The 113,403-nt window shown below is 63.0% G+C and carries 104 protein-coding genes (2 of these 104 cut by a window edge); 60 read left to right on the forward strand and 44 right to left on the reverse strand.

Annotation, left to right across the window (positions count from 1 at the left end; translation table 11 throughout):
* From B5526_RS27175 to B5526_RS27200, 6 genes are all read left to right on the forward strand, one after another.
* Positions 1 to 132, forward strand: partial view of an ABC transporter ATP-binding protein gene (locus B5526_RS27175; protein ID WP_079542878.1) — the final stretch only. It extends 954 nt beyond the left edge of the window; 132 of the gene's 1,086 nt are visible here — the last part of the coding sequence; the start codon falls outside the window, past its left edge; the stop codon is at positions 130 to 132.
* On the forward strand, positions 132 to 1,040 hold the full coding sequence (locus tag B5526_RS27180) for a carbohydrate ABC transporter permease (RefSeq protein WP_079542879.1): 909 nt from the start codon (positions 132 to 134) through the stop codon (positions 1,038 to 1,040). The genes B5526_RS27175 and B5526_RS27180 overlap by 1 nt, the downstream gene beginning before the upstream one ends.
* A complete protein-coding gene (locus tag B5526_RS27185) occupies positions 1,040 to 1,846 on the forward strand; it encodes a carbohydrate ABC transporter permease (RefSeq protein ID WP_079542880.1) in 807 nt (268 codons plus the stop codon). Before B5526_RS27180 ends, B5526_RS27185 begins: the two co-directional genes overlap by 1 nt.
* Before the next feature lie 11 nt (positions 1,847 to 1,857).
* On the forward strand, positions 1,858 to 2,187 hold the full coding sequence (locus B5526_RS27190; protein ID WP_079542881.1) for a DUF2160 domain-containing protein: 330 nt from the start codon (positions 1,858 to 1,860) through the stop codon (positions 2,185 to 2,187).
* Between the two features lie 76 nt (positions 2,188 to 2,263).
* Positions 2,264 to 4,060: an ABC transporter substrate-binding protein gene (locus tag B5526_RS27195; RefSeq protein WP_079542882.1), complete on the forward strand. Its 1,797-nt coding sequence runs from the start codon at positions 2,264 to 2,266 to the stop codon at positions 4,058 to 4,060.
* A gap of 245 nt (positions 4,061 to 4,305) precedes the next feature.
* On the forward strand, positions 4,306 to 5,022 hold the full coding sequence (locus B5526_RS27200) for a hypothetical protein (RefSeq protein WP_079542883.1): 717 nt from the start codon (positions 4,306 to 4,308) through the stop codon (positions 5,020 to 5,022).
* Here the strand turns inward: B5526_RS27200 and B5526_RS27205 are convergent.
* The 6 genes from B5526_RS27205 to sbmA form a co-directional block, all read right to left on the reverse strand.
* Entirely contained in the window at positions 5,008 to 5,820 is an 813-nt protein-coding gene (locus B5526_RS27205; RefSeq protein ID WP_079542884.1) for a tetratricopeptide repeat protein, read from the reverse strand. The two genes, B5526_RS27200 and B5526_RS27205, sit on opposite strands and share 15 nt — an antisense overlap.
* A 246-nt stretch (positions 5,821 to 6,066) precedes the next feature.
* A complete protein-coding gene (locus tag B5526_RS27210) occupies positions 6,067 to 7,170 on the reverse strand; it encodes an alkene reductase (RefSeq protein WP_079542885.1) in 1,104 nt (367 codons plus the stop codon).
* 101 nt (positions 7,171 to 7,271) lie between these two features.
* On the reverse strand, positions 7,272 to 7,502 hold the full coding sequence (locus B5526_RS27215) for an SDR family oxidoreductase (protein WP_283807639.1): 231 nt from the start codon (positions 7,500 to 7,502) through the stop codon (positions 7,272 to 7,274).
* A gap of 78 nt (positions 7,503 to 7,580) precedes the next feature.
* On the reverse strand, positions 7,581 to 8,084 hold the full coding sequence (locus B5526_RS27220; protein WP_079542886.1) for a DUF1993 domain-containing protein: 504 nt from the start codon (positions 8,082 to 8,084) through the stop codon (positions 7,581 to 7,583).
* Positions 8,085 to 8,186: 102 nt separating this feature from the next.
* The gene (locus tag B5526_RS27225; RefSeq protein ID WP_079542887.1) at positions 8,187 to 9,482 is read right to left on the reverse strand and encodes a lytic murein transglycosylase; all 1,296 of its coding nucleotides are present in this window, start codon (positions 9,480 to 9,482) and stop codon (positions 8,187 to 8,189) included.
* Positions 9,483 to 9,590: 108 nt separating this feature from the next.
* Positions 9,591 to 10,814 carry a peptide antibiotic transporter SbmA gene (sbmA, locus tag B5526_RS27230; RefSeq protein WP_079542888.1) on the reverse strand — a complete coding sequence of 408 codons (1,224 nt, stop codon included), beginning with the start codon at positions 10,812 to 10,814 and terminating at the stop codon, positions 9,591 to 9,593.
* Between the two features lie 646 nt (positions 10,815 to 11,460).
* On the opposite strand from sbmA, the gene B5526_RS27235 reads away from it, so the two are divergent.
* Both B5526_RS27235 and B5526_RS27240 read left to right on the forward strand, forming a co-directional pair.
* The gene (locus B5526_RS27235) at positions 11,461 to 11,643 is read left to right on the forward strand and encodes a hypothetical protein (protein ID WP_172842117.1); all 183 of its coding nucleotides are present in this window, start codon (positions 11,461 to 11,463) and stop codon (positions 11,641 to 11,643) included.
* 269 nt (positions 11,644 to 11,912) lie between these two features.
* Positions 11,913 to 12,707, forward strand: a complete 795-nt coding sequence (locus tag B5526_RS27240) for a hypothetical protein (RefSeq protein WP_154071482.1) — start codon at positions 11,913 to 11,915, stop codon at positions 12,705 to 12,707.
* Between the two features lie 15 nt (positions 12,708 to 12,722).
* Here the strand turns inward: B5526_RS27240 and B5526_RS27245 are convergent, their stop codons facing one another.
* Positions 12,723 to 13,625, reverse strand: a complete 903-nt coding sequence (locus B5526_RS27245; protein WP_433994600.1) for a LysR substrate-binding domain-containing protein — start codon at positions 13,623 to 13,625, stop codon at positions 12,723 to 12,725.
* Positions 13,626 to 13,777: 152 nt separating this feature from the next.
* Here B5526_RS27245 and B5526_RS27250 point away from each other — a divergent pair, with 152 nt between their 5' ends.
* Positions 13,778 to 14,281: a lipocalin-like domain-containing protein gene (locus tag B5526_RS27250; protein WP_079542891.1), complete on the forward strand. Its 504-nt coding sequence runs from the start codon at positions 13,778 to 13,780 to the stop codon at positions 14,279 to 14,281.
* 844 nt (positions 14,282 to 15,125) lie between these two features.
* Here the strand turns inward: B5526_RS27250 and B5526_RS27255 are convergent.
* Positions 15,126 to 16,571: a helix-turn-helix domain-containing protein gene (locus B5526_RS27255; protein WP_079542892.1), complete on the reverse strand. Its 1,446-nt coding sequence runs from the start codon at positions 16,569 to 16,571 to the stop codon at positions 15,126 to 15,128.
* Positions 16,572 to 16,750: 179 nt separating this feature from the next.
* Between B5526_RS27255 and aceA the strand changes: the two genes are divergently transcribed.
* The 3 genes from aceA (at position 16,751) to B5526_RS27270 (ending at position 19,258) form a co-directional block, all read left to right on the forward strand.
* A complete protein-coding gene (aceA, locus tag B5526_RS27260) occupies positions 16,751 to 18,058 on the forward strand; it encodes an isocitrate lyase (protein ID WP_079545466.1) in 1,308 nt (435 codons plus the stop codon).
* 12 nt (positions 18,059 to 18,070) lie between these two features.
* Positions 18,071 to 18,280 (forward strand): DUF4170 domain-containing protein, encoded by a 210-nt coding sequence (locus B5526_RS27265; RefSeq protein ID WP_079542893.1) that lies wholly within the window; start codon positions 18,071 to 18,073, stop codon positions 18,278 to 18,280.
* A gap of 417 nt (positions 18,281 to 18,697) precedes the next feature.
* On the forward strand, positions 18,698 to 19,258 hold the full coding sequence (locus B5526_RS27270) for a hypothetical protein (RefSeq protein ID WP_079542894.1): 561 nt from the start codon (positions 18,698 to 18,700) through the stop codon (positions 19,256 to 19,258).
* On the opposite strand, the gene B5526_RS27275 is transcribed toward B5526_RS27270, so the two are convergent.
* Positions 19,255 to 20,145 (reverse strand): metallophosphoesterase family protein, encoded by an 891-nt coding sequence (locus B5526_RS27275; protein WP_079545468.1) that lies wholly within the window; start codon positions 20,143 to 20,145, stop codon positions 19,255 to 19,257. The two genes, B5526_RS27270 and B5526_RS27275, sit on opposite strands and share 4 nt — an antisense overlap.
* Before the next feature lie 148 nt (positions 20,146 to 20,293).
* On the opposite strand from B5526_RS27275, the gene B5526_RS27280 reads away from it, so the two are divergent.
* From B5526_RS27280 to B5526_RS27295, 4 genes are all read left to right on the forward strand, one after another.
* Complete coding sequence (locus B5526_RS27280) at positions 20,294 to 20,779, forward strand: NUDIX domain-containing protein (protein WP_079542895.1); 486 nt, start codon at positions 20,294 to 20,296, stop codon at positions 20,777 to 20,779.
* A 96-nt stretch (positions 20,780 to 20,875) separates the two neighbouring features.
* The gene (locus B5526_RS27285; protein ID WP_079542896.1) at positions 20,876 to 22,021 is read left to right on the forward strand and encodes a hypothetical protein; all 1,146 of its coding nucleotides are present in this window, start codon (positions 20,876 to 20,878) and stop codon (positions 22,019 to 22,021) included.
* Between the two features lie 49 nt (positions 22,022 to 22,070).
* Positions 22,071 to 23,006, forward strand: a complete 936-nt coding sequence (locus B5526_RS27290) for a glycosyltransferase family 2 protein (protein ID WP_079542897.1) — start codon at positions 22,071 to 22,073, stop codon at positions 23,004 to 23,006.
* A gap of 70 nt (positions 23,007 to 23,076) precedes the next feature.
* Positions 23,077 to 23,589, forward strand: a complete 513-nt coding sequence (locus B5526_RS27295) for a GNAT family N-acetyltransferase (protein ID WP_079542898.1) — start codon at positions 23,077 to 23,079, stop codon at positions 23,587 to 23,589.
* A 67-nt stretch (positions 23,590 to 23,656) separates the two neighbouring features.
* Here the strand turns inward: B5526_RS27295 and B5526_RS27300 are convergent, their stop codons facing one another.
* Genes B5526_RS27300 through B5526_RS27315 form a run of 4 tightly spaced genes read right to left on the reverse strand, consistent with a single transcriptional unit; the run spans position 23,657 to position 30,485 of the window.
* Positions 23,657 to 25,720 carry a hypothetical protein gene (locus tag B5526_RS27300; protein ID WP_079542899.1) on the reverse strand — a complete coding sequence of 688 codons (2,064 nt, stop codon included), beginning with the start codon at positions 25,718 to 25,720 and terminating at the stop codon, positions 23,657 to 23,659.
* A gap of 9 nt (positions 25,721 to 25,729) precedes the next feature.
* Positions 25,730 to 28,537: a DUF4159 domain-containing protein gene (locus B5526_RS27305; protein ID WP_079545470.1), complete on the reverse strand. Its 2,808-nt coding sequence runs from the start codon at positions 28,535 to 28,537 to the stop codon at positions 25,730 to 25,732.
* Positions 28,537 to 29,481, reverse strand: coding sequence for a DUF58 domain-containing protein (locus tag B5526_RS27310; RefSeq protein WP_079542900.1), 945 nt, complete (start codon positions 29,479 to 29,481; stop codon positions 28,537 to 28,539). Before B5526_RS27310 ends, B5526_RS27305 begins: the two co-directional genes overlap by 1 nt.
* A complete protein-coding gene (locus B5526_RS27315) occupies positions 29,481 to 30,485 on the reverse strand; it encodes an AAA family ATPase (protein WP_079542901.1) in 1,005 nt (334 codons plus the stop codon). The genes B5526_RS27310 and B5526_RS27315 overlap by 1 nt, the downstream gene beginning before the upstream one ends.
* A 300-nt stretch (positions 30,486 to 30,785) precedes the next feature.
* Here B5526_RS27315 and B5526_RS27320 point away from each other — a divergent pair, with 300 nt between their 5' ends.
* From B5526_RS27320 to B5526_RS27340, 5 genes are read left to right on the forward strand one after another with little or no spacing between them, the layout of a single operon-like run.
* Positions 30,786 to 31,394, forward strand: a complete 609-nt coding sequence (locus B5526_RS27320) for a DUF1285 domain-containing protein (RefSeq protein ID WP_079542902.1) — start codon at positions 30,786 to 30,788, stop codon at positions 31,392 to 31,394.
* Positions 31,391 to 32,062, forward strand: coding sequence for a CoA pyrophosphatase (locus B5526_RS27325; RefSeq protein ID WP_079542903.1), 672 nt, complete (start codon positions 31,391 to 31,393; stop codon positions 32,060 to 32,062). The genes B5526_RS27320 and B5526_RS27325 overlap by 4 nt, the downstream gene beginning before the upstream one ends.
* On the forward strand, positions 32,059 to 32,322 hold the full coding sequence (locus tag B5526_RS27330) for a DUF6111 family protein (RefSeq protein ID WP_079542904.1): 264 nt from the start codon (positions 32,059 to 32,061) through the stop codon (positions 32,320 to 32,322). Before B5526_RS27325 ends, B5526_RS27330 begins: the two co-directional genes overlap by 4 nt.
* Complete coding sequence (locus tag B5526_RS27335) at positions 32,319 to 33,575, forward strand: CCA tRNA nucleotidyltransferase (RefSeq protein ID WP_079542905.1); 1,257 nt, start codon at positions 32,319 to 32,321, stop codon at positions 33,573 to 33,575. Before B5526_RS27330 ends, B5526_RS27335 begins: the two co-directional genes overlap by 4 nt.
* Entirely contained in the window at positions 33,572 to 34,339 is a 768-nt protein-coding gene (locus B5526_RS27340; RefSeq protein WP_079542906.1) for a sulfite exporter TauE/SafE family protein, read from the forward strand. The genes B5526_RS27335 and B5526_RS27340 overlap by 4 nt, the downstream gene beginning before the upstream one ends.
* Positions 34,340 to 34,353: 14 nt before the next feature.
* On the opposite strand, the gene B5526_RS27345 is transcribed toward B5526_RS27340, so the two are convergent.
* The 3 genes from B5526_RS27345 to B5526_RS27355 are packed head-to-tail and all read right to left on the reverse strand — an operon-like array spanning position 34,354 to position 36,916.
* Positions 34,354 to 35,505 (reverse strand): hypothetical protein, encoded by a 1,152-nt coding sequence (locus tag B5526_RS27345; RefSeq protein ID WP_079542907.1) that lies wholly within the window; start codon positions 35,503 to 35,505, stop codon positions 34,354 to 34,356.
* Positions 35,506 to 35,553: 48 nt separating this feature from the next.
* Entirely contained in the window at positions 35,554 to 36,441 is an 888-nt protein-coding gene (gene hemF / locus B5526_RS27350) for an oxygen-dependent coproporphyrinogen oxidase (protein WP_154071483.1), read from the reverse strand.
* A 10-nt stretch (positions 36,442 to 36,451) separates the two neighbouring features.
* Positions 36,452 to 36,916, reverse strand: coding sequence for a tRNA (cytidine(34)-2'-O)-methyltransferase (locus B5526_RS27355; protein WP_079542908.1), 465 nt, complete (start codon positions 36,914 to 36,916; stop codon positions 36,452 to 36,454).
* A gap of 311 nt (positions 36,917 to 37,227) precedes the next feature.
* Between B5526_RS27355 and petA the strand changes: the two genes are divergently transcribed.
* From petA to B5526_RS27385, 6 genes are all read left to right on the forward strand, one after another.
* Positions 37,228 to 37,758, forward strand: a complete 531-nt coding sequence (gene petA / locus B5526_RS27360; RefSeq protein WP_079542909.1) for a ubiquinol-cytochrome c reductase iron-sulfur subunit — start codon at positions 37,228 to 37,230, stop codon at positions 37,756 to 37,758.
* Positions 37,759 to 37,824: 66 nt separating this feature from the next.
* Entirely contained in the window at positions 37,825 to 39,885 is a 2,061-nt protein-coding gene (locus tag B5526_RS27365) for a cytochrome c1 (RefSeq protein WP_079542910.1), read from the forward strand.
* 278 nt (positions 39,886 to 40,163) lie between these two features.
* Positions 40,164 to 40,838: a dienelactone hydrolase family protein gene (locus B5526_RS27370; RefSeq protein ID WP_079545474.1), complete on the forward strand. Its 675-nt coding sequence runs from the start codon at positions 40,164 to 40,166 to the stop codon at positions 40,836 to 40,838.
* Positions 40,839 to 40,941: 103 nt separating this feature from the next.
* The gene (locus B5526_RS27375) at positions 40,942 to 41,532 is read left to right on the forward strand and encodes a hypothetical protein (RefSeq protein WP_244562070.1); all 591 of its coding nucleotides are present in this window, start codon (positions 40,942 to 40,944) and stop codon (positions 41,530 to 41,532) included.
* A 243-nt stretch (positions 41,533 to 41,775) separates the two neighbouring features.
* Positions 41,776 to 43,941 (forward strand): anthranilate synthase component I, encoded by a 2,166-nt coding sequence (locus B5526_RS27380; protein WP_079542911.1) that lies wholly within the window; start codon positions 41,776 to 41,778, stop codon positions 43,939 to 43,941.
* Between the two features lie 37 nt (positions 43,942 to 43,978).
* Complete coding sequence (locus tag B5526_RS27385; protein ID WP_079542912.1) at positions 43,979 to 44,518, forward strand: adenine phosphoribosyltransferase; 540 nt, start codon at positions 43,979 to 43,981, stop codon at positions 44,516 to 44,518.
* A gap of 204 nt (positions 44,519 to 44,722) precedes the next feature.
* Here the strand turns inward: B5526_RS27385 and B5526_RS27390 are convergent, their stop codons facing one another.
* The 8 genes from B5526_RS27390 to B5526_RS27425 form a co-directional block, all read right to left on the reverse strand.
* On the reverse strand, positions 44,723 to 45,391 hold the full coding sequence (locus tag B5526_RS27390) for a hypothetical protein (RefSeq protein ID WP_079542913.1): 669 nt from the start codon (positions 45,389 to 45,391) through the stop codon (positions 44,723 to 44,725).
* A gap of 72 nt (positions 45,392 to 45,463) precedes the next feature.
* Positions 45,464 to 46,219 (reverse strand): hypothetical protein, encoded by a 756-nt coding sequence (locus B5526_RS27395; RefSeq protein ID WP_079542914.1) that lies wholly within the window; start codon positions 46,217 to 46,219, stop codon positions 45,464 to 45,466.
* A 257-nt stretch (positions 46,220 to 46,476) separates the two neighbouring features.
* On the reverse strand, positions 46,477 to 47,682 hold the full coding sequence (locus tag B5526_RS27400) for a M48 family metallopeptidase (protein ID WP_079542915.1): 1,206 nt from the start codon (positions 47,680 to 47,682) through the stop codon (positions 46,477 to 46,479).
* Between the two features lie 205 nt (positions 47,683 to 47,887).
* The gene (locus B5526_RS27405) at positions 47,888 to 48,448 is read right to left on the reverse strand and encodes a LemA family protein (protein WP_079542916.1); all 561 of its coding nucleotides are present in this window, start codon (positions 48,446 to 48,448) and stop codon (positions 47,888 to 47,890) included.
* Between the two features lie 197 nt (positions 48,449 to 48,645).
* Positions 48,646 to 49,626 carry a small ribosomal subunit Rsm22 family protein gene (locus tag B5526_RS27410; RefSeq protein ID WP_079542917.1) on the reverse strand — a complete coding sequence of 327 codons (981 nt, stop codon included), beginning with the start codon at positions 49,624 to 49,626 and terminating at the stop codon, positions 48,646 to 48,648.
* 213 nt (positions 49,627 to 49,839) lie between these two features.
* On the reverse strand, positions 49,840 to 53,304 hold the full coding sequence (smc, locus tag B5526_RS27415) for a chromosome segregation protein SMC (protein ID WP_079542918.1): 3,465 nt from the start codon (positions 53,302 to 53,304) through the stop codon (positions 49,840 to 49,842).
* 212 nt (positions 53,305 to 53,516) lie between these two features.
* Complete coding sequence (locus B5526_RS27420) at positions 53,517 to 54,173, reverse strand: DsbA family protein (protein WP_079542919.1); 657 nt, start codon at positions 54,171 to 54,173, stop codon at positions 53,517 to 53,519.
* 119 nt (positions 54,174 to 54,292) lie between these two features.
* Positions 54,293 to 54,772 (reverse strand): DUF721 domain-containing protein, encoded by a 480-nt coding sequence (locus B5526_RS27425; RefSeq protein WP_079542920.1) that lies wholly within the window; start codon positions 54,770 to 54,772, stop codon positions 54,293 to 54,295.
* A 173-nt stretch (positions 54,773 to 54,945) separates the two neighbouring features.
* Between B5526_RS27425 and mutY the strand changes: the two genes are divergently transcribed.
* The gene (gene mutY / locus B5526_RS27430) at positions 54,946 to 56,049 is read left to right on the forward strand and encodes an A/G-specific adenine glycosylase (protein WP_079542921.1); all 1,104 of its coding nucleotides are present in this window, start codon (positions 54,946 to 54,948) and stop codon (positions 56,047 to 56,049) included.
* 80 nt (positions 56,050 to 56,129) lie between these two features.
* The gene (locus B5526_RS27435) at positions 56,130 to 56,549 is read left to right on the forward strand and encodes a PaaI family thioesterase (RefSeq protein ID WP_079542922.1); all 420 of its coding nucleotides are present in this window, start codon (positions 56,130 to 56,132) and stop codon (positions 56,547 to 56,549) included.
* A 165-nt stretch (positions 56,550 to 56,714) separates the two neighbouring features.
* On the opposite strand, the gene B5526_RS27440 is transcribed toward B5526_RS27435, so the two are convergent.
* Positions 56,715 to 58,004 (reverse strand): flavin-dependent oxidoreductase, encoded by a 1,290-nt coding sequence (locus B5526_RS27440; RefSeq protein ID WP_079542923.1) that lies wholly within the window; start codon positions 58,002 to 58,004, stop codon positions 56,715 to 56,717.
* 144 nt (positions 58,005 to 58,148) lie between these two features.
* Here B5526_RS27440 and B5526_RS27445 point away from each other — a divergent pair, with 144 nt between their 5' ends.
* On the forward strand, positions 58,149 to 58,769 hold the full coding sequence (locus B5526_RS27445) for a glutathione S-transferase family protein (RefSeq protein ID WP_079542924.1): 621 nt from the start codon (positions 58,149 to 58,151) through the stop codon (positions 58,767 to 58,769).
* A 20-nt stretch (positions 58,770 to 58,789) separates the two neighbouring features.
* Here the strand turns inward: B5526_RS27445 and B5526_RS27450 are convergent, their stop codons facing one another.
* Positions 58,790 to 59,713, reverse strand: coding sequence for a LysR family transcriptional regulator (locus B5526_RS27450; protein ID WP_079542925.1), 924 nt, complete (start codon positions 59,711 to 59,713; stop codon positions 58,790 to 58,792).
* Positions 59,714 to 59,805: 92 nt separating this feature from the next.
* Between B5526_RS27450 and B5526_RS27455 the strand changes: the two genes are divergently transcribed.
* Positions 59,806 to 60,231, forward strand: coding sequence for a nuclear transport factor 2 family protein (locus B5526_RS27455; protein WP_079542926.1), 426 nt, complete (start codon positions 59,806 to 59,808; stop codon positions 60,229 to 60,231).
* A gap of 15 nt (positions 60,232 to 60,246) precedes the next feature.
* On the forward strand, positions 60,247 to 60,660 hold the full coding sequence (locus B5526_RS27460; protein ID WP_079542927.1) for a RidA family protein: 414 nt from the start codon (positions 60,247 to 60,249) through the stop codon (positions 60,658 to 60,660).
* A 123-nt stretch (positions 60,661 to 60,783) separates the two neighbouring features.
* Here the strand turns inward: B5526_RS27460 and B5526_RS27465 are convergent, their stop codons facing one another.
* Complete coding sequence (locus B5526_RS27465; RefSeq protein ID WP_079542928.1) at positions 60,784 to 61,470, reverse strand: glutathione S-transferase family protein; 687 nt, start codon at positions 61,468 to 61,470, stop codon at positions 60,784 to 60,786.
* Between the two features lie 502 nt (positions 61,471 to 61,972).
* Between B5526_RS27465 and B5526_RS27470 the strand changes: the two genes are divergently transcribed.
* Positions 61,973 to 62,719: a hypothetical protein gene (locus B5526_RS27470; protein ID WP_079542929.1), complete on the forward strand. Its 747-nt coding sequence runs from the start codon at positions 61,973 to 61,975 to the stop codon at positions 62,717 to 62,719.
* Positions 62,720 to 62,930: 211 nt separating this feature from the next.
* Here the strand turns inward: B5526_RS27470 and B5526_RS27475 are convergent, their stop codons facing one another.
* The 3 genes from B5526_RS27475 to B5526_RS27485 all read right to left on the reverse strand — a co-directional run bounded on the left by B5526_RS27475 (position 62,931) and on the right by B5526_RS27485 (position 67,396).
* On the reverse strand, positions 62,931 to 64,709 hold the full coding sequence (locus tag B5526_RS27475) for an adenylate/guanylate cyclase domain-containing protein (protein WP_079542930.1): 1,779 nt from the start codon (positions 64,707 to 64,709) through the stop codon (positions 62,931 to 62,933).
* Positions 64,710 to 65,841: 1,132 nt separating this feature from the next.
* Positions 65,842 to 66,168 carry a hypothetical protein gene (locus B5526_RS27480; RefSeq protein ID WP_079542931.1) on the reverse strand — a complete coding sequence of 109 codons (327 nt, stop codon included), beginning with the start codon at positions 66,166 to 66,168 and terminating at the stop codon, positions 65,842 to 65,844.
* 94 nt (positions 66,169 to 66,262) lie between these two features.
* On the reverse strand, positions 66,263 to 67,396 hold the full coding sequence (locus B5526_RS27485) for a site-specific DNA-methyltransferase (RefSeq protein WP_079542932.1): 1,134 nt from the start codon (positions 67,394 to 67,396) through the stop codon (positions 66,263 to 66,265).
* A 353-nt stretch (positions 67,397 to 67,749) separates the two neighbouring features.
* Here B5526_RS27485 and ypfJ point away from each other — a divergent pair, with 353 nt between their 5' ends.
* Both ypfJ and moaB read left to right on the forward strand, forming a co-directional pair.
* Positions 67,750 to 68,679, forward strand: coding sequence for a KPN_02809 family neutral zinc metallopeptidase (gene ypfJ, locus B5526_RS27490; protein ID WP_079542933.1), 930 nt, complete (start codon positions 67,750 to 67,752; stop codon positions 68,677 to 68,679).
* A gap of 116 nt (positions 68,680 to 68,795) precedes the next feature.
* Complete coding sequence (gene moaB, locus B5526_RS27495; RefSeq protein ID WP_079542934.1) at positions 68,796 to 69,359, forward strand: molybdenum cofactor biosynthesis protein B; 564 nt, start codon at positions 68,796 to 68,798, stop codon at positions 69,357 to 69,359.
* Positions 69,360 to 69,472: 113 nt separating this feature from the next.
* Here moaB and B5526_RS27500 read toward each other — a convergent pair whose 3' ends face one another.
* A complete protein-coding gene (locus B5526_RS27500) occupies positions 69,473 to 70,039 on the reverse strand; it encodes a glycosyltransferase (protein WP_079542935.1) in 567 nt (188 codons plus the stop codon).
* Between the two features lie 190 nt (positions 70,040 to 70,229).
* Between B5526_RS27500 and B5526_RS27505 the strand changes: the two genes are divergently transcribed.
* The 4 genes from B5526_RS27505 (at position 70,230) to B5526_RS27520 (ending at position 74,532) form a co-directional block, all read left to right on the forward strand.
* A complete protein-coding gene (locus B5526_RS27505; protein WP_079542936.1) occupies positions 70,230 to 71,393 on the forward strand; it encodes a PA0069 family radical SAM protein in 1,164 nt (387 codons plus the stop codon).
* Between the two features lie 56 nt (positions 71,394 to 71,449).
* On the forward strand, positions 71,450 to 72,022 hold the full coding sequence (locus B5526_RS27510) for a GNAT family N-acetyltransferase (protein ID WP_079542937.1): 573 nt from the start codon (positions 71,450 to 71,452) through the stop codon (positions 72,020 to 72,022).
* A 62-nt stretch (positions 72,023 to 72,084) separates the two neighbouring features.
* On the forward strand, positions 72,085 to 72,843 hold the full coding sequence (locus B5526_RS27515; RefSeq protein WP_079542938.1) for a ribonuclease HII: 759 nt from the start codon (positions 72,085 to 72,087) through the stop codon (positions 72,841 to 72,843).
* A 180-nt stretch (positions 72,844 to 73,023) separates the two neighbouring features.
* A complete protein-coding gene (locus B5526_RS27520; RefSeq protein WP_079542939.1) occupies positions 73,024 to 74,532 on the forward strand; it encodes a glycosyltransferase family 39 protein in 1,509 nt (502 codons plus the stop codon).
* Between the two features lie 95 nt (positions 74,533 to 74,627).
* On the opposite strand, the gene B5526_RS27525 is transcribed toward B5526_RS27520, so the two are convergent.
* Positions 74,628 to 75,494, reverse strand: coding sequence for a uracil-DNA glycosylase (locus tag B5526_RS27525; RefSeq protein WP_079542940.1), 867 nt, complete (start codon positions 75,492 to 75,494; stop codon positions 74,628 to 74,630).
* Between the two features lie 254 nt (positions 75,495 to 75,748).
* Between B5526_RS27525 and B5526_RS27530 the strand changes: the two genes are divergently transcribed.
* The 3 genes from B5526_RS27530 to B5526_RS27540 all read left to right on the forward strand — a co-directional run bounded on the left by B5526_RS27530 (position 75,749) and on the right by B5526_RS27540 (position 80,465).
* On the forward strand, positions 75,749 to 77,407 hold the full coding sequence (locus B5526_RS27530) for an electron transfer flavoprotein-ubiquinone oxidoreductase (RefSeq protein WP_079542941.1): 1,659 nt from the start codon (positions 75,749 to 75,751) through the stop codon (positions 77,405 to 77,407).
* Between the two features lie 354 nt (positions 77,408 to 77,761).
* Positions 77,762 to 79,561, forward strand: coding sequence for a tetratricopeptide repeat protein (locus tag B5526_RS27535; RefSeq protein ID WP_079542942.1), 1,800 nt, complete (start codon positions 77,762 to 77,764; stop codon positions 79,559 to 79,561).
* A gap of 19 nt (positions 79,562 to 79,580) precedes the next feature.
* Complete coding sequence (locus B5526_RS27540; RefSeq protein WP_079542943.1) at positions 79,581 to 80,465, forward strand: 4-(cytidine 5'-diphospho)-2-C-methyl-D-erythritol kinase; 885 nt, start codon at positions 79,581 to 79,583, stop codon at positions 80,463 to 80,465.
* Positions 80,466 to 80,482: 17 nt separating this feature from the next.
* Here B5526_RS27540 and B5526_RS27545 read toward each other — a convergent pair whose 3' ends face one another.
* Positions 80,483 to 81,115, reverse strand: coding sequence for a LysE family translocator (locus B5526_RS27545; protein WP_079542944.1), 633 nt, complete (start codon positions 81,113 to 81,115; stop codon positions 80,483 to 80,485).
* A 2-nt stretch (positions 81,116 to 81,117) separates the two neighbouring features.
* Positions 81,118 to 82,128 carry a polyprenyl synthetase family protein gene (locus B5526_RS27550; protein WP_079545480.1) on the reverse strand — a complete coding sequence of 337 codons (1,011 nt, stop codon included), beginning with the start codon at positions 82,126 to 82,128 and terminating at the stop codon, positions 81,118 to 81,120.
* A gap of 133 nt (positions 82,129 to 82,261) precedes the next feature.
* Here B5526_RS27550 and B5526_RS27555 point away from each other — a divergent pair, with 133 nt between their 5' ends.
* The 8 genes from B5526_RS27555 to B5526_RS27590 all read left to right on the forward strand — a co-directional run bounded on the left by B5526_RS27555 (position 82,262) and on the right by B5526_RS27590 (position 89,933).
* Positions 82,262 to 82,489 (forward strand): DUF2007 domain-containing protein, encoded by a 228-nt coding sequence (locus B5526_RS27555; RefSeq protein WP_079542945.1) that lies wholly within the window; start codon positions 82,262 to 82,264, stop codon positions 82,487 to 82,489.
* A complete protein-coding gene (locus B5526_RS27560; RefSeq protein WP_079542946.1) occupies positions 82,482 to 83,258 on the forward strand; it encodes a tRNA1(Val) (adenine(37)-N6)-methyltransferase in 777 nt (258 codons plus the stop codon). Before B5526_RS27555 ends, B5526_RS27560 begins: the two co-directional genes overlap by 8 nt.
* Positions 83,259 to 83,496: 238 nt before the next feature.
* A complete protein-coding gene (locus B5526_RS27565; protein ID WP_079542947.1) occupies positions 83,497 to 84,408 on the forward strand; it encodes a S49 family peptidase in 912 nt (303 codons plus the stop codon).
* A 109-nt stretch (positions 84,409 to 84,517) separates the two neighbouring features.
* Positions 84,518 to 84,709, forward strand: a complete 192-nt coding sequence (locus B5526_RS27570) for a hypothetical protein (protein WP_079545482.1) — start codon at positions 84,518 to 84,520, stop codon at positions 84,707 to 84,709.
* A 201-nt stretch (positions 84,710 to 84,910) separates the two neighbouring features.
* Positions 84,911 to 85,861, forward strand: coding sequence for a glycine--tRNA ligase subunit alpha (locus tag B5526_RS27575; RefSeq protein ID WP_079542948.1), 951 nt, complete (start codon positions 84,911 to 84,913; stop codon positions 85,859 to 85,861).
* 95 nt (positions 85,862 to 85,956) lie between these two features.
* Positions 85,957 to 86,364, forward strand: a complete 408-nt coding sequence (locus tag B5526_RS27580; RefSeq protein WP_079545485.1) for an endonuclease domain-containing protein — start codon at positions 85,957 to 85,959, stop codon at positions 86,362 to 86,364.
* A 5-nt stretch (positions 86,365 to 86,369) separates the two neighbouring features.
* Positions 86,370 to 88,607, forward strand: a complete 2,238-nt coding sequence (gene glyS, locus B5526_RS27585; protein WP_154071486.1) for a glycine--tRNA ligase subunit beta — start codon at positions 86,370 to 86,372, stop codon at positions 88,605 to 88,607.
* Between the two features lie 252 nt (positions 88,608 to 88,859).
* Entirely contained in the window at positions 88,860 to 89,933 is a 1,074-nt protein-coding gene (locus tag B5526_RS27590; protein ID WP_079542949.1) for a hypothetical protein, read from the forward strand.
* A gap of 103 nt (positions 89,934 to 90,036) precedes the next feature.
* Here B5526_RS27590 and B5526_RS27595 read toward each other — a convergent pair whose 3' ends face one another.
* Positions 90,037 to 90,402 carry a DUF1236 domain-containing protein gene (locus B5526_RS27595; RefSeq protein ID WP_079542950.1) on the reverse strand — a complete coding sequence of 122 codons (366 nt, stop codon included), beginning with the start codon at positions 90,400 to 90,402 and terminating at the stop codon, positions 90,037 to 90,039.
* Positions 90,403 to 90,640: 238 nt separating this feature from the next.
* Here B5526_RS27595 and B5526_RS27600 point away from each other — a divergent pair, with 238 nt between their 5' ends.
* The 5 genes from B5526_RS27600 (at position 90,641) to B5526_RS27620 (ending at position 96,634) form a co-directional block, all read left to right on the forward strand.
* A complete protein-coding gene (locus tag B5526_RS27600; RefSeq protein ID WP_079545487.1) occupies positions 90,641 to 90,796 on the forward strand; it encodes a DUF3096 domain-containing protein in 156 nt (51 codons plus the stop codon).
* 101 nt (positions 90,797 to 90,897) lie between these two features.
* Positions 90,898 to 93,759: a pyruvate, phosphate dikinase gene (gene ppdK, locus B5526_RS27605; RefSeq protein ID WP_079542951.1), complete on the forward strand. Its 2,862-nt coding sequence runs from the start codon at positions 90,898 to 90,900 to the stop codon at positions 93,757 to 93,759.
* A 208-nt stretch (positions 93,760 to 93,967) separates the two neighbouring features.
* Positions 93,968 to 94,264, forward strand: a complete 297-nt coding sequence (locus B5526_RS27610) for a nucleotidyltransferase family protein (RefSeq protein ID WP_079542952.1) — start codon at positions 93,968 to 93,970, stop codon at positions 94,262 to 94,264.
* 35 nt (positions 94,265 to 94,299) lie between these two features.
* Complete coding sequence (locus B5526_RS27615; RefSeq protein WP_172842118.1) at positions 94,300 to 94,611, forward strand: HepT-like ribonuclease domain-containing protein; 312 nt, start codon at positions 94,300 to 94,302, stop codon at positions 94,609 to 94,611.
* Between the two features lie 568 nt (positions 94,612 to 95,179).
* Positions 95,180 to 96,634, forward strand: coding sequence for a cell wall hydrolase (locus B5526_RS27620; RefSeq protein WP_079542954.1), 1,455 nt, complete (start codon positions 95,180 to 95,182; stop codon positions 96,632 to 96,634).
* 729 nt (positions 96,635 to 97,363) lie between these two features.
* Here the strand turns inward: B5526_RS27620 and nadC are convergent.
* The 3 genes from nadC to nadA form a co-directional block, all read right to left on the reverse strand.
* Complete coding sequence (gene nadC / locus B5526_RS27625) at positions 97,364 to 98,242, reverse strand: carboxylating nicotinate-nucleotide diphosphorylase (protein WP_079542955.1); 879 nt, start codon at positions 98,240 to 98,242, stop codon at positions 97,364 to 97,366.
* 15 nt (positions 98,243 to 98,257) lie between these two features.
* Positions 98,258 to 99,859, reverse strand: coding sequence for an L-aspartate oxidase (locus B5526_RS27630; RefSeq protein ID WP_079542956.1), 1,602 nt, complete (start codon positions 99,857 to 99,859; stop codon positions 98,258 to 98,260).
* A gap of 140 nt (positions 99,860 to 99,999) precedes the next feature.
* Positions 100,000 to 101,106 (reverse strand): quinolinate synthase NadA, encoded by a 1,107-nt coding sequence (gene nadA / locus B5526_RS27635; RefSeq protein WP_079542957.1) that lies wholly within the window; start codon positions 101,104 to 101,106, stop codon positions 100,000 to 100,002.
* Between the two features lie 317 nt (positions 101,107 to 101,423).
* On the opposite strand from nadA, the gene B5526_RS27645 reads away from it, so the two are divergent.
* The 5 genes from B5526_RS27645 to B5526_RS27665 all read left to right on the forward strand — a co-directional run bounded on the left by B5526_RS27645 (position 101,424) and on the right by B5526_RS27665 (position 107,176).
* On the forward strand, positions 101,424 to 102,674 hold the full coding sequence (locus B5526_RS27645; protein WP_079545489.1) for an MFS transporter: 1,251 nt from the start codon (positions 101,424 to 101,426) through the stop codon (positions 102,672 to 102,674).
* A 95-nt stretch (positions 102,675 to 102,769) separates the two neighbouring features.
* Positions 102,770 to 103,756 carry an acrylyl-CoA reductase (NADPH) gene (gene acuI / locus B5526_RS27650; protein ID WP_079542959.1) on the forward strand — a complete coding sequence of 329 codons (987 nt, stop codon included), beginning with the start codon at positions 102,770 to 102,772 and terminating at the stop codon, positions 103,754 to 103,756.
* Between the two features lie 115 nt (positions 103,757 to 103,871).
* On the forward strand, positions 103,872 to 104,456 hold the full coding sequence (locus B5526_RS27655) for a hypothetical protein (RefSeq protein ID WP_079542960.1): 585 nt from the start codon (positions 103,872 to 103,874) through the stop codon (positions 104,454 to 104,456).
* 135 nt (positions 104,457 to 104,591) lie between these two features.
* Positions 104,592 to 104,825, forward strand: a complete 234-nt coding sequence (locus B5526_RS27660) for a DUF6894 family protein (RefSeq protein ID WP_079545492.1) — start codon at positions 104,592 to 104,594, stop codon at positions 104,823 to 104,825.
* Positions 104,826 to 105,172: 347 nt separating this feature from the next.
* Entirely contained in the window at positions 105,173 to 107,176 is a 2,004-nt protein-coding gene (locus tag B5526_RS27665) for a HAMP domain-containing methyl-accepting chemotaxis protein (RefSeq protein ID WP_079542961.1), read from the forward strand.
* A gap of 1 nt (position 107,177) precedes the next feature.
* Here the strand turns inward: B5526_RS27665 and B5526_RS27670 are convergent, their stop codons facing one another.
* From B5526_RS27670 to B5526_RS27695, 6 genes are all read right to left on the reverse strand, one after another.
* Positions 107,178 to 108,152, reverse strand: a complete 975-nt coding sequence (locus B5526_RS27670) for a zinc-dependent alcohol dehydrogenase family protein (protein ID WP_079542962.1) — start codon at positions 108,150 to 108,152, stop codon at positions 107,178 to 107,180.
* Positions 108,153 to 108,203: 51 nt separating this feature from the next.
* Positions 108,204 to 108,779, reverse strand: a complete 576-nt coding sequence (locus B5526_RS27675) for a TetR/AcrR family transcriptional regulator (RefSeq protein WP_079542963.1) — start codon at positions 108,777 to 108,779, stop codon at positions 108,204 to 108,206.
* A gap of 54 nt (positions 108,780 to 108,833) precedes the next feature.
* Positions 108,834 to 111,548 (reverse strand): DUF2339 domain-containing protein, encoded by a 2,715-nt coding sequence (locus B5526_RS27680; RefSeq protein ID WP_079542964.1) that lies wholly within the window; start codon positions 111,546 to 111,548, stop codon positions 108,834 to 108,836.
* A 53-nt stretch (positions 111,549 to 111,601) separates the two neighbouring features.
* Positions 111,602 to 112,570 carry an NUDIX hydrolase gene (locus B5526_RS27685; protein WP_079542965.1) on the reverse strand — a complete coding sequence of 323 codons (969 nt, stop codon included), beginning with the start codon at positions 112,568 to 112,570 and terminating at the stop codon, positions 111,602 to 111,604.
* 19 nt (positions 112,571 to 112,589) lie between these two features.
* The gene (locus B5526_RS27690) at positions 112,590 to 113,096 is read right to left on the reverse strand and encodes a tyrosine phosphatase family protein (RefSeq protein ID WP_079542966.1); all 507 of its coding nucleotides are present in this window, start codon (positions 113,094 to 113,096) and stop codon (positions 112,590 to 112,592) included.
* Between the two features lie 69 nt (positions 113,097 to 113,165).
* Positions 113,166 to 113,403: the 3' end of an HD family hydrolase gene (locus B5526_RS27695; protein ID WP_079542967.1), read on the reverse strand. 380 nt of this gene lie beyond the right edge of the window; only the last 238 of its 618 coding nucleotides appear in the window; the start codon falls outside the window, past its right edge; its stop codon occupies positions 113,166 to 113,168.

Below are 113,403 nucleotides of genomic sequence, written 5' to 3' on the forward strand. Positions count from 1 at the left end.
ATCGGCGACGCCAAATTCGCCGCGCGCGTGCCGCCGGGATTGTCGATTCCGGAAAAAACCGCCGGGCTGGTGTTCGATCCCTCGCATGTTCACGTCTATGCCGACAGCCTGTTGGTCGAGGGATCAGCGTAATGGACAAGACCATCAACCAGAAGGCCTGGTTCCTGGTGCTGCCGGTGTTTTTGGTGGTGGCGTTCTCGGCCATCCTGCCGTTGATGACGGTCGTGAACTATTCGATGCAGGACACGTTCGGGAATAACCAGTTCTTCTGGAACGGCGTCGGCTGGTTCAAGGAATTGCTCGATCCGTCGACCGATCTCGGCAGTCGATTTTTCGCCTCGCTGTGGCGCAATCTGTTCTTCTCCGCCGTGATCCTCGCCATCGAAGTCCCGCTCGGCATCGTGGTCGCGCTGTCGATGCCGCGTGACGGCTGGACCGTCGCCGCCTGCCTGGTGATCCTGGCGCTGCCGCTTTTGATTCCATGGAACGTAGTCGGCACCATCTGGCAGATCTTTGGCCGGCCCGACATCGGCCTCTTGGGTTATGTGCTCAATAGCCTCGGATTCAATTACAACTACGTCTCCAACGAGTTCGATGCCTGGGCAACCGTCATCGTGATGGATGTCTGGCACTGGACCTCGCTGGTTGCGCTATTGTGCTACGCCGGACTGAAGTCGATCCCCGACGCCTATTATCAGGCAGCCCAGATCGACGGCGCCTCGCGCTGGGCGGTGTTCACCGCGATCCAGCTTCCGAAGATGAATCGCGTGCTCTTGATCGCGGTGCTGCTGCGCTTCATGGACAGTTTTATGATTTACACCGAGCCGTTCGTGGTGACCGGCGGCGGACCGGGCAATTCGACCACGTTCATTTCCATTGAGCTGGTCAAAATCGCGCTTGGGCAATTCGATCTCGGCAAGGCGGCCGCTTTGTCGCTGGTCTACAATTTGATCATCATCATCGTGTGTTGGGTGTTCTATACCGTCATGACCAATGCCGGCACTGAACGGCGCGTCGTCGACAAGAAGGGAGCCGAGTGATGCATTCGATTCCTGGCCGCCGCCTCATCCTCTCGCTGTTCCTGATCTTCCTGCTGCTGCCGATCTACTGGCTGGTCAATATGAGTTTCAAGACCAACAATGAGATCGTCTCGACCATGACGCTGTGGCCGCATCAGCCGACCATCGCCAATTACATGCGCATCTTCACCGACGAGAGCTGGTATTCCGGCTATATCAACTCGCTGAAATATGTCATCATCAACACGGTCATCTCGATCTCGGTGGCGCTGCCGGCGGCTTACGCGTTCTCGCGCTATCGCTTCCTCGGCGACAAGCATCTGTTCTTCTGGCTGTTGTCGAACCGGATGGCGCCGGCCGCGGTCTATGCGCTGCCGTTCTTCAATCTCTATTCGGCGATCAACCTGTTCGATACGCCGTGGGCGGTGGCACTCGCGCACTGCATCTTCAACGTGCCCTTGGCGGTGTGGATCCTCGAAGGGTTCGTCTCCGGCGTGCCGCGCGAGATCGACGAAACCGCGTTCCTCGACGGCTATTCGTTTCCACGATTTTTCATCAAGATCCTGGTGCCGCTGATCGCAAGCGGCATCGGGGTGGCCGCGTTCTTCTGCTTCATGTTCTCCTGGGTCGAATTGCTGTTGGCGCGGACGCTGACGTCGGTCGACGCCAAGCCGATTTCGGCCGTGATGACCCGCACGGTTTCCGCTGCCGGCATGGACTGGGGACTTTTGGCCGCGGCCGGCGTGCTCACCATCATCCCCGGCGCGCTCGTGATCTGGTTCGTCCGCAATTACATCGCGCGCGGTTTCGCGCTCGGCAGGGTGTGAGGGCAGCACTGATGGAAAACATCGCATGGATGGCGTGGACGCTGCCGACGCTGATCTTTTTCGTGCTGCTTGCATGCACCTTGGCGGTGATGACCTGCCTTGCGGTCGCCTATCCGGAAGCCGAGCGCGTCGGCGTCCTGCGTATTCCCACCACGCGCGGCGACCGCCTGTTCGTCGCGCTGATCATGACCGCCGTGATCCATCTGGCGTGGATCGGGCTTATCGGTACCGACACGATCGCGACGCTTCCGATCGGGGAGGACGGCATTGAAGTGTCGAGCCTGTGGCTCGCCACCGTGATTTCGCTGGTTTCGGCCGTTGCGATTTTCCGCACCGTCTGAGGAAAGCGAAAAAGAGCAGATCCGGGGGTCAACCCGGGCCTGAAGTAATGTTTGTCGCTGCAACGGAGGAATTAACATGCGACACTTTGAGAGAGGAAAAGGGCCCATGATGAGGACCCGCGTTTTGATGATGACGAGCGCTGTCGCGCTGATTGCAGCCTCGGCTGCGGTCACCGCGCCGGCTTATGCGGACGAAGCCGCCGCAAAGAAATGGATCGACAGCGAATTTCAGCCTTCGACGTTGTCCAAAGAAGACCAGATGAAGGAAATGCAATGGTTCATCAAGGCCGCTGCACCCTTCAAGGGGATGGAGATCAACGCGGTCTCCGAAACGCTCACGGTGCACGAATATGAATCGAAGACGCTTGCCAAGGCGTTTGAGGAAATCACCGGCATCAAGGTCAAGCACGACATCATCCAGGAAGGTGACGTTGTCGAGAAGATCCAGACCCAGATGCAGTCCGGCAAGAACGTCTATGACGGCTGGATCAACGACTCCGACTTTATCGGAACCCACTTCCGCTACGGTCAGGCCGTCGATTTGACCGACTACATGGCCGGCGAGGGCAAGGACGTCACCGATCCCCTGCTCGACGTCAACGACTTCATCGGCAAGTCGTTCACGACCGCGCCGAACGGTCACCTCTACCAGTTGCCCGACCAGCAGTTCGCGAACCTTTACTGGTTCCGCTACGACTGGTTCTCCAATCCCGAGTACAAGACCAAGTTCAAGGCCAAGTACGGCTACGACCTCGGCGTGCCCGTGAACTGGTCGGCCTATGAAGACATCGCCGAGTTCTTCACCAACGATGTGAAGGAAATCAACGGCACAAGGGTCTATGGCCACATGGACTACGGCAAGAAGGATCCGTCACTGGGCTGGCGCTTCACCGACGCGTGGTTGTCGATGGCCGGCAACGGCGACAAGGGCCTGCCGAACGGACTTCCCGTCGATGAATGGGGCATTCGGATGGAAGGCTGCCGTCCGGTAGGCTCGTCGGTCGAGCGTGGCGGCGACGTCAACGGTCCGGCGTCGGTCTATTCGATCGTGAAGTATCTCGACTGGATGAAGAAATATGCCCCGCCGCAGGCGCAAGGCATGACCTTCTCCGAATCCGGTCCGGTACCGTCGCAAGGCAATATCGCCCAGCAGATCTTCTGGTACACCGCCTTCACCGCCGACATGGTGAAGCCCGGTCTGCCCGTCATGAATGCGGACGGTACGCCGAAATGGCGCATGGCTCCATCGCCGCACGGTTCCTACTGGAAGGACGGCATGAAGCTCGGCTACCAGGACGTCGGATCGGCGACGCTTATGAAGTCGACCCCACCGGACCGCCGCAAGGCGGCCTGGCTCTATCTGCAGTTCATCGTCTCCAAGTCGGTGTCCCTGAAGAAGAGCCATGTCGGTCTCACGTTTATTCGTGAGTCCGATATCTGGGACAAGTCGTTCACCGAGCGCGCGCCAAAACTCGGCGGGCTGATCGAGTTCTACCGCTCGCCGGCGCGCGTGCAGTGGACCCCGACCGGCAACAACGTGCCCGACTATCCGAAGCTTGCGCAATTGTGGTGGCAGAACATCGGCGATGCGTCGTCCGGTGCCAAGACGCCGCAGGCCGCGATGGACTCGCTCGCAGCCGCCCAGGATTCGGTGATGGAACGTCTGGAGAAATCCGGCGTCCAGGGCGCCTGCGGTCCGAAGCTCAACAAGAAGGAGACGGCCGAATACTGGTTCGCCAAGTCGGCCAAGGACGGCAACATCGCTCCCCAACGCAAGCTCGCCAACGAGAAGCCGAAGGGCGAAACGGTCGACTACGACACCCTGATCAAGTCGTGGCCGGCCTCGCCGCCGAAGCGCGCTTCGTTGAACTGAGCGAACGTCATCGTTATGGCCGCGCTTGACCCGGCCATGACAGAAGAAATAGAAGGCCGGGAGCGATCCCGGCCTTTTTTCTTACCTCGCCCCGCTTGCGGGGAGAGGTCGGCGCGGAGCGCCGGGTGAGGGGGACTCTCCGCGAGCTCAGCTCGTGGAGAGTCCCCCTCACCCCAACCCTCTCCCCGCAAGCGGGGCGAGGGAGCCCATCGCCTTCGCGGGCATGACGAGTGGAGAGCATCCCCATGCGCATGATCTTTCGTTGCGATCCAGCACTATCGGATCATTTGCCGCGGCCGATACCGGCGCGCAGCGCCTTGCCTGACTGGCTCCGCGCCATGCCCGCAAAGGCGCATTCGGAAATCCACGGTCGCGAAATCCGCACCGTCAAGCAATGTCCGCCCTTCATCGATGCGATGGCGTATGGGGCTTTAATCCTGCTGCCCTGCGATATCATCGTCGATCGCGGTGCGTTCTCGTGGGACTGGAATATTCCGGAGCCGTCGACGTCAGGTCATCCGCGTGCTCCCTTGAGCTTTCACGTTCCGGCTCAATTCCCCGATGCGCCGTTTGCGAAGGATGGGCAGGCGGCGATAAAATTCAACAGCTTTTGGACTGTCGAGCTCGAGCCCGGCTGGTCCTTGTTTGCCACCCACCCGGTGAATCGCGACGACCTGCCGTTCCGCCTGATCTCGGGGCTGGTCGACGCCGATCGTTTTCATGACGGCGGCATCAATTTTCCGGCGATCTGGACGGCGTCCGATTTTTCCGGCGTCTTGAAAAAGGGCACGCCAGTGGCGCAGTGTTTTGCCGTTCCGCGCGAAGCGCCGCAGCTTGTGTTCGAGAGTTTTGATGAGGCGCACAAGCAGGCCTATACGAAGACCGTCACCGAGGTGCTTGCAACGCCTGGCGTCTATCGCAAACGCTTTCGCGCGCGACGGGGTCGGCTAACCACCGAGTGAACGGCGCAGCGCGGCCTCATCCAGCCACAAGCGCCCATGCGGCGCCGAGGTCAGCGCCATCGCGATGGTGCCGAAACTTTGCGGACGCAACTTGTAGGCCTGCGCGTAGGCACCCATCGCGCCATCGAGATCGCCCATCTCCTGTAGCACGACGCCGAGATTGAGCGTGGCCTCGGCGTGATCGGACTTTAGCTCGATCGCCTTGCGGTAAGCGGTCGCCGCACCGCCATGGTCCCGCAAATCCTGGCGGGCGAGGCCGAGATCGAACCAGACCGATGCCGGCGCGGCGCCCGCCGCCGCGCGCTCGAGCAAAGTAATGGCGGTGGCGTGATCGCCATCCTCCCAGGCCAATCGCCCGAGCCGCGCTGCGGCTTCCAGATTGTCCGGAACGATTTTGTAAATTGCCCGCCACGCTTCGCGCGCTTGCGGCTTGATACCCGCCTGGTCGAGCGTCCGCGCCTTCTCGACGAACACCTCCCGCTGCGGGGCGATCGCGATCACCCGATCCAGATGCGAGAGTGCGCCGTCAAAATCCTTTTCTGCGCGGGCGATGCGGGCGGCAAGCAGATGCGCGGCGGCGTTGTCGGGCCGTTTTGAAAGGCTGGCCGCGATATGCGCGCGGGCCGGCTCGATCGCGCCTTGGGAAAACAGCACGGCGGCCAAGAGATGATGCAGCATGGGATCGCCTGGCTCGCGAGCGAGACCCTGCTCGCACAGGCTCATTGCCTCCTCAGGCTTGCCGGAGTTAAAGGCGGCAGTGGCGCGGCGGACGATGTCCTCGGCGGTGGGCTGTCTCATGCCGGGCACATTAGAACAAAGCGGCGGGCCTGCAAGGAAGGTGCCCACCTCGCCCCGCTTGCGGGGAGAGGCATAGGCCGCCTTCGGCGGTCGTCCTCAGATAAGAACGCCGAAGCGAAGCTTCGGCTACGTCGCGCAGCGATCCGGGTGAGGGGGACTCTCCGCGAGACCGAATCTGCCGAGAGGGCCCCTCACCCCAACCCTCTCCCCGCGAAGAGCGGGGAGAGGGAGCGCATCGAGCAGCCCTTACTGCGCCGCGTCGAGCGCTTCGCCCAGCACGGGATAATCCGTATAGCCCTTGGCGCCGCCGCCGTAGAATGTCGCCTTGTCGGGCGTATTGAGCGGCGCACCGAGCTTGAGGCGTTCGACCAGATCGGGGTTGGCAATGAACGGCTTTCCGAATGCGATCAGGTCGGCCTCGTTGGCCGCGAGCACCTTGCTCGCGAGCTCGAAATCATAGCCGTTGTTGGCGATATAGGCGCCCTTGAAACGCTTGCGCAAGGAGCCGTAGTCGAACGGGGCGATGTCGCGCGGCCCGCCGGTCGCGCCTTCGATGACGTGGATGTAAGTAAGCTTCTGCGCGTTGAGATGGTCGACGATATAGTCGAACAGCGGCTGCGGGTTGGAATCCGAAATATCGTTCGCCGGCGTCACCGGCGAGATGCGGATGCCGGTCCGCTCGGCCCCCGCTTCGGCAGTCACGACTTTTGCGACTTCCAGCATCAATCGCGCGCGGTTCTCGATCGAGCCGCCATAGGCATCGGTGCGCTTGTTGGCGCCGTCCTTTGCGAATTGATCCAAGAGATAGCCGTTGGCGCCATGGATCTCGACGCCGTCGAAACCGGCCGCCAGCGCATTCGCTGCGCCGCGCTTGAAACTCTCGATGATCCCGGGAATCTCTTCGAGCGTCAACGCGCGCGGCTCCGATACATCCGCAAACGTGCCGTTGACAAACGTCTTGCCCTTGGCGCGCACCGCGGAAGGCGCGACCGGCGCCTGGTTGTTCTCCTGCAGGTCGACATGGGAAATGCGCCCGACATGCCAGAGCTGGATGAAGATGCGTCCACCGCGCGCATGCACGCGGTCCGTCACCTTGCGCCAGCCCGCGACCTGTTCCTTGGAGTAGATGCCGGGGGTGTCCTGATAACCCTGACCCTGCTGCGAGACTTGGCTCGCCTCGGTGATCAAGAGACCAGCGGAGGCGCGCTGCCCGTAATATTCGACCGCCAGCGGATTGGGCACCATGCCCGCGATCGCGCGGTTGCGGGTCAACGGGGCCATCGCCAGGCGATTAGGCAGCGTGATCGGGCCAAGCTTAAAGGGCTCTAAGAGTTTGGTCAGCGTGCTCATTCTTTGCTTTTCCAGGAAATTGCGGGGAGGGAGACAGGAATACTGGACATGGGCATGGCAAAGGCCCGCGGCAATGCCGCGAGCCATTCGTGGGCTGCATTCTAGCCCCGCACGATCCCGGCCATATCACCGGCGTCGAGAAACAGCGTGTGTGCATTGACGTAGGAGGATTCTTTCGAAATCAGATACAGCGCAGCATAGGCGACCTCCCAGCCGGTGCCCTGGCGGCCGAACGGCACTGTCGGCCCCCGATCGGGGCACCTGCGGCTGGCGTCGCGGCCCATGGGGATCGGGGTATCCATAAATCCGGGCGCGATCACATTGCAGCGAATGCCTTTTTCTTCACCATGTAGTGACGCGGAGAGACAGGGCGGGCCCTCTCCCCGTCGTCGCCCGGAATGACGGGCGAACTAATTCACCCCCAAAAAATCCCGTTTGCCGATTTCGACGCCGTTGTGACGCAGGATGCCGTGGGCGATGGCGGCGTGGAAGTAGAAATTCGGAAAAGCAAAACCGGTGAGGAACTGCTGTCCCTTCAGCGTCATGGTGTTGCTCGGGCCGACCGGAAAAGTAACATCGCGCAGGTCTGCGCCCTCGAACTGCGCCGGCTTGTACGATTTGACATAGTCGATGGTTTTGGCGAGCCGCGCCTTCAGTTCATCGAAGGTTTTCTCGGTGTCGGGCGTGGTCGGTACCTCGCTGTGGGTGAGGCGCGCGCAACCCTTGGCGGCGAAATCGGACGCCAGCTGGATTTGCTTGCTGAGCGGCAGCATATCCGGATAAAGCCGCGCGCCGAGCAGAACCTCGGGCGCAATGTTTTTCGCCTTGCAGTGCGCCTCGGCCTTGGTGAGGATGCCGGTAAGGCTGCCGAGAATCTGCAGGAAGGCGGGGACGGTGACGTCGTAGAAGGACATGGGATGCTCTTTCTTGTTGCTCCCTCGCCCCGCACTTCGCGGGGAGAGGGTTGGGGTGAGGGGACTATCCGCGAAGCTGGTATCAATTGAAAGACACGTGCCCTACCGCACTGCCTGCGCCTCCGGCTGTGCAGCCTGCGCGCGCGGGCCGCCGCGCATCCGCGCCAATAACTCGGCGGTCGGCCAGGAATCCGCGGGCAAACCATATTTGATCTGCATTGCCTTCACCGCGCTGCGGCTTTGCTGGCCCATCACGCCATCGACCTTGCCGACATTGAAACCGGCGCGCACCAATAATTGCTGCAATTCGCGAAGCTCGTTGAACGGCAGTTGCGTGACCGGCGCTGCCGGCCGATGCATCGGCGCGCTGCCGGCGATCCGGGTCGCGAGATAGCCCGCGGTGGTCGAATAGATCAGCGAGTTATTCCATTCGGTATAGGCCGCAAAATTGGCATAGGCCAGAAACGCCGGTCCCATGCGGCCCATCGGCAACAGCAGCGAGGCGGGCAGCTCGTCGTTCGGCAGCGCCTTGCCGTCGGCGTAGCTGACGCCGAGCTGCGCCCATTTTGAGCGCGGCAGTTGGATCGTCAGATCAGCCTGATCCCACGGTAGGTTTGGCGGCACCCGCACTTCCTGCAGCCAGGGTTCGCCGCGCCGCCATTTCAATCCGTTGGCGATGTAGTTCGCGGTCGATCCGATCACGTCGGCGGGGCTGCGCAAGAGATCGCGGCGGCCGTCGCCGTCGTAATCCACCGCATAGGTGAAATAATGCGTCGGCAGAAATTGCGTCTGGCCGAGTTCGCCGGCCCACGAGCCGACCATCTCCTCCGGCGTGAGATCGCCGCGGTCGATGATCTTCAGCGCGGCGATGGTTTCGCCGGCAAACCGCTCGGCGCGGCGGCAATCATAGGCCAGCGACACCAGCGAGCGCAGCGTCGGCAGGTTGCCCATGTTGGCGCCAAAGTCGCTCTCCAGCCCCCAGAACGCAGCGATCACCGCCGGTGGCACGCCATATTCCTTCTCGGCGCGCGCGAACGCCGCGGCATAGGTCTTGATCCGCGCCTGGCCCTGCTGCATCCGGTAGGGTGCGGCCATCCGTCCGGCGAATTCGGTGAACACCTGCCCGAACACGCGCTGGCCGCGGTCGCGGTTGACGATGCCCTGGTCGTAGACGAGATAGGGCGCGGCTTCCGCAATCGTCCGCTGCGACACGCCGGCGGCCACAGCCTGCTGTTTCAGGTCAGTGAGGAAGCGGTCAAACGACATGCCGTTGTGGCAGGAAGCGCCGCCGCGCGGGGCGATGGGTCTAGTCGGCGGCGCGGTGAGTTGAGCGGATGCCGGCAATTGTCCGCACAGGATCGCCAATAAGGTTGCGCCAAGAAAAATTGGTGTTCGCATGCGTTACCGATTAGTTTGTAGGGCGGATTAGCGTAAGCGTAATCCGCCGTTCAGCGGGGATAAAGAGGCGGGTTACGCTGTCGCTAACCCGCCCTACGCGTTGAACCCTCACACGATCGCCTTCGGCTCCGCCCGTGTCTCGATCGAAGGCAGCGGCTCGCCGCCGATCTTGGCCTCGAAACCCCGCAAGCGCTGATAGATCGAAATCAGCTCGACGATCGTGCTCCAGGAATTGACGAGATATTGAAACGAGGTTCGCACCTGCGTGAACGCGTTGAGGATCTGGTTCATCGAACCGAGCGTGATCTTGCCGGCGACGATGGTCGGCCCGAGCAGGATGTAGGGAAAGATGACGTCGGTCTGCAGATAGACGATACGGCCGATATTGAAATACATGAAGTTCAGATAAAGCCGGAAATAGTTCCTGCGTATATTGCCGAACAACGCGCTCACCCTCGGCGGATCAGCGCGGACCGGATCGTCTTCGCCGAGCACGAGCTCCTTGCGATAGGCCGCTTCGACCCGCTGGTTGAAGAACTCGATTCCGGGCAGGCGGATGCCGATCAGCGCCAGCGCGCCGGTTCCGAAGATCGACCAGATCACCGCGGCGAATACCAGGGGATAGGGGATCGCGCCGACCAGCGGCAGTTCCGTGACGACGCCGGAGAGTTTGACGAGCACCGGCAGGAAGGCGAGCAGCGTCAGCACGGCACTGATCAGATTGACGCCGAGACCTTCCATGGTGGTCGCAAACCGCATGGTGTCTTCCTGCACCCGCTGCGAGGCGCCCTCGATGGTGCGGAGCTGCGGCCAGTGCGAGATGTAGAAGTCGTTCATCGCGGTGCGCCAGCGGAAGATGTAGTGGCTGACGAAGAACCGCGTCAGCACGCCGACCACGACCGCGATCAGCGCGATGCCGGCAAACGTCGACAACTCGCCGTAAAACTGCTCGACCGTGACCGGCTTCGATTTCGACAGCGCGGCCTGCACCAGGTCGTAGAACGGCCCGTACCAGCTGTTGATGGCGACGCTGACCTGAACCTGAAAGTAGGAGGTGAACAGGATCAGCGCGGAACCGAGAATCGACCAGAGCGCCCAGGGATGCGGCGCAAACCACATCCAGGCGCCGGCGAAGATCAGGACGGCCAGCGCAAAATAAAGGTCGAACCACAGCGAGCGCGCCGACCAGAACAGCGCCACGCCGACCGCGCCCTGCTCAGACGAGCCGAACAGGCTGCTGGCGTAGCTATACCACAACGCCATCGCCAGCGCCGTCCAGGCGATCGCCGACAGGAAGAACGGTTTTGGGCGGGGGAAGAATGAAACGAACATTTGTTGGGGTATCCACTCTCGGGGATCGAAGGATTTGCGGCTGCTTTAGGGGATACCGTGTAGTCGGCAAAGGCCGGAAACGCCATAGGGGCTGCGGTAAAACCGGCCTTTGCGGAGGCCGGATTAACGCCTTTTAATCCGGTGCCACGTCGTCCCTCCGAAGGCCGAGAGGCCTGGCTCCTCGCGTCGTCGCCCGCCACCGGGTCGGCGCAACGCGCCGCCCGATGACAGGCTCCAGCGGGCGATCCAGTAATCCGAAAAGCCAGCGATAGAACCGAGAAAGCGCGGCGTACTGGATACCCGCCTTCGCGGGTATGACGGTTCTTGCTAAAGGCCAGCGCTCGTCGAGAAGATCGGAAGACGGCAACCAAACTTGACGGCAATCAACGCGACCGTCGGGTCAACCAGCCCATAGTTACCCTCCGAGATGCGAAGATCCATCAAATCCGAAAGGGTGCGAATGTGAGCACGACGGGCCTCGAAGTTTTCGACGAGACGGTTCAATGCACACGGCCGTGGCGGGAGCGAGATTGGGTAACCACCAGGCGGAGTTTCTTTCTTCTCCCTCTCCCGCTTGCGGGGGAGGGCGGGGTGGGGGTGTCCCCGCATAACGGATGCCGGAGGTTTGGCGAACATGGATGACACGGTGCAGATCATCGCGGGCTTGCTGGTTGTTTTGTGTATCGCCGGCGTTGCATTTTATTTGTTGCAGCACAAAACGCCGCGCCTGCAGCCGGCGCCCAACACACGGCGATCGGAAATCGAGCGCGAATTTGCGCGCGTCTTCTCCATGACCAGCGCGCTCTTCGCGGGGAGAGGGTTGGGGTGAGGGGACTCTCCACAAAAATCGGACTCGCGGATAGTCCCCCTCACCCGGATCGCATCTGCGATGCGACATAGCCGAAGCTACGCTTCGGCGTTCTTCTAAAGACGGCCGCCAGAGGCGGCCTACGCCTCTCCCCGCAAGCGGGGCGAGGTTACCTCGCCATCGTCCCGATTGCGGGCGCGGTGGACTATCGGATCATCCAATCATAGACTTTGGCGATTACGGCCAAGCAGAGCAGACAGCAAAAGGCGGTTTGATGGGGGCTGACGAAGATGCCTTCTGATCCGAATGCGACGCGGGTACGAATTGCTTTCTTTTTGTTAGTCGTTATTACGGTTGCTGCTTCGGTTGGGGTAAATTCCCTGACCAAACTAGGCAAACAACAGCAGAGCATTGCCGCGCGTGAAACTCAGGAGACAGTGCAAGGCGTCAACGATCCCAACCAAATAGATGAGGCGCTCAGGCAACATCCCGCGAACAAATCGTTGCAATTGATAGCCGCGACGACCAAGGCAGCCAATGAAACCAGTGCCGCCATGGATGAGCTTACCAGTGAAATCGAGCCGCCGGCGATTTCAAAAAACATCAATCTGGGCGCGGCGAGCCGCAGTGATCTCGAGGCGCTTCGCCGCGACCTGAAAACGGCGGAGGCCAATGCGACGAGCTTCATACCGCGCTACGCCGCCCTGCTCAAAACCGAGCGCGACACTATGGAAAAATACGCCCTCTCCCTGCATCTGGATAAAGATACCATCGGCAGGTTCTCACAAAATCTCGACAAGCGGCACGCGGAGATCACGGCGTTCACCTCCAGAATGTTGCCGGCCCGTGCCGATTATTATCGCGCCTACGAAAACTATGTCGCGGTGCTGGCCGGGGAATTCGGCACCTACAGGGTGGTGAACGGCGAATTCATCTTCCCATTGCAACGCACGGTGGACCGTTACAATGTCGCGGCCAATGCCATGACCGTCGCCGCGAAGCGGATCGCGCAATTGGAGGAAGAAAGAAAAAACCTTTCGAAGGCGCAGCAGGAGCGGTGGCAGCAATTCGTCAACGGCAAGTGACGAGATGTCGGTGCCCTACGGGCTGACGCGCGGTCTCAGGCATTCCACGAGCCGCTTCGCATGAGCTGGCAACGACGCGAAATTTCGAACACAAATGGCGTGGTGCCGAAGAGCCCACTCATCGGTGAGCGGAGTGATCCGGATTGCCATCGAATGCTGGAATCTGCGAGCCGCCGTTTCCGGGAGCACCGCCAGACCGATGCCGCTCTCAACCATGCGGCAGATGGCGTCAAATCCGTTGAGGCGGATGCGCACCTTCATTCGCCGGCCGGCGCGTGCTGCATGATGGTCCAAATAGTCCTGAAGCGCGCTGCCGCTGGGAAGGCCGACGATGTCATGGTCCAGTATTTCGCGAAAGGCGGTTTTCCGTCGCCGGCCGATCGGGTGGCGACGCGGCGCCACGACGACAAGACGAATCGCTCCGATCGGAAAGGTCTCAAGCTCTTCGGCAGGATCGACCGCATCCGTTACAATACCGATGTCCGCGCGGCCCTCGGCGATCGTTCGCTTTATCTCCCGGCTCGGGCGATCCTCGAGTTCAACGTCGATATTAGGATGAGCCGACAGGAATGAGGCCAGCGCAGTCGGCAGAAATTCCGCGATCGCAACCGTATTCGAGAGCAGCCGTACGTGGCCTCGCAGGCCCTTCGCATAGTCATTCAATTCGCCACGCATTTGCTCCAGTTGTTGCGTGACGATCCGCGCGTGATGAACCAGCGCCGAGCCGACCGGAGTCAGCCGAACACCGCGTCGCTTGCGTTCCAGCAGCGGTGCGCCGAGGGCGGCCTCCATAGCGCGGATCCGCTCACTCGCCGACGCCAGAGTCATGTTCGCGCGAGTGGCGCCATGCGTGATGCTGGCGGCATCAGCGACGTGCAAAAACAATCGGAGGTCCGTCAGATCGAAGCGAATCGACATCGTTGGAAACCAGTACTTTGGAAACCACTACGTGCCTACGGCTGAACCTGAGGCAGGCTTAGCACTTTCCGCATTGTCTGTCTCTTGTCCTGCGGACAGGTTACCGCTTGTTCAGAACTCGTGTCTGGACATTGCAGAAAGCGGAGCTTGATATGAAGGAACTTCTCCTCCCTCATGTAAAGTCAGGCGTCGTCGCGTTGGCGCTCGCAGCCGGCATTGCCGTCTCCGGCACCGGACGCGCGGCCAATTCCGATGCGTTGATCGGCAACTGGAAGCTTGTTTCCTGGCAGGTGGTCGTTGGGAACGAGACACAGAATCCGTTCGGACAGTCCCCAAAGGGTTACCTGCTCTTGACGCGCGAAGGGCGTGCGATGGCGATTACCACCGCCGACAATCGCAAGGCGGGAGACGGTGTTGCCGAGCGGGCGGCGTTGCACAAGTCAATGCTTGCGTACAGTGGAAGATATCGCGTCGAAGGTGACGACTTCATCACGACGGTGGACATTTCCTGGAATGAAATCTGGAACGGCACCGAGCAGAGGCGTCACTATCGCCTTGAAGGCGATCGGCTCTTCATCGAGTCGGCGCCGGCGCCGAGCATATTATACCCCGGTAAAACTGATTTTCGCCGGATCGTGTGGGAGCGAGAGAAATAGATTAGTTACGTCGGACTGGTCCGCCTTCGCTCTTCGAGCTACGGCGGACAAGTCGGCTGATTTGCCCGACGGGCAAATCAGCAAATTTGTGTCTAGCCCCATTCGCAAAAATATTCTTCTTCAAGTCCGACGCAAATCACTTCACTAATTACGCCGTCTCGTTCCACAGAGGGGCGCTTCGCGGTCGTCACGAACGCGGGATGGGATGCGGTGGACGCAGCTAGCGCTCTTGACGAACAGCGCTAATGCGGACGGCGAAGTCGTGTGGTCCTGACACCCCGACGCTGGTGTCAAGTTCGTGGGACAACAGTTCCGCGGATGACGGTGGCAAGAAAGCCCGGTCACCGGGGAGAGCACGAAGGAAACCGTTAAAACCATTGCGTGCGGGAATGCCGGGTTGTTCCGGTGGACCTGTGGTGACTAACGCGCGTGTTTACTACACTACACGCGCGGCTGCGGGTGCATCGGCGCCCGGCATTCCCCACGCCCTCTGGGGCGGAGATTCTTGCAAGACTCGGACGCATTGCGCCGCGAGATCGCGAAGCTGTTTCCAGCCATAGACTTCATCTGTCATCACCCGCGAAAGCGGGTGATCCAGTATTCCAGAGATGGCAGCAATGGAACGGATAAGCCGCGGCGTACTGGATACCCCGCTTTCGCGGGGTATGACGACCGATGGTGAAGGAGCGAACTGTCCCCACATCGTCGTCCCTGCGAAAGCAGGGACCATAACCACAGGCTTGTGTTGTTGTGCGAAAGCCGGCGAGCAGCGTCTCTCAAAATAACCGCCGCGGCGTATGGGTCCCCGCTTTCGCGGGGACGACGAGAGATTGGAATCAGCCCCTCACAGCTCCCTTGCATTACTGAACGCAAACGACGACACGCGCCTGGTGTTCTCGTCGAGAATGAGGGTGCGCGTGATCGGCGGCTCGGCGCGCTGGCTGCAGTTTTCGCGTTCGCAAAGCCTGCAGTTGACGCCGATCGGCGTGCCCTCGGTCTTTTCCAGATCCATGCCGGTGGCGTAGACGAGGCGCGACGCATGACGGATTTCACAACCGAGCCCGATCGCAAAACGCGGCTGTGGTTGCGGGTGCGGCGAGACCTGCCGCCGCACCATCTGCGCGATCGAGAAATAGCGCGTGCCGTCGGGCAGTTCGATCACCTGCTTCAACAGCCGGTCCGGCGTGTCGAAGGTCGAGTGCACGTTCCACAGCGGACAGGTGCCGCCGAATTTCGAGAATGGAAACGTGCCGGAGGAAAATCGTTTCGACACGTTGCCGGCATTGTCGACGCGCAACAGAAAAAACGGCACGCCACGGGCGTTCGGCCGTTGCAGCGTGGTGAGACGGTGACAGACCTGCTCGAAACCGGCATTGAAACGCTGCGCCAGCACGTGGACGTCGTAGCTCAGTGCTTCGGCAGCGCCGTGAAACGCCTGATAGGGCATCATGACGGCCGCCGCGAAATAATTTGCGAGCGTGATCCGGTAGAGCCGGCGAGGGGTGTCGTCGAGCGGTCCGGCGCGCCCGATGATGGTCTCGAACGCGCCGCCGCATTCGGCGATGCCGGTCTGGAAGGCGAGCTGGAACGCGCGGCCGGGCCCGTCGATCAATTCCGAGATCAGCAATTGCCGGCGGTGACGGTCGAACCGCCGCAAGGTCTCGCGCATGACATCGACCGGCATGATGCGGGTGACGATCGAATGTTTTTCGCGCAAGCGTGTGCCGAGCGCGGCGAACAGCCCCTCGGCCGGTACGTTCAACTCGTCGCGCAAAGTTTCCGCGGCCTGTTCGAGTTCGGGGAAATAATTGCGGTTGGCCTCGATCAATTCGCGCACGCGCTCGATCGGATTGGCCTCGAAGCGCGCGCCTTCCTCGCGATCGGCGAATTGCGCCGCCGCCATGGTCTCGCCGCGGCGGGCCTCGGTATAGGCGGCGTAGAGCCGTTGCAGCGAATGCGTTACGCCGGGGCAGAGCTCGGCCAGATCGCGCAATTCCTGTTTCGGCAGGTCGATCTGCCGGAACAGCGGATCGGAAAAGATCTCATTCAGTTCGGCGAAGAAGCGATCCTCGTCGGCGGTGGCGAGATCGCGCAGATCGAGGTCATAGGTTTCCGCCAGGCGGAGCAATATTTGCGCCGTCACCGGGCGCTGGTTGCGCTCGATCAGGTTGATATAGCTCGGGGAAATCCCAAGCCCCTCGGCGATCTGGGTCTGCGACAGGCCCAATTGCTGGCGGATGCGCCGGAATCTCGGGCCGACAAACAGCTTCTTTCCAGCATCGGTCGCCATGGCAGTCCTACTGACCTAATTTGTGACAAAAATTACAAACTGACAACTATGACAAGTTCATATGTTACATGACATCATCATTAGGATGCAAGCTGTCTATACGAACTAAGAAGTTTCGCGTTTAGCTCTCGCCACGCATTTCGCAATGCACTGTCACGAATGTCGATTGGAGAATGAAGATGGCGAAGACCTTTGAACAGCTGGTTCCCGCGCCCGCAGGGCGTTTCGATGGCATCGGCCGTCCCTATAGCCCGGCTGAAGTGGAGAACCTGCGCGGCTCCGTGCCGATCGCCTACACGCTCGCCACCAAAGGCGCCAATCGGCTGTGGGAATCGCTGAAGAAGGAGCCCTACGTCAATTCGCTCGGCGCCGTCACCGGCAACCAGGCGATGCAGCAGGCGCGGGCCGGTCTGCCTGCGATCTATCTGTCGGGCTGGCAGGTTGCGGCTGACGCCAACACCGCGGGCGCGATGTACCCCGACCAGAGCCTCTATCCGGCCAATGCCGGCCCGGAGCTGTGCCGCCGCATCAACCGCACTTTCCAGCGTGCCGACCAGATCGAGCACTCCGAAGGCGGCGCCAAGATCGACTGGTTCGTGCCGATCGTGGCCGACGCGGAAGCGGGCTTCGGTGGCCCCTTGAATTCGTTCGAGATCATGAAGGCCTATATCGAGGCGGGCGCGGCCGGCGTTCACTTCGAGGACCAGCTTGCGTCTGAAAAGAAGTGCGGCCACATGGGCGGCAAGGTCTTGATCCCGACTGCGGCGCACGAGCGCAACCTGATCGCGGCGCGGCTTGCGGCCGACGTCTGCGGCACGCCGACCTTTGTGCTCGCGCGTACGGATGCGGAAAGCGCAAAACTGATCACGGCCGATGTCGATGAGCGCGATCGCGAGTTCATTACCGGCGAGCGCACGGCGGAAGGTTTTTTCCGCCTGAAGCCCGGCACGGGTCTCGCGCACTGCATCAAGCGCGGCATCGCATTTGCAAAATATGCCGATCTCTTGTGGTGGGAGACCTCGACGCCGAATCTCGAAGAGGCAAAGGAATTCGCCGAGGCCGTGCACAAGGTCTATCCGAACAAGATGCTGGCCTATAACTGTTCGCCGTCGTTCAACTGGGAAGCCAATATCGACAAGGCGACGATTGCAAAATTCCAGCGCGAGATCGGCGCGATGGGCTACAAGTTCCAGTTTGTCACGCTCGCGGGCTTCCACTCGCTCAACCACGGCATGTTCGAACTGGCGCGCGGCTACAAGGCCGAGGGCATGGCGGCCTATTCCCGCCTGCAGCAGGCCGAATTCGCTTCCGAGAAGCACGGCTATTCGGCGACGCGCCACCAGCGCGAAGTCGGCACCGGCTATTTCGATCTGGTGTCCACCACCATCACCGGCGGCACCTCGTCGACGACGGCGCTGCACGACTCGACCGAGGCCGCGCAGTTCAAGTCGCACGATTCGAAAATCAAGATTCAGGCAGCCGAATAACAGGAGGAGATCATGACAACAGGCAGCAATTTCTGGGTGATCGGCGGCGAGTTCGGTTCGATGAACTTCCACAAGCTCGTGGAAGGCTCGGCCCAGGTGCAGGGTCCGTTCAAGACCCGCAAGGAGGCCGAGGACGCCTGGCGCGTGGTCTCCGAAGAGAACCGCCACAAGGCCGGCGTGCGCTTTTCGATCGTCGAAGAGCCCTCGCGCGTTCCGGCCTGATCGGCCTGTCGGTTAGAAGACGTCCAAGGACGAAGCGGTCCCATCCGGTTTTCCGGCTGGGGCCGCTTTTGTCTGAGGCCTCTTGCTTGCGGCACTTTCTTCCCCCTCGCCCCGCCCTTGCGGGGAGAGGCGTAGGCGGCCTACGGCCGCCGTCCTTTTATGGAAGAACGCCGATGCGAAGCATCGGCTATGGTGAGGGGCTGTCACCCCGTCGGGACTTCGAGTTGTGGTCCGCGCCGTGCCTTGCCCCACACCCGAAATTCGCTATCGCGAATTTCGACCTCTCCCCGCAAAAGAGCGGGGCGAGGTAAGAAACCAAAGGCGTAAGCTATTGGGAACAAACAGCCTTTGCGCTCGGCACGGTTACTGATAGGTTAAGGCGGTCAAAAACCCCTCGAGGACAAAGGCCGCTTTGGGATGTCAGACGCGCAAAACACCGGGAGCAATGCCGTCAGCGCTAGCCGCCCCATCCGCCTGCGCGACGCGCTGCGGCAGGCGCGGATCGAGGCTGCCGACCGCACCGGCGTCGTCGTCGATCTGCGCGATGCCGAGGTGGCGCGGCTCGAAATTCTCAACGAGGCGCTGGATCCGCTGTTCGCGCAAGTCCCCGAGCAGGTCGACCTGTTCGATCGCGGCATCAGCCAGGGCGATACGCCGCGGCTTTGGATCGACGTGGTTGCCCACATCCTGATGGGGCGCGACAAGCGCATCTACCGCTTCGTGCAGGATACCCGTTTTGGCCGCATCGTGATCGCCGAGTCGCATGACGTCGCCCCGATGGTCGATGCCGTCACCGATTATGTCGCCCGCCGCATGATCGAGCGTGAGCATGCGCTGGTCGCTACGCCTGCGCCGGCGCCGGTCGTGATCGAAAAGCCGCGCCGCCGTGGCAGGTTCTGGATGTTCGCGCTCGGCTTTATCTTCGGCGCGCTGGCGCTGTTCGGCTTCGCGCTGTTTGCGACCTTGCGCAACCTCTAGATCAGCCGCGTCTGCTGCAGTTGCTGAACCTGCAGATCATCGCCCATGCCGCGGACGATCTGCTCGCACCGCCACGCCTCGCCGTCGCGCTCGATCGAAAACAGATTATAGGCGGCGGCCGGATAGCGCCCATGCGCCAACGCCGACGCCGAAGGCACGCCAATCGCAGGTATTGTGCCGTTCGGCCCCTCGATCCAAATCGTTGAATGAACGTGATCATGGCCGTGCAGGATCAATTCCACGCCGTGCTGCTTCAGAAGGGCCCGCAGTTGCGACGAATCGGTCAGCCGCTTGGCGCGCGCATTCGAGCGCAGCGGGTGATGGATCAGGAGCACGCGAAATGCCTGCTCCTCCGACAGCTGCGCCAGGATGCGTCCGAGCGCGTCCATTTGCCCGCGGCCGAGCCGTCCCGTCGCCATCAAAGGCGGCGTCGGCACCGCGGAGGAGACGCTGATCAGCGCCAGCGGACCGCGCCGCCGCAGATACGGAAATGCGGCGCCGGCACGGGTCGCATCGTCGCCATCGAGATAATGTCGCAAAACTTCGCCAAAGCGATGCGCCGTCACGCGCACGTAAGCATCGTGATTGCCCGGGATCACGGTGACGCGATCCGGCGCGCCGACGCTTTCGAGCCAGGCCCGCGCCGGCGCGAATTCCGCCTCCAGCGCGAGATTGACGAGATCGCCGGTCACGGCGATGTGGTCCGGGTCTTGCGCCTGCATGTCCGACACCAGGGCGTCGAGCACCTCGCGCCGATGGTACTTGTGGCGATTGCGCGTCCAGTTGAGATAGCCGAGCGCACGTTTGCCCGCGAGATCGCGAAGTTTTGGCCTCGGCAGCGGCGGAAGATGCGGATCGGACAAATGCGCCAGCGTGAATTTCGCCATCACATGCATCCGCTAACGTTGCCCGTGGGGGTGAGGCGCTGCACGATCATCTCGTGATACCCTGTGAATGCTTCGCATGTAATGGCAAGCTCGCCGCCGCGAGGCAAGGATCAATCGGCATGGACGCGGTTTCGAGATTGTGGCGGCGATGAACCTGCAAGGCTTTCGAAAGAGGTTTGAGCCGCAGTTGCGGCGGGTCTTCCATCTCTACTGGCGCTTTGCCCGCGGCATGACGCTCGGGGTCCGCGCCGTGGTATTGGACGGCGACAACCGGGTGTTTCTGGTCAAGCACAGCTATGTTTCCGGCTGGTACTTGCCGGGCGGCGGCGTTGAGGTCGGCGAAAGTCTCCGCGACGCCCTGCAACGCGAGTTGGTCGAGGAGGGACGTATCGAACTTTCGGGCGAGCCGGTGCTGCATGGCCTGTTCTTCAACAATCACGTGTCGCCCAGGGACCACGTCGCGGTCTACCTGGTACGGGAGTTTCGCCAGGATCGGCTGCCCGAGCCGAACCGCGAGATCATCGCCTGCGGCTTCTTCGACCCGAAGGCGCTGCCGGCAGAGACGACCACGGGTACGCGGTTGCGGATATCGGAAGTGCTTGAGGGCAAGCCGCCGATCGCGACGTGGCGTTAGGAAGACCTGGCGCTAGGAAGACCTGGCGCTAGGCCCTTGCGGGCCTCGCCGGATTTCGCGACAAGCCTGTAAGCGCCCCCGCGCCCGGACAACGCGATGCATTATTTGAAAGCTGCCTGCGGCTTCCTGTGTTTTCTGATCCTCGCCAGCAATGTCTGGTCGATGTCGCGCTGGAACGAAGCCCGCGGCGTTTATGACGACGTCTGCTATCTGCGGCAGGCGCATCTATTCAAGAGATTCGGGCTTTCCGGCCTGGACACGAACGCCGCCCGGGATGACGATCACTATCTATCCGCAAAACTGAAGGAGATCGGCTTCCCGGGCTGGGGCGACCCGACGAAAGCGCCCTGTCACACCCCGATGCCGGCGGCGAACAAGATGGTGCTGCAATATCCGCCCGGCACGGGCTTTGTGCTGGCGCTGTTTCCGGAAGGCTTTCAGGTGATCCCGCTCTATGTTCTGGCGACGGTCATCGTCTTCGGCTTTGCCTTGCTCGGAATTTTCTACGCGCGCTCCAAGGCTTCCATTTTATCGGCCGCTGCCTTCGGGTGTCTCGCGATCTATCTGATGATCAACCCGGCCAAGGCGAGTTATTCGGTGGCGCCGACCATGGTGGTGTGCGCGCTGGCGGGTTTCCTCACCGCAAAATTGTTCCTGAGCGAGCACCAGCGGCAGCGCTTGGTGCTGGCCGGCATCGTCGGCCTCCTGATTGGCCTTTCCGTCAATTTCCGATTGCCTAACCTGTTTCTCGCGTCCGGATATTTTGTGTTCTTCTTTGTATCATTCGTGATGTCCCGGAAATTCGAGACCGTTCTCCAGGGAGTATTGTTCGGCGCGGCATTCCTGGCGGGGATGGTGCCGACGCTGGTTGCGAACGCGATCAATGCCGGCAACCCTTTCGCCACCACTTACGGGGGCGTCGACGTGACGCCGCCCGAGTTCAGCCTCGGCGTCATCTGGAGCTATGTCGCGGACATGCAATTCGTGCTGCTCGTGCTCGCCGGGGTGTGGACCGCGTGGATGTTGCGAATGCGTCGCGGCAGCGGCACCGGGCAAATAGCCCTGGTTACCGCCGCAAATCTGCTGGTTAATCTGGCCTTCTTCCTGAGCCATCCCCTCTTCACGCCATATTATACGATTCCGATCGGCATGCTTTCGCTGTGGAGTCTGCTGTTTGGCTCGCTGCTGCAGCCGGCGGAAGCAGTGGACGAGGGGCTTGTTGGGCAGGCGGCAAAAGCTTGATCATGTTATGGGAGGGTGAACAGGGCATGGTCGGGCGAACAACTCAGCAATGACGTCATCATCGATGCGGATCGCCGTTCTGGTGCCGTGCTTCAACGAGGAAGCCGCGGTCGCAACCGTGGTGGCCGGCTTCCGCAAGGCGCTGCCGTCAGCCGAAATCTTCGTCTACGACAACAATTCCTCCGATCGCACCATCGCGGCGGCGCGCGAGGCGGGCGCCGAGGTGCGCAGCGAGCGCCGCCAGGGCAAGGGCCACGTGGTCCGGCGGATGTTTGCCGATATCGACGCCGACATCTATGTGCTGGTCGATGGCGATGCGACCTATGATGCCGCCAGCGCGCCGCGCATGATCGAGGCGCTGTTGTCGGATCATCTCGACATGGTGGTCGGCTTTCGCGTCGATCAGGCCGCGGCCGCCTATCGGCCCGGTCACCGCACCGGCAACCTGATGCTGACCAGCTTTCTCGCCTCGGTGTTCGGCCGGGAGTTCAAGGATATGCTGTCCGGCTATCGCGTGTTCTCGCGGCGTTTTGTAAAATCCTTTCCGGTATTGTCGGACGGCTTCGAGATCGAAACCGAGCTGAGCGTCCACGCACTCGAACTGGCGTTGCCGGTCGCCGAGATCGAGACGCCGTATTACGCGCGGCCGGAAGGATCCTTCAGCAAGCTGAATACGTGGAGCGACGGTTTTCGCATTCTCGGCACGATCTTGAGACTTTACCGGTCGGAACGGCCGTTGCGATTTTTCACGGCGATTGGGATTTCGCTGATACTGCTGTCGATCGGCCTCGCCATCCCCATCGTTATCACCTATCTCGAGGAAGGAATCGTTCCTCGTCTGCCGACCGCGGTGCTGTCGATGGGCCTGATGATTCTGGCTGTCCTGTCGGTGTCATCCGGGCTGGTGCTCGACACGGTGACGCGCGGGCGCCGCGAGATGAAGCTGTTGGCCTATTTGTCGCAAGCCCCCGTCGGCAAGACCTGATGAGGCCCAAAATCCAGCTCAACGCGGACGATGGACCGCGCCTCCGCCAGATGCTATCCCGCGCCTGACCATGAGCGATCTCTCTCTCACCATCTTGCCCGAAACCGTCGGCGACGCGCAGCCGATCGAACGGCTGCACGAACGTACCTTCGGTCCCGGCCGCTTTGTGCTGAGCGCCTACCGGCTCCGCGAGCATGTCGATCATGTGCTCGAGCTGTCGTTCACCGCCCGGATCGGCACGCTGCTGGTGGGCTCGGTGCGCCAATTGCCGGTTTGCATCGGCGACACCAAGGCGTTGCTGCTGGGCCCGCTGACGGTCGAGCCGCCGTTCCGCGGCCGCGGCGTCGGCCGGGCGCTATTGGATCGCGCGCTGGGGGATGCGAAGGCAAAAGGCCATCGCCTCGTGCTGCTGGTCGGCGACGAGGCCTATTACAGCCGGGTCGGCTTCAAGGCCGTGCCAAAGGGACGGGCGACCATGCCGGGGCCGGTCGACTATGGCCGTCTGCTGGTGGCCGAACTCGCCGATGGCGCGTTCACGGATGTCTCCGGCGCGATCCGGCCGGACTGGAGCATGGCGCGATAAAGCGTTTTCGAGCGAAGTGGCTTTCGGTTCGCGTGAAGAAAACGCGTCAAAACAAGGAAGCCAAAATTCAGCGCCCTTCGCGCAACCAGGTAGCCGCAAACCCGCCGAGCAGCAGCAACAGCCCGATCAGGCCGGCGAACAGCGGCAGCACGCCGACGCCTTTGACGACGCTGGCATCGCGCATCTTCACGCCCATCCAGCCGTCGCCGCGGAACACGCTGGAGGCGCGCACCGGCACGATGCGCGGCAGCTCAAAGCTCGATCCCTCGACGAGGCGCCTTGCATCGCCGCCGGTCGCTTGCGCCAGCGGCTTAAGCAGGTCGGTCGTGGAGGTGACTTCCGAAAACTCCTTCGGATTGGTCGGGCCGACATTGATCAGGGCTTTCAACGTGCCGTCGGTCGCCTGCCACAGGCCGAGTTCGTTGGCGGGGATTGTCGACGTCCACGTCCCCGGCTCGCTGGCACTCAATGTCAGCTCGCGCGTCGCACCTGACGGCGAAGTCACCGTCACCGGCGCGACGCTGTCAGCCATGGTCTGCCGCTGGACCACGAGATCATGGCCGTGAACCTGCAGCCGCAGCGCCTCTTCGTCGAGATCCGGCTGCTTCATCAACCAATGCGACATCCGCCGCAGCAGGTCGAGATGCGGCCCGCCGCCCTCATAGCCGCGCGCCCACAGCCAGATATGGTCGGACAACAGCAGCGCGACGCGGCCCTCGCCAAATCGCGACAACAGCAATAGCGGCTTGCCGTCGGCGCCGGTCATGACAGGAGGCGTCGTTGCATTGCGTGTCTCGACGGTGCGGAAGAACCGGCTCCAATGCGGCGGCTCGGTGGTGGAGCCATCGAGCCCGCGCGTCACCGGATGGCGTTTGCCGGCATCGCTCAGATGCGCGTAATAAGGCTTCTCGGTCACGCCCACGGGTTCTGCCGGCAGTACCGAATCGAGCGGCGTGCGCCAGATGCTCGTGGTCGACGCGTAGTCGGGACCCGCCGAGACCAGCACCGCGCCGCCGGAGCGCACATAGCGCGCGATGTTGTCGAAATAGGCGATCGGCAGCACGCCCTGGCGGGCGTAGCGGTCGAAGATGATCAACTGGAATTCGTTGATCTTCTGCTGAAACAATTCACGCGTCGGAAACGCGATCAGCGACAATTCGTTGATCGGGGTGCCATCCTGCTTTTCCGGCGGGCGCAAAATCGTGAAATGCACGAGATCGACGCTGGCGTCCGACTTGAGCAGGTTGCGCCAGGTGCGTTCTCCCGAATGCGGCTCGCCGGAGACCAAGAGCACCCGCAATTTGTCGCGCACGCCGTCGATCGCGACCACCGCGCGGTTATTGACCGGCGTCAGTTCATTCTCCAGCGGCGAGGCCTCGATCTCGACGATGTTCGGCCCGGCGTGCTTGATATCGATGTCTACGTTGACGGTCTGGCCGCTTTGCAAGGTGCGTTCGCTGATGACTTCGCCGTCGCGGCGCACCACGACCCTGGCGCGCTCGCCGCTGACGCCCTGATCGTCCAACCGGTAGGTGATGGTCTGGGTCTGTCCGACGATGCCGAACCGGGGGGCGGCGGAAATCGCGATGCGCCGGTCGCGCTCGTCCTTGCGCCCGGTGATCAGGGCGTGCACCGGGGCCTGGAACCCGAGCGCCGTGGCGTTGGCCGGGATATCATGCACCCGCCCGTCGGTGATCAGGAAGGCGCCGGCGACGCGATCGACCGGAACGTCTGACACCGCCGACGCCAGCGCGCCGAACAGTTTGGTGCCATCGGTTTCGCCGTCGGCCTGGCCGGCTTCGACCACCCGCACCTCGAGCCCCGGGATCTTCTTGAGGCTGTCGACCAGCGCCTGCCTGGCCTTCTCGGTTTCGGCGGCGCGCGTGCCGAAATTCTGGCTGGGGCTCTTGTCGATCACGACCGCTGCGACCGATGACAGCGGCTCGCGGTCCTCGCGGGTAAAGGACGGATTGGCCAGCGCCAGCACGATCAGCGCCAATGCCGTCACCCGCACCGCGGCCCCGCGGGCGCGACTGAGCAACAGCAATCCCGCGATCACGATGATGGCGGTGATCGCGATCCAAAGCACGATCGAGGGGACCAGCGGGGTGAACGCGATGCCGTACTGCATATCGCGCTCCTATTGTCCCAGCCGCTCGATGAGCGCCGGCGCGTGCACCTGATCGGCTTTGTAGTTGCCGGTCAGCGTATACATCACGATGTTGACGCCGGAGCGGAACGCGAATTCGCGCTGCCGCGGCTCGCCCGGCGTCAGCGGCAGCATCGGCTGGCCGTCCGGGCGTATCGCCCATGCGCCGGCAAGGTCGTTGGAAGTGATGATGATGGGCGAGACGCCGTCGCCGCCCTTGGCCGGCCGCGACGCATCCTCGTCATCCTCGCCGCGCGGCAACGCCTCGACCCAGGTCTGGCCGGTGTTGAATCGTCCGGGAAAATCGCGCAGCAGATAGAACGTCTTGGTCAGCACGTGTTCGCGCGGCACCGGCTCGAGCTCGGGAACGTCGAGCGAGGAAAGAATGTCGCGCAAGGCCTGCATTCCCGGCGTCTGCGATGCGCCGCCTTCTCCCGGCGGGGCCTCGATGGCGTCGCGGGTATCGAACAATACGGTGCCGCCCTGTTTCATGTAGGCGTCGATGCGGTTGATGGCGTCTTGCGGCGGCTTCGGCGCGCCCGGCACCACCGGCCAGTAGATCAGCGGGAAGAAAGCCAGTTCGTCATGCGCGGGATCGACGCCGACGGGATCGCCGGCCTCCAGCGCCGTGCGCTGCGCGAGAAACAAGGTCAGTCCGGACAGGCCGGCCTTGACGATGGAATCGATGTCGGCATTGCCGGTGACGACATAAGCCAGCCTGGTTTGCGAGACGGCCTTCATGGCGAAATCGTCGTCGCTGTCGGCGCGCGTCGGCGACGGTACGGCCAGGATCGCAGACATCGCAAGCGCGAGCGCTAATGCGGCCGATACCGTCCGCCGCCGCAACAGCCCGGCGATCCCGGCGCCCAGCATCGCCACGACGATGGCGTCGAGCAGGAACAAAGCGAGCGCGCCCGACAGCAGGATGCCGCGCAGGTCGCGCGGTTCCGCGTTGGTGTAGGTCGCATGCCGCGCCCGCAGACTCAAAGTGTCGAGCGGCGCGATGCGATCGGCGGCGGCCAGCGCGTTGACCGCGAGCGGACCGTCGGCGGGGCCGTAGAATCCGGGCGGGTGGTCCGGTGTCGCCCGATCGCGGAAGTCCGCCGACATCGGCTTTGCGGTCGAGGGCGGCGGTCCGAACGCGCCGAAACCGTCAAGCGTGCGCAGCGGCGCCACCGTCTCAGAGCCGGTTTCTCCGGCAACGCCCGCGCCCGGATTGGATGTGTAGCCGGACAGGTCGACGATCCGCCGCAACATCTCGACGAAGGTGCCGGACATCGGCAAATCAGACCAGCGCATATCGGCTGAGACATGGAACAGGCTCACCATGCCCTTGCCGCGGCGTTCGCCGGTCACCAATGGCGTTCCGTCCTCCAGCGAGGCCCAGCTCTTGGTCGCGAGCACCGCGTCCGGTTCGGCGAGCACCTGCCGGCTGACGGTGATGTCCTTTGGCACCGCCAGACCTGCGAACGGTCCGTCGGCGGCGAACGAGGCCATGTGCTGCGGCTTTTCCCAGGTGAGGCTGCCGCCGAGGGTGCGGCCGCCGCGACGCAGTTTTACCGGCACCAGATCGTCATCGGCTTGCGCCAATCGCGGACCGGCAAAACGCACCAGCACGCCGCCTTGCTCGATCCATGCGTTAAGACGTTCGCGGATTTCGGGCGACAGCGTGCCGACATCGGCAAGCACCAGCATCGGCAGCTTCTGGTCGAGAAACTGCGTGATCGCCTGTTGCGGCGCGCCGCGATCACCCAGCCGCACATCGGCGAAGGGCGCGAGCGCGCGGGTTAGATAGAACGCCGGCGCCAGCAGCGGCTGCGCGGTGTCGCTGGTCGATCCGCTTACGATGCCGATGGCGCGGCGCCGCCATCGCTTGTCGAGCAATTGTACCGCGCCCGCCGATCGCTCGCCGGCGATCTCAAGGCGGGCGATGTCGTTGCGCAACTCGACCGGTAGATCGAACGCGGCTTCGGTCTCGCGATCGTTCGGGGCGAAATTGTAACGGGCTTCGCCGATCGGCGAGCCCTTCTGGTCGATCGCGCGCACGATTCCGGAGGCGATACCGCCATCTGCGCGCAGCACCTTCACCGTCATCTTCGCCGCGGCGTTTTCGGCCGCCGCCAGCGCCAGCGGCGCGGGCGTCCCGCCGTCGAACACCGTCAAGGTGCGATCGCCGATGGTTTTGCTCAAGCCTTCGAGGAACTCGGGTCCGCGTCCGGTATCGACGCCGTCCGACAGCCAGGCGATCTCGCAATCGCCGGTCGCCTTCAGGAAACGCTCGATCGCGGGCAGGGTTTCGACCCGTTCGATCGAATAGGGTTTTGGCGAAAGCTGGCGCAACGCCACCCGCGCGGTGCCGCCGGGCATCAGCGTAATGTCACGCGAAGGCTCCGACAGCGGAACCAGCGCAACGCCGCGGCGGTCGCTGTCGGCATTGGCGATCAACTCGTCGGCGGCCTTGATCCTGGCGTCCCAGCTCGAGGCCGCGCTCCAGCCGTCGTCGAGCAGGATCACGAGCGGCGCGCGCGAGCCGGCAAGTCCGGTTTGCGGATTCCAGATCGGTCCCGCGGCCGCGAGGATGACGAGGGCGGCTGCCATCAGGCGGAGCGCGGTCAGCCACCATGGCGTGCGCGAGGGGGTCTCTTCCTTCGGCGCGATGTCGAACAACAGCCGCGTCGGCGGGAATTCGATGCGCCGCGGCCGCGGCGGCATTACCCGCAACACCCACCACAGCACCGGCAGGCTCAACAGACCCAGCAGCAGGAATGGTTCGGCAAACGAGAGCGGCAGGCCTGCGATCATGCGCTTCGTCCCACTTTGACGGTCGAGCCGCGGGCGCTGCCCTTGGCGACCATCATGCCCGAGTGCAGGAACAGCAACAGTTCAGCGGCCGAGCGGCTGGTGGTGTGGCTCGAGAACAGCCAGTCGAGCTTGTTGGTCTCGCCGCGGATCTGGTCGCGGTGCAACGCAACGCGTGCGACGTAGTCGTCGACCCATTTTTCCGCGCGGCCCGCGGTGATGACCTCGCCGCCTTCCGGTTCGACGAACTCGACACGGCCGGAATAAGGGAAGGTCTCTTCGGCGGGATCGACGATCTGGACCAGCGTGCCGTGCGCGCCGGAAGCCGACAATCCCGCGAGCATGGTTCTGATCTCTGATATCGGCGACCAGAAATCCGACAACACCACGATTTCGGCGAGCGCCGAGGGCACAAACGACGGCGGCAGGCTCAAGCGGGCGGCATCATCGTGCAGCATCGCCTGCGCCATCTTGTCGATCACACTGCGGCTTGCGGTCGGCATCATCAGCCCCGGTATGCCGACGCGCTCGCCGCCGGCGACCAGAAGTTCGGCCAGCGCAAAGGTCACGATAAGCCCGCGTTCGAGCTTGCTGTCGCGCGATTGTTTCGATGCAAACGCCATCGACGGTGAACGGTCCGGCCACAGCCATACGGTGTGCGCGGCCTCCCATTCCTGCTCGCGGACATAGAGATGATCGTCGCGCGCCGAGCGCCGCCAGTCGACGTTTTGCGATGGTTCGCCGGAAACGAAACGGCGGTATTGCCAGAAACTTTCGCCGGCGCCGGCACGGCGCCGTCCATGCAGGCCGTGGATGACGTTGGCGGCGATACGGCGGGCTTCGAGCACGAGACGCGGCAGGGTCGCGGCGAGCGTTCGGCTTTCGCCATCGGCACGTCGGATTGCTATGATCTCCTTGCTGAAGTCCTTATTCTCTGCGGCCATTAACCGATCCGCGCCTTCAATTGCCTGATCACGTCGGGAATGGTGCGGCCTTCGGCGCGCGCGGAGAACGTCAGCGCCATGCGATGCTTGAGCACGGGTTCGGCAAGGTCGAGCACGTCGTCGATCGAGGGTGCCAGACGGCCGTCGAGCAAGGCGCGGGCACGAACCGCGAGCATCAGCGATTGGCTGGCGCGGGGACCCGGTCCCCAGGCGATCAGCTTGCCGGCTTCGCCGCCTTCAGGGCCCGGGCGCGCCGAGCGCACCAGCGAGAGGATCGCTTCGACGACGCTGTCGCCGACCGGCAGCCGCCGCACCAGCCGTTGCGCCGTGATAAGAATGTCCGCGTTCATCGCGGCCTTGGCCAGCGTCTCTTCGGCGCCGGTGGTCTCAAACAGGATACGCCGCTCGGCGTCGCGATCGGGATAATCGACGTCGATCTCCATCAGGAAACGATCGAGCTGGGCTTCCGGCAGCGGATAGGTGCCTTCCTGCTCCAGCGGATTCTGCGTCGCCAGCACGTGAAACGGTTTTGGCAAATCATGGCGCGCGCCCGCAACCGTGATGTGCTGTTCCTGCATCGCCTGCAGCAAAGCCGATTGGGTACGGGGGCTGGCGCGGTTGATCTCGTCGGCCATCAGCAGCTGCGCGAAAACCGGACCGGAGATGAAGCGGAACGACCGCTTTCCGGTATTGCTCTCGTCCAGCACCTCGGCGCCGAGAATATCCGACGGCATCAGGTCCGGCGTGAACTGGATGCGCTTGGCATCGAGCCCGAGCGTGATGCCCAAGGTTTCGACCAGCTTCGTCTTCGCAAGGCCAGGCACGCCGATCAGAAGCGCGTGTCCGCCCGAGAGGATTGTCACCAGGGTATTTTCAACCACCCGGTCCTGGCCGAAGATGACGGTCGAGATCGCATCCTTTGCCGCGCGGATTTGACCGGCGACCTGTTCAGCGGAGCGGACGATCACGTCCTCGAGTTTTTCGACACTATCTGCGCCTGCCATTTCTTCTCCTTAGCCCCGGTTAGCCTTAAGATCTTGCTGCCCAGTTCTTGCAGCTAAAGTCCTCGTCCGAAACGCCGCCGATTGCGTCGTCATCCGTCAATCCCCATGCTAAACTTATGCGAACGCGATGTATTCGTTGAATTAAACTATCCCCACAATATCGGTATTTCGGGGTATTAACGGCATCACGATGTGGCGACTTGGTCCGTGATTCTACGGGTGGAACTCGTCAGGGACACACATCGGAAAAATGCCTGCACCAATCGTGCCAAATCGAGGCGGTCAGACTCAGGTCAAACCATGGCGAAGCAAGGGCAGACCACGAATCAGGGGCTCGACGGGCTGACGGTTGCTGCCAGGGATGCGAGCGCCAGCGGCGCCGGAAAAGGCCTGCCCCCCGTGCATTTGTGGAATCCGCCATTCTGCGGCGATCTCGACATGCGGATCGCAAGCGACGGAACGTGGTTCTACATGGGAACGCCGATCGGGCGTCCCGCTTTGGTGCGGCTGTTTTCGACGATCCTCAAACGCGAGGACGGCAAGCACTTTCTTGTGACACCGGTGGAGAAGGTCGGTATCCGCGTCGACGATGCGCCGTTTCTCGCGGTCGAGATGCTAAGGGAAAGCGACAATCGTGGGCGACTGTTGCGCTTCCGGACCAATGTCGATGACTGGGTCGATTGCGATTCTTCGCATCGGCTCCGCTTCAAGGCCGCCGCCGGCGGCGGGTTGACCCCCTATCTTCATGTCCGCGCTGATCTGTGGGCCAAGGTCACCCGCGCACTCTATTACGATCTGGTTGACATGGGCGAGGAGCGGGTGGTCGATGGTCGGCCTATGTTCGGGATCGCATCGGGTGGCGAATTTTTCGCGATGGCGGATGCGGATCAAATGAGGGCCGGGCTTTGAACGAGCCGATGCTGAGGAAGGATCCCGCTGCGATCAGCTCGGCGGATTTTTTCGATCGGGCCCGCGCACGGCTGCGTTTCGACGTACCGCCGGGCCTCAACGATCCCACGATCATTCCGAAGAGTGGCGATCAGGGCACCGACCGCATGCTGGAGATCGTCGCGCGCGAACAGCCGGTTCGCCCGGCGGCGGTCTTGATCCCGGTGGTGGAGCATCCGGAGCCGACCGTGCTGTTGACGCAGCGCTCGGCGCATCTCAACGATCACGCCGGGCAGATTTCCTTTCCCGGCGGCAAGATCGATGCGACCGATGCGTCCCCGCTCGACGCGGCGCTGCGCGAGGCCGACGAGGAGATCGGGCTGCAGCGTCAATTCATCGATCCGATCGGCTATCTCGATCTCTACGCGACCGGTTTCGGGTTTCGCATCCTGCCGACGGTGGCGCGGGTCAAGCCGGGCTTCAGGCTCCGCATCAATCAGGCCGAAGTCGACGACGCGTTCGAGGTGCCGCTGGCGTTTTTGATGAATCCTGCCAACCATCAAATCCACAGCAAGGAATTCCGCGGCATCGAGCGCTTCTACTACGCGATGCCGTTCGCGGAACGCTATATCTGGGGCGCCACCGCCGGGATTTTGCGGGTGCTGTACGAGCGGATCGTTCTGCCATGATCCGTCCCGCTTTCACGGAGATCGGAATTTTCCTGATCCCGTTCGCGGTCTATGCCCTGTTTCTGTTCGCGACGCGCTCCGGGCTTTTGCTGCAGACGTCATGGCCGCTTCATATCGTCGCCCGGCTGGCGCTCGGTTCGCTGTTGCTGGTGGTCATCAGCTTCATCCTGCTCGCGCGTTTTTCCGGCGGGGCGCCGAATTCGACCTATGTCCCGGCGCATCTCGATAACGGCAAGTTCGTTCCCGGAGTTGAAAAATGAGCAAGCAGCGCGTGCTCGGCGACGCGCCCTGGCTCAAATCCGGCCCAGCCGCCCGCGTGCTCGGACTCCTGAACCGCGATGGCGAGGAAGCGCGCGTGGTGGGCGGCGCGGTCCGCAATGCGCTGCTGAAAATTCCGCTCGGCGATATCGATATCGCAACCACGGCGCTGCCCGATGAAGTGGTTCGCCGCGCCAAGGCGGCCGGCATCAAGAGCGTGCCGACCGGCATCGACCACGGCACCGTGACGCTGGTGGTCGACGCGCACCCCTTCGAGGTCACGACCTTGCGCGAGGACACCGAAACCTTCGGCCGCAAGGCCAAGGTCGCGTTCGGCCGCGACTGGGCGACCGATGCCAAGCGGCGCGACTTCACCATCAACGGCCTGTCGGTCGACGCCGATGGCGTGGTGCACGATCACGTCGGCGGCCTGGAGGATATTGCGGCACGGCGGGTGCGCTTCATCGGCGATCCAAATCAACGGATCGTGGAAGACTATCTGCGCATCCTCAGGTTCTTCCGCATTCACGCCGCCTATGGCGCGGGCGAGCCCGATCGTGCCGGATATCTCGCCTGCATCGCCGCGCGCGCGGGCCTTGCGACGCTGTCCGCCGAACGCGTGCGCATGGAAATGCTCAAGCTGATGGTCGCCGAAGGCGCCGCGGGCGCAGTTCTGGCGATGGCCGATGGCGGATTGCTGCTGCCGATTTTAGGCGGCGTCGCCTATACCGGGCCGTTTGCGGCGATGATTGCGGCCGAGCGCGAGCTCAACCTGAAGCCGGACGCGGTGCGCCGGCTCGGCGCGCTCGCGGTTGCCGTCACCGAGGACGCAAGGCGGGTGGCGATGCGGCTGCGGCTTTCCAATGCCGAGACCAAGGCGCTCGATTCCATGGGCCATCGCTGGTGGCGGCTTGCCGGCATGGACGAGGCTCGCTCGCGGCGGCTGATCTATCGGCTCGGCGCGGAGCGCTACCGCGACCGGCTGCTTTTGGCCTGGGCGCGGGCGGGCGGCAACACCGATCCCGCGCACTGGCGCGAGCTTGCCACGCTGCCGGAGCGCTGGAGCGCGCCGAAGTTTCCGCTGAAGGCGGCCGATTTCATCGCGCGCGGAATTGCCGAGGGACCCGCGCTCGGGCATGTGCTGACGCTCGCCGAGGACGCCTGGCTTGCGGCGGATTTCCCGCTGGATGAAACAGCGCTGAAAACCGTCGCCGATGAGACCGTCACCCGTTTCAGGCGCGACCACCGGCTGTGAGTATCCTTTCCGGCTTTGCCGACATTTCGCTCGCCCAACTCCTGCTGGTTGCCGGCGTCGCGCTGTTTGCCGCCGTGATCGGCGGCCTCGCCGGTTACGGCACCGGCGCGCTGATGCCATTGGTGCTGGTGCCCATGGTCGGCGCCGAGCCGGTGGTGCCGATCATCGCCATCTCCGCCATCTTCACCAATCTCAGCCGCACCGCCGCCTATCTGCGCTATGCCGACCGCCGCCGCGCGCTGATCGTGATACTGGCCGCGGCGCTCACGACCGCGCTCGGCGCCTACGGCTATACGCGGCTGACCAATGCCGGCGCGGCGCTCGTGATTGGCGCCATGCTGATATCGAGCGTGCCGCTGCGCCGGCTGGCCAGGCGTCACGACGTCAAGATCGGCGACACTGGATTGGCCGCTGGCGCCATCGGCTACGGCGTCGTGGTCGGCGGCACCTCGGGCTCGGGCGTCATCCTGTTGTCGCTGTTGATGGCGGCGGGTCTCGAAGGCGCGGCCGTGATCGCGACCGACGCGGTGATCTCGGTCGTCACCTCCGTGATCAAAATCTCGGTGTTTGGCCTCGCCGGCGTCGTCACCGCGCAGGTGCTCGCCTTTGCGCTCCTGATCGGCGCGGTCGCGCTGCCCGGAACCTTTTTCGCCAAAGCCTTCGTCGAGCGCATGCCGGTGCATATCCACACCGCGATCCTCGATATCGCTGTGATCGCGGGCGGGGTGGTGATGATTTCAGCCGCGCTGCGGCAGTTGCTCTGACGGCACTGACGCGATCAGCCGGAACGGATCGGCGCTGTTCTGATCGGCGTGCAGTATCTAGAGAACAGGCCGACGATCGGGGTGACGAAGGGGATATGACAGGCGAAGCCGAGCGGGCGATATTTGACCCGGATATTCTCCATCTGAAACATTGCCAGACTCATGAACGCATTGAGCCGGATTACCTGATTGCCGAGCTCGCTCCTGGTCTGCGCCCGCTCGGCGAGGAATTTTGCTCTTAATGGCGCGCTGAGATCGCTTTGCGAGGCCCAGTCCCGTGCCGCCAGAAGCCGCGCATGCAAGGCCTGGAAACAATAGTGCATGGTCAGCACCTGGTGTTTGGTGCTGAACCAGTGGAGCGTGATGGCGGGCTTGTCCGGGACGATCTTGCCGTTCTCCCTGGCGCAAAGGTTGACATAGGATTTGTCCGGATCGCGATTGGCTTGATCCTCGACGCGGCACGGGTCCTGTTTTGCGCTGGCGGCAGCGGCTTTTGCATTCGCGCCGCTGCCGGTGTCGAATTGCGGAAAGTTGGCGGCATCGTCGCAATCGAAATTATAGAGGCCGAGCAGTGATTGCGTCAGCGGGTCATTGCTCGGGGCGTGCGCTTCCGCCGGGTCGCGACCGAAATCGCTGGCCCAATCGATATAGATTTCCGCCTTGCGCGCGAGCAGGTCGCTGTTTTGCCGCAAGCTGTTGCGCGCCTTTTCATAGTTCGGGAAAATCAGGCGGGCGTCCTTGGTGGTCAGGGCAGAATCGTTGCTGTCGGCATTTTCATCGAGCGCCGCCGAATAATCGAAAAAAAGAATTTGCTGCAGCGTTTGCGCCTGCGAGAACGCATCGGCGATTTCGGTGAAGGTGCTGGTTGCCGCGGTCATATCGTCCTTGGCCTGGGCGCTGACCTTGTCCTGGTAGGCGTTGAGATATTGAAAATAGCCGACCAGCAGGCTGCCCACGAGCGTGATGACCGGCAGTCCCTTGGCATAGGACAATACGCTGTTGGTGGCGCGGAAAAATCTACCGACCCCGGCCCACCAACCCTTAGGTTCGGAAGGCTTGGTTTCCGAAGGCTTCGCTTCCGAAGCATCGGCTTCCGAAGCGCCGTTGCGGTTCTCCGAAGCGCCGTTGCGGTTCGGTGGCGGCTCTTGCGCGCCATCCTCGGCCATGGACGAGCCCCCGATTTTCGGATCGGCAACGATACCACAGATAGCAGTCTACGGCCACTTCACTTCCGGTGGCATTGACGACAGTATTGAATCAACATTGCCGCCGGTTTTCAGCCCGAAGATGGTGCCGCGGTCGTAGAGCAGGTTGAATTCGACATAGCGTCCGCGCCGGATCAGTTGCTCCTCGCGATCTGCAGCGTTCCACGGGGTGGCAAAATTGCGCCGGACCAGCTCGGGATAGATTTTCAGGAAGGCGCGGCCGACTTCCTGGGTGAAGGCAAGGTCGGCGTCCCAGTCGCCTGAATCGTGCCAATCGTAGAAAATGCCGCCGACGCCGCGTGCTTCCTTCCGGTGCGGCAAATAAAAATATTCGTCGCACCACTTCTTGTATTTGTCATAGTCGGCAACGCCATTGTGCCCGCCGCAGGCCGCCTTCATCGCGGCATGAAACGCAACCGTGTCGGGGTCTTGCTGGGTCCGCCGCCGGTCCAAGACCGGCGTCAGATCGGCGCCGCCGCCGAACCAGGCCTTGGTGGTGACGACGAAGCGGGTGTTCATATGCACCGCCGGCACGTTCGGATTGCGCAGATGCGCGATCAGCGAAATGCCCGAGGCCCAGAAGGCCGGATCCTCGGCGGCGCCCGGTATCTGGGCGCGGAATTCGGGCGCGAATTCGCCGTGCACGGTCGAACAATGCACGCCGACCTTCTCAAACAGCCGTCCGCGCATCACACTCATCACGCCGCCGCCGCCGGGCTGGCCGGTATGGTCGGTGCGATTCCAGGGCGTGCGCACGAAGCGCGCGGTTTCGCCCGGATAAAGCGATGCCGGCGCGTCATCTTCGAGCTTCTCGAAGGCTGCGCAAACCTCGTCGCGCAAGCGCTCGAACCAGGTCCGGGCCCGCGTTTTGCGATCTTCGATCACGGACATGTCCATCGCTTTGTGCCTAACCTTGCGAGCCTGTTGACCCGGTTTGCCGCAGCGCTTCACCTAACGCCATGGCCGCCGCCATCGCAACATTGAGCGAGCGCAGACCTGGCTTGATCGGAATCACCAGCCGCGCGTCGGCCTTGGCCACCACCTCGTCGGGGACGCCAGCGGATTCGCGCCCGAACAGCAGGATGTCGGCCGCGCTATAGCGGTAATCAAGATAGGAGCTGACACCCTTGGTCGTGAACAGGATCAGCCGGTAACCACCGATGTTCCGCCATTGCTCGAATTTTGACCAGGAGTCGTGACGCATGATGGTCACCTGGTCGAGATAATCCATGCCGGCGCGGCGGAAATGCCGGTCGGATACCGGAAAGCCCGCGGGCTCGATGATATGGGCCGCGACGCCGAGGCAGGCGCAGAGACGAAGGATGGTCCCGGTGTTCTGGGGAATGTCGGGCTGGAAAAGCGCAATCTGCATACCGTGATCGCCCCTGATTCCCCCTGTGATTGAACCTGTGAGTATCCTGCGGGGTGTTCATGAAATATCTGAATAATTCATCGCTCGCGGCGGAATGAGTGCATTGCACGCTAGGCAGCCGATAGCGGGCTTGCGCTCGTCCGGCAAGGGTGCCAATAGAACGATTCTGGACTGCTGTTCCGCCGGATTGGGGAAGGAAAAGCGGTCTTTCTGCCGCCGCGGGGGTCGCGGGCGCCGGCAGCCTCCCTTGCTTCGTTTGTGCGTTGCCTGGGGCGGTTCCACCGGCTGCAGCTTGGAAAGGGTTTGGAATCGTGACGATAGCGTCTTCGGCGGATCATCCGACACGCCGTGATTTCCTCTTTGTTGCAACGGGATGCGCCGCCGCGGTCGGCGGGGTGGTCTCGCTCTGGCCGTTCGTTTCCCAAATGAATCCGGACGCATCGACGATTGCGGCCGGCGCGCCGATCGAAGTCGATCTGACGCCGATCGCCTCAGGCCAGGACATCAAGGTGTTCTGGCGGGGAAAACCGATCTACATCATGAACCGCACCAAGAAGCAGATCGACGAGGCCCGCAGCGTGCCGGTCGCGAGCCTGCCCGATCCGCAGGCCGATCAGGCCCGGGTCAAAGAGGGCCATGACCAGTGGCTGGTCGTGATCGGCATCTGCACCCATCTCGGCTGCATCCCGATTGCGCACGAGGGCAATTACGACGGCTTCTTCTGCCCCTGCCACGGCTCGCAATACGACTCCTCCGGTCGCATTCGCCAGGGACCCGCGCCGGCCAATCTGGCCGTGCCGCCCTATCAATTCGTTTCCGATAGCAAAATCCAGATTGGCTAAGACTTCGGATCTGGCATCCGAGGCCTTGAGCCCGTCGCGTCGTCTTACTTCCCTAGGGATCGCATCATGAGCGGACCATCCGAATACCAGCCGACCAATCCCGCCTTGCAGTGGATTGAACGCCGCCTCCCTCTGATAGGATTGATGCATTCCTCGTTCGTGGCCTATCCGACGCCGCGCAACCTGAACTACTGGTGGACCTTCGGCGCCATTCTTTCCTTGATGCTGGGCTTGCAGATCCTCACCGGCGTGATCCTGGCGATGCACTACACGCCGGAGGCCACTATGGCCTTCCACTCGGTCGAAAGCATCGTGCGCGACGTGAATTACGGCTGGCTGTTGCGCAACATGCACGCCAGTGGCGCCTCGATGTTCTTCTTCGCCGTCTACGTCCACATGCTGCGCGGCCTCTATTACGGCTCCTACAAGGAGCCGCGCGAAATCCTTTGGATCCTCGGCGTCATCATTTACCTGTTGATGATGGCGACCGGCTTCATGGGCTATGTGCTGCCGTGGGGCCAGATGAGTTTTTGGGGCGCCACCGTCATCACCAATCTGTTCTCCGCCTTTCCCTATGTCGGCGACAGCATCGTGACCCTGCTGTGGGGCGGCTATTCGGTCGGCAATCCGACCTTGAACCGCTTCTTCTCGCTGCACTATCTGTTGCCGTTCGTGATCGCCGGCGTCGTGGTGCTGCACATCTGGGCGCTGCATGTCGCGGGCCAGAACAATCCGGCCGGCGTCGAGCCGAAGACCGAAAAGGACACCGTGGCGTTCACGCCCTACGCCACCATCAAGGATCTGTTCGGCACAAGCTGCTTCCTGATCTTCTTCGCCTGGTTCATCTTCTACATGCCGAACTACCTCGGCGACGCCGACAATTACATTCCCGCCAATCCCGGCGTGACGCCCGCCCATATCGTGCCGGAGTGGTACTATTTGCCGTTCTACGCGATGCTTCGCTCGATTCCGAACAAGCTCGCCGGCGTGATCGTGATGTTCTCCTCGATCCTGATCCTGGCGTTCCTGCCCTGGCTCGACACCGCGAAAACCAGATCGTCCAAGTACCGTCCATTGGCAAAACAGTTCTTCTGGATGTTCGTCATCGTCGCGGTGCTGCTCGGCTATCTCGGCGCGCAGCCGCCGGAAGGCATTTACGTGATCGCAGGCCGCGTCCTGACCTTCTGCTACTTCGCCTATTTCCTGGTCGTGTTGCCGCTGTTGAGCCGGGTTGAAAAGCCGCGGCCGGCGCCGAATTCGATCGCCGAAGACGTGCTGGCGAAAAGCGGCAAGGCAATGGTGTCGACCGTGATCGCGCTCGTCGTTGCCGGCGCGCTGTTTGCCGGTAGCGTGCAGAACGCCCGCGCCGAGGAGGAGGCCGTGCCGCCCTCGCAGAAATGGTCGTTTGCAGGCCCCTTCGGTAAGTATGATCGCGGGGCGCTGCAGCGGGGCCTGAAGGTCTACAAGGAAGTCTGTTCCGCCTGTCACTCGCTGAACTATATCGCGTTCCGCAATATCGCCGATCCCGGTGGCCCCGGCTTTTCGGTAGCCCAAGCCGCGGCGCTGGCCGCCGAATACAAGATCAAGGACGGCCCGAATGATCAGGGCGAAATGTTCGAGCGACCCGGCCGGCCCGCCGACTACTTCCCCGCGCCGTTCCCCAACGACCAGGCGGCGCGCGCGGCCAATGGCGGCGGCTTGCCGCCCGACCTGTCGCTGATCACCAAGGCGCGCTCCTACGAGCGCGGCTTCCCGAAATTCATCTTCGACTTCTTCACCCAGTTCCAGGAACAGGGCCCGAACTACGTCAGCGCGCTACTGCAGGGCTTTGAGACGAACCCGCCGGCCGGCGTCACGCTGCCGGACGGCTCCTACTACAACAAATATTTCCCCGGCCACGCCATCAAGATGCCGCCGCCCTTGAGCGACGGCCAGGTGACGTTCGACGACGGCTCGCCCGCCACCGTTGCGCAATACGCGCAAGACGTGACCACGTTCCTGATGTGGGCCGCCGAGCCGCACATGGAGGACCGCAAGCGGCTTGGCCTGCAGGTGTTCGTGTTCCTGATCATTTTCGCGGGGTTGATGTATTTCACCAAGAAAAAGGTCTGGGCCGACGCGCACTGAGCCTTTCTTCTCCCTCGCCCCGCTCTTCGCGGGGAGAGGGTTGGGGTGAGGGGCCGTCTCCGCTAGCGATCATGAAAATTTGAAGAAGCCCCTCGGGGGGCTTTTTTGTTGGTTAGAATGCCGTCATTGCGAGCGAAGCGAAGCAATCCAAACGCCGCAAGCTGGATTGCTTCGTCGCTTCGCTCCTCGCAATGACGGGCAGGGGCGATTGCATCCGGACCGCACAGCAGCCAAAATGGCCGCCAATCGGCCCCCAGAAAAAATCACCGGAGGACCCCATGGGTACCAGCATTTCTTACAAGCGCCCGGATGGCAAGGACGCTAGCGGCTATCTCGTCAACGCCGAGAGCGGCCATGCGCCCGGCGTGGTCGTGATCCAGGAATGGTGGGGGCTTTCGGAGCAGATCAAGGGACTATGCGACCGCTTCGCGCTGGCCGGCTTCGATGCGCTGGCACCCGACCTCTACAAGGGCAAGGTGGTGCCGTATCACGACACCGACGCCGCCACCAAAGAGATGAACTCGCTGGATTTCATCGACGCCACCACCCAGACCGTGCGCGGCGCCGCGCAGTATCTCAGCCGGAACGGCGCCAAGGTCGGCCTGACCGGTTTCTGCCTCGGCGGCGCGGTGACCATCATCGGCGCCGCCAAGATTCCGGAGCTGAGCGCGGGCGTGGTGTTTTATGGCATCCCGCCGGAGCAGGCGGCAAAGCCCGCGGACATCCGGATTCCGCTGCAGGCTCATTTCGCCAACAAGGACGATTGGTGCACGCCGGAACTGGTTGATAAGTTCGAGAAGGCCATGAAGGCCGCCGGCAAGTCGCTCGAACTCTATCGCTATGACGCCGAGCACGCCTTCGTCAACGAACAGCGGCAATCGGTGCACGATCGCCACGCCGCCGAACTCGCATGGGAACGCGCCACGCAGTATTTCCGGAAGCATTTGGGGTGAACGCCCCGGCGCACTCATGCGACACAAGCACAAGCCGCCCTGGATCGGTCGGCTTGCAGAAATCTGCTGTGTGCGGTCCCACAGATAAGTGTGAGTATTCCGTATGAAAGCCTTCCCGATTGCAACGTTGATCGTCACCGTCCTCTTTGCGACGCCGTCTCTGGCGAAGCCGTCGGCACAACAATCATTTGTGACGATTGAGGGTGATCTGAAGAAAGCCGCTTGGTGGGTGCTTGCCGATTTCCATCCGTTTACGACGGAGGTTCGCGGCATTCCCGCCAATCAGATCCGGCAGAATTGGTGCAAGGCGACGGAATTCCGCAAAGACCTCATTCCAAGGGAGCTACTTTTCGAAGGCAATGTCGATGCGAAGGCGGTAAGTGGGCTGTCCTTCGCGGTGGAAGGTCATTTCGACGGCTCGGCCACCAACCAGGTCGCACTGGTTGGTGTCTATCAGGAATGCTCTGGTCAAAAAGGTAGGTTCATCTTGGTTCTTGACCAGCTGGCTGGGGGAAAGGCCAAAATCCGGTTCGTCAGTGCCGTGCAGACAGATCGTCAGTTCGGTGCGCTGAACAAGGGGGAGGACAACACCATCGTCACCTGGAGTTGCATGGAGTGTGATGGCTTCTCAGTCCTGAAATGGGACCGGAAGAAGCGCAAATTTGACTGGCTGCCCGAACCGCACGAGCCATAGTCAGTCATCAGTTGGACATCGCGCCGGCCACGCCATGGCGGTCCCTTGACATCGGTGGTGCCGGGTGGTGTTTAGGAGCCATGAGCACCGCCGTCCGCCTAGCCCAACTCTGGTGGCGCACCTCCTAAGAGGTGGCCGGTGCGATTTCATTTTAACCAATCGTTCGAGGCCGTCATCGCAGTGCGACGGCCGTTTCGTTTGTCCTGTGTGGCGTTCCCTCGGCAAGTTTCGTAAGAGGATCACATGAACAGGACGGTTTTTTCACTCCCCGCCCGCAGCGAATATCGTACCCATGGCGGGCTCGCGGTCACGCGGTCGGTGGAGCAATTCTCCGGTGGCGCCAGCCGGCTCGACGATTTGATCGAGCTGCTCGACCGCCGCCGCGGCGTGGTGCTGTCGTCGGGCACCACGGTGCCGGGACGCTACGAGAGTTTTGACCTCGGCTTTTCCGATCCGCCGCTGCAGCTGCAAACCACAGGTGTCGACTTTTCGCTTGCCGCGCTGAACACGCGCGGAGAAGTGCTGATCGCATTCCTCGGCGAGGTCTTGCGCGAGCCCTGTGTCGTCGTCACGGAGAAGACTGCGTCCAGGCTGAGCGGCCATATCGTTCGTGGCCCGGCGCCGGTCGACGAGGATCAGCGCACCCGCCGCACCAGCGTGATGTCGCTGGTGCGCGAGCTGGTGGCGGCGTTCGGCGCCCATGACGATCCGTTGCTCGGCCTGTTCGGCGCCTTCGCCTATGATCTGGTGTTCCAGATCGAAGATCTCGTGCAGAAGCGCGCGCGCGAAAAGGATCAGCGCGACATCGTGCTCTACGTGCCGGACCGCCTCTTGGCATACGACCGCGCCACGGGCCGCGGCGTGGTTTTGAGCTACGATTTTGCCTGGAAGGGCCAGTCGACCGAAGGTTTTCCGCGCGACACCCCGGAAAGCGTCTACGCAAAAGCGCCGCGGCAGGGATTTTCCGATCACGCGCCCGGCGAATATCAGGCAACCGTCGAGACCGCGCGTGCGGCATTCGCGCGCGGCGACCTGTTCGAGGCGGTGCCGGGGCAATTATTCGCCGAACCCTGCGAGCGCTCGCCCGCCGAAGTGTTCCAGCGGCTGTGCCGGATCAATCCCTCGCCCTATGGCGCGCTGATGAACCTCGGCGATGGCGAGTTTCTGGTGTCGGCTTCGCCGGAGATGTTCGTCCGCTCCGACGGAAGGCGGGTCGAGACTTGTCCGATCTCGGGCACGATCGCCCGCGGCGTCGATGCGATCGGCGACGCCGAGCAGATCCGGCAATTGTTGAATTCGCAAAAAGACGAATTCGAACTCAACATGTGCACCGACGTCGACCGCAACGACAAGGCGCGGGTCTGCGTGCCCGGAACGATTAAAGTTCTGGCGCGGCGGCAGATCGAGACTTATTCAAAACTGTTCCACACCGTCGATCACGTCGAAGGCATGCTGCGGCCGGGGTTCGATTCGCTCGACGCGTTCCTCACCCACGCCTGGGCGGTGACGGTGACCGGTGCGCCGAAATTATGGGCGATGCAGTTCGTCGAGGACCATGAGCGTTCGCCGCGGCGCTGGTATGCCGGCGCGATCGGCGCCGTCAATTTCGACGGCAGCATCAATACCGGGCTGACCATCCGCACTATCCGGATGAAGGACGGCCTCGCCGAGGTGCGGGTCGGCGCCACCTGCCTCTTTGACTCGGACCCCGCCGCCGAGGACAGGGAATGCCAGGTCAAGGCGGCGGCGCTGTTTCAGGCGCTGCGCGGCGATCCGCCAAAGCCGCTGTCGGCGTTCGCACCGGATGCCACAGGCTCCGGCAAGCAGGTGCTGCTGATCGACCATGACGACAGCTTTGTCCATATGCTGGCGGATTATTTCCGGCAGGTCGGCGCCAACGTCACGGTGGTCAGGCACGTTCACGCGCTTGAAATGCTCAAACAGAAGCGCTGGGACCTGCTGGTGCTGTCGCCGGGCCCCGGCCGGCCGGAGGATTTTGGGATTTCAAAAACCATCAGGGCTGCGCTGGAGCAAAAGCTGCCGATCTTCGGCGTCTGCCTCGGGGTGCAGGCGATCGGGGAATATTTCGGCGGCCAGTTGGGCCAGTTGGGCCAGCCGGCGCATGGCCGGCCCTCGCCGGTCGAGGTGCGGGGCGGGCGGCTGATGCAGAACCTGCCCGATGAAATCGTGATCGGCCGCTATCACTCGCTTTTTGTCGAGCGCGACAGCATGCCGGACGTGCTATCGGTAACGGCCAGTACCGAGGACGGCGTCGCCATGGCGATCGAACACAAGACCTTGCCGGTCGGCGGCGTGCAGTTTCACCCGGAATCGCTGATGTCGCTCGGCGGCGAGGTGGGCCTGCGCATCGTGGAAAACGCGTTCCGGCTTGGCCTGCCGCTCAATTGAGCTGGCGCGCGCGCCGGATTGACGATACGAGGATGAAATGACGTTTGACAACGACCTGAAGGCCGCCGTCCGCACCATTCCGGATTATCCGAAGCCGGGAATCCTGTTTCGTGACATCACCACGCTGCTCGGCGATGCGCGCGCCTTCCGCCGCGCGGTCGATGAATTGGTACAGCCATGGGCGGGCAACAAGATCGACAAGGTTGCCGGCATCGAGGCGCGCGGCTTCATTATCGGCGGCGCGGTGGCCCATCAGGTCTCCGCCGGCTTCGTGCCGATCCGGAAAAGGGGCAAGCTGCCGCATACCACGGTCCGCATCGCCTACTCGCTGGAATACGGCATCGATGAAATGGAGATGCACGCCGACGCCATTCATCCCGGCGAGCGCGTGATCCTGGTCGACGATCTGATCGCTACCGGCGGCACCGCCGAGGGCGCCGTCAAACTGATGCGCCAGATCGGCGCCAATGTGGTCGCGGCCTGTTTTATCATCGACCTGCCGGACCTCGGCGGTGCCGCAAAATTGCGGGCGATGGACGTGCCGGTACGCACGCTGATGTCCTTCGAGGGGCATTGATCTTCTTCAACCTCGCCCCGCTTGCGGGGAGAGCATAGGCCGCCTTCGGCGGCCGTTCTCAGAAAAGAACGCCGAAGCGAAGCTTCGGCTATCGCGAAGCGCCGGGTGAGGGGGACTCACCGCGCACTCTTTATCTTCCGAATTTGCGGATGCAGCCCCTCACCCCAACCCTCTCCCCGCGAAGAGCGGGGCGAGGGAGAAGAGCTACGACCGCTGCAAAATCAGACTCAGCTCCAGCTCGCGGAGGCTAAAATAATTCTTGCGGATCCATTGATGCAGCTCGGTCGATGAATCCTTCTCCTTGCGCAAATATGTGGTGAACGAAAACGTCAGCCGGTCGATATAGGTCTTCAGGAACACCGGCAGCGCGGGGATGCGGATGATCCGGCCATGGGACATGGCAGGGGGCAGTTCGCCGCGCACCACAAATTCATTGTCGATGGTGACGAGCGCGGTTGCGGGGATCTGCTGCGCCAGCATGGCATAGCCGCGCGCCGAGGCGCGGTCGGTATCGGCGACGAACAGGATCACCGGGGAGACGCCGCGCCGCTCTGCCTCCTTCATGAAGCCGATTTCCTCCGACATCGTGAAGAACTCGTCGAAGGCGTGAAACCCGAGATCGATCACCTTGGCGACCGCGTCATTGACGATCAGGCGGTCCATCAACTGCATCTTGCCGAAGGTGTTGTCGACCTCGGCGGTCTCGGTGACGGCAGGCAGATATTCGAGCAGCGAGGGCTCTTTCAGGTTGATGTCGAAGGCGTTGACCGTGCCGTTCTTCAACAGCAGGAACTCGCAGAGCAGCCGCGCGGTCAGCGTCTTGCCGACCAGCGGGCGGGGCGAGCAGATGATGTAGACGGGTGTGGCGGGCATCACGCGCTATATCAGGGCAATTCGGCGCCTAATCCAGCCAATTCATATTCGCCAGGGCAATTTATTTTTCAATTATTTTTCGCCGCCGCGCCCGCCCGGTTTGCCGGAGCCGACCAGGTCGGTCAGCTTGATGCGGTCGAATTCGCTCCAGACATTGGCCAGCCAGTGGCGGACATAGCCGCGCAGCACGAACGAATAATTCGCGGCCTCGTCATGGGTGCCCTTGTTGGCGACGAATTTCAGGAACGGCACCGAGGCGACCTCGACCTGCTCGTAGGCCATTTCGTTGAGCTTTGGGATAGTCAGCTCGGTGGCGTCCTTGATGCGGTGGAAATAGGAATTATAGGTCGCCTGGTCCCATTCGAAGAAGCTGGTGTTGTTGATAAAATTCTTCACCAGGAAATATTTCGCGCCCACCATGAAATTCGCGGTCTCGGCGATTTCGTCGAGGGAAGCGATCGACGGGCCCAGGATGTGGAACACGGCAAAGGTGATCTGCCCGGATTTGGCGGCGTCGAGAAAGCCGATGTCGCGCAACGAAGCCAGCGATGGCGACAGCAGTCCGGCGCGGACGTCGATCACGGTGACGGAAGGGGTTCCCGAATTCAGCGTATCGAAGATTTTCATCTGGTCCGAAGTCGTCGTCATATCGACGATCTCGGTCAGATCGGGATGAAAGCGCTTTAGCGTGCCGCGCGGGGATTCCGTATCGAACGCCCGGGTGGGCACGTTATTGGCGCTGAAATAATCAAGCAAAGTGCGCGAGACCGTGGTCTTGCCGACCCCGCCCTTATCAGCGCCTACCACAATCACTACTGGCTTCGCCATGAACTTCCCTTACGCAGCCTTTGTTCGATGGAAACACGATCCTAGAACAAACGAAGCCGTTTGTTTTGCCGAAAAACCGCCTCCGGCCCCCGGATCATGCCCCTCGAATCCCCCGCCGCTTGAGCCCACCTTACGCGATCGGGGCGTCCCCATCCCTGCTTTGGGCGCGAACATGGCAGAAACAAGGGGGAATTCAATTCATTAGACAACCGTTCGCGTCAATCCTGCCGGTGTTGTTAACAGGCCGTAGGCGACGGCTAGCTCGATTTCCCCCACGGACCGGCGGGATTGCCCCAGGGGCCGTTCCGCGAGGCCTCGGCCGGCTCCTTGGCGTCGCCCCATGGACCATGGGGCAGGGGCGGCGGGGTTTTGTCGTCTGTGGGCTGCTGTTCCTGATCCTCTGACGGCAGCGCCAGCGGTCCCGGATCGTGTCCGCCGGCGAATGTCACCAGCGCCTGGACCCGGGAATCCACCGACGGGTGGGTCGCAAACAGGTCGGCAAACCCCTCGCGCGGGTTGTCGACGCATAATTCCATCACCGCCGAGGTGGCGCCGGGAAGCTCGCCACGGCCCTCGATCTTGCGCAGCGCCGAGATCATGGCGTCCGGGTTCTTTGTCAATTCGACCGATCCGGCGTCGGCCAAAAGCTCGCGCGAGCGCGACAGCGCCAGCCGCACCAGTTGTGACAACAGCCAGGCCAGCGCGATCAGCGCCACCGCCAGGATGATGACGAGGACCGCGGCGCCGCCGCCGGAGCTCTTGCGGTCGCTGCTGGAAGAAGAAGATGAGGACGATTCAGATGAAGACGACGACCAGGACGAGCCGCCACCGGAACCCCAGCCGCGACGCGACCTCCAGCCAAAATTGGTAAAACTGCGAAAGAACAGCTCGGCGAAGAAGCCGACCACGCCGGCGATGATCACCGCGATCACCATCATCTGCACGTCGCCGTTGCGGATGTGGGTGAGCTCATGGCCGAGCACCGCCTCGATCTCCTGGTCGTTGAGCGCGTTCAACAGGCCGGTCGTGACGGTGACGGCATATTGCCGCTGGTTGAGCCCGGTCGCGAACGCGTTGAGCGCGTCGCTTTGCATCACCTTCAGTTTCGGCATCGGGATGCCGCGGGAGATGCAGAGATTTTCGAGGAGATTATAGAGCCGGGGCTGCTGCTGCCGCGTCACATCCTCGCCGCCGGTCACGGCATCGACGATCGATTGATGGAAAAAATAAGCGATCACGATCCACAGCAGCGCTGTCCCGGTCGAATAGGGCAGCGACCAGATCAGGTCGCGCAGCGCCGCCGCCATATAATAGTCGACGCTCGCGCCACCGTTGCCGAGGACTTCGATGATCAGCGCGCCGGCATAGACGACGACATAGACCAGGGCGAACAGCCCGGCGAGCAGCACCATCGAACGAAATTTGTTCGATGCGATGTGCGTGTAAAGACCGTAGGCGGCCATGATGCGCTTCCGTTAAGCCCCGTCATTCCGGGGCGCGCCATCCAAGTCGGCTGTTGCCGACTTGGACATTGATATTGCCGAACTCGGGTAAACCCGAGTTCGGGTGGCGCGAACCCGGAATCTCGAGATTCTCCGATGTGCAATTGCACATCGTAGTTCGATGCTTCGCATCGCCCCGGAATGACGGGAGTGGATAATCATCACCTCAGAACTTCACCTGCGGCGCCGCCTCGACTTCGGTCCTGGAGGCGCCGAGATCGAAAAAGTCCTTGTGGGTGAAGCCGAACATGCCGGCGAACAACGCGGCGGGCATCTGCTGGATGCCGGTGTTGTATTCCTGGACCGCGTTGTTGAAGAAGCGGCGGCTGGCGGCGATCTTGTTTTCGAGATCGGACAATTCGCTCGCCAGTTGCTGGAAGTTGGCGTTGGCCTTGAGATCCGGATAGGCTTCCGACAGCGCGATCAGCCTGCCGAGTGCGCCGCTCAACTGGTTCTCGGCGGCCGCGACCTGTCCCGGGCCCTGCGCCGACATCGCTGAGTTGCGCGCCTTGATCACGTCGTCCAGCGTGCCGCGCTCATGCGCGGCGTAGCCCTTCACGGTCTCGACCAGATTGGGGATCAGATCGTGGCGCTGCTTGAGCTGAACGTCGATGTCGGCAAAGGCCTGGCCGACGCGCTGGCTGAGCGCGACCAGGCGGTTATAGGCAGCGAATGCGAAGAGAACGAGAACAACGATGACGCCGATAACGATCCAGCCGGTCGACATGACGAACAACTCCTGATGGGAAGACGATTAAGGGCAGGAAGAACAAGAACAGGGTAGCGCGTGTTCCGCAAAAGTGGATACCGGTTTTGCGACGAGAACTCGCGCAAAGCAAAAACCTCGAAAAAAGACCTCGCAGGGCAGGCCGCCACGAGGTGGTTATCCCCTTGGTCTGGCGCAAGGTGAAATAAGTTCAAGGGTTAACGGGTTGATTCCTCTACCGCATCGCCCCATCGCCAGCGCCGGGCGCGGGCGTAGTCCGCTTTGTTGCGGCGCGGCACTTTTGCGATGGCGAGGCCTGTGGGCGTGCAGAGTTTTGCAACCACTTCGACCTTGTTGACATCCGGCTGCGCCAGCACGCGGGCGTGAGGTGAACTGATCGGCGCGCGTGTCAGCGCGACATAGCTGAACTTCTCGTCCTCGAACGGCAGTTCGGCTCCCTTGACCTGCTTGTGCGCCCGCGACCGCGGCAGGCGTTGGATGAAATGACACCAGTCAGGCGGGCGAAGCGGACACTTGTCATTATGCGGGCAGGGCGCTGCGACATGCGCGCCTGAAGCGATCAGTTGCTCGCGCAGCGCGATGATCCGCGAGTAACCGGCCGGCGTGCCGGGCTCGACGACCAAGAGCGTGTCGCGGGTTTTTGCCCACATCGCGTCTGTAAGCGCCTCGCGTTCTGTCTCATTCAGCTCGCCGATCACATAGCTCGCCATCACCAGATCGGCCGCCTGCCGATCTGCGAGCGCGACGCGGGCTTCGCCGCGTTGGTACTGGCAATCGCGCAGGCGCGCGCTGCCTGTGAGGAGATCGAGCGCCAGCGCGCGCAACGCGCTGTTGGCATCGACCAGCGTAAAGCCCGTCAACGAGGAAAACGCTTCGCCCGCGGCCCATGTCGCCGTCCCCGGCCCGGCGCCGACATCGAGCAGGCTTTGTGGCGCGAAGTCGGGCGCGATCTCGGTTAGCGCGTTCAGGCTCGCCGTCACCGCGGCATAGGTCGCGGGCATCCGCGCCAGCGCGTAGGCGAGCGCATCGGTTTCGGTAGCGATCGCGCCGGAGTTCCCTCCGTCACGGTAGGTCTTTGAGATCACCGCGGCGCGGGTCGCGGCCTCAGCGCGCGACAAGCCTTGCAGCTTCGCGTCGAGCGCGGCTTTCAATTCAGCGGGAAGGTCGGGAGTGATCATCTATCAATTGTCATGCCCCGCCACCGGGTCTCGCCTTCGGCGAGCCCGATGACAGGCTCCACCGGGGCATCCAGTAGTCCGAGACGGCTGTGAGGTACGTCAACGGCGCGGCGTACTGGATCATCCGCTGGAGCCTGTCATCGGGCGGCGCCCCTGCGCCGACCCGGTGGCGGATGATGACGTCAATAGATGAGGCGAGAGGGACGCAAGCGCTCACGCCACGTTTTGGTCGAGGATCTTCACCGCGTCTTCGAGGTCGACCGAGACCAGTTGCGACACGCCGCGTTCGGCCATGGTGACGCCGAACAGCCGGTTCATCCGCGCCATCGTGATCGGATTATGCGTGATGATGATGAAGCGCGTCTCGGTCGAAGCCGTCATCTCGTGCAACAGGGTGCAGAACCGCTCCACGTTATGGTCGTCGAGCGGCGCGTCGACTTCGTCCAACACGCAGATCGGCGACGGGTTGGTGAGGAACACCGCAAAAATCAGCGCCAGCGCGGTCAGCGCCTGCTCGCCGCCGGACAATAGCGACAGCGTCTGCGGCTTCTTGCCGGGTGGCTTTGCAATGATCTCAAGGCCCGCCTCGAGCGGATCGTCGCTTTCGATCAGATGCAATGCCGCCTCGCCGCCGCCGAATAGTTCGACGAACAGCCGCTTGAAATGCTCATTGACGGTCTCAAACGAGGTCAATAGCCGCTCGCGCGCCTCGCGGTTGAGGCTCTGGATACCCTGGCGCAACCGCTTGATCGCCTCCACCAGGTCGTCGCGTTCGGTGGTGAGTGAAGTGTGCTGGGCCTCGACCTCGCGCAGTTCTTCCTCGGCGCGCAAATTGACCGCGCCCAGCCGCTCGCGGTCGCGGCGCAGCTTTTCGAGGTTTTCCTCGATCTCGTTAAGCGGCGGCAGTTCCGCGCCCGGCTCGATTTCGGCGAGACCCGCGACCGCCTGCGGCTCGATTTCCAGCATGTCGTGGATTTCGCGCTCGACGTCGGCGAGGCGGCGTTTTGAGCCGTCCATCCGCTCTTCGGCGCGGGCGCAAGCCTCGCGCGCGCTTCCGAGCGCCTCGAGCGAAATCTTCGCGGCGCGGTCGGTCTCCGCCATCACGTTTTCGGCTGCGGCAAGCGCGTCCGCGGCAATCTGGCGGGCGCTTTCGGCGGCCTCGATCTCGCTGATCAAAGCGCGGCGCTTTTCCGCGAAAATCGCCGGCGCGTTCTCGAGTTCGGCGCGCTCGGCTTTGACCTCGGTGACGCGGGCTTCGATAGTGGCGATCTGCGAGGCCGCGCTTTGCCTGCGGTTTTGCCATTCGTTGCGCTCGGCGGTGATCGCCTGCACGCGGCGATCCGCGAGTTCTGCTTCGCGCGCCAGCGCCTGCGCTTCGGCGCGCACTTGGGCTGCGAGACGGCGATGGCCCTCGATATCGCTGCGCACCGCGGCGAGTTTCGTCTCGGTCTCGAGGCTCGGCGGCAATTCGGCCAGCGCCGCCACCGCGCTTTCATGCGCGGCCTCGGCTTCGCTGCGGTCGGCGTTGAGGCGGCTGTGGGCTTCGGTCAGCGCCGATTTGCGCGCGGCGTGGCGGTTGATCTCGCGTTCGGTCGCGGCGTGACGCTCGCGCGCCGCATCGGCCTCGCGCTGGGCGGTGCGCCACGCGTCGCGCGCGGCGGCCTCGGCACCAGAAGCGGCCTTCAGCTCGGCCTCGGCGGTTTCCAGCGCCTGCCGCTTGGCGCTCGCATCAAGGCGGGCCTGTTCGAGCTCGTTTTCGATATCGACCAGCCGCGCGCGTTCGGCGAGACGCCGCGCCGCGCCGGTCGGGGCATGGGCGGCGGCGACAAAGCCGTCCCAGCGCCAGACGTCGCCTTCGCGCGATACCAGCCGCTGGCCGGTCTTTAACTGCGACACCAGCTCCGCGCCGCGCTCTTTGGCGACGACGCCGATCTGGGCGAGGCGGCGCTTAAGCTCGGACGGCGCCTGCACATGCGCGGCGAGCGCTTCGACGCCCTCCGGCAGCGCCGGATCGCCCTCGATCACCCCGGCATTAGTCCAGCGCATCGGCGCCGACGGGTCGACCGGCGCATCGAGATCGTCGCCAAGTGCTGCGCCGAGCGCCTTCTCATATCCCTTGGCCACGGTGACGCCGTCGATGATCGGCGGCCACAGATTCTTGGTCTCGCCATTGACGAGTTTTGAAATGGTGCGCGCTTCGGTTTCGAGCCGTTGTACGCGCTTGTCGGCCTCGTTGAGCGGGCTGCGGGCGGCTTCGAGCCTTTGCCGCGCGGCGGCATGGCTGGCTTCCGACTCTTGCGCGGCGGCCTCGGACTGCGCGAGACCGTGCTGCGCGGTCTCCATCGCCTGAGCCAGCGCCGCAAGGTCGCCGAGACCGCTGGTCTCCTGCGCGAGCTTCTGCTCGTCGCTTGCGACATTGGCGATTTCCTGATCGAGCCGCGCCAGCCGGTCGCGATGGCTCCGCACGCTTCCTTCGAGCTGGTTGCGCTTGGCGCTGAGGTCGGCGAGCGCGGTGGTGAGTTCAGCGAACAGGCGTTCGGCGGCAGCCAGCGTCGCCTCGGCTTCCGACACGCGTTCGTCGACGCCGCTGCGCTTTTCGACGCGCGACTTGATCTCGTCTTTCAATTCGGTGTCTTCGGCATCGAGCCGCGCCAGCGCCACCTCGGCATCTGACGTCTGCTGCTGCTCGCGCGCGATGTCAGCGGAAAATTGCGTCAGGCGGCGGTCGAGCTCGGCGACGCGCTCCTGGGCACGCTGTTCCTCGCGGTCGAGCGTCTCACGCGCATTGGTCAGCCGCTGCAGCCCGGCCGCGGCGCGGGCCTCGGCCTCGCGCAGCGCCGGCAGCTCGGAAGCGCGCACCGCCTGGATGCGGGCGGCTTCGGCCTGTTCACGGGTGCGTTCCGCCATCTCGCGGACGCTGAGGTCGTGGGTTTGGGTTGCTTCCGCGACGCCGGCATGGGCCTCCAGCCAGCGCAGATGGAACAGCATGGCCTCGGCCTTGCGCACTTTGGCCGCGACCTCGCGGTAGCGGATCGCCTGCCGCGCCTGCTTCTTCAACCCGTCGATCTGTCCGGCCAGCTGCCCGATCACGTCCTCGACGCGGGTGAGGTTGGTCTCGGCCGCCTTCAGCCGCAATTCGGCCTCGTGGCGGCGAGCGTGGAGCCCGGCGACGCCGGCGGCGTCTTCCAGCACGCGGCGGCGCTGCTCGGGTTTTGCCTGGATGATCTCGCCGATCTTGCCCTGGTGCACCAAAGCCGGCGAACGCGCGCCGGTGGCGGCATCCGCGAACAGGATCTGCACGTCGCGCGCGCGCACGTCGCGGCCATTGATCCGATAGACTGAACCGGCATCACGCTCGATCCGTCGGGAAATTTCGAGGATCTCCCGATCATTCACGGCGGCCGGCGCGGAGCGGTCGGAATTGTCGATCGTCATCACCACTTCGGCGTGGTTGCGCGACGGACGATTGCCGGAACCGGCGAAGATCACCGCGTCCATGTCGGCGGCGCGCAGCGATTTGTGCGAGGTCTCGCCCATCGCCCAGCGCAACGCCTCGACCAGGTTGGATTTGCCGCAGCCGTTCGGTCCGACCACCCCGGTCAGGCCGGGTTCGATCACGAAGTCAGTGGGTTCGACGAACGACTTGAAACCATGGAGGCGAAGGCGTGTGAGTTTCATGGGCACGATGCTCTGTTGGCAGGGCGCGAATCTCCCTGCCGGGACAATACCATAGAAGGCAATGTCGGTGTGTGGGCGAGTCGCTCCCTGCGGCTCATGGCGGCGACAATGGCGAGGCTGGGGCCGGAGAGCAACCTCTGGCCTTGGCTTTTCCAGAGGCTTTTGCCTGGTCATCGGCCCCGTATGAATCCCGGGGCGCCGGGACGCCGCCCTCAGCTCTTTTGCAGCGATTTGATCTTCTTGTCGAATTCCTCAAACGAGGTCTCGCCCTTGATCTTCTCGCCGTTGACGAAAAACGTTGGCGTCGAATCGACCTTCAACACCTCGCTGGCGTATTTCTGGTCGGCGGCGATCTTGTCGAGCAGCGCCTGGTCCTTCAGGCAATCCTCGACCGCCTGCTGGCTGAGGCCGGCCTGCTTGCCGATGCGGGTCAGCGTCTCGGTGGTGTTCTTCATCACCCACTCGTCCTGCTGCTTGAACAAGAGGTCGACGACGGTGAAATATTTGCTCGCATCGTCCTTGGCGATGCAGCGCGCCAGCATCGAGCCGGCCGCCGCCTTGATGTCGAGCGGGAATTCGCGGAACACGTAACGTATCTTGCCGGTGTCGATATATTCCGACTTGATCTTCGGGAATACGGCCTTGTCGAAGGCCGCGCAATGCGGGCAGGTCATCGACGCGTATTCGGTGATCGTCACCGGGGCATTGGCGGGACCGAGCGCCATGTCCGGCAGCGATACCGGTTTGGCGACATCGGAGGCGCTTTGCGCCATCGCCTCTGCGATCAGCGATAGCGGCGAAAAGCCGGCGAGGGCGGCAAGCCCGGTCAGCGACAGGGCGGCGGTGAAGGCGCGGCGCGTGATGATCAACGGTGTACTCCCGGATTGGCGCGTTCACGCCCAAAGGACCCAAAGAAGAGGTGTGTTCGCTAGCTTGAAACCGCAATTGTGGCAATGGCACGCCGCGATTGCCGCGAGCCAAGGCAGCCTCAATTTCGCTTGATCAAGGCCCCCAACCGCGCCAGCGCCGTCCGCAATTCCTCGTCTTCGACCGAGGACAGGGTTTCGGCGACTTTGGCGACCGAGGCCGCATCCGGCGCGCGGGAAGCCACCTTGCGCTCCCGTCGCGAGAGCGGCGCCTGCCGCAGCGCCAGCCGGCCCACCGCGCTCCAGCCGAAGAAGCGGTTGACCCGTTCCAGGATGACATCGGAGGAATGCTGGATCTCCAGGGCCATCGGGCCCTCGACCCGCAACACCAGGGTCGCCGGCTCCTGCGGCTGCCCCTCCACCGGCCGCGGCCACTGGATTTTCAACGGCTCGGAATGGGCCGCCACCTCGGGGCCGGCGATATCAGACCAGCGCGTCACCAGTTCCCGCGCCGCAAATCCCTGTTTGGCGTAGGCGTCGGAAAACACGTCGCTGAGCAGGACGGAAAGCGGTTTTGCCGAGATCGGGCCGGGTTTTGCCATGGATCATTATATCACCTCGCGGCGTACGGACGGAACCTACTCTGCCGTCATGGCCGGGTTTGTCCCGGCCATCCACGCCTTAGGCCGCCGCGAAGAGAAGAAAGACGTGGATGCCCGCGACAAGCGCGGGCATGACGTTGGAGAGATCGGCGCGCGGGCATTACAGTGGCGTCATGAATTCTCCGGCAATTGCCAAAACAAAGCGTCGCGGTGTCGCTATCGATGCGGCAGCCGCTCGCCCCGCGTTGCTGCTCGCCTGGTACGACCGGCATCGCCGGCGGCTGCCGTGGCGGCCGCCGCCGGGCGAAGCCGCCGATCCCTATCGGGTATGGCTGTCGGAAATCATGCTGCAACAGACCGGGGTCAAGACCGTCGGGCCCTATTTCGAAAAATTCGTCGCGCGCTGGCCCGATGTCGAGGCGATGGCGCGCGCCTCGCTCGACGATGTGCTACGGATGTGGGCCGGGCTCGGCTATTATTCGCGCGCGCGCAATCTTCATGCCTGCGCGGTGGCGGTGCGGCGCGATCATCGTGGGGTGTTTCCGGATAGCGAGGAAGGCTTGCGGGCGTTGCCGGGAATCGGGCCGTACACCGCGGCCGCGATCGCCGCGATCGCGTTCGGCCGCCGCACCATGCCGGTCGACGGCAATATCGAGCGCGTGGTGTCGCGGCTGTTCGCCGTCGAAGAGCCGCTGCCGCAGGCGAAACCGCTGATTCAGCAATTGGCGACTACACTGCTGGGTGCGTCTCGCGCCGGTGACAGCGCACAGGCGCTGATGGATCTCGGCTCCTCGATCTGCACGCCTAAAAAACCTGCCTGCGCGCTCTGCCCGCTGAACGACGAGTGTGCGGCACGCGGGCGCGGCGATCAGGAGATTTTTCCGCGCAAGGCGCCGAAGAAGACCGGGACGCTGCGGCGCGGGGCGGCGTTCGTCGTCACGCGCGGTAATGAGCTGTTGGTGCGGACCCGCCCCGAAAAAGGCCTGCTCGGCGGCATGACCGAGGTGCCGACCTCCGACTGGATCGCCGCGCAGGACGATAAGGCGGCGCTGCAACAGGCGCCTACAGTGAAAGGTATCGCGCGCTGGCATCGCAAGGCAGGTGTCGTCACCCACGTGTTCACGCATTTTCCGCTGGAGCTGGTTGTCTGCACGGCAAACGTACCCGCACGGACGCGGGCCCCAGAGGGGATGCGCTGGGTGCCGATTGCGACGCTCGCCGGCGAGGCATTCCCGAATCTCATGCGCAAGGTCATTGCGCACGGGCTCCGCGTTTAAACTCCGATTGCCAAGCGCATCCTCCTGACACCACGCTGGCAGCAGCGAGGCGCTAAGGCAATCGCGAAACGGAGGCCTCCATGATCAGCACCGCCCTCGACCATCTTGCCGCCCCGCCATCTTCGAAATTGCTCGGCTGGCATCTGCTCGACGCACGGCCCAAGGAGGGTTGGGTCCGGATCGGCTTCGACGGCAAGGCGGAGTTTTCGAACCCTGCCGGCTTCGTCCAGGGCGGCATGCTGTCCGCCATGCTCGATGACACCATGGGCCCGGCCGTGTTCGTGATGACCGAGGGGCGGCTCTACACGGCGACCATTACGATGACGACCAACTTCCTAGCGCCGGCGAAGCCGGGACCGATCGTCGGCGAGGCGAAGGTCACGCAACTCGGCAAGACCATCGCTTTCGTCGAGGGAAGGCTGATGAGCGAAGACGGCACCGTGCTCGCGACGGCGACAACGAGCGCGCGACTGGTCGAGACCGCGAAGGCGATACGATAGTCAGGCGAGCCCTCTTCTCCCTCTCCCCGTTCTTCACGGGGAGAGGGTGGGGTGAGGGGCTGCGTCCGCGGACACCGAAGTCGAGTTGAGCAGCGTGCCTCGCCCCTCACCCGAAATTCGCTAGCGCGAATTTCGACCTCTCCCCGCAAAAGCGCGGGGAGAGGTTCACCGCGCGCTGGCTTGCGCTGCCTTTGCCGGCATCGTCACGATCGGCGGTCTGGCGTTGAGGGCTTCGACCTGGAAGCCGGCGACGCGCTTGTAGTTGGCGGCGATGTCTTCGAGTTCCCTGAGCGACAGCACGTCGGTGACGGCGTTGTATCCGTCCGGCGCGCGTTCCTCGACCAGCTGCATCACCTGCTCGGGCCCGTTGCGGCGGTTGAGCATGACAAGGTCTGACGTGGCTGGCCGGCGCTCCACCTCGAAGGCTGCGAGCGCCGCATGGGTCGGCCCATGCGCCAAAATCTCGCGGGTAATGACGCGGGCGTCGAGGATCGCCTGGGAGGCGCCGTTAGAGCCAACCGGATACATCGGATGCGCGGCGTCGCCCATCAGGGTGACGCGGTCAAAAGTCCATTGCGGAACGGGATCGCGATCGACCAGCGGATATTCGTAGGCGTTCGGGCAGTTGCGAATCAGGCCGGGCACGTCGAGCCAGTCGAACTTCCAGTCCTTAAACCACGGCAGGAATTCTTCGAGTTTTGCGGTGCGGTTGTAATCCTCGCGGCGCCATTGATAGGTCGGCGGCATGTGCCGCTCGGCGACCCAGTTGATCTGATGCTTGCCGTCGGCATCCGGCTCCTTCGAAATCGGATAGCAGACGAATTTCAGCATTTCGTGGCCGGCCATGATCATGGTACGGTCGGAGAGAAACGCGTCGGATGTGGTAATGCCGCGCCAGAGGATGCGCCCGTTCCAGATCGGCGGGCCTTCCTTTGGATAAAGTTTTTCGCGGATCGCGGAATGGATGCCGTCGGCCGCGATCAAGAGCGCGCCGTCATGGTGGCCGGCGGACTTTCCGGTCGCCTTGTCGATGAATTCGGCGCGGACGCCGTGCGGCGTTTCGGCCCAGCCACTGAGATGGTGGCTGGTCAAAATATTCTCCGCGCCCAATCGTTCGGTCGCGGCATCCAGCAGGATCTGCTGCAGTGTACCGCGATGGATCGAGAATTGCGGCCATTTGTAGCCTGCCTCGATGCCGCGCGGTTCGCTCCAGATCGGCTTGCCGTGCTTGGAGAAATACGCGAGCTCTTTTGTGCGTACGCCGGACGCGTCGAGTTTGTCGAGCAGGCCGAGTTCGATCAATTCGCGCACCGCGTGCGGCAACACATTGATGCCGACGCCGAGCGGCTTCAGCGCCGCGACGCTCTCGAACACTTTGGCGGGAACGCCGATCTGATGCAGGCTGAGCGCCAGCGTCAACCCGCCGATGCCGCCGCCGGCGATGAGTACGGTCATGGTACGCCCTCAGGTAACCGGCATGGTGATGGCACGGGAGCGACGTCGTGGGCAACCGCGAAACCGGGCCGTTCAAGGGCACACCAGGGATGGACGGCGAAACGGTACCCCGTTAACCTCCGGCATCCCCCGTGAGGATCCTCCATGTTCAAGCTCTATTACGCCCCCGGTACCTGCGCGCTCGCTTCGCATATTGCGCTTGCGGAGGCCGGCGCGCCCTATACGACCGAGAAGGTCGATTTCAAAACCAACCAGCAGAACAGCCCGGAATATCTTGGGATCAACCCGAAGGGGCGCGTCCCGTCGCTGGTGACCGATCGCGGTATCCTGACCGAGACGCCGGCGATGCTTGCCTTCATCGCGCAGAGCTTTCCGCAGGCCAAACTGGCACCGCTGGACGACGCTTTCGCCTTCGCCCAAGCGCAGGCCTTCAACAGCTATCTGTGCTCCACCGTGCATGTCGCGCATGCGCATAAGGGGCGCGGCTATCGCTGGGCGACCGATGAGGCTTCGTTCGCCGACATGAAACGGATGGTGCCGAAAAGCGTCGGCGCCAGTTTTGCGTTGATCGAACGCAAGATGCTCAGGGGCCCGTGGGTGATGGGCGAGACCTACACCATCTGCGACCCCTATCTGTTCACGATCGCGCAGTGGCTCGAGGGCGACAGCGTCGATCTGGCAGCGCTGCCGAAGGTGGCCGATCATCGCAAGCGCATGTCCGAGCGGCCGGCCGTCCGCAAGGCCCTTGCCGAACAGCAGGTTTGAGCGGGCAGCATTGGCAGGCGTCAGGCGGCCCGCCGCTTGTCGCGCTCGAGCTCCCGCCCGGTCTCCAGCATCAGCTTGCGCAGCCAGATCGAACCGGGGTCCATCTGGGCGCGGGTCGGATAGAACATGAATTGCTCGTCGATGCCGGGATCGAGCGGCGGCGTGACGGTCATCAGCGACAATTGCTTCGAGAGCGCGCCGATCAGGCGGCGCGGTACGAAGGCGACGAGATCGGTGCGCGCGGCGACGTGCAGTGCCTCGATATAGCCCGGCACCACCAGCGCGATCCGCCGCTCTATGCCCTTGCCGCGAAGCCAGCCGTCGATCAGGTCCTCGTTCTGGCCGCGGATGATGATTGCGACATGCCGCGCTTCGAGGAATGCCGCGCGCCGGCCAAGCTTTGCCCCGATCGGGTGACCGTGCCGCACCGCGAGTGCGTCGCGGTCGGTGTAGAGCAGCTGGCGATGGAATCCCTTGAACGCATTGCCGATCGAGATCACCATGTCGATGGTGCGCGCGAACTCGGCAGTGAAGATCGCCGGTCCGCGCCACGGCACGACATCGATCCGCGCGTTCGGCGCGACTTGGGTGATCTTTTCCATCAGCGGCGGCATCAGGAGCTCGACCGCGAGATCCGGCATCATCAGGCGAAACTGCCGCTCGCTCCGTGCGGCGTCGAAATCGTCGGGAACGAACAGCCCGCGCACCTGCTCGAGCGCATGCGCCAACGGCCCGCGCAGCGCTTGCGCCCGCGGCGTCAGTTCCATCCGCGCGCCGACGCGCACCAGGAGAGGATCGCCGATGAGATCGCGCAGCCGCTGCAGCGCATGGCTCGTCGCCGGCTGCGACAAGTGGATCCGCATCGCGGCGCGGCTGACATTGGCTTCGAGCAGCAGCGCGTCCAGCGCCACCAGCAGGTTCAGATCGAGCGCGGCTAAATTCATGGACTGAATATATATCATATCGACTATCGATTGGAAGAATATCGTCTGCGCGGCGATGATGCGGCCGGATCGATCGATGGAGAATTCGGACCATGAGCGCCGCTGAGAACAAAAAGATCGTCGAGCACATCTTCAACGAATTGGGCAATGGCAACTCGGCTCCATTGCTCGCAAGCCTTGCCGACGACTTCCGTTTCGTCGTCACCGGGACCAGCAAATGGGCGCGGAGCTATGACGGCAAGGCGGCCGTGCTCGCCGAACTGTTCGCACCCCTGCGGGCGAAGATCGAGGGGCCGATCAGGAGCGTTCCCGTCCGCTTTATCGCCGAGGGCGACCTTGTCGTGGTCGAAGCCTGCGGCCGCAACACGACCAAGGAAGGCAACGCGTATAACAACGTCTATTGCAATGTGTTAAAGCTCGAGGCCGGACGGCTGAAGGAGTGGACGGAATATGCCGATTCCGCGCTGGTCAATGCGGTATTAGGCGATCCGGCGGAAGCGATTTCGGCCGTGCCCTGACAGGGAGATCGGTATATGAGCAAAGCATCGAAGGAATTCTTCAGCCCGGCGTCGCTGCCGCCGCCGCGCGGCTATTCGCATATTGCGAAGGTCCAGGGAGGTACCACCGTCTATCTGGCTGGCCAGGTATCGAGCGATGCGTCAGGCAAGCTCGTCGGCGAGGGTGATTTCGAAGCGCAGGTCGAACAGGTGTTCCGCAATCTCAAGATCGCGGTCGAAGCGGCCGGCGGCACCATGGCGGATATCGTCAAGCTGAACATCTATCTCGTCGCCGAGGTGGATCAGGCCAGCGTGCCGAAGCTGCGCGCGATCCGCGATCGCTACGTCAATGCCGAGAAACCGCCGGCCAGCACGCTCGTGGTCGTCACGCGGCTGGCTCAGCCGGGCTGGTTGGTCGAGATCGAAGCTATCGCGGCGTTAGAGGGTTGAGGTTGTTTTAGACGTCATTCCGGGGCGCGCGTGAGCGCGAACCCGGAATCTCGAGATTCCCCGATGCGCAATTGCGCATCTGCGGTCTGGTGCTTACGCACCATCCCGGAATGACGCGGTAAGTTAGGCCGCCTTGGTCTTGAGATGGCGGAACATGAAGCCGCGGGCCTCGTCGTCCATCTCGGCCTTGAAGGTGAACTTGTCCTTCAGCGCGACCGCCCGCGCCGCAGCGGGCCTCGCCGAAATCTCATCGACCAGGCGCTTCACGTTGGGATATTTGGCGTAGACCTCTTCGCCGAGCACGAAGGGCGCCAGCCGCGCCCAGCCCCAGAACGCCATATCGACGATGGTATAGGTGTCACCGACCATGTAGCGGTGGCCTGCGAGATGGTCGTTGAGGATGGTGTAATGACGCTCCGCTTCGAACTGGTAGCGGGTCCGCGCATATTCCAGCTCCTTCGGTGCGACGGTCTTGAAATGCACCGCCTGGCCCGAATAGGGACCGACGCCGGTCGCGACGAACATCAGCCACGACAGCAATTGCGCGCGGGTCTTCGGCGTATTGGGCGGCAGGAATTTTCCGGTCTTCTCGCCGAGGTACAAGAGGATCGCGTTGCTATCGAACACGAACACGCCGTCATCGTCGATCGCCGGCACCTTGCCGTTCGGATTCACTTTCAGGAATTCCGGCTTGAACTGATCGCCCTTGCGGGTGTCGACCGGCACCAGCTCGTAAGGCAGGCCGGATTCTTCCAGAAACAGCGCGACCTTGGTGGGATTGGGCGCACCGTTGAAATAGAATTTGAGCATCAAGATTCTCCCTTTTCGTTGTTGCCGAGAAGACCGCCGAACGCAGCGATAATGCCGCAGACGGCATGTGAATGCTCAAAATTCGCAAGATGCGCAACCGACGAGTTCGTGAGGAACGTCATTCCGGGGCGACGCGAAGCGGCGAGCCCGGAATCCACACTCCCGATTGTCATTATCGATTCCAGTCATCAGCGAGGTCCGCTTTACCCCCAAGAACCGACATCGTCAGCCCGCCCAGTCAGGTCCGAAAGGTGCCAAAAGGCGACATGCTTGAAGGCACGGACGCAACGGCAGCGCGGAGCCTGTCCTCCGGCTTGCCGAAGGCAAGGCCCGGGGGCTCCATCCGGGCTACGCATGGAAAGCACAATGTTCGTTCGCTTGTGCCCGCGCAAACGGGCCGTCGGCAGTGAACCCTTGCGGCGCGGCCCGCGACAAACAACCGCGATCGTCGCGAACGGCGGCGCGTGCCGCGCCGATCGCGCGACGCCGATTGAGGTTGCCCATGCCGATCGTCAGAATCCTCCTGGTCCTTCTCGCGCTCGCTTCGCCGGCGCTCGCGCAGGACGGCGCGCGCGATGCGGCCGCCGCGCGCGAGGCCGCGCAGGCCTTCCGGGTCTACGTCGAAGGGGTGACGAAAACGGGCGGGCGGCCTGACCTGACCCGGCCGGAGGTCGCCGCGCTGCTCGGCCGCGTCTTCGATCTTGACGCCTTGAACGCGCTGCCGCCCGCGCAGGCGAGCGATATTGCCTGGCTGCTCGACTGGATGGAGGCCGCAAACGCGACCAACAAATTGTTCACCCGCTACGGCTCGAAGCCGGGGCCGCAGCCCGATTTGGCGGCGATCCAGCGCAACATGACCGAGTACGAGGACCAGTACGCGGCGGCGATGAACTTCCTGATCCGCGGCCAGGCGCGCGAGGCGGTTTCGAGCAAACTGTTCATGGCGGGCCTCGCGCCGGAGCAGCGCACGCGCGTGCGCGAGGAGGGGCTCGCGGGCGCCCGCAGGTCCACCGCCGAGTTCATCCTGGCCGCCATCTGCTCGGTGATCGAGAGCGGCGGCAAGCCCGCCAACGCCCGCTTGGTGGCGGCCGCCATCCGCGACACGCGCGAGGTCTGGGCGAGCTATTTCCTGCCGCAGGATCGGGCCCGTGTGATCGAACTGCTCGCCGACCTTCCCAAGCGGGTGCCGGATGAGGGGGCGCGAATCGATCTCGCCGCCTTCACGGCCGCGCTTCAAGCGGTGAATTGATCTGACGTCTTGCAGCCTACACCAGCAACGGCGTCGGATTGTCCGCCGGCGGCGCTCGGTGACCGCTTTGGGTCAAAAGCGCCGTTTTGACCGCCGGTCGGTCACTTCCGGTCTGCCCCGATCAACGGACATTCGCAAGGTGCGCCGGCATGTCTCAAACGTGCCAGAAGCGGTCATTCCGGTTATCCCGTCTTCGGTAGCGTACCCGGGTTCATTCGGGCAATCCCGCTTTACGCAGACCCTCAATCAGCAGCTTCGAGTTTGATTGCCCGCCCCGAGCGGTCCACTCGGAAATTGTGAACGCGCGATCGACCTCAAGCAGACGCGCCGCCGCCTCACGGGCCTCAGCATCACGTCCGAGATGGGCGAAGGCGGACGCGAGACAGCGGTAAGCTGCCGAAAAAGAGGGGTTCTGACGCAGGGCTTTCTTCCCTGCGACGATGGCCTCATTAAAGCGACGAAGCTCAATAAAGGCCGTGCCCATCCCAGCAAACGTCAGGTGTAGCCGCGGGTCTACCGGGCTCATGCGAATGGCGTGTTCAAAACTCCTGACCGCTTCCTCTGGCAGCCCCGCAATTCGATAGACCTGGCCTCTGCAGCCCCATGCCAGAAATGAATTTGGGTTGAGCGCGACCGCCCGGTCAGCCCATTCGATCTCACTCTCGCAATCGCCGACCATGAAGGACGAGATTACGGCCGCCAATGCTAAGATGTCTGGATCATTGTCGTCGAGGCTCAATGCCAAGCGAAGAAGCCGAACTGCTTCGTTGCGTTCGAATTTGGGATCGATGGCGTAGCCCCAAAGGACGCTTTGCATGTGACAGACACCTGCCAAAGCCGCGACCAAGCCGAACCGAGGGTCCAGCTCCAAAGCGCGATGAGCCAGTTTGATCGCCTCAGCCAAACCTTCGCGAGTCGCTAGGTAAAACTGCGGCATTGCTCGAAGATACAAATCATAGGCGGTGAGGTTCTCCGGTCGCCGCCGCGCCGCCAGTGCAATTTCTGTTTGAAGCAACTTTGGCTGAATGGCCGAGACGACGGCGACCGTGACTTCGTCCTGAAGCGCGAAAATGTCTGTTAGGTCACGCTCGAACCTATCCGCCCATATGTGCGTGCCCGTCACCGCATCAATCAATTGCCCGCTAATGCGAACCTTCCCCGAAGCCTTGCGCACAGACCCCTCAAGGACATAGCGCACGCCAAGCCTGCGTCCGACCTCCTTCACATCGACGGCTTGGCCTTTGAACGTAAAGCTCGAATTGCGAGCGATCACGAACAACCATTTGAAACGCGACAGCGCGGTAATAATCTCCTCAACCATCCCATCTGCAAAATACTCCTGCTCGGGATCGCCGGACATGTTCTGGAACGGAAGCACGGCGATAGACGGCTTGTCGGGGAGTGCCAGAGCTTGCGTGCTCTCGACAGGCGGCTCTATCGGCGCTGCCGCAGAACCGCTCGCATTCATCCTCAACCGCCACGCTCGCATCGGTTCAACAATATTCTTCAGGTTCTGCGGACCCATATCCTCAAAGGCGAAATCGACCTTCCCGCGGACCTGACGTTGTGCGTCGTCAGAGATGCAAACGCCACCCGGCTCCGCAATCCCTTCAAGGCGAGCGGCGATGTTGACGCCGTCGCCAAAGATATCGTTGTCATCGACGATGATGTCACCGACGTGGATGCCGATGCGAAATTCGATCCGCTTGACCTGCGGCATCGTAGCATTTTGCTCAGCCATACCGCGCTGGACCTCAATGGCGCAGCGCACCGCATCTACGACACTGCCGAACTCAGCGAGCACGCCATCGCCCGTGTGCTTGACGACCTTGCCACGATGTTCGCTGATCTTGGGATCAGCGAGCCCACGCAAACGCTCCCTCAGCCGGACGTGTGTCCCTTCCTCGTCCAAGCCGGTCAGGCGACTATATCCAGCCACATCAGCCGCAAGGATAGCTGCAAGCCGCCGCTCAACGCGATTGTCGGTCAAAACGGCCTCCCGAGATCGGTAGATCCGTCGGACATATCAAAGCATATGGCGTTGCCCTTGGGCTAGGGCCAATGTCCGAGTTGGGTCATTTTCGGAAATAGGTTCCGGCGGTTGCAGAGTCCGCTTTTCCTCCATGAACGGACTTCATTGGTAGCGACGTGTTCGCCGAAGCTCGCAGGGCGACTGCGTCCGCCGAAGCTCGCAGAGCGAAGGAGGAAGGCGGAAGCGATACCCATCGTGTTCTAGACGACCGCGACGGGTTTCGCGAAGCTCAACCCAGCCTGCGATCTGTTGCCTGACGGGCTGTCTAATTTGCCTGACGGGCAAATCAGTTAGCTTGGCTGGTGACAGGCCTGTCCAGCCCCCTTTGCAAAAATGTTTCTGTTTTTCCGAAATGCAAATCAGGCTATATGATTTGCCGTCCCGTCCCACTGAGGGGCGGTTCGCGATCGTCACGGACGCGGGGCGGGATGCGGTGGACGCGGATGCGCCGATAACGAACGGCGCTGAGGCGGACGGCGAAGTCGTGTGGTCCTGACGCCCCGACGCTGGCGTCAAGTTCTTGAGAAGCAAGCTTCTCAGGGGCGACGGTGGCAAGAAAGCCCGGTCGCCGGGGAGAGCGCGAAGTAAGCCGTAAACCATTGCGCGGGGAGTGCTGGGTGATTCCGGTGTGACCTGACTAACGCGTGTGCGCTCTCACACTATCATTGCACACGCGGCTATCGGGCGCATCGGGCGCCCGGCATTCCCTGCGCCCTCTGACTGGAGAGGGCGGGAAGTTGATGGCAAACCTCGAGCAAAACGCGCTGCGAGATCGCGAAGTTATGTCTGCTGTTTGAAAATTGAATCCCATCTGTCATCGCCCGGCATAGCCGTCCGAAGGACGGCGTCGCTTCCGCTCGCCTATGACCGGGCGACCCAGTATTCCAGAGGCAGCTGCGATTAAGCCGAGGGGCCGCGGCGTACTGGATCCCCCGGTCAAGCCGGGGGACGACGACTTCTTATGAAGCAGGCACTGTGCGCCACTCGCGCGACCCGTTAGCGATGCCCTGGAACGACGAAGGCAAGATGCGTGGTTTGAAGATTCAGCCCGCCGCCATCTCGGAACGGATTTCGGCGCGCAACTCGTCGATCATTTGACGTAGAAAACGCCGAATAATCCCGCGACGATCAATCCAGCGCCGATCACGTCAATGATGGCCGCGAAACGAACTGCCGAATGCAAATTCGAAGCTTGAACGCCGCGTTCCGATCGGCTCGCATAACCGTGGACGATGACCTGTTGATTGTAATCGCGATTGGCGTCCAACCCGTCGGCCAAGCCGGCGCAAATCAGGAGAATGCCGAGAAGGATGAGACCGGCAAAGCCGAGGAACGCCAAAAGCAGCATCGGAAATATGCCGACAAAAAAGATCGGCAATAGCGCTAGCAGGAGCGGTGTCTCGGCTTGTCTTCGCATCGGACGACCAATCAAGATAGCAAGTGATGCTCGTCGATTGTAGTCCCTGTCCTCGCGCCGAAGCAAGATGCAAGGGCTGCATGGCCGATAGGCGTCAGCCCGCCGCCATCTCGGAGCGGATTTCGGCGCGCAGCTCGTCGATCAGCTTGAGGCCCTTGTTGGTCTCGATGTGCCAGAAGGTCCAGCCGTTGCAGGCTTCGGCGCCCTGCGCCACCGCGCCGATGCGGTGGATCGAGCCGACCTTGTCGCCAAGCATGATGGCGCCGTCGGCGCGGACCAGCGCGCCGTGGCGCTTCTTGGAATCGACGAGTTTAGTGCCGGGCGGAATCATGCCGCGCTCGATCAATTCGGAGAACGCGACACGGGGCGCGTCGCGCGCGGTCATGAAGGGCGCTAGCGTTGCTTCCGGCAGCGGTGCGACCGCGGCGATGCGGTCAACGGCAGCCGCCGCATAGGCCTTGTCGCGCTCGAAGCCGATATAGCGGCGGCCGAGACGCTTTGCCACCGCGCCCGTGGTGCCGGTGCCGTTGAACGGATCGATCACGAGATCGCCGGGCTTTGATGACGACAGCAGCACCCGCGCCAGCAGGCCTTCGGGTTTTTGGGTCGGATGGACCTTCTTGCCGTCGGTGCCCTTGAGGCGCTCCTCGCCGGTGCAGAGCGGGATCAGCCAGTCGGAACGCGCCTGCACGTCCTCGTTGGCGGCCTTCAGGGCTTCGTAGTTGAACGTATAGCCCTTGGCGTTTTCGTCGCGCGCGGCCCAGATCATGGTTTCGTGGGCATTGGTAAAACGGCGGCCGCGGAAATTCGGCATCGGATTGGTCTTGCGCCAGACGATGTCGTTGAGCACCCAGAATCCCAGATCCTGCATGATGGCGCCGACGCGGAAAATATTGTGATACGAGCCGATCACCCACAAGGTCGCCGACGGCTTCATGACGCGGCGGCAGGCGAGCAGCCAGGCGCGGGTGAAATCGTCATAGGCGGCAAAGGATGAAAACTTGTCCCAGTCATTGTTGACGGCGTCGACATGGGATTCGTCGGGACGCTTGAGGTCGCCCTTGAGCTGCAGATTATAGGGCGGATCGGCGAATACCAGGTCGACGGAGGCGGCCGGCAATTTCGACATCTCGGCGACGCAATCGCCTACGACGATACGGGTACTCGAGGCGGACTCAAATTTAGTGCGGGGCGCCCTTGCAGACGCCCCGCGACGCGACACAACCATGACTCAAATACTCTGACTCAGGCGACGCTGTCGGCGACGCGGGACCAAACAACCGACTGGCGATACATTGACCGGCCAAAGTAAAAATCGACTTAATCGAAAATATTATCGAACGAAATTGCGATGGTTCTTCGGTTCGCTGCGACGGAGAGCTTCGCACCGCCATGCAGCATCGCGCCCGGCGAACTTCGATTCGAAACGACACTGGAAATCGATGTTTCCGGTGTGTTTTGCGCGGAAGTTCTCTGCGCCGCCGCACTAGGCAATTTTTGCCGGGCGGGTTATTGATTAACGGAATGGAAATTTTACGTGACTGTCGCGTTGGTAGCAGCCGGGATTAAGGAAACACCGCCATGCGTTACGATGACTTCCGCCGCAGCGACGACATCGAAGACCGTCGCGGCGATGATGGTGGCGGGGGCGGTGGCGGCCTCGGCCTGCCGATGGGCGGCGGCGGGCTCGGCATCGGCACCATCATCGTGCTTGGCCTGGTCGGTTACGCCTTCGGCATCGACCCGCGGATCCTGATCGGCGGCGCGCAAATTCTCACCGGCGGCGGCCAGGCGCCGACCTACCAGACCGATCGCAGGTCCGGCACGGTCAAGACCGGCGCGCCGACCGACGAGATGGGCAGCATGATCGCCGGCATACTGGGTGAGATCGACGATCGCTGGAGCGAGATTTTCCAGGCCTCGGGGCAATCCTATACCGGTCCGAAAATCGTGCTGTTTCGCAACGCCACCAATGGCGGGCGCTGCGGCATGGCGCAGTCGGCGATGGGACCGTTTTATTGTCCGCCGGACAAGACGATTTTCCTCGATACTGGCTTCTTCCGCGAGGTCGAGACGCGGTTTCGCGGCTGCTCCGGCAATGCCTGCAAGTTCACCGCGGCCTATATCATCGCCCATGAGGCCGGCCATCACGTGCAAAACCTGCTCGGCATCCTGCCGCGGGTGACGCGGCTGCAGCAGCAGGCCGGCAGCAAGGCCGAATCCAACGCGCTGCAGGTCAGGGTCGAGCTGCAGGCGGATTGCCTGTCGGGCGTCTGGGTCAACCGCGAGGAGAAAAAGCGGCCGGGCTTCCTCGAAGCCGGCGACATCGATGCGGCGCTGACCACGGCGTCCGCGATCGGCGACGATACGCTGCAGCGGCAGGCGACCGGGCGGGTGGTGCCTGACTCCTTCACCCACGGCTCCGCCGCGCAGCGCAAGCAATGGTTCATGACCGGCTATCAGCAGGGCACCGTGCAGGCCTGCAACACGTTTGGCGGGGGCAGTCCATAACGACATTAATCGTCATGGTCGGGCTCGTCCCGGCCATCCACGTCTTTGCCAGCCGCGAGAAAGTGAAGACGTGGATGCCCGGCACAAGGCCGGGCATGACGAGAGGGAGGCAGTCTATGTCCTCGATCGACGAGACCAAACAATTCATTCCGCTCAATATCGCGGTGCTGACGATTTCCGATACGCGCTCGCTTGCGGATGACAAATCCGGAACCACTCTGGCGGAGCGGCTCATCGCGGCCGGCCATCATCTCGCGGCGCGCGAGATCATCGTCGACGACGTCGAGGCGATCCGCATCATCATCAAGCGATGGATTGCCGATCCCGGTGTCGACGTCGTCATCACCACCGGCGGCACCGGTTTTACCGGCCGCGATGTGACGCCGGAGGCGGTCGAGCCCCTGTTCGAAAAGCGGATGGACGGCTTTTCCATCGCGTTTCATATGCTGAGCTACGCCAAGATCGGCACCTCGACCGTCCAAAGCCGCGCCACCGCAGGCGTTGCCGGCGCCACCTTCATCTTCTGCCTGCCGGGATCGCCCGGCGCCTGCCGCGATGCCTGGGACGGAATCCTGTTGGCCCAGCTCGATTACCGGACACGGCCCTGCAATTTCGTCGAGATCATGCCGCGGCTCGACGAACATCTGCGCCGCCCGAAAGCGCAGGGGGCGTCGGCTTAACCTTGTCATTCCGGGGCGCGCGATAGCGCGAACCCGGAATCTCGAGATTCCCCGATGTGCAATTGCACATCTGAGGTTCGCCGCTTCGCGTCGCCCCGGAATGACGGGGACTGTCACGCAACCATGATCCGGCTGCGCAATACGGTGCGCGCGCGGCCGAGCTGCCGGAGCAGCCTTTTCTCGGAGCGGCGGGCGTCGGGCGCGTAGCCGCCGAGCCGGTCGTAATGCTCGCGTGCGATCAACAGTCCCTGATCCGCCGACGGCCCGCTGATCATCCTTGCCACGAATTTGAAACCATCCCACAGCCCTGGCTCGGCATAGGGCGAGCGGGCATAACGGAAGATGGCGGCGCGCGGCCGGTCGCTTAAGGAGACGCGCTGGATGAATTGCGTGGTTTCATCGATCCAGCCCGTATCCAGCACCGCACCCGCATGCAGGAACATCAGCCACGGCGAGCGGGCCTGGCGCGCGCCGGCTGCCAGCGCCGCGGCATGCGATCCCTCGAAGCGCAGGAAACGACAGCCCGCGACATCGGCGACCCGCTCAATCACGCCGGTGTCCGAACGGTCGACCAACAGCACCTCCCGTATCACGCCGGCGGCGGCGCCGGGCACCAGAGCTGCGAGGGTAGCTACCGCAGGCTGCTCGACGCCTTCGGTGGGAATAATGACGCTCAGCATTGATAAGTTCTTCGATCCCCTCAAGCGGCTTTAAAAAAACGTCGCACAATTATCATCTTGTCACATTCAAGACAGCATGCCGGCTGCAGCTTTTTACGGCAATGCGGCCGCCGCTTGCCCAGCCCCAGCTTGGCAGCAAAAGATAATCTGATGTTCTTGATTTGTTCTCAGGGCGTGCTATCTAGAGCCCATGAGTCGAGCATCCTCTCATGCCCTCAAGCACCCGCCGGTCACGGCGCCCTCCGAACCGGCGGGTGCGACTTCGCCTTTTCCCGAGCTGGCGGTCGCCATCGAACGCGAGCGGCGGCGTGGCCGCGGCGCGCAATCCAACGACAGCGGCCGTTTCGAGGCCGAAGCCCGCGTAGCCTTCGACGACGGCTGGCAGAGCCTAGATGAGTTGCCGCCGTTCAAGACCAGCGTCGCGCTCGATACGGCGCGAAAGGTCATCACCCGCAACGATTCCCCCGATATCGGCTTCGACCGTTCGATCAATCCTTACCGGGGTTGCGAGCATGGCTGCGTCTATTGCTTCGCGCGGCCGACCCACGCTTTTCTCGGCCTGTCGCCGGGGCTCGACTTCGAAACCAAACTCTTTGCAAAACCCGATGCGCCGCAGCTTCTGGAAAAGGAACTGGCGGCGCAGGATTACGAACCACGCATGATCGCGATCGGTACCAACACCGATCCGTATCAGCCGATCGACCGCGAGCGCAAGATCATGCGCGGCATTCTGGAGGTGCTGGATCGGGCCTCGCATCCGGTCGGCATCGTGACCAAATCGGCGCTGGTGACCCGCGACATCGATATTCTGTCACGGATGGCGAAGCGCAATCTGGCAAAAGTGGCGATCTCGGTGACGACGCTCGACGCCAAACTGGCGCGCACCATGGAGCCGCGGGCCTCGACGCCGCCGAAGCGGCTAGAGGCGCTGCGGCAACTCTCGGAAGCCGGAATTCCGACCACGGTGATGGTGGCGCCGGTGATCCCCGCGCTCAACGATGCCGAGATCGAGCGCATTCTCGACGCCGCCGCGCATGCCGGCGTCAAGGAAGCGAGCTATGTGCTGCTGCGGCTGCCGCTGGAAGTGCGCGACCTCTTCCGCGAATGGCTGATGGCCAATTATCCCGACCGCTATCGCCACGTCTTCACCCTGATCCGAGACATGCGCGGCGGGCGCGATTACGACTCGCAATGGGGAACGCGGATGAAGGGCACCGGACCGATGGCCTGGATGATCGGACGCCGCTTCGAAATCGCCTGCGAAAAATTAGGGCTCAACAAGCGGCGTTCGAAACTGACCACCGAACATTTCGCGCGGCCGAAACGCAGCGGACAGCAGTTGAGTCTTTTTTAGTGGTTGGCGCGTGACCCTACCTTCTGAAACTCCGCGGATGGCGCTACGATGGGCGGATGAACCCCGACTCGCAGCCATCATCCGCAGTCAGTGACGGCGTTGTGCTCACAACTCCGCGCATGGTGCTGCGCGCAGTTGGCGAGGCCGACATTCCTTGGCTGCATCAGAAAATCTTCAGCGTTCCGGAAGTAATGAACTGGGTGTTCGCGGGCACGGCGTTATCGCGATCAGAATCGGACAGTTTCATTCGCGAAAACTTCAATTTCAAAGCCGCGCCGACCGGCCTGTGCGCGCTGGTCGACAAGGCAAGCGGCGAGCTGATCGGGTTTGCAGGGCTAAGCCCGTGTCAGGCTTTGGCGGATGATGATCTGGAATTCGGGTTCGTATTGGCGCGCGAAGCCTGGGGGAAGGGTCTTGCGACCGAAATCGGGCAGGCACAACTCGCTCTTGGATTCGAGCAACTTGGGCGGCCACGGCTGCTTGCGCTGGCCTCTGCACAGAACGCGGCCTCGATCGGTACGCTGCAAAAGCTTGGAATGCATTACCATTCGGATGAGACCCCGGTCGGCCGCAGCCTACGCCGGGTTTATTGCATTGGTGCCGACGAATGGCGTCAACGTCACCACTGAATAGCGGGAATTGCGCCGGGTTCCCGGTTGCGCGCCGGCCGCCGCTTGCGCACGATCCCGGCATGATTCGGGAAAAATCCGCCAAAGACCCCGCAAAGCCGACAAAAGGCGTGATCGCGGTCGCGCCGCCGAGCTTTCGCCGCGAGCGCGCGCTGATCAAGCGCGGGGTCTGGCCGGTGGCCGGCTGCGATGAGGCCGGGCGCGGGCCGCTGGCGGGCCCGGTGGTGGCCGCAGCCGTGGTGCTCGATCCCAAACGGATCCCCAAAGGCATCGACGATTCGAAGCGGCTGACACCGGAGCGCCGCGAGGAACTGTTCGAGGAAATCTGCAAGACCGCATCCTTCGCGGTCGCCTTCGCCTCGCCGGCGCGGATCGACCGCGACAATATCCTGCGCGCCTCGCTATGGGCGCTTGCGCGCGCGGTCGGTGCGCTGCCGGAAATGCCCAAACATGTCTTCGTCGATGGCCGCGACAAGCTCGATACCGCGTGCGACTGCGACGCGGTGATCGGCGGCGACGGAATTGTGGTCTCGATCGCGGCGGCCTCGATCATCGCCAAGGTGACGCGCGACCGCCTGATGCGCGCCCTGGCGCAGGATTGCCCGGGGTATGGCTTCGAATCCCACAAGGGTTACAGCGTGCCGGAGCATCTCGAGGCGCTGGACCGGCTGGGCCCGTCGGTGCATCACAGAAGCTTCTTCGCACCCGTTGTGGCGGCGCGGGAAAAACATCAGCCATGGACGGTCAAACGCGAACCCGACCTGTTTGCGGAAACGCTGACGGGTGCCGAGGCAAGCGCGGAGATTTCCGCCGGCCTTTGATGCCGGTTGCCTCGGTCGGCGGCGGGCTTTAATACCCTCTCATTGACCAGCTCGAAGCGTTAGGCCTCAATCGTGAGGCGCGCACTCCAAGGCGGCACATTTGCGCTGTCCGGTGCGCGTCTTCGGCCCTGAGGGACATTCCTGCCGGTCAGCTCGTTTCGAAAGCGATCCAGCCGTTTCATGCGTTTCACCTCCCTGATCGTCGAACTGATCCGCGCCCGGCCGCGGCTGGTGGTGTGGCTCGTGGTGCTGTTTCAGGCCGCGCTGTGGCTGATCATCCCGCTAATGCTCTATCGCAGCCCTCCCGGCGACTTGGCGACCGTGCTCGCTTACGGCCGGGAATACCAGGTCGGCACCGACCTCGGCCCGCCGCTGGCGTTCTGGCTTGCCGATATCGCGTTTCGTCTCGCCGGCAATCACGTGTTCGGCGTCTATCTGTTGGCGCAGCTTTGCGGGGTCGCGATGTTCTGGACGCTGTATCAGCTGGCGCGCGCCATCGTCGGCGGCCAGCAGGCGGTGCTCGCGGTGCTCCTGACCATGACGGTCGCAGCCTTCAGCTGGCCCAGCCTCGAGTTCGGTCCCGCGGTGCTGGCGCGTCCGCTGTGGGCGCTGTTGCTGCTGCACTCCTGGCAATTGATCGGCCAGAACCGGCGCAACGCCTGGTTCGCGTGGTCGATCGACGCCGGGCTTCTGCTTTTGACGATTTCTGCCGCACCCGTTCTGTTGCTGCTGGTCGCAGGCTTTGCGGTCACGACCGCGCGCGGGCGGCGCACGCTGCAGTCGTTCGATCCGCTGTTCGCGCTTTTGGTGGTCGCCGTGCTGGCGCTGCCCTATCTGATCTGGGTGATCCGCGCCGACGCGCTCGCGTTGCCGCCATGGCCGGCGCTTTCGGATTTGAGCGGCAGGGCGTTGCACTGGGGAATTTTGCTCGGCGGCCTCGTGCTCGCAATTTCCGGCATCGTGCTGCTGATGCTGCTCAACTCCGGCTGGTTCGCGCGCAATCCGGAAGAGGCGCCGATCATCTATCGGCCGCCGGTCGATCCGCTGGCGCGCGAATTCGTGTATTTCTTCGCAATCGCGCCGGCGCTGGCCGGAAGCCTGATCGCGGGTGTTTTCAATTTCGACGGTGTCGCCGGCGGGGCCGGGGTCGCGCTGTTGATGTCGGGGCTCGCCGCGATCGTCGCGACCGGCGATCTCGTTCAGCTGCGGCGTCAGCGCCTGCTGCGCTCGGTCTGGGCGGCCGCCATTCTCGCGCCCGCGCTCGCAGCGCTTGCGGCGACGGTCTTTTTGCCCTGGACCGGCAATGGCGAGGTGGCGACGTCGCTGCCGGCGAAAGCGATTGCCAATTTCTTCGGCGACAGTTTTGAGCGGCGCACTAATCGCCCGCTCAAAGCCGTGACCGGCGATGCCCAGCTTGCGGCCCTGATTTCGCTGGACACCGCCCGTCCGCATCTGCTTTTCGCCACCGCGCCGGAGCGGACGCCATGGCTTGACTTCGCAAAATTCAACGAAACCGGCGGCATCGTGGTGTGGCGCGCATCGGATACGGTCGGCACGCCGCCGCCCGAAATCGCACAGCGATTTCCGGGCCTCGTGCCCGAAGTGCCGCGCGCGTTCGAGCAGCTCGTGACGGGACGGCAGCCGCTATTGCGGATCGGCTGGGCCATCGTGCGGCCGAAGGTGCCGTAGCTTGCCCCTCATGGTGAGGAGCGCGTCTTCGCGCGTCTCGAACCATGAAGGCCCCGATGCGGCCATCCTTCGAGACGCCCGCAAGAGCGGGCTCCTCAGGATGAGGGCATTTGCTCGGCGCTCAGGGATGAGGGCGAAGCTCCCTGTGCGAGCGCTTTCGCGATGGCGCGCAAATCCTGCCACGCCATCCGCTTGTAGGACGGCGAGCGCAACAGATAGGCCGGATGGAAAGTGGCAATCGCCCGGATCACCCGTGTGCCGGTGTCGTAGTCGAACCATTTGCCGCGGGTCTTCATGATGCCCTCGCGTGTCGACAATAGCGTTTGCGTCGAAGGATTGCCGAGCGTGACCAGCACATCCGGGTTCACCAGTTCGATCTGGCGCTGGATGAACGGCAGGCAAACTTGCGTTTCCTGCGGCGTCGGCGTGCGGTTGCCGGGCGGCCGCCAAGGAATGACGTTGGCGATATAGGCGCTGGTGCGGTCGAGCCCGATCGCTGCGATCATCCGGTCGAGCAATTTGCCGGAGCGGCCGACAAACGGCAGGCCCTCGATGTCTTCCTCGCGCCCGGGCGCCTCGCCGACGAACATGACCCGCGCCAGCGGGTTGCCGTCGGCGAACACCAGGCGGGTGGCGGTATGTTTGAGCGCGCAGCCATCGAATTGTTCCAACAGCGACCGCAACGCTTGAAGCGTCGGCGCGGTCCGCGCCGCCTCGCGCGCGGAGGTGATCGCCGCTTCCGGCGCGACCGCCGCCTCGCCGCGGGCAGGCGCGATCGCAGCAGGGGCTGCGGGGATGATTGTCCTGACCGGGCCGGGCGGCGGCGCTTCCCCTGGGCTGGAGACGATGATGTCTGGATCGGCGAGGCGATTGACCGGCGTTTCCGTGAGCGCGCAGTCGACCCCGGCCTCCAGATAAAAGGCCAGCAATTGCTGGACGGTAGGGGCAGGATCAGGGGTCATGGCATGGCGTCGAACGGCATCCTCCCTATCTAGAGCATGATCCGGAAAAGTGGAAACCGGTTTTCCGAAAAGATCATGCTCCGGCAAAAGGATAGCGCGAGAGCCTGATTCAACTCAGTTGAATCAGGCTCTCGCCGGATCGCGCCGCAACGAAACGCCTCAAGCGGCATTTCCATGTTGTTCTGGAGCGAAAAATCGGAAACAAAGCCCAGAGAACACAAAGCCGTTTTTGACCGGGCGGAGACCAGATCATCATGAGTGCCGAAGAATTGCCGCCGCGCGAATCCATGGAATTCGACGTCGTGATCGTCGGCGCCGGGCCGTCGGGCCTGGCGGCTGCGATCCGGCTGAAGGAGCTCAATCCCGATCTTGGCATCGTCGTGGTGGAGAAGGGATCCGAGGTCGGCGCGCACATCCTGTCGGGTGCGGTGATCGATCCGGTGGCGCTCGACAAGCTCATCCCGGACTGGCGCGAGGACGCCGACTGCCCGCTGAAGACCCAAGTCAGGGATGACCGGTTCTACTGGATGACCGAAGGCACCGCGATCCGGCTGCCGAACATCATGATGCCGCCGCTGATGAGCAATCATCACTGCTATATCGGCTCGCTCGGCAATGTCTGCCGTTGGCTGGCGCGCAAGGCCGAGGCGGTCGGGGTCGAGATTTACCCGGGTTTTGCCGCGACCGAAGTGCTCTGCGATGAAAAGGGCGCGGTGCGCGGCATCGCCACCGGCGATATGGGCATCGCCAAGGATGGCTCGCACAAATCCTCGTTCACCCGCGGCATGGAACTCGTCGGCAAATATACGCTGTTCGCCGAAGGCGCCCGCGGCAGCCTGACCAAACAGCTGATCGCGAAATATTCGCTCGACGCCAACTCGGAGCCGCCGAAATTCGGCATCGGGCTGAAGGAAGTCTGGCAGATCGACGCTTCGAAACACCAGAAGGGCCTGATCCAGCATTCGTTCGGCTGGCCGCTCAACAATTCGACCGGCGGCGGCTCGTTCCTCTATCATTACGACGATAATCTGGTGGCGATAGGCTTCGTCGTTCATCTCAATTACGACGATCCTTACCTGTCGCCGTTCGATGAGTTCCAGCGCTTCAAGACCCATCCAGCGATCCGCACCTTGTTCGAAGGCGGCAAGCGTCTCGCCTATGGCGCGCGCGCCATCACCGAGGGCGGCTATCAATCCGTGCCGCGGCTGTCGTTCGCCGGCGGCGCGCTGATCGGCTGCGCGGCGGGCTTTGTCAACGTTCCGCGCATCAAGGGCGTGCATAATGCGCTCGGCAGCGGCATGCTGGCGGCCGAGCATGTCAACGCCGCGCTCGGCGCCGGCCGCGCCAATGATGAACTCGTCGAATATGAAAAGGCGTGGCGGGATTCGGCGGTCGGCAAAGACCTGTACCCGGTCCGCAACGTCAAGCCGCTATGGTCGAAATTCGGCACCATCATCGGCGTCGCGCTCGGCGGCATCGACATGTGGTGCAACACGCTCGGCTTCTCGCTGTTCGGAACCCAGTCGCATGCCAAGCCCGACCGCAAGACGCTCGATCCGGCGAAGGCGCATGCCCCGATCGCGCCGCCGAAGCCGGACGGCAAGCTCACCTTCGACCGGCTGTCGTCGGTGTTCCTCTCCAACACCAATCACGAGGAGGACCAGCCGGTACATCTGAAGGTCACTGATATGAACCTTCAGAAGACCTCCGAGCATGATGTCTATGCGGGGCCGTCGAATCGCTATTGCCCGGCCGGCGTCTATGAGTGGGTCGAGGAGGCGTCGGGGCCGCGCTTCGTCATCAACGCCCAGAACTGCGTCCACTGCAAAACCTGCGACGTCAAGGATCCGAACGGTAATATCACCTGGGTTCCACCGGAGGGCGGTGGCGGACCCAATTACGAGGCGATGTGACCACGATTGCGTGAGCCATCGCGCGAAGGGGTACCAGTTCGCGACAGGAATACGCCTCAGAATACGTACTGAAAACGCGTCAGCATAAGTGACGGAACCTCCGTTCCGATCATGGAAAGGTGGCTCTGAGCAGGACGCCCGGTCACGATACCGCCACACTGCAAGGGTTTTCAGGGCGGGCTGGCGAAACCGGGGCCAAAGGCGACGCCTTCTGCCAATCGAATAGGCTTCTCGTATTCTTGCCGTATCCTTGCGGTTGAACGCCAAACGCGGCATTGTCGTGGGTCTTGATGCCGCCGGTTTGGTTCGCATTCGAGATTGATCCGTAAAATCCTGGAGCTAGGGCGAACCGTGATGTTTTCCATTCGTTTCAATCGCTGGACGATTGCCGCATTCGCCTTCACCGCATTCGGCTTTGCGGCGCTCGCCATGCCGGGCTCGGTTTCGGCGCAAACGCCCGATCATCCCACCGACAATTCTGCGCAATTTCCGACCAGCCATGATCTGAGATCGCTGACGATGTCGGGCAGCTATCTGGCCGCCCGTCATGCAAGCGTCGAGCGGGATTCCAATTCGGCGGCGACCTTCTATCGCTCGGCGCTTCGCACCGATCCCAAGAACAACGAACTCCTGGACCGCGCCTTCATCTCATCGCTCGCCGACGGCGACATCGACGAGGCCGTCAAGCTCGCCGAGCGAATCCTGACGGTGGACAAGTCCAATCGCGTCGCCCGTCTCGTGCTCGGCGTGCGCGATCTGAAGGCGAAGAAATATGCCGCCGCGCAGCTCAACATCAATCAGTCGATCCGCGGGCCGATCACCGATCTGGTGGCAACGCTGTTGTCGGGCTGGGCCAGTTACGGCGCCGGCGACACCAAGGCGGCGGTCGCCGGTATCGACAAGCTGACCGGGCCGGAATGGTACCCGATCTTCAAGGACCTGCATGCCGGCCTGATCCTCGAGCTTGCCGGCAAGGAAAAGGACGCCGGCGCGCGGTTCGAGCGCGCCTACAAGCTCGACGATTCCATGCTGCGGGTCGCGGATGCCTATGCGCGCTGGCTGTCGCGCTACAAGGATGACCCAACGGCTACCGGCATCTACGAGGCATTCGACAAGAAGCTGCCGCGGCATCCGCTGGTGCTGGAAGGCCTGCGCGAAACCAAGGCCGGCAAGAAGCTGCCGCCTTTGGTCGACTCGGCCCAGGCCGGCGCCGCCGAAGCGCTGTACGGCATCGGGGCGATGCTGACGCGGAAGGGCGGCGAGGACCTCGCGCTGGTCTATCTGCAGCTCTCGCTTTATCTCGCGCCCAATCATCCGCTGGCGCTGCTGTCGCTCGCCGATCTCTATGAGTCGGTGAAGAAGCCTCAGATGGCGATCAAGGTCTATGAGCGGATGCCGGCGAGTTCGCCGCTCAAGCGCAATGCGGAAATTCAGCTCGCGACCAATCTCGACGCCGCCGACCGCAGCGACGACGCGATCAAGATCCTGAAAGGCGTCACTACAGCAGATTCCAAGGATATCGAAGCCATCATGGCGCTCGGCAATATCGAGCGCGGCCGCAAGAAGTTCGCCGACTGCGTCGATACCTATTCAAAGGGCATCGACGCGCTGCCGGATGCCAACGATAAGACCAACTGGGTCTATTACTATTACCGCGGCATCTGCGAGGAGCGCTCCAAGCAGTGGAGCAAGGCGGAAGCCGATATGCGCAAGGCGCTCGATCTGCAGCCCGAGCAGCCCCATGTGCTGAACTATCTCGGTTATTCATGGGTCGATCAGGGCATCAACCTCGACGAAGGCATGAAGATGATCAAGCGCGCCGTCGATCAGCGCCCGGACGACGGCTACATCGTCGACTCGCTCGGCTGGGCCTATTTCCGCATCGGCAATTACGAGGACGCGGTGAAGAATCTCGAGCGGGCGATCGATCTCAAGCCGGAAGACCCGACCATCAACGACCATCTCGGCGACGCCTATTGGCGCGTCGGCCGGACGCTGGAAGCGAAATTCCAGTGGGCGCACGCCCGCGACCTGAAGCCCGAGCCGGAAGACCTGCCCAAGATCGAAGCCAAGATCGAAAACGGGCTGCCCGACGAGACTCCCTCGTCGGCCGCCTCCGCGGACAAGAAGAAAGAAGACGGCAAGGGCGGTTGATCGAAGGGTTGGTTCGCCGATGATGGCGCTAATTGACGACGCGCGTGCCAAGGTCAACCTGACCCTGCGGGTGGTTGGACGGCGGGTCGACGGCTATCACGATCTCGAAAGCGTGGTTGCGTTCGCCGATTGCGCCGACCGCCTGAGCCTGACGCCGGCACCTCGGCTCCATCTCACGACCACCGGGCCCTTAGCGCAGGCCTGCGGCGAGGCCGCCGACAATCTGGTGTTCAAGGCCGCCCAATTGCTCGGTGAGCACGTTGGCAATCTCAAGCTCGGCGATTTCACCCTCGAGAAGATACTGCCGGTGGCCTCCGGCATCGGCGGTGGTTCGGCCGATGCTGCCGCGGCGCTGCGGCTGTTGGCGCAGCTCAACGGCCTTGCCATCGACGATGCACGGTTAATCGAGGTCGCGCGCTCGACTGGCGCCGACGTACCGGTATGCCTTGGCTCGCGCGGCTGCGTGATGACCGGCATCGGCGAAACGCTGCTGCCGCTGAATTTGCCGAAAATGCCCTGCGTGATGGTCAATCCGCGCGTTCCCGTCGCGACCAAAGACGTGTTCAACGCGCTCGGTTTGCGCAATGGCGAGCTTCTGGTAGGCGCCGCCGACGTGATGGACGCGCCAGGCTGGCCGGACGACGGTGCCTCGCTGGAAGACTGGGTCGAAGCGCTCAGCGCCGGCAGCAACGACCTCGAAGCGCCGGCAATGCGCATTCAGCCCATGATCGGCGAGGTGCTCGCGGCGCTCAGCGCCACCGATGGCGCCTGGCTGGCGCGGATGTCAGGATCGGGCGCGACCTGTTTTGCGCTCTATGAAAACACCGCCGAGGCGCAGCGCGCGTCGCAGAAGATCCAGCAGGCCCACCCGCAATGGTGGGTGCATGCGGGGGTGTTGAGCTAGGTCAGCCCATCCAGCGCTTAGGCCGTGGCCGGCCGCCGCGCCAGCGCCAGCGATATTCCAAGCCCAGCGATAAAAAGCCCGGAGCCTTGTCGCAAACGCTGAACCAGCCGGGGCCGGCGAACGAGGTTTGCGCGGGCCGTAGACGCCATGGCGACCACGATGACGTCGGCGAAGGTGTTGAGCGCCACCGAGATCAGGCCGAGCGCCATGAACTGCAGCGCCGCATGGCCGGCCGCCGGTTCGATAAATTGCGGAATGAATGCGAGAAAGAACGCCGCGGTCTTGGGATTGAGCGCCTCGACCAGAACACCTTCCCGAAACGCCCGCTTTGCTCCGGTCGGCGCACTTTGGTCATGGGGCGTCCGGCCTCCTTCGCGAAAAGTCTTGATGCCGAGCCAGACCAGATAGAGCGCGCCTGCGAATTTGAGCGCGGTAAACAGCTGCGCGCTGGCGAGAATGATGGCCGAGACGCCAAGCGCGCCGGCGATGACATGGACAAGCCCGCCCAACGCCGTTCCAAAGGTGGATGCGATCCCGGCCTTTCTGCCCCCCGACAGCGTCCTCGCGGCCACGTAGAAAATGCCGGGACCGGGAATTGCGGCGATGACGAGTGCGGCCAGCAGGAACAGCGAAAAATTGGTGCCGCCCATACCTAATGCGACCGCGCCAGGCAGAACGCCACCACCTGCTCGAGCGCGGTTTTCATAGGCGAGGCCGGAAACAGCGCCAGCGCGTCGACCGCCATGGCGCCGTAATGCTGGGCGCGGTTGAGGGTGTCTTCCAGCGCGCGATGTTTTGTCATGAGCCCGATGGCATGGTCGAGATCGCCGTCGCGGATCTCGCCGCGCTCCAGCGCCTTGACCCAGAACGCGCGTTCGGAATCGTTGCCGCGGCGGAATGCCAGCACCACCGGCAGCGTGATCTTGCCCTCGCGGAAATCGTCGCCGATGTTCTTGCCGAGTTTTGCGGCCTTGCCGCCGTAGTCCAGCACGTCGTCGACGAGCTGGAACGCGATGCCGAGATTCATGCCGACCGAGCGGCACGCGGTCTGCTCGGCTTTCGGACGGTTGGCGATCACCGGGCCGACCTCGCAGGCGGCTGCGAACAATTCGGCGGTCTTGCCGCGGATCACGGCGAGATATTCGTCTTCGGTGGTGGCGGTGTTCTTCGCCGCCGCCAGTTGCATCACTTCGCCTTCGGCAATGGTCGCCGCGGCCGACGACAAAATGTCGAGCGCGCGCAGCGAGCCGACCTCGACCATCATGCGAAAGGCCTGGCCAAGCAGGAAGTCGCCGACCAGGACGCTCGCCTCATTGCCCCACAGCATCCGCGCCGACAGCTTGCCGCGTCTGAGCTCGCTTTCGTCGACCACGTCGTCGTGCAAAAGCGTCGCGGTATGCATGAACTCGACGGAGGCCGCGAGTTTGATGTGGCCGTCGCCGGAATAACCGGCGAGGCCGGCCATGGCGAGCGTCAGCATCGGGCGCAGCCGTTTTCCCCCCGAGGAGATCAGGTGGTTGGCGACCTCGGGGATCATGGTGACTTCCGAGCCGGTCCGCGACAATATGGTAGCGTTGACACGCGCCATATCGGCGGCGACAAGGCCGACCAGCTGATCTATCGAAGCGCCCGAGGGGCTCTCGAAGGGTACAATAACCGCCACGCTGGTCTCCACATTTGTCGGATTCGCACTATCCTTGACGGTATAACAATAGAAAGCGCAGGGGAACGCGGCAAGGGCATGAAGCGATTTGACGCGGGCTTGCGCTGGGCGTCGACCGACAAAGGAGCCAAAATTGCGGGAATTGGTTCGGACCAACGATATCGTGCTGGTTTCGGCGATCGGCGCGCTGCTGGATGGCGCCAACATCCATCATCTGGTGCTCGATCAGAATATGAGCATCATCGAGGGATCGCTCGGCGTCTTGCCGCGCCGTATTTTGGTCCACGAGGACGACAACCGTCAGGCGCGCCAGCTTCTGGCCGATGCCGGTCTTGGCCACGAATTGCGGGCCGATGACTGATCCCGCGGCCGACGCGCGCGCATTCACCGAGGATGCATTTCTCGGCGGGCAATTGCGGCTGCGGCAACCGAAATCGGGTCACCGCGCCGGCCACGATGCCGTGCTGCTGGCCGCCGCCACGCCGGCGCGTTCCGGCGATCGTGTGGTGGAATTCGGCGCCGGCGTCGGCGCCGCCGGCCTTGCGGTCGCCAGACGGGTTGGGGGAATCAAGCTCGTGATGGTCGAGATCGACGAGGCGCTTGCGGCGCTCGCGCGCGGCAATGCGGCTTCGAATGCGATTCCCGCTGATGTCGTCGTGCTCGACGTTACCTCTGCCGCCGACGCGTTTGCCGCGGCCGGCCTATCCCCTGACAGTTGTGACGTCGTGTTGATGAATCCACCGTTCAACGATCCCGCGCGGCACCGCGCCTCGCCCGACAAGGGCCGCGAGATCGCCCATGTGGCGACGTCAGTGACACTCGAGAGCTGGATACACGCGAGCCGGCGGATTCTGAAATCCGGTGGCGTCCTCACGCTGATCTGGCGCGCCGACGGCCTGGCCGAAGTTCTGGCGGCGCTCGATCGCGGCTTTGGCAGTCTTGCGATCCTGCCGGTTCATGCCGACGCCAAGAAGCCTGCGCTTCGCGTGCTGATTCGCGCCGTCAAGGGCGGCAAGGCACCCACGCAAATCTACGCAGGGCTGCTGCTCAATGATGAGTCAGCGCTGCCTAATAAGGAGGTGCAGGACGTTCTGGCGGGGAAGCGAGTATTGCCGCTGGCGCTCGCCTGAAGAGTGGTTCGCGGCGGCCAAAGGCGATTACTGCGGAAGCGTCTTCGACGGCTGTTCTGGCGCTGAAGTGAAGTAGGTCGCGGCCAAAAGTGTACCGATCAGCGCCAGCAGCAGGTAGATTTTCATGTCATCCTCCGGCGCGCGATTGCAGCCTGACAACGGCCCCAAAAGCAAAACACGTTCCGGTTCGATTGAATGACAGTCACGTGATAAAAAATAGTTAATTAGAGGTAATGAGATGACGGAACAGACGATCGACCGCAGCGGATGGCCGGGCCTGCTCGACAGGCTGATGGAATATCTCCCGGCCCGCCTGCGGCGTGGCATGGCCGTGGTTCCGGTGGTCCGGCTGTCGGGCTTGATCGGTCAGGTGACGCCGTTGCGGCCGGGCATGTCGCTTGCCGGCGTCGCCCGGACGCTGGAGCGTGCGTTTGCGACCAAGAATGCCAGGGCGGTGGCGCTGGTAATCAATTCGCCCGGCGGCTCGCCGGTGCAGTCGCGCCAGATCTATCTTCGCATTCGCCAGCTCGCCGCGGAGAAGAAACTGCCGGTATTGGTGTTCGTCGAGGACGTCGCGGCATCCGGCGGCTACATGCTGGCGTGCGCGGGCGATGAGATTTTCTGCGATCCATCCTCGATCCTGGGCTCGATCGGCGTGGTCGGCGGCTCCTTCGGATTTCAGGAGTTGATCAAGAAAATCGGCGTCGAGCGCAGGCTCTATACGGCCGGCGAACGCAAGGCGATGCTCGATCCGTTCCAGCCCGAAAACCCCGACGACGTCGCGCGCGTCAAAGCGCTTCAGCGCGAGATCCACGCGATCTTCATTGCGCTGGTCAAGCAAAGCCGGGGCGCGCGGCTCAAAGGCGCCGACGACGTGCTGTTCACCGGCGAATATTGGGCGGGCGAAACCTCGATCTCGCTGGGCCTTGCGGATGCGATCGGCGATCTGCGCTCGACCTTGCGCGCGCGCTATGGCGAGAAGGTGCTGACGCCGGTGATCGCGCCGGCGACCGGGTTGCTGTCGGGCCTGTTCGGCCGCAAATCGGCGGGCGCGGGGAGCCTCACGGCGCTGGAGGGCATCGGCGGGCTGCCGGATGAGTTGATTTCGGCGCTGGAGAGCCGGGCAATTTGGGCCAAATTCGGGTTCTAAACGCGAATTTACCCGCGCCATTTGGTCCCGGACAAGGCGATTGCGGCCAGGACCGGCTTGGGCGACAATATGGTGAGGGGGCGTGACGATGAACGACAAGGATCGACCGATGCCGCCGCTGATCGCATTCGCGGGCGTCCTGGGTGGGATGGCCGTGGTCCGCTGGGCCTACCGGACAGCCCTCCGGGTCAACAGGGAATTGGAAGAAGCCCGCCTCGCACGCCTCGCCGAGGCTGCCAGGTCGAGCGAAATTCCGACCTTGCGGCGGGATCCCACCACCGGCGCTTATCGCCCGGGCTGATTCTCCTCATCCTGAGGAGCAGGCGCAAGCCTGCGTCTCGAAGGATGGCCACAGGCACCGTCCGGGCCTCATGGTTCGAGACGCGCAAGATGCGCTCCTCACCATGAGGAACACCCCCTCAGGTTCCCGCATCGCCTTGATTCCACGGCGCACCGCCGATACGGTCCCGCGCGCGCGTACCCCCTTAAACCTGATCTGACGATGGACACCCTGCCTGCCCATATGCGCCCGGAACGCTCGTTCCAGGGTTTTATTCTGACCCTGCAACGGTTCTGGGCCGATCAAGGCTGCGTGATCCTGCAGCCTTACGATATGGAAATGGGCGCGGGCACTTTTCACCCGGCAACCACGCTGCGCGCGCTCGGCCCGAAGCGCTGGAACGCGGCCTATGTGCAGCCCTCGCGCCGTCCCAAGGATGGCCGCTACGGCGAAAATCCAAACCGCATGCAGCATTATTATCAGTTCCAGGTGATCCTGAAACCGTCGCCGCCGAACATCCAGGAGCTTTATCTGAAATCGCTGGAAGCGATCGGCATCGATCCGCATCTGCACGATATTCGGTTCGTCGAGGACGACTGGGAAAGCCCGACGCTCGGCGCCTGGGGCTTGGGGTGGGAATGCTGGTGTGACGGCATGGAAGTCTCGCAGTTCACATACTTTCAGCAGGTCGCAGGCGTCGAATGCGCGCCGGTTTCGGGCGAGCTCACCTACGGGCTCGAGCGGCTCGCGATGTATGTGCAGGGCGTCGACCGCGTCTACGATCTCAATTTCAACGGCCGCGAGGGCGCCGACAAGGTGACCTATGGCGACGTGTTCCTGCAGGCCGAGCAGGAATATTCGCGGCACAATTTCGAATACGCCGACACCGGCATGCTGTTCGAGCAGTTCAAGATGGCCGAAGAAGCCTGCAAGAAATATCTCGAGGCGGGATGGGTGGGCGGCCACAATCAGAGGCGGCATTTGATGGCGCTGCCGGCCTACGACCAGTGCATCAAGGCGAGCCACGTCTTCAACCTGCTCGACGCCCGCGGCGTGATCTCGGTGACCGAACGTCAGAGCTACATCATGCGCGTGCGTGAACTGGCAAAGGCCTGCGGCGAAGCCTGGGTGCATACCGAGGCGGGCGGGGCGGCCGCGGACGGCCCCCGGTGACTGCAGTTTTAAGTTGGAATATGGCGAGCGCGTACCTGCTCCCCTCCCGCCGCGCGCGAGGCGTGTGGCGGGGAGGGGTCGGGGGTGGGGGGTGGATGCCACAGAAACCACTGCGTCCCGTTGACCAGCGCGTTCCCCGCGCTCGCGCATTACGTCGTGACGCGACCGAAGCCGAAAAGAAACTCTGGCAACATTTGCGGCAGCCTCCGTTCAAGGACCACCACTTTCGGCGACAGGCAACGATCGGTCCTTACTTCGCCGACTTCGCCAGCCATCGCTCCAAAATTATCCTTGAGGTCGACGGCGGCCAGCATTCCCTTAGTGCCTCCGACGAGACACGTACCCGATATCTCGAGGCGAACGGCTATCGTGTTTTGAGATTCTGGAATAACGAGGTCCTTGAAAACATATCTGGCGTTCTCGTGACGATTGATACGGCGATCAACGCGGATGGACCCCCCACCCCCGACCCCTCCCCGCCGCAGGCGGGGGGAGGGGAGTAGGACCGATGCCTGACCTTCTGTTTGAGCTTTTCTCCGAAGAAATCCCCGCGCGCATGCAGGCGAAGGCGGCCGACGATCTGCGCCGCATGGTCACCGACAGACTGGTCGCCGAAGGCCTCGTCTATGAAGGCGCCAAAGCGTTCGCGACACCGCGGCGGCTGACGCTGACGGTGCACGGCATTCCGGCGCGGCAATCCGATTTGAAGGAAGAGCGCCGCGGCCCGCGCGTCGGCGGGCCGGAAACCGCGATCCAGGGATTTCTGAAAGCCACCGGCCTTGCCTCGATCGACGAGGCAAAAATCCAGCGCGATCCGAAGAAAGGCGATTTTTATGTCGCGCTGATCGAGAAGCCCGGCCGCGCGACGCTGGACGTGCTCGCCGACATGCTGCCGGTCATCATCAGGACCTTTCCATGGCCGAAGTCGATGCGCTGGGGCGAGCGCTCGGCCAGGCCAAGCTCGCTGCAATGGGTGCGGCCGCTGCATTCGATCGTCGCGACCTTCGGCATGGAGACTGAAGAACCCGATGTCGTGAATTTTTCGGTCGACGGCATCACAGCCGGCCAGACCACCTTTGGCCACCGCTTCATGGCGCCGGCGGCGATTTCCGTGCGCCGCTTCGAGGATTACGAGACGAAATTGCAGGCCGCAAAAGTCGTGCTCGATCCGCAGGCGCGCAAGGACATCATTTTGGCCGAAGCAAAGACCCTGGCGCAGGCGCAGAATCTTGAACTGGTCGAGGATCAGGCGCTGCTCGATGAAGTCGCCGGCCTGGTCGAATGGCCCGTGGTGCTGATGGGTTCGTTCGACAAGGAGTTTCTGTCTATCCCCGGCGAGGTGATCCGCGCCACGATCCGCAACAACCAAAAATGCTTTGTCGTCAGCGATCCCAAGACGGGTAAGTTGACCAACAAGTTCATCCTCACCGCCAACATCGAGGCGAGTGACGGCGGCAAGACCATCATCGGCGGCAACGAGCGCGTGATCCGCGCGCGACTCTCCGATGCGAAGTTTTTCTATGAGACGGATTTGAAGATCAGGCTCGAAGACCGGCTGCCGAAGTTCGACGGGATCGTGTTTCACGAGAAGCTGGGGACTCAGGGCGAGCGCATCAAGCGGATCGAGCGGCTGGCGGCCGAGATCGCGCCGCTGGTCGGCGCTGATGTCGAAAGGACAAAACGCGCGGCGCATCTGGCGAAGGCTGATTTGCTGACCGAAGTAGTCGGCGAATTCCCGGAGCTGCAGGGCTTGATGGGGAAGTATTACGCGCTGGCGCAGGGCGAGGATGCATCCGTCGCCGCCGCGAGCGAGGAGCATTACAAGCCGCAGGGACCCGCGGATCGCGTGCCGACCGACCCGGTGAGCATTGCGGTGGCGCTGGCGGACAAGATCGATACACTGGCCGGTTTTTGGGCGATCGATGAGAAGCCGACCGGGAGCAAGGACCCGTATGCGTTGCGGCGTGCGGCACTTGGCGTGATTCGGACCGTGTTGGACAATAATCTAAGAATGAAACTGTCGAGTGTTTTGGTCAGTCCTGTCATGCGGGTGCTCGACAAACATGTGCTCCTCACAAATGCTGAGCACCACTCGACAATGCGCTCTCAGCTTTGGAACGCACCGGCGTCTCATGAAGCTGCACTGGCGATTCTCTCGAAGCTGTTAGATTATGGGGTGAACCCCAAATGGCTTGTTGAAGAAAAGCTGGCCAAGCCCATCTTAGAGCTTCTCGCCTTCTTCGCAGACCGCCTAAAAGTCCAGCTGCGCGAACAGGGCGCGCGGCATGATCTCGTCGATGCCGTATTTGCGCTCGAAGGCCAAGACGACCTTCTGATGGTGGTCCGCCGCGTCGAAGCGCTAGGAAAATTCCTCGATACCGACGACGGCAAGAACCTGCTTGCGGGTACCAAGCGCGCGAGCAACATCCTCGCAATCGAGGAGAAGAAGGATAAGCGCAGCTATGATGGCGCGCCCGATCCCGCTCTCTATTCTCTCCCAGAAGAAAAGGCACTCGCAAAAGCGATCGAGCAGGTGAAGGTGGAAGCCGGCGCCGCCATCGCCAACGAAGATTTCGCCGGCGCGATGGGCGTATTGGCAAAATTGCGGCCGGCGGTGGATGCGTTCTTCGACAAGGTCAAGGTCAATGACGACGATCCAAAAGTGCGCGAAAATCGCCTGAAGCTGCTCAATGAAATCCGCGCGGCGACGCGCGCGGTTGCGGATTTTTCGAAGATACAGGACTAGCCTCGTGCCCCGGATACTGCGCAGCGCGCCGCTCTTGCGGCGTGGTGCGCTGCTGATCCGGGGCCCGCGCGCCGACAGATCACGGCTCTCGGGCGCATAGCCAAGCGGCGCCGCGCCGCGTCCGGGACACGAGCCTCCCCGGAAATATCCAGACATATCCGGAAATATTTACGACTCCTTAACCATATTTTGAAATGGTCCGCTGCGGTAACGGTTCCTTAACCGTCGCATAAAACGCGGGCAGGGTCGCAAATGACCTCGGTAAACACCGGTCTCAATCCCTACGCCCAAATGGGCTCCGCCTATGCCCGCGCACAGGCGACGCAGCCAACGCTGGCCAGCGTCCTGGCAGCCGCCGATTCCGGCAATCAGCCCGACAGCAGTGCGGCAACCAATCTGACGCTGTCGGACGCCGCCCGCGCCCAGCTCGCCAGCGCTTCCACGTCGAAGAATTTCACCACCGTAACCGCCGACGCGCGCAGCGCGCTCGACGGGCTCTACGCCGCCGCCAAGGTCAAGGGGCCGGTCGGGGACGACGGCAAGACGACGATCGATCTTTCCTCATTCGATCGCCGCTCGCTGTTTGCGATCGCGACCAATAATGGCGGCAAGTTCACCCCCGACGAACAGAAAGTCGCCAGCACCGAGCTTGCCAATCGCTTCAATGATGCGTTGGCCCCGGCCGCCGCGACCTCGAAACTGACGGGCGACTTCAGTTCGCTCTACAAGGCGGCACTCGATTATCTCGATAGCGCCAGCAGCGAGGAGAAGGCGACCGCCACGTGGTCGGCGCAGCGTGCCGCAGTGCTGAAGGGGGTTCAGGCCACCCAGCAGAACCCCACCACTGCGCCGACCGGCATAGCGAACGATCCGGTCGCCGCCTACCTCGCGCAGAATGCCAATGGTGGCACTACGGCCACCGAGGATATTTCGACCGTCGCCAAGAATGTTCGCGCCACGCTCGACGCGCAGGCCAAAGCTGCCACCGCCGCGGGCAAGTCCAGCCAACAAGCCGACCTTAGCTCGATCGACAATCGATCGCTGGCAGCGATCACGCTCAATCAGGATAGCTTGTTTTCGACGCGTGAGAGCTATGCCGCCAAGCAGGCCCTGGAAGCGCGCAACCGCGCCAGCATCCTTGCCGCGCTGAAGCAGAGCCAGACCAGCGGAGATCCGACCCAGCTCAGTCTCGGCATTCTCAACACCTATTCGTCGATGAGCGCCGAAGAGCGCCAGGCGGTCAACTGGACGCCGGCCTTTCGCGACAATGCGGTGGCGAACTATCAGTCCGCCAGCCGCATCATGTCGATGCTGAAGGGCGCGTAGCACAGAAAACCAGAAGCCCCGCCCGGCGGGGGGACCGGGCGGGGCCTGGATGTCCGGTGGCCGCTGCGGCATCCGGACAATTCGTCCAGATGGGAACGTACCCTTACTCGACCACCTGAACGATGCGGCGGGTGCGCGGTTCGACCAATATGGTGCGGCCGTTCACCACGGTGTAGCGATAGGGCGTCACGCCAAAGCTCTGCGGCACGTCGTAGTAGGTAACGCCGGTCTCCGGCAGCACGCCGCCCACGATCACGCGATCCGGGATGGTGTAATTCGGCACGCGCTCGCGAATGATGTATTCATGGAACGCAGGCCGCTGATCGACGGCGATGCCATCGACGTCTTCGTTGATGATCACGGGGCTGCCGCCGCGCATGCCCGTCGTCATCTCGCTCTGCGCCTGCGCTGCGATCGGTGCACCGAGTGCGCCCGCGATCGCCGCAACGGCAAGTATTCTGTTCCGCATGCTAAAACTCCTTCGCGATGATGCACGCCGGGTTTTTGGCCAGCACGCAACCGAGCCAATTCATCGCGCGCGGCATTGTTCCGGGAACAAGGCCGCGTCATCGCTGCAATTTTCGGCATCTCTCATATGCACGGAACCGATCGCGGCGAATTGCGTCTCCTATCGTGGAACCGCGCATCAGGATAAAATCCGAGCCTCGATTCGATTTCCCCTTAAGCTTCAATCCGGAGATATTTCAATGGTCATCACGACGGCCCACATTTCACCAATCATGTCGCTCATTGCAGGCGTTCTGATCTTGATCATGCCAAGGCTGTTGAATCTGATCGTCGCGATCTTTCTCATTCTCAATGGATTGATTGGTCTCGGGGTGCTCAGATGGTTTCATATGTAGCGTCATATCCTGCGTAATTGACCCGCTCGCACCTTGCGCCGAACCGCCCAAAATGGTGTAAGGCGGCAAGTCCCTCCTCCTGTCGCGGATGATCTGCAGTCATGGCCAAAGCCGTCTCGAAGCTTAAGAAAACCGCAGCGAAATCAAAGCCATCCGCGCCCGCCCGGGCCAAGGCCGCGCCGCCGGCGACCGCCCGCAAGGCGCTGAAGAAGAGCCCGGCCAAGCCGGCGCCGAAGCCGGCGGCCAAAGTTGCCGTAGCCAAGCCCGCCGCAGACGTCGCAAAAGCCGGCAAATGGGTGTTCACCTTCGGTGACGGCAAAGCCGAGGGCAAAGCGCAGATGCGCGATTTGCTCGGCGGCAAGGGCGCGAATTTGGCCGAGATGGCCAATCTGGGGTTGCCGGTGCCTCCCGGCTTCACCATTCCGACATCGGTCTGCACTTATTTTTACGCGCACGACAAATCCTATCCGTCAGAATTGAAGGCGCAGGTCGAAAAGGCGCTGGATCATGTCGGCAAATTGACCGGCAAGGCGTTTGGCGACTCCAGGAATCCGTTGCTGGTTTCGGTGCGCTCCGGCGGCCGCGCCTCGATGCCGGGCATGATGGATACCGTGCTCAATCTCGGTCTCAACGACACCACCGTGGAAGCGCTGGCTGAAATGTCCGGCGATCGCCGTTTCGCCTATGACAGCTACCGCCGCTTCATCACGATGTATTCGGACGTCGTGCTCGGCTTCGAGCATCATCATTTCGAGGACATCCTCGATACTTTCAAGGACGGCCAGGGCTACACGCTCGACACTGATTTGACCGGCGACGACTGGGTCGACGTGGTCGGCCGCTACAAGGATGCGGTGGCGCGCGAAACCGGCAAGGATTTTCCGCAGGATCCGCACGACCAATTGTGGGGCGCGATCGGGGCTGTGTTCTCATCCTGGATGAATGCGCGCGCGGTGACCTACCGCAAGCTGCACGATATTCCGGAGTCGTGGGGCACCGCGGTCAATGTGCAGGCGATGGTGTTCGGCAATATGGGCGAGACCTCGGCGACCGGTGTTGCGTTCACGCGCAATCCCTCGACCGGCGAGAGCAAGCTGTACGGCGAATTCCTGATCAACGCGCAGGGCGAGGACGTGGTGGCGGGCATCCGCACGCCGCAGGACATCACCGAAGACGCGCGCAACGAATCCGGCTCGGACAAAGCGTCGATGGAAACCGCGATGCCCGAGGCGTTCAAGGAATTGACGCGGATTTATACGCTGCTCGAAAAGCATTACCGCGATATGCAGGACATGGAGTTCACGGTCGAGCAGGGCAAATTGTGGATGCTGCAGACCCGCGGCGGCAAGCGCACCGCCAAGGCGGCGCTGCGCATCGCGGTCGAGCTCGCCAATGAAGGCCTGATCTCCAAGAAAGACGCGGTCTCGCGGATCGATCCGGCCTCGCTCGATCAGTTGCTGCATCCGACCATCGATCCGGCCGCCAAGCGCGACGTCATCGCCACCGGCCTGCCGGCCTCGCCGGGCGCGGCCGCCGGCGAAATCGTGTTCTCGTCAGACGAGGCTGCAAAGCTGCAGGCCGACGGCCGCAACGTCATTCTGGTGCGGATCGAGACCAGCCCGGAAGACATTCACGGCATGCATGCGGCCGAAGGTATCTTGACCACCCGCGGCGGCATGACCTCGCACGCCGCGGTGGTCGCGCGCGGCATGGGCAAGCCCTGCGTTTCCGGCTGCGGCTCGATCCGCGTCGATTACGGCCGCGGCACCATGAGCATCGGATCGCGCACCTTCAAGGCCGGCGACGTCATCACCATCGACGGTTCGCTGGGCCAGGTGCTCGCCGGGCGGATGCCGATGATCGAGCCGGAGCTATCGGGTGAATTCGGCACGCTGATGGGCTGGGCGGATTCGGTCCGCAAGCTCGGCGTCCGCGTCAATGGCGACACGCCGGATGACGCGCGGACCGCGATCAAATTCGGCGCCGAGGGCATCGGGCTCTGCCGCACCGAGCACATGTTCTTCGAGGAGACCCGCATCCGCACCGTGCGCGAGATGATTTTGGCCGAGGACGAGCAGACCCGCCGCGCCGCGCTTTCAAAATTGTTGCCGATGCAGCGCGCCGATTTCGTCGAGCTGTTTGAAATCATGAAGGGGCTTCCTGTCACGGTTCGGCTGCTCGATCCGCCGCTGCATGAATTCCTGCCGCATACGCAAGCCGAGATCGAGGAAGTCGCGCGCGCGATGAACACCGATCCGCGCCGGCTCGCCGATCGCGCCCGCGATCTCGCCGAGTTCAACCCGATGCTCGGCTTCCGCGGCTGCCGTCTCGCCGTTGCCTATCCGGAAATCGCCGAGATGCAGGCGCGCGCCATCTTCGAGGCCGCGGTCGAAGCCGGAAAACGCACCGGCAAGGCAGTTGGGCTGGAGGTGATGGTGCCGCTGATCGCGACGAGGGCCGAGTTCGATCTGGTCAAGGCGCGGATCGACGCCACCGCGCAGGCGGTGATGCGCGAGACCGGAACCAAGCTCGCCTATCAGGTCGGCACCATGATCGAGTTGCCGCGCGCGTGCCTGATGGCCGGCGATATCGCGAAAACCGCGGAATTCTTCTCGTTCGGCACCAACGACCTGACCCAGACCACTTACGGCATCAGCCGTGACGACGCCGCCGGATTCCTCGGCACTTACATTGCCAAGGGAATCTTGGAGATCGATCCCTTCATCTCGGTCGATCGCGACGGCGTCGGCGAGCTCGTGAAGATCGGTGTCGCGCGTGGGCGAAAAACCCGCCCCAACATCAAGGTCGGCATTTGCGGCGAGCACGGCGGCGATCCCGCTTCCGTCGCATTCTGCCACGAGATCGGCCTCGACTACGTCTCCTGCTCACCCTACCGCGTTCCGATCGCGCGCCTGGCCGCAGCGCAGGCGGCGCTTGGCAAGGCGGTTGCCAGCCAGGCGTGAGTTCTACTCGCACTGACCATTGATAGAAGACAGCGTCATGCCCGGGCTTGTCCCGGGCATCCACGTCTTACGGTGTGCGTGGAGAGAAGACGTGGATGGCCGGACAAGCCCGGCCATGACGACGGAGTTGCCGTCTTTGCGAGCGAAGCAACGGCGGCGTTAGGATTGGCTTTTGCGGCTTCCTATATCATTGTGATAGGAGAAGCCCATGAACCGAGCAGAAGCCCTGAAAAAGCTGCGTACCTTCGCTGGTGCCCTCAGGGCGCGGGGCGCGACATCGCTTTATCTGTTTGGATCCACAGCCAAGGACAAGGCTGGCGCCAATAGCGATCTGGACCTGTTCATCGACTATGACCCCCGCGGCAAGTTTAACGCGTTCGATCTGGTGGCCAGCAAGCGTTTGCTGGAGGAAGGTTTGGGCGTAGGCGTGGACCTGACCACGCGCAAGGGGCTGCACCCCCTTATTCGCAAGCGAGTTGAGGCCGAGGCTAAGCGGGTTTTTTGATGCCGACCCGATCTCCTCTGCTCCGCGTCCACGACATGCTTGAAAGCATCCGGGGAATCGAAAAAGCCATCGCCGGCAAGACCTTCCGCGACTACGAGCGCTCCTGGGTCTTGCGTTCAGCGCTGGAGCGAGGTGTCGAGGTGATTTCCGAGGCCAGCCGTCACCTCGGCCGTGAACTCAAGTCGCAGCACAAGGATGTCCGCTGTAAGGACATCGCAGGCATCGGCAACATCCTGCGCCACGAGTACCAGCGGGTTGACAGCCAGATCATTTGGAATGCCGTGAAAGACGATCTGCCGGTACTCAAGAAAGCGTTGCTGGCCATCAAGGCTTCGCTGAAAGAATAGGGCGGTTGGCTACGGCGCAGGCCGCCCTGGGCAAGGCGGTTGCCAGCCAGGCGTGAGTTCTACTCGCACTGACTATTGATAGAAGACAGCGTCATGCCCGGGCTCGTCCCGGGCATCCACGTCTTACGGTGTACGCAGAAGCGAAGACGTGGATGGCCGGGACAGGCCCGGCCATGACGACGGAGTTGCCGTCTTTGCGAGCGAAGCGAAGCAATCCAGCTTCCCGCTTGCGGCGCTATGGATTGCTTCGCTCCGCTCGCAATGACTGGGAGGGGGCGCGCGCTCGTCCTCACGCTGGGCAACTGCGGGAACCCGTTACGATGCGGGGCTGAACTCCGGGCAAAATTTCTTCATCATTTTCGTTGACGCGATATTTACCACTTTATTCGAGCCGCTGTTTACCAACGTTTTCGATGTGATCGCACAAACCTGAGCGTTTGCTTGCCTGTATCACAAGGGCAACGCCGATTAACTCCCTCGCAACCTAAATTAGATACCACCAAAAAAGATCGAATTGCACGGATGTACTGCGCTCGATCCCGTAAATGTTGCGTTGCGTGAGTTTGCGATGTCAGTCATGCGTAACCAGCCGAGGGGCGCACGGTTTGCGTCCTTCGGAATTGGTCTCTGCGTCTTCGCATTGATGCCGACAGAGATCGGATATCAGGATATTTCCTCCCTGCTGGCCCGGCAGCCTGGCGTCGCCGAGCGCTGGCAAAAACGCGTGTTCTCCGCTGTCTCCACCATCCAGGTCGCGACCTATAGCTTCGGCCGTCCAATCGGAACTTCGCTGCCGCCCACCGCGACCTTTGTTCTTGCAAGTCTCGACAACCAGGGCATCGACATCACCGGGTCGGTGACTCGTAATCCGATTGCCCAGGTGCCGCCGCGCTATCAGCCGTCCGATTTCCCCAAGGTTGATCGCACGCTGAAGGGCGATCGCCTCGTCATTGTGTTGCCCGAAGCGCCCGCGCCTGACAATGCCGCGCCTGCGCTCGAAAATCCATCGACAAACAATGCGTCGGTCGCGGGCGCAAAGACCGCCGCCGCGCCGCCTCCGGAACCCGCGCTGCTCGATCCGGAACTTCAGGCTGCGCTGAGCGCGCCGCCGCTTCCGCAATACGATGTCTCGTTGTCGCTCGAAGCCCAGCCGCTCGACGACCTGAAGAATGCGCCGGATGCGTCGCCGATTCCGCTCGAAGGCGCGCCGTCGCATGACGGCTTCTCCGTCAAAACCGCGAGCCTGTTTTTTGGCAGCGCCTCGCTCGGCGGATCGGTGGAGAGCATCGAACGCTGGCAGCCCGGCGAAGAGCCTTTGATCGTGATGCCCGAGGTGCTGCCCGATCCCGACATGAAGGTGACGGCCTCGCTGCCATCAGCCGGCGACGAGCCGTCCAAGGCCACCGAGAGCGGCGAGAGCATCGCCGCCAAGGGCGAAGTCAATTCCGACAATCAGCATGCCAAGACGCCAGCCGAGCGGCTCGGCCTGTTCGACGAGAAGTCGCGCGCCAAATCGGAAAAATGCCTCGCCGAAGCGGTCTATTTCGAAGCCCGCGGCGAGGCCGTGCGCGGCCAGATCGCGGTCGCCCAGGTGGTGATGAACCGCACCTTCTCCGGCCGCTATCCGAACACGGTGTGCGGTGTGGTCTACCAGAACAAGCATCGCCATTATGCCTGCCAGTTCACCTTCGCCTGCGACAACAATCCCGACGTCATCCGCGAGCCCGATATGTGGGAGCGCGCCAGGAAGATTGCCAAGGCGATGCTCGACGGCCAGATATGGTTGCCGGAAGTCGCCAAGTCGACGCACTACCATGCCTATTATGTGCGCCCATCCTGGGTCAGCGAAATGACGAAGATGTACCGGTTCGGCGTGCACACCTTCTACCGGCCGAAAGCCTGGGGCGACGGCAGCGAGGCGCCGAGCTGGGGAACGCCTGCGCAAACCGCCGCACTTTCGGCGGAGCTTGCCGAAGAGGCGAAGAGCGAAGCGGAATTGAATCCGAATTCCGTGCGGCGATAGAACGCTCCCTCATCACCCGGCCAATCTGGCCGATTTCTGAATATCCGAAATATCGCTTGCAGCCCGACCCAAATCAGTTGTATATGCCTGTCGTCCCGCCACCTCTCGAGGGGCGTTTCGCGATCGTCACGAACGTGGGCGGCGGGATGCGGTGGACGCGAGCGGCGCTTTTGACGAACAGCGCTTAAGCGGACGGCGAAGTCGTGTGGTCCTGACACCCCGACGCTGGTGTCAAGTTGGCGGGAGCCATTCCGCCGATGACGGTGGCAAAAGAGCCCGGTCACCGGGGAGAGCACGAAGCAAACCGTTAAAACCATTGCGCGGGGAATGCTGGGTTGTTCCGGTGTGACCGTGGTGACTAACGCGCGTGTTTACTACACTACACGCGCGGTTGCGGGCGCATCGAGCGCCCGGCATTCCCTGCGCCCTCTCATCTCCGAGGGCGGGAACTTCAGGCAAACCTCGCGCAAAACACGCGGCGAAATCGCGAAGCTGTGTCGCAACACGGCAGGCTGTTTGAAACGTGAGGGTGGTAACCCGCTTGTCGTCCCTGCGAAAGCAGGGACCCATAACCACCGACTATTGTTGTTACAAAGTCGTCTACCCACAGCGCTAAATCGCGAGGCCGCGGCGTATGGGTCCCTGCTTTCGCAGGGACGACACTTGAAAATGTGGCGGTCGCATACGCGGGGTATGACGACGGTTATGGAGGGGCGCTAGGAATTCCGTTCACGCGTCGATGTCCAGCGCCACATCAAAATTTGGCGCCGAATGCGTGAGCGCCCCCGCCGAAACATAATCAACACCGGTCGCGGCGATCTTTGCAATTGAATCCCGGGTGACGCCACCGGAGGCCTCCAACACGACGCGGCCGTTTGCGAGTTTTACCGCTTCGGTCAGCGTCGCGATGTCCATATTGTCCAACAGCACCACGTCGGCCAAACCAATATCAAGCACTTCGCGCAACTGCGCCAGCGTGTCGACCTCGATCTCGATCCTGACGAGATGCCCGGCATGCGCGCGGGCGCGCCGCAGCACCGCGGTGATCCCGCCCGCGACGGCGATGTGGTTATCCTTGATCAGGATCGCGTCATCGAGCCCGAAGCGGTGATTAAAACCGCCGCCGCAGCGCACCGCGTATTTTTCCAATGCGCGCAGCCCAGGCGTGGTCTTGCGGGTGCAGCAGATCCGCATTTTGGTGCCGGCGGTGTGGCGGACATAATCTGATGTCAGCGTTGCGATGCCGGATAGCCGGCCGACAAAATTCAGCGCCGTGCGCTCGCCGGCCAGCACCACACGCGCCGGGCCTGATATCGTCAGCAGATGCGCGCCTTTCTCGACCGCCGCGCCATCGCGAACATTGGCCTGTATCTTGATGTCCGCCGACAGTTTTTGGAACGTCGCGACGGCCAGCGGCAGGCCTGCGATCACGCCCGCCTGCCGCGCCACCATGATGGCATGCGCCGGCGTCGTCTCCGGAATGGTCGCAATCGAGGTGATGTCGCCGGCGCGGCCGAGATCTTCATCGAGTGCGCGCTGCACGGCCTCGCCGATCGTGGGCGGCGACAGGAAGGCTTCGGCGTTCAGCAGCGAGGCAGGTGTTGTCATGATGCGTGTCTCCGTTCAGGCGATCATCGGTTGCGCGATCCGGGCGGGCGCGCGTGATAGTGACGCGGCAATCTCTCGCGCCGCGACGAGCGTCGTCATGGTGCGATGCGCCAGCGCAGGATTCTCCGCCGGAAAATCGATCCGGAAATGCGCGCCGCGGCTTTCGCGCCGTGCCCAGGCCGAAGCTGCGACCAACAGCGCGGTGGTCGCCATGTTACGCAGCGCGATATTGCTAGCCTCCCGCTCGATCGCCGCGAACGATCGCACGGCTTCCTCAAGCCCCTCGCCATCGCGGATCACGCCGACATGCGAGGCCATCATCGCCCGCAGTTTTTTTTCGGCCGACGCGGGCATCGCGGCATTTCGCGGGTCTACCGATATCGTCAGCAAGCCCGCAGGCGGCGCGATGGTGTGGCCCTCGATGTCTTCCGCGATGCGCGCTGCATAGACAACGGCCTCGAGCAGTGAGTTCGACGCCAGCCTGTTGGCGCCGTGCGCGCCGGTCGACGACACTTCGCCGCCCGCCCACAATCCCCGCAGCGATGCGCGGCCACGCTCATCGACGGCGATGCCGCCCATGTGATAATGCGCGGCCGGCGCCACCGGGATCGGCTGCTTTGCCGGATCGATACCGGCTTCCATGCAGCTTGCATAAACGGTCGGGAATTTTTCGGCGAAGTGCGCGCCGAGTGCCTTTGTCGCGTCCAGGAACGCGCCACGGCCTGCGGCGATTTCCGAAAACACTCCCCGCGCGACGATGTCGCGCGGCGCGAGTTCAGCCAGCTCATGCCGCGCGGGCATGAAACGTTCGCCCTTGTCGCTGATCAGGGTCGCCCCTTCGCCGCGCAGCGCTTCAGTCGCAAGCGGCGCAGGATCGCGGCCAACCATGATCGCGGTCGGGTGAAACTGCACGAATTCCGGATCGGCGATGATGGCGCCGGCGCGCGCGGCGATCGCAAGCCCGAGCCCGCTCGCCTCCGGCGGATTTGTGGTAACGGCATAGAGATGCCCGATGCCGCCGGTCGCCAGCACTACCGCGCGCGCGGCGATGGTCACGGGTTTTGCGGTGGCGTCGGCGACTTTGCGCACCTGAAGTCCCGAAACCGCGCCATCTTCGGTCAGAAGTGCCTCAGCGGCAAAACCTTCGATCAGGCGGATCGAGGGCGTTTTGCGAACCGCCTCGATCAGCGCCGATATGATCGCTTTGCCCGCCATGTCGCCCCGAACATGCACGATGCGCCGTGCGGAATGCGCCGCTTCCCGCCCGACCGCGAGCCTGCCCTCGAGGTCGCGATCGAAGGGAACGCCGTAACCCAGGAGGTCGTGGATGCGCGAAGGCGCTTCGCGCGCGAGGCCAAGCGCGATTCCGGCGTCGACCAGGCCCGCGCCGGCGGCGATCGTGTCGGCGGCATGCGCTTCCGCGCTGTCGCCTTCGGCGACGGCGGCTGCGATGCCGCCTTGCGCCCACGCCGTCGAGGCGCCCTGGCCGAGCGGTGCGGCGGAAATCACGGTGACTGGGCGCGGCGCCAGTTTCAATGCGCAGAAAAGTCCGGCAAGGCCGCCGCCGACGATGACGACGTCGTCGGTGCCGCGGGTGAGGTCGTTGTAATTTGGCATGGCTTCTTTCCTCTCTCGTCGTCCCTGCGAAAGCAGGGACCCATACGCCGCGGCTCATCGATCGGGCGATGGGGTAGTTGCCTTTTGCAACAATTGGCGCTGGTGGTTATGGGTCCCTTGCTTTCGCAGGGACGACGGGGTTAGTTCCTCAGATTGATCATCCGCTCGACGGAACGCCGCGCTTTCTCGGCGATGGCGGGATCGATGGTGACTTCCTCGCGCAGGGTGACAAGACTGTCCAAAATCTTGGGCAGCGTGATCCGCTTCATGTGCGGGCACAGATTGCACGGCCGCACGATCTCGACGTCGGGCAGTTCGGCCATGACGTTGTCGGCCATCGAGCATTCGGTGATCATCACCACGCGCTTGGGATGCTTGTTGCGCACCCAGTTGATCATGTGGGCGGTCGAGCCGGTGAAATCGGCTTCCGCGAGCACGTCGGGCGGGCATTCCGGATGGGCGATGATCTGCACCGAGGGATCGGCCTCGCGAAAACTTCGCAGTTCCTCGCCGGTAAAACGCTCGTGCACCTCGCAGGCGCCTTTCCAGGCGATGATTTTCACGTCGGTCTGCGACGCTACGTATTTCGCCAAATATTGATCGGGCAGAAAAATCACCGTCGGCGCGTGGAGGCTCTCGACCACCTGCACTGCATTGGAAGACGTGCAGCAGATGTCGACTTCCGCCTTCACGTCGGCCGACGTGTTGACATAGGCGACGACGGGCACGCCGGGAAAGCGCTCGCGCAACAGCCGCACATCGGCTCCGGTGATGCTCGAGGCCAGCGAGCAGCCGGCGCGCGAATCCGGGATCAGCACCGTCTTCTGCGGATTGAGGATTTTCGAGGTCTCCGCCATGAAGTGCACGCCGCACTGCACGATGATGTCGGACTTCACTTTTGTCGCTTCGATCGCGAGCTGCAGGGAGTCGCCGCCGATATCGGCGACGCAGTGGAAAATCTCCGGCGTCTGATAATTATGCGCCAGGATCACCGCATTGCGGGTCTGCTTCAGTTCATTGATCGCCTTGATATACGGCGCCATCAACGGCCACTCGACCGGCGGGATCACACTTTTGACCCGCTCATAAAGATGGGCGGTTGCGCGTTCGACCTCGGGCGTCCATTCCAGCGGCGGCATCGGCAGCGCTTGCGCGCGACCGCCTGGGCCAACCCGGGTGGGGGCGGCGGGACGCCCGTGCGCGGAGTTTCCAAAATCGTCGGGGCCGTAGATTCCAGCAATCGGCATGGTGGTCTCCCTGAGTCATATATGCTCAATTTGAGCATATCAAAGCGTTGAGAAATCCGGCCTCGACGGGCCGGCGTTTCTTCACGAGGAAGTTACTTATCCTCATTTCGAGCAAATCGGATATAGCATGCCGCCAAGGGCGCCGCCAGATGCCGGAATGGTCAAATCCTCAGGGCTGCCCGCTCCGATTTGCATCGCTGCATTGCAGGAGCACTTTTTGTGAAGGCGACGGTTGGGGTTTTCATGCAAATGCATTAACTCCCCGTAATGAAGCCGGCCGGCCTTTTCCAATCCGGCCAAGCATGGGGGAAAATTATATGAGCGCAACCGCAGCAGACGTTCGTCCGGCCTCCGGCATTGGCGGTTGGCGGACGCCGCTGGTGATCATCGTGTGCGGCAGCCTGATCGGCATGCTGACGTTCGGGCCGCGTTCGGCCTTCGGGTTCTTCATGCAGCCGATGAGCCATGAGTTCGGCTGGGGCCGCGACGTGTTCGCGCTCGCGCTCGCGGTGCAGAATCTGTTGTGGGGGATCGGCCAGCCATTTGCCGGTGCGATCGCCGACCGCTTCGGCACCGTGCGCGTGATCTCGGTCGGTGCGCTGATGTATGTCCTGGGGCTGCTCGCGATGCGATACGGCTCGACGCCGGCCTCGGTCGAACTCGGCGCCGGCGTTCTGATCGGCTTCGGCCTCTCCGGATGTTCGTTCAACCTGGTGCTGTCGGCGTTCGGCAAATTGCTGCCGGTGGAATGGCGCGGCATCGCGCTCGGGGCGGGCACCGCGGCCGGATCGTTCGGCCAATTCCTGTTCGCGCCGATTGGTGTTGCGCTGATCGACAGTTTCGGCTGGCAGCCGGCCTTGACGGTGTTTGCGGCCCTGATGCTACTGGTGGTCCCGCTGTCGCTGGCGATGGCGACGCCGAGCGTGGCCCCAGGCGACGTGCCCGCCTCGGAACAGCAGTCGTTCAAGCAGGCCTTGGCGGAAGCTTTTGGCCATCGCTCCTATGTGCTGCTGGTGCTCGGCTTTTTCACCTGTGGCTTTCAGCTCGCTTTCATCACTGTGCATCTTCCGGCCTATCTGGTCGATCGCGGCGCGTCGGTCCAGACCGGCGGCTGGGTGATTGCCACGATCGGCCTGTTCAACATCGTCGGCTCGCTCAGCGTCGGCTGGCTGCAGGGCAGGTTGCCGAAGCGCTACATCCTGTCGGTGATTTATTTCACCCGGGCGATGGCGACGGTAGTCTTCATCTCGTTTCCGATCACGACCTTCTCGGCGATCGCATTCGGCGTCGTAAGCGGGCTTACCTGGCTGTCGACGGTGCCGCCGACATCGAGCCTAGTCGCGCTGATGTTTGGGACGCGGTGGCTCGCGACGCTTTATGGATTTGCGTTCTTCAGCCATCAGGTCGGTGGCTTCCTTGGCGTCTTGCTCGGCGGCATCGTGTTCGAGAAATTCGGCTCCTACACGCCGATCTGGTGGCTTTCGGTGCTGTTCGGCGTGCTGTCGGCGCTGATCAACCTGCCGATCGTCGAAGCACCGGTGGCGCGCCCGGTTGCGCAAGCTGCCTGATCCTCTTCATTTGAGCATGATCTTTTCGGAAAACCGGTTTCCACTTTTCCGGATCATGCTCTAAACATCCCGGCAGAAGACGACGGGAGGCACCATTGGGAACGTTCAAGGCGATCAGGATCGACAAGGCGGACAAGGGAACTACCGCAGCTCTCACCCAGTTCGACGAAGCCGAATTGATGGAGGGCGATGTCACCGTGCGGGTCGAATGGTCGACGCTGAACTACAAGGATGGCCTTGCCGTCACCGGCAAGGCGCCGGTGGTGCGGCGCTTTCCGATGATCGCGGGCGTCGATTTCGCCGGCACCGTGGAACAATCCTCGCATCCGCAGTGGAAACCGGGCGACAAGGTTATTTGCAATGGCTGGGGCCTGGGCGAGACCCACCTTGGCGCGTATGCCGAGAAGGCTCGCGTCAAGGGCGATTGGCTGGTGCGGCTGCCGGAGGGGATGTCGACCCGCGATGCGATGGCGATCGGCACCGCCGGCTACACCGCGATGCTCGCGGTGCTGGCGCTGGAAAAGCATGGCGTGATGCCGAATAACGGTCCGGTCGTCGTCACGGGCGCCGCAGGCGGGGTTGGCTCGGTTGCTTTGGCGGTGCTCTCAAAACTCGGCTACCACGCGATCGCTTCGACCGGCCGGATGTCCGAGACGCCCTATCTCAAGGGTCTCGGCGCGACTGAAGTGATCGACCGCAACGAGCTGTCGGGGCCCGCCAAGCCGCTCGCCAGGGAACGCTGGGCCGGCGGCATCGACAGCGTCGGATCGACCACGCTGGCCAATGTCCTCTCGATGACGAAATACGCCGGCGCGGTCGCCGCCTGCGGGCTTGCCGCCGGTATGGACCTGCCTTCCTCGGTGGCGCCGTTTATTTTACGGGGAGTGTGTCTCCTCGGCATCGATTCCGTGATGTGTCCGATCGAACTCCGAAAAACCGCCTGGCAGCGCCTCGTCAGCGACCTGGACCGGACAAAACTTGCTGAAATCACTCATGAAATCGGCCTAGACCAAGTCATCGATGCCGGTGCCAAAATCCTCGCCGGACAGGTCCGCGGCCGGATCGTGGTAAAAATTCTCTAATCTTGTTCAGACTTTACCAACCAAGCTGCTCCAATGTTGCCATGGTTGGTATGGTAAGCAGCGGGTAAAGACATCCAGGCGTTGCCCGCGCTCTAGTAAAAGTCGGAGTTTCAGCATGCTTGCGCGTTTCGTGTTGGGGGCCGTTGCGGCCGGGGCTGTTGTTGTACCCGCGCTAGCCGGACAGATGAATGCCGATGAAGCGCGCAAGTTTGTAGCCGGCAAGGTGTTCGCGTTTACCTGTTTCGATGGCACCCGCGGCGCAGGCCGGGTGCTCGATGACATGGGCGCCGCGGGCGCGGTGCAATTCTCCGGCTCCGGTCCCATTCGTCATGTCCGGTTGCCCGGTAATACGCTGCAGATCCGCGGCCAGGCGATCTGCGCCTCGCTCAGGGGAATGCCGTTCGAGCCGTGCTTCAACCTCGACAAAAAAGACGAGCACTCATTCCGCGGATCGGTCTCGGGCATGGGCTTTGCGTATTGCGACTTCCACCACCAGGGCGCCGCCCAGATGTTGATGGCGCGCGCGGTGGCGCATCCGCGTTCGCTGCACCCGCCGGAGCACACCGGCTCGGTGGAAGCCTCGGCGCGCGTCGAGACCCCGCGGGTCGAGGCCGCGCGAATCGAGCCGGTCAAATCCGAAACCCGGCCGGGGCCCGCAAAGTCCGAAGCCGCGCCGGAGCTGCGCCGCTCGACCGATTGATCGCCCCGCTACGGCCGCGCATGCGCGTCGCAGGGCCGACGCCGTAGTCTTACGGGTCGATAGTTTCATGTCTTGGTAGCGACTTCCGTTCAGGTTGCTCGAGGATCGGGGGCGACCGGACACATGGGTTCAACGATGTCGTTGTATTTTTTCCGGATTAGCAGTGGTCGCTATTCCGGCGCTTCCGAACAAGGCGCTGAATACGAAAGCCGCGAAGCCGCCTGGGCCGAGATGACCAAGGTCTGCGGCAACCTGCTCGGCGGAATTTCGCGCAGCCTCAAGCAAAACGCCGAATGGCATATGGAAATGCTGGACGAGGCCAAAAAGCCGGTATTCAGGGTTCGTCTCGTTGCGGAGACGTTGGGCTAGCCAAATCCACCGCGCCCGCAAACGCGTTGCGGCACGGTTGCCAATCATCATTTCAATCATAGCCGCCCCAGCATCGCGATTTTCCGATCGCGATGAGTAGCGATCCACGCGGTGGGCACTACCGGACCCGGTATTAACCCACCGCCGAGTGTATTTTACCGGCAGGCGACAAGCCACGGCCGGTGATTGTCGATCGGCTCTCCGTATTCCTACGAAGCAAAAATTAACGCGACTATGATTCGATTCACCATACCAAGAAGCACTCGTCGTATTTCTCGTGCGCAGTTCTATCGACAGCGGCGTTTTCACCTGCGGTTAGACCCGCTGCATTCGCAAGGACCGATCAGATGTCGTTTCTCAATCTCCGAATTCGTGGCCGGCTCTATGGCGGTTTTGGCGCGCTCATCCTGTTCGGGGCGGCACTTGCGGGTTTCGCGGTGTGGCAATTGGGAGAGATTCGTACCCAAGTGAGCTCGCTGACGGTGCAGTCAGCCAACGCGATCCGCGCCGGTGAGATCGCAACCGAGCTTCAGGCCATCCGCCGCGCCATCCTTCGCTACGCGTTCGACCACGACGAGGCGTCGTTCGCGGAGGCCGAGAAGCGGCTGGCAAAGGCCAACGACCTTCTTGAAACCGTCGGCAAGACGACGAGGTCCGAAGAGCGGCGTGCCGCCTATATCGAAATCGCAAAAGACGTCGAAGCGTTGAAGGCCAAGCGCATTGCGCTTGGCGATGCCGTCAAGCAGATGGTCGCGGGCCGCGACCTGTTGTTCACCGAAGGCGACAAGATGGCGGCCGATGTCCAGAAATTCGTCGAAGCTTCAGAAAAGAGCGACTTCGCGCAAGAAGCCGGCCCGCTTGAGAGCAAGGTCCTTTTGCTCAGAGTAGCTAACTGGCGGATGTTGGCGACCCGCGATCCCAAGGGTATCGCGACTTTCAAGACCAATCTCGGAAAGACCCTCGAACATATAGAAGCGCTCGAGAGTGCCGGCCTGCCGACGCAGCTCGCGGCCTTGCTGAAGGATATCAAGACGGGCGTCACCAAGTATGCCGACGCATTCGAGAAAACGGGTCCCAACCTCCTGCTCGGAGATGAGCTCTACTACAAGGCCGTAACTCCGCTGACCGTCAGCGCGATCGGAAAAGTCGATGCCGTGAAGGATTCGATCGCAAAGGCGTTCGAGCACACCAAAGCCGAGACCGAGGACCGCATCAGCAGCACCGTCACCATGCAGGAAGTCGTGGCCGCCGCGGCGGGCTTGCTCGGCCTGTTGATCGCCTCCTTGATCGCTCGCGGGATCATCGGCCCGCTGTCGGGTCTGACCTCCGGCATGAAGGAACTCGCCGGCGGCAATTTCGGCGTGGTTCTTCCCGGGCTCGAGCGCAAGGACGAAGTCGGCGACATGGCGCAGGCGGTCGAGACCTTCAAGGTCAAGGCCGAAGAGAAGGCCCGCACCGAGGCGGAAGCCAAGGCCGAGCAGGATCAGATTGCCGCCAAGCAGCGCCGGGCGGAAATGATCAAACTCGCCGATACTTTCGAGGCAGCCGTCGGCGAGATCGTCGAAACCGTGTCCTCGGCCTCGACCGAACTGGAAGCCTCCGCGACCACGCTCACCTCGACCGCGGAGCGTGCTCAGGAACTCACCACCATGGTCGCGGCGGCTTCCGAAGAAGCCTCCACCAATGTGCAGTCGGTCGCTTTCGCGACGGAGGAAATGGCCTCTTCCGTCAACGAGATCAGCCGCCAGGTGCAGGAATCGGCGCGAATGGCCAACGAGGCGGTCGATCAGGCGCGCAAGACCAACGACCGCGTCAGCGAATTGTCGAAAGCGGCCGCCCGCATCGGCGACGTTGTCGAACTGATCAATACCATCGCCGAGCAGACCAACCTGCTGGCGCTGAACGCGACCATCGAGGCGGCCCGTGCCGGCGAAGCCGGCCGCGGTTTTGCGGTTGTCGCCTCCGAAGTCAAGGCGCTGGCGGAGCAGACCGCGAAGGCGACCGGCGAGATTGGTCAGCAGATCACCGGCATTCAGTCCGCGACGCAGGAATCAGTGGGGGCGATCGAGGAGATCAGCGGCACCATCGAAAAATTGTCAGAGATCTCCTCGACCATCGCCGCCGCGGTGGAAGAGCAGGGGGCTGCGACGCAGGAGATTTCCCGCAACGTGCAGCAGGCGGCCCAGGGCACCCAGCGGGTATCTTCCAACATCACCGATGTGCAGCGCGGCGCCAGCGAGACCGGGACCGCCTCGTCGCAGGTTCTCTCCGCGGCGCAGCTACTGTCCGGCGACAGCAACCGCCTCAAGCTTGAAGTCGACAAATTCCTCGACTCGGTACGCGCCGCCTGATCTAGCCAACGGTAAACAGCGCCTTGCCGCGGTTTTTCGATGCCACGGCGACCGCCTCGGCGAGGTCAGCGAAACGGTAGGTGCCTGCAACCGGGGCGTGGATCGCACCCGAGGCGACCAGCGGCGTAAGACGATCGTACATCTCGGTGATCTGATCGGCCTTTGCGATGTTGAACCAGTTGGCCAGCCAGAATCCGCGCATACTAATGTCGCGGAAAATAAAGTGCGTCGCCGGAACGACCGATGGCTTGCCGCTGATTGTGCTGTAGAACACGTGGACACCCTTCTCGGTGAGGCAGCCCAGCAGATTTGACGTTGACGTATCACCCACTCCGTCCACGGCGAGCGCAATCGGCGCCTTGCCGGTCTCGGCCGCAACCCGTTTTGCGAGGTCCGGTCCGTCGACCAGCACGACATCGCCGCCGATCGCCTTGAGCTCGGCGACGACGTCGTCGCGCCGCACGACATTGACGGTCTTCAGCCCGAGCGATTTCGCGATCGGAATAAGCGCCCGCCCGACGCCGGAATTGGCGCTGTTCTGGATCACCCAGGATCCCGACGGCAGCGTGACAAAATCGGTCAGCATCAGGTACGCGGTCGGCGGATTGATGCCCAGCATAGCAAGCTGATGGACGTCGCCATTCGGCAGCGGCCGAAGCCTGTTTGCATCCGTTTTGATGCGTTCGGCCCAGGCGGGCACCGGGTAGGGCACCAGCGTGCGGTCGCCCTGCTTTAAGTGCTTGACGCCGGCCCCGACCGCGATGACGCGGCCGACGCCTTCGGTTCCCATCACGCTCGGCAGTTTTGGGCGATAGCCATAGCGGCCTGAGATCATCAGGAGATCGCTCATATTGATCGGCGAGGCTTCGAGCGCGATGACGACCTCGCCCTCGGCCGGCGCGCCGACGTCGGGGATCTCGACCACCTTCAGGACCTCGGCTGGATTGCCGAACGCTTCAATCTGGATCGCTTGCATGATTGCTTGCTCCCGGTTATGTACTATAAAGTACATAATTAGGATCGCGCGTCAAGCAAGCAATTTCATCGCCTGATTGAGCGTAGCGCGGGCCCGGGCTGCGTCCGGCGCATGCTTCGCCAGCACCATCAGCCCCAGATAGATCGCCATGATCGCGCGGGCGGCATCGTCAGGCTCAAAACTGTCGGAAAATTGCGCGCGGTCGGCGCGAAGCCGGCTGTTCAGCAATTGCTCCAGTTTGCGGTTGAAGCGTTCGACCCGCTTGCGGACCTCTTTCTGATCGGAGGCGCCGTCGGCCGCGGTATTGACCGAAAGGCAACCGCGGCTTCCTTTGATGCCGGAACAGAACGGGACAAAACCCTTGAGCCAGCGCTCGATCGCGTCACGCGCCGACGGTCCTTCGTTGAGGATGCGCTCGGCGTTGGCGACAATGCGGGCGTGATAGCGGTCCAGCACTTTCAGGAACAGCGCATTCTTGTCGCCGAACGCCGCATAGAGGCTCGGCTTGTTGAGGCCGGTGGCGGCGGTGACGTCGTCGAGCGATGTGTTCTGGAATCCTTTTTGCCAGAACACATCGCGCGCGAGGTCCAGTGCCTCGTCGGGATCAAAATTGCGCGGTCTCGCCATCAGACCTATCTACGCGTTGGTAGCGAAATCGCAAAGCGCGGTTTCGGGCGTCCCTCAAGCTGCGTCAGGGCTGGCCCGAACCGTCGTGGCATCCGACGGCGGCGTCGGCTGCCTGCGGAACAGGATCCGCTGGTAGAGCCAGCCTATCGCCACCAGCACCAGGCCCAGGCACATGAACGACAGCGCGCGGTAGACGCCGGTCAGCGTCGACATGTCGATCAGGAACGCTTTGAGGATGGTCAGCGCGATCACGGCGGCCGAGGCAAGCCGGGCGCGCTGCGAATTGACGACGATGCCGATGCCGAGCAGCGCCACGCCGAACAAGAGCCACGCGATCGAATAGGTGTATTGCTCGGCGCCGCTGGTGGCGCCGCCGGTCAGGACCGGGCCGTGATAGAGCCTGCGGATTTCAAACGTCACGTAGGTGAGCGCGAGAATCAGCGCGCCGGCCGCGATGGTGTTGCCGTAGCTGGGTGGACGCCGGCCTGCCACCGCATAGGACAACAGCAACGCCAGCACTGCGGGCACGGCGTAAGCGAGCAGCAGAAGGTTGATGAAGACGCCGCCGACATTGGTCGGCCAGAAAATCGGCGTCTCCAGCAACATCAGCCCGAACACCGTGACCAGTCCGGCATATAGCGTGAGCAGCACCGCGCCGACATTGTGGATGATGCTGCCGGTGCGCATACGCAGCCGCTCCAGGCCGATCGCCATGGCGAGCGCGACGCACACCTGCAGCGCGAACTCCGTGAGCGACGTATTGACCCGGTACACATCGCCGCCGTTCACGGCATGGCGAATTTCCATGAATGCCAGCAGCACCGTGAACAGGATCGCCGCCGATTCCACCGTGCGCAGCGGCGCATCGTCGCCGCGCCGGCGCAGGAAATAGCTTGCGGTCCAGAACGATGCGGCCGGAATGCCATAGCCCCATAATAGCCAGTTGAAAATCGGCGTGGTGCCGACGGCGTCGCCGGCGATGCGCGGCTCGTAGCCGATGCGCGCGACCACAAGGCCTGCGAGAATGGCGGCGAGCGAGCGCAGGAACGGGATCGGCCGCTGCATCGAAATCCACGCCGTGCCCATCGACATCAGCGCCAGCGCGATCGTGAGCCAGCCTTTCTCCAGTGCAAAGGTCAGCGCCAGCGCCAGCGCGCCGAGCGTGCCGGTCGCGAACAGCGCGATTGAAATCGGCAGGCCCGCTCGATTTTCGCGCCTGGAAAGACTTTCGGTCACAGCGCCATAGGCCGCCGCGAGCACGACCGCCAGGATCGCAAACGGGATCGAGCGATCGAGATGGGCGATGCGGGCATAGAGCGCGATCAACAGCGAGAGCGGCGTGAATACGCCTGCGGCCGACCATACCACGGGAATAATGGCGCTGACCGAGCGGCCCTGCGCCAAAAATCCGGCAATGCCAAACCCTGCCGCGAAGATCGCGGCCGTGGTCAGATGTAGCGACACCGAGCCATCGGTGGCGGCAGGGCCGATGCCGGGTAGCGGCCCGCCTGGCAGCACCAGCATGTCCGGATTGGCGCGCACCGCCCATTCGGCAAACACCACGAAGACGAAAGCGGCCGCGGCGGCGATCGCGCCGGTGGCGGCCGGCGCGCGCCACGCCACGATCAATGTTGCGGCGACCAGCGCTGCGAAGCCGACGATCGCGGTATCGGCATGCGAACTCGCAAGCACGATCATGGTCGCGCCCAACAGATAGGCCGCGAGCGAACCGGATGAGATCGGCTCGATCTCGCCTTCCTCCGCCGGCGGGCCGAACATCAGTCCGCACACCACCAGCAAGCTTGCGAGGGCGAACCCTGTGATCACGTGGAAGGCGTGCGGTGCGACCATCGAGGGGCCGCATTGCAGGCAAGGGAGGGTCCACAGCAACGCCAACGCGACGGTGGTGACCGCAAGCCAGGGCCACAGCCTGATCCGCGCCAGCCCAAAGGCCGCCGCAGTGACGATGGCGAGATAAACATAGAGCGCCCAGAAGTCGGGTCTTTCCGACGAAACCAGAATGGGCGTCGCGAAGGCGGCGGCGATGCCGAGCCCGGCCAGTGCCGGCCCATGCAACAGCGCCGCGGCAAGCGTGCCGAGTGCCACCATGCCTAACAGAATGAACGCCGTCGCGGGTGCGAGAAAATCGTACAGCGCATACGCCGCATAGACGGTAGCGAAAGCGACCGCGGTGCCCGCGGCGGTGAGGATCGCAGGAATGTTGGCGATCGGCAGCGCTTCGATTTCGGAGATGCTTTCCTTGCGGCGGGTCCATTCGCCGGCGGCAAGCAGCGCCAGCGCGAACGCGCCGCCGAGTAACGTACGCACGCCGGGCCCGAGCAGGCCGGCATCGATGGAGTAACGCACCATGAAGAAGCCGCCCAGCGCCAGCGTCAATCCGCCGACCCAGACCACCCAGCGGGTGCCGATGCGCTCCTCGAAACCGGGGCCGGTCTCGGATGCGGCCGCTGGCATTTGCGGTATCGGAGGCGGCGGTGCCGGTTGAACCCGCGATGCGATTGGCTCGGTTGTTTCGATAGCGGCTTCGGGCGCCGCTGACGGCGCGATCGGCGCTTGCTGCACAGGGAGCGGCGGCGGCGCGGGCCTTGTAGCGGCCGCCGACGACGCCAAAGCCTCGATCTGATCGAGCCGCGCCCGCAGCGCGCTCGCCTGGTTGAGCGCCTTGCGCGCGAACAAGAATGCGACAACGGCAATCGCGAACGAGAAGAAGTCCATGACCGAATAGAAGTCAGCCGGCGAATCGAACATCAAGCTTCCCCCCGGCGGTCGGCCCCGGCGTCGGGGCTTGCCGCGTTAATCTTTCATCGCCGCCCGCGGACGCGCAGGCCCGGCGCCGGCCGCTCCTGCAGCACCTCGCGGCGGAAGCGAAACAGCGCGGCGGGCCGTCCACCGGTCTGTGTCGACATCACGCCGATTGGTTCGACCAGCGCGCCGGCTTCGACCAGCCGGCGGAAATTCTGCTTGTGCAGATGCCGTCCCGAGATCGCCTCGACCGTCCGTTGCAGTTCAGTAAGTGTGAACTCGCCGGGCAAAAGTTCAAATACCACCGGGCGGTATTTCAGTTTGGCGCGCAACCGCCCCATCGCGGTGGCAAGAATCCGGCGGTGGTCGAACCGCATCGACACGCCGAGCGCAGGCAGCGCCTTGCGCGCCAATGCCGCCGGGCGTCCGTCGCGGCGCGCCTCCTCGACCAATCCTGCTTCATAGAGCAGTTCGTAACGGTCGAGCACGCGCTCCTCGTCCCAGTGCGCGCCTTCGGTGCCGAAATAGAGCCGGACGCGATCGTTGCGGCCGAGTGCGCGGGTCTCCGGTTGTTCGCTCTCGCCGGCCCAGCGCGTGAGTTCGGGCAGGATGTCGCGCGCGATGATGGCGGGTCGTTGCTCCCGCCAGTCTTCCCACGGGAAGAAGCGATACCAGGGCTCAAAGGTCGCGCCGGGCGCGGGCGCGGCGTTGTCGGCGGCACGCGTCAACGCGAGATAGCCGATCGAAGCCACATGGGTGTCGCCGGCCTCGGTGTGCCGGCCGCGGTCGCCGAAGGTATAGAGCTGCTCGACATAGCCGAGCCGCAAGCCTGCCTGTTCTTCCACCCAGGCGCGCAGGCCGATCTCGAAGGTGCGGTGCGAAACCGCATCGAACGGGCCGAACGGTAGCCCGGCGAGCTTGTCGCCGGCGCCGGGAGACGCGGTGAGGATCAGCGGCTCGTTGCCCTCGATCGCGACGATGGCGGCGGTCAGGCCGATCTCGATCGGGGTCAGGAGCGTCTCGCTCATCTGGGATGGGTTGCCCGCATCAGTCGAGATCGATGCGGAACGGCCGGCCTTCCACCAGCATGCTGCCCGGGCCCATTTCGTCGAGCGCGCGCAGCATGCGGCCCTCGCGCCCCAGCGCTCTGTCGGCCAGGCTGACGATCAGCCGGTTCGGCTGTGCGATCGGGGAGGCGGCACGAATTTGCCGCGCGATCGACATCTCGTCGCGATGCGGATTGAGTGCGCAGACCGCGGCAAAGGCGCTCGCGGTCGATCGGCTGATGCCGGCATAGCAATGCACGACCAGCGGCGCGCTGCGGTCCCAGCCGCGCACGAAGTTCAACACCTGCTCGATATGGGAATCTGAAGGCGCGACGAAGCCGTCGATCTCCTCGGTGATGTCGTCCATCTGAACCTTCAGATGGTTTTCCGGGAGTACCGATTGCGGCCGCCGCACCTGATCGACATTGGCCATCACGGTAAGCACGTGGCTGGCGCCGGTCACCTTGACAGTGTCGGGAAGTGCGGCAAGCGAACAAACGTGAATCATGGCGTTCCTTTTTTCGCGCCGATTATAGGCCTGCGCGCGGGGTGGTGAAAGCAGGTTCAGCCATGGCGTTCAAGCGTAGAGCGCGTTGAACCGTGCCAAAAACCGCTTCTCGGCCTTGGCCGCGGTCCAGGGCGTCAAATAATCCTGCCGGGTCGCCGCGGGCAGGCCGGGATCACGGCCGAACAGTCGTTTTGCCTCCGCTTCGGCGAAGCCGGCAAGCTCGGTCGCTTCCAGATAGGCGGCGCCTTTGTCGGCTTCCTTGATCTGCCGCTCTACCTCCGGCACAAGCACCGCTGGCAGTCCGAAG

Source organism: Bradyrhizobium lablabi (genome assembly GCF_900141755.1).
Classification (GTDB): domain Bacteria; phylum Pseudomonadota; class Alphaproteobacteria; order Rhizobiales; family Xanthobacteraceae; genus Bradyrhizobium; species Bradyrhizobium lablabi_A.

Bases quoted from the DNA above. Each gene is read 5' to 3' on its own strand.
- B5526_RS27180 (WP_079542879.1), top strand. From the start codon at position 132: ATGGACAAGACCATCAACCAGAAGGCCTGGTTCCTGGTGCTGCCGGTG.
- B5526_RS27185 (WP_079542880.1), top strand. From the start codon at position 1,040: ATGCATTCGATTCCTGGCCGCCGCCTCATCCTCTCGCTGTTCCTGATC.
- B5526_RS27190 (WP_079542881.1), top strand. From the start codon at position 1,858: ATGGAAAACATCGCATGGATGGCGTGGACGCTGCCGACGCTGATCTTT.
- B5526_RS27195 (WP_079542882.1), top strand. From the start codon at position 2,264: ATGCGACACTTTGAGAGAGGAAAAGGGCCCATGATGAGGACCCGCGTT.
- B5526_RS27200 (WP_079542883.1), top strand. From the start codon at position 4,306: ATGCGCATGATCTTTCGTTGCGATCCAGCACTATCGGATCATTTGCCG.
- B5526_RS27205 (WP_079542884.1), bottom strand. From the start codon at position 5,820: ATGAGACAGCCCACCGCCGAGGACATCGTCCGCCGCGCCACTGCCGCC.
- B5526_RS27210 (WP_079542885.1), bottom strand. From the start codon at position 7,170: ATGAGCACGCTGACCAAACTCTTAGAGCCCTTTAAGCTTGGCCCGATC.
- B5526_RS27220 (WP_079542886.1), bottom strand. From the start codon at position 8,084: ATGTCCTTCTACGACGTCACCGTCCCCGCCTTCCTGCAGATTCTCGGC.
- B5526_RS27225 (WP_079542887.1), bottom strand. From the start codon at position 9,482: ATGCGAACACCAATTTTTCTTGGCGCAACCTTATTGGCGATCCTGTGC.
- sbmA (WP_079542888.1), bottom strand. From the start codon at position 10,814: ATGTTCGTTTCATTCTTCCCCCGCCCAAAACCGTTCTTCCTGTCGGCG.
- B5526_RS27240 (WP_154071482.1), top strand. From the start codon at position 11,913: ATGCCTTCTGATCCGAATGCGACGCGGGTACGAATTGCTTTCTTTTTG.
- B5526_RS27245 (WP_433994600.1), bottom strand. From the start codon at position 13,625: ATGTCGATTCGCTTCGATCTGACGGACCTCCGATTGTTTTTGCACGTC.
- B5526_RS27250 (WP_079542891.1), top strand. From the start codon at position 13,778: ATGAAGGAACTTCTCCTCCCTCATGTAAAGTCAGGCGTCGTCGCGTTG.
- B5526_RS27255 (WP_079542892.1), bottom strand. From the start codon at position 16,571: ATGGCGACCGATGCTGGAAAGAAGCTGTTTGTCGGCCCGAGATTCCGG.
- aceA (WP_079545466.1), top strand. From the start codon at position 16,751: ATGGCGAAGACCTTTGAACAGCTGGTTCCCGCGCCCGCAGGGCGTTTC.
- B5526_RS27265 (WP_079542893.1), top strand. From the start codon at position 18,071: ATGACAACAGGCAGCAATTTCTGGGTGATCGGCGGCGAGTTCGGTTCG.
- B5526_RS27270 (WP_079542894.1), top strand. From the start codon at position 18,698: ATGTCAGACGCGCAAAACACCGGGAGCAATGCCGTCAGCGCTAGCCGC.
- B5526_RS27275 (WP_079545468.1), bottom strand. From the start codon at position 20,145: ATGGCGAAATTCACGCTGGCGCATTTGTCCGATCCGCATCTTCCGCCG.
- B5526_RS27280 (WP_079542895.1), top strand. From the start codon at position 20,294: ATGAACCTGCAAGGCTTTCGAAAGAGGTTTGAGCCGCAGTTGCGGCGG.
- B5526_RS27285 (WP_079542896.1), top strand. From the start codon at position 20,876: ATGCATTATTTGAAAGCTGCCTGCGGCTTCCTGTGTTTTCTGATCCTC.
- B5526_RS27290 (WP_079542897.1), top strand. From the start codon at position 22,071: ATGACGTCATCATCGATGCGGATCGCCGTTCTGGTGCCGTGCTTCAAC.
- B5526_RS27295 (WP_079542898.1), top strand. From the start codon at position 23,077: ATGAGCGATCTCTCTCTCACCATCTTGCCCGAAACCGTCGGCGACGCG.
- B5526_RS27300 (WP_079542899.1), bottom strand. From the start codon at position 25,720: ATGCAGTACGGCATCGCGTTCACCCCGCTGGTCCCCTCGATCGTGCTT.
- B5526_RS27310 (WP_079542900.1), bottom strand. From the start codon at position 29,481: ATGGCCGCAGAGAATAAGGACTTCAGCAAGGAGATCATAGCAATCCGA.
- B5526_RS27315 (WP_079542901.1), bottom strand. From the start codon at position 30,485: ATGGCAGGCGCAGATAGTGTCGAAAAACTCGAGGACGTGATCGTCCGC.
- B5526_RS27320 (WP_079542902.1), top strand. From the start codon at position 30,786: ATGGCGAAGCAAGGGCAGACCACGAATCAGGGGCTCGACGGGCTGACG.
- B5526_RS27330 (WP_079542904.1), top strand. From the start codon at position 32,059: ATGATCCGTCCCGCTTTCACGGAGATCGGAATTTTCCTGATCCCGTTC.
- B5526_RS27335 (WP_079542905.1), top strand. From the start codon at position 32,319: ATGAGCAAGCAGCGCGTGCTCGGCGACGCGCCCTGGCTCAAATCCGGC.
- B5526_RS27345 (WP_079542907.1), bottom strand. From the start codon at position 35,505: ATGGCCGAGGATGGCGCGCAAGAGCCGCCACCGAACCGCAACGGCGCT.
- hemF (WP_154071483.1), bottom strand. From the start codon at position 36,441: ATGGACATGTCCGTGATCGAAGATCGCAAAACGCGGGCCCGGACCTGG.
- B5526_RS27355 (WP_079542908.1), bottom strand. From the start codon at position 36,916: ATGCAGATTGCGCTTTTCCAGCCCGACATTCCCCAGAACACCGGGACC.
- B5526_RS27365 (WP_079542910.1), top strand. From the start codon at position 37,825: ATGAGCGGACCATCCGAATACCAGCCGACCAATCCCGCCTTGCAGTGG.
- B5526_RS27370 (WP_079545474.1), top strand. From the start codon at position 40,164: ATGGGTACCAGCATTTCTTACAAGCGCCCGGATGGCAAGGACGCTAGC.
- B5526_RS27375 (WP_244562070.1), top strand. From the start codon at position 40,942: ATGAAAGCCTTCCCGATTGCAACGTTGATCGTCACCGTCCTCTTTGCG.
- B5526_RS27380 (WP_079542911.1), top strand. From the start codon at position 41,776: ATGAACAGGACGGTTTTTTCACTCCCCGCCCGCAGCGAATATCGTACC.
- B5526_RS27385 (WP_079542912.1), top strand. From the start codon at position 43,979: ATGACGTTTGACAACGACCTGAAGGCCGCCGTCCGCACCATTCCGGAT.
- B5526_RS27390 (WP_079542913.1), bottom strand. From the start codon at position 45,391: ATGCCCGCCACACCCGTCTACATCATCTGCTCGCCCCGCCCGCTGGTC.
- B5526_RS27395 (WP_079542914.1), bottom strand. From the start codon at position 46,219: ATGGCGAAGCCAGTAGTGATTGTGGTAGGCGCTGATAAGGGCGGGGTC.
- B5526_RS27400 (WP_079542915.1), bottom strand. From the start codon at position 47,682: ATGGCCGCCTACGGTCTTTACACGCACATCGCATCGAACAAATTTCGT.
- B5526_RS27405 (WP_079542916.1), bottom strand. From the start codon at position 48,448: ATGTCGACCGGCTGGATCGTTATCGGCGTCATCGTTGTTCTCGTTCTC.
- B5526_RS27410 (WP_079542917.1), bottom strand. From the start codon at position 49,626: ATGATCACTCCCGACCTTCCCGCTGAATTGAAAGCCGCGCTCGACGCG.
- smc (WP_079542918.1), bottom strand. From the start codon at position 53,304: ATGAAACTCACACGCCTTCGCCTCCATGGTTTCAAGTCGTTCGTCGAA.
- B5526_RS27425 (WP_079542920.1), bottom strand. From the start codon at position 54,772: ATGGCAAAACCCGGCCCGATCTCGGCAAAACCGCTTTCCGTCCTGCTC.
- mutY (WP_079542921.1), top strand. From the start codon at position 54,946: ATGAATTCTCCGGCAATTGCCAAAACAAAGCGTCGCGGTGTCGCTATC.
- B5526_RS27435 (WP_079542922.1), top strand. From the start codon at position 56,130: ATGATCAGCACCGCCCTCGACCATCTTGCCGCCCCGCCATCTTCGAAA.
- B5526_RS27440 (WP_079542923.1), bottom strand. From the start codon at position 58,004: ATGACCGTACTCATCGCCGGCGGCGGCATCGGCGGGTTGACGCTGGCG.
- B5526_RS27445 (WP_079542924.1), top strand. From the start codon at position 58,149: ATGTTCAAGCTCTATTACGCCCCCGGTACCTGCGCGCTCGCTTCGCAT.
- B5526_RS27450 (WP_079542925.1), bottom strand. From the start codon at position 59,713: ATGAATTTAGCCGCGCTCGATCTGAACCTGCTGGTGGCGCTGGACGCG.
- B5526_RS27455 (WP_079542926.1), top strand. From the start codon at position 59,806: ATGAGCGCCGCTGAGAACAAAAAGATCGTCGAGCACATCTTCAACGAA.
- B5526_RS27460 (WP_079542927.1), top strand. From the start codon at position 60,247: ATGAGCAAAGCATCGAAGGAATTCTTCAGCCCGGCGTCGCTGCCGCCG.
- B5526_RS27465 (WP_079542928.1), bottom strand. From the start codon at position 61,470: ATGCTCAAATTCTATTTCAACGGTGCGCCCAATCCCACCAAGGTCGCG.
- B5526_RS27470 (WP_079542929.1), top strand. From the start codon at position 61,973: ATGCCGATCGTCAGAATCCTCCTGGTCCTTCTCGCGCTCGCTTCGCCG.
- B5526_RS27480 (WP_079542931.1), bottom strand. From the start codon at position 66,168: ATGCGAAGACAAGCCGAGACACCGCTCCTGCTAGCGCTATTGCCGATC.
- B5526_RS27485 (WP_079542932.1), bottom strand. From the start codon at position 67,396: ATGGTTGTGTCGCGTCGCGGGGCGTCTGCAAGGGCGCCCCGCACTAAA.
- ypfJ (WP_079542933.1), top strand. From the start codon at position 67,750: ATGCGTTACGATGACTTCCGCCGCAGCGACGACATCGAAGACCGTCGC.
- moaB (WP_079542934.1), top strand. From the start codon at position 68,796: ATGTCCTCGATCGACGAGACCAAACAATTCATTCCGCTCAATATCGCG.
- B5526_RS27500 (WP_079542935.1), bottom strand. From the start codon at position 70,039: ATGCTGAGCGTCATTATTCCCACCGAAGGCGTCGAGCAGCCTGCGGTA.
- B5526_RS27505 (WP_079542936.1), top strand. From the start codon at position 70,230: ATGAGTCGAGCATCCTCTCATGCCCTCAAGCACCCGCCGGTCACGGCG.
- B5526_RS27510 (WP_079542937.1), top strand. From the start codon at position 71,450: ATGAACCCCGACTCGCAGCCATCATCCGCAGTCAGTGACGGCGTTGTG.
- B5526_RS27515 (WP_079542938.1), top strand. From the start codon at position 72,085: ATGATTCGGGAAAAATCCGCCAAAGACCCCGCAAAGCCGACAAAAGGC.
- B5526_RS27520 (WP_079542939.1), top strand. From the start codon at position 73,024: ATGCGTTTCACCTCCCTGATCGTCGAACTGATCCGCGCCCGGCCGCGG.
- B5526_RS27525 (WP_079542940.1), bottom strand. From the start codon at position 75,494: ATGACCCCTGATCCTGCCCCTACCGTCCAGCAATTGCTGGCCTTTTAT.
- B5526_RS27530 (WP_079542941.1), top strand. From the start codon at position 75,749: ATGAGTGCCGAAGAATTGCCGCCGCGCGAATCCATGGAATTCGACGTC.
- B5526_RS27535 (WP_079542942.1), top strand. From the start codon at position 77,762: ATGTTTTCCATTCGTTTCAATCGCTGGACGATTGCCGCATTCGCCTTC.
- B5526_RS27540 (WP_079542943.1), top strand. From the start codon at position 79,581: ATGATGGCGCTAATTGACGACGCGCGTGCCAAGGTCAACCTGACCCTG.
- B5526_RS27545 (WP_079542944.1), bottom strand. From the start codon at position 81,115: ATGGGCGGCACCAATTTTTCGCTGTTCCTGCTGGCCGCACTCGTCATC.
- B5526_RS27560 (WP_079542946.1), top strand. From the start codon at position 82,482: ATGACTGATCCCGCGGCCGACGCGCGCGCATTCACCGAGGATGCATTT.
- B5526_RS27565 (WP_079542947.1), top strand. From the start codon at position 83,497: ATGACGGAACAGACGATCGACCGCAGCGGATGGCCGGGCCTGCTCGAC.
- B5526_RS27570 (WP_079545482.1), top strand. From the start codon at position 84,518: ATGCCGCCGCTGATCGCATTCGCGGGCGTCCTGGGTGGGATGGCCGTG.
- B5526_RS27575 (WP_079542948.1), top strand. From the start codon at position 84,911: ATGGACACCCTGCCTGCCCATATGCGCCCGGAACGCTCGTTCCAGGGT.
- B5526_RS27580 (WP_079545485.1), top strand. From the start codon at position 85,957: ATGCCACAGAAACCACTGCGTCCCGTTGACCAGCGCGTTCCCCGCGCT.
- glyS (WP_154071486.1), top strand. From the start codon at position 86,370: ATGCCTGACCTTCTGTTTGAGCTTTTCTCCGAAGAAATCCCCGCGCGC.
- B5526_RS27590 (WP_079542949.1), top strand. From the start codon at position 88,860: ATGACCTCGGTAAACACCGGTCTCAATCCCTACGCCCAAATGGGCTCC.
- B5526_RS27595 (WP_079542950.1), bottom strand. From the start codon at position 90,402: ATGCGGAACAGAATACTTGCCGTTGCGGCGATCGCGGGCGCACTCGGT.
- B5526_RS27600 (WP_079545487.1), top strand. From the start codon at position 90,641: ATGGTCATCACGACGGCCCACATTTCACCAATCATGTCGCTCATTGCA.
- ppdK (WP_079542951.1), top strand. From the start codon at position 90,898: ATGGCCAAAGCCGTCTCGAAGCTTAAGAAAACCGCAGCGAAATCAAAG.
- B5526_RS27610 (WP_079542952.1), top strand. From the start codon at position 93,968: ATGAACCGAGCAGAAGCCCTGAAAAAGCTGCGTACCTTCGCTGGTGCC.
- B5526_RS27615 (WP_172842118.1), top strand. From the start codon at position 94,300: ATGCTTGAAAGCATCCGGGGAATCGAAAAAGCCATCGCCGGCAAGACC.
- B5526_RS27620 (WP_079542954.1), top strand. From the start codon at position 95,180: ATGTCAGTCATGCGTAACCAGCCGAGGGGCGCACGGTTTGCGTCCTTC.
- nadC (WP_079542955.1), bottom strand. From the start codon at position 98,242: ATGACAACACCTGCCTCGCTGCTGAACGCCGAAGCCTTCCTGTCGCCG.
- B5526_RS27630 (WP_079542956.1), bottom strand. From the start codon at position 99,859: ATGCCAAATTACAACGACCTCACCCGCGGCACCGACGACGTCGTCATC.
- nadA (WP_079542957.1), bottom strand. From the start codon at position 101,106: ATGCCGATTGCTGGAATCTACGGCCCCGACGATTTTGGAAACTCCGCG.
- B5526_RS27645 (WP_079545489.1), top strand. From the start codon at position 101,424: ATGAGCGCAACCGCAGCAGACGTTCGTCCGGCCTCCGGCATTGGCGGT.
- B5526_RS27655 (WP_079542960.1), top strand. From the start codon at position 103,872: ATGCTTGCGCGTTTCGTGTTGGGGGCCGTTGCGGCCGGGGCTGTTGTT.
- B5526_RS27660 (WP_079545492.1), top strand. From the start codon at position 104,592: ATGTCGTTGTATTTTTTCCGGATTAGCAGTGGTCGCTATTCCGGCGCT.
- B5526_RS27665 (WP_079542961.1), top strand. From the start codon at position 105,173: ATGTCGTTTCTCAATCTCCGAATTCGTGGCCGGCTCTATGGCGGTTTT.
- B5526_RS27670 (WP_079542962.1), bottom strand. From the start codon at position 108,152: ATGCAAGCGATCCAGATTGAAGCGTTCGGCAATCCAGCCGAGGTCCTG.
- B5526_RS27675 (WP_079542963.1), bottom strand. From the start codon at position 108,779: ATGGCGAGACCGCGCAATTTTGATCCCGACGAGGCACTGGACCTCGCG.
- B5526_RS27680 (WP_079542964.1), bottom strand. From the start codon at position 111,548: ATGTTCGATTCGCCGGCTGACTTCTATTCGGTCATGGACTTCTTCTCG.
- B5526_RS27685 (WP_079542965.1), bottom strand. From the start codon at position 112,570: ATGAGCGAGACGCTCCTGACCCCGATCGAGATCGGCCTGACCGCCGCC.
- B5526_RS27690 (WP_079542966.1), bottom strand. From the start codon at position 113,096: ATGATTCACGTTTGTTCGCTTGCCGCACTTCCCGACACTGTCAAGGTG.